This is a genomic window from Sphingobacterium pedocola (genome assembly GCF_015209965.1).
GTDB classification, from domain to species: domain Bacteria; phylum Bacteroidota; class Bacteroidia; order Sphingobacteriales; family Sphingobacteriaceae; genus Sphingobacterium; species Sphingobacterium pedocola.
On sequence record NZ_MU158689.1, the window covers coordinates 1286349 to 1401691 of the forward strand.

At 42.7% G+C, this 115343-nt stretch carries 93 protein-coding genes and 1 pseudogene (2 of these 94 cut by a window edge); 45 read left to right on the forward strand and 49 right to left on the reverse strand.

Features of this window, described 5'->3' with window-relative positions:
- Nucleotides 1-43: the 5' portion of a SusC/RagA family TonB-linked outer membrane protein gene (locus tag C4F40_RS05440; RefSeq protein ID WP_231389928.1), read on the reverse strand. Its footprint begins 3161 nt before the window's first position; only the first 43 of its 3204 coding nucleotides appear in the window; its start codon is at nt 41-43; its stop codon lies beyond the left edge, outside the window.
- Nucleotides 44-80: 37 nt separating this feature from the next.
- Entirely contained in the window at nt 81-1919 is a 1839-nt protein-coding gene (locus C4F40_RS05445; RefSeq protein ID WP_231389929.1) for a fasciclin domain-containing protein, read from the reverse strand.
- Between the two features lie 407 nt (nt 1920-2326).
- Here C4F40_RS05445 and C4F40_RS05450 point away from each other — a divergent pair, with 407 nt between their 5' ends.
- On the forward strand, nt 2327-3442 hold the full coding sequence (locus C4F40_RS05450; protein WP_196938342.1) for a sialidase family protein: 1116 nt from the start codon (nt 2327-2329) through the stop codon (nt 3440-3442).
- Nucleotides 3443-3730: 288 nt separating this feature from the next.
- Complete coding sequence (locus tag C4F40_RS05455; RefSeq protein WP_196938343.1) at nt 3731-5020, forward strand: dicarboxylate/amino acid:cation symporter; 1290 nt, start codon at nt 3731-3733, stop codon at nt 5018-5020.
- 21 nt (nt 5021-5041) lie between these two features.
- Here the strand turns inward: C4F40_RS05455 and C4F40_RS05460 are convergent, their stop codons facing one another.
- A complete protein-coding gene (locus C4F40_RS05460; RefSeq protein WP_196938344.1) occupies nt 5042-7297 on the reverse strand; it encodes an alpha-N-acetylglucosaminidase in 2256 nt (751 codons plus the stop codon).
- 254 nt (nt 7298-7551) lie between these two features.
- On the opposite strand from C4F40_RS05460, the gene C4F40_RS05465 reads away from it, so the two are divergent.
- Nucleotides 7552-7959 carry an RNA polymerase sigma factor gene (locus C4F40_RS05465; protein WP_196938345.1) on the forward strand — a complete coding sequence of 136 codons (408 nt, stop codon included), beginning with the start codon at nt 7552-7554 and terminating at the stop codon, nt 7957-7959.
- 60 nt (nt 7960-8019) lie between these two features.
- The gene (locus C4F40_RS05470) at nt 8020-8646 is read left to right on the forward strand and encodes a nitroreductase family protein (protein ID WP_196938346.1); all 627 of its coding nucleotides are present in this window, start codon (nt 8020-8022) and stop codon (nt 8644-8646) included.
- A 309-nt stretch (nt 8647-8955) separates the two neighbouring features.
- Here the strand turns inward: C4F40_RS05470 and C4F40_RS05475 are convergent, their stop codons facing one another.
- The 6 genes from C4F40_RS05475 to C4F40_RS05500 form a co-directional block, all read right to left on the reverse strand.
- Complete coding sequence (locus C4F40_RS05475; RefSeq protein ID WP_196938347.1) at nt 8956-10092, reverse strand: glycoside hydrolase family 88/105 protein; 1137 nt, start codon at nt 10090-10092, stop codon at nt 8956-8958.
- An 88-nt stretch (nt 10093-10180) separates the two neighbouring features.
- Nucleotides 10181-11476, reverse strand: coding sequence for a discoidin domain-containing protein (locus tag C4F40_RS05480; protein WP_196938348.1), 1296 nt, complete (start codon nt 11474-11476; stop codon nt 10181-10183).
- A gap of 28 nt (nt 11477-11504) precedes the next feature.
- A complete protein-coding gene (locus C4F40_RS05485; RefSeq protein WP_196938349.1) occupies nt 11505-13103 on the reverse strand; it encodes a glycoside hydrolase family 76 protein in 1599 nt (532 codons plus the stop codon).
- Between the two features lie 34 nt (nt 13104-13137).
- Nucleotides 13138-14925, reverse strand: a complete 1788-nt coding sequence (locus C4F40_RS05490; protein ID WP_196938350.1) for a RagB/SusD family nutrient uptake outer membrane protein — start codon at nt 14923-14925, stop codon at nt 13138-13140.
- An 11-nt stretch (nt 14926-14936) separates the two neighbouring features.
- Entirely contained in the window at nt 14937-18074 is a 3138-nt protein-coding gene (locus tag C4F40_RS05495) for a SusC/RagA family TonB-linked outer membrane protein (protein ID WP_196938351.1), read from the reverse strand.
- Between the two features lie 153 nt (nt 18075-18227).
- A complete protein-coding gene (locus C4F40_RS05500) occupies nt 18228-20189 on the reverse strand; it encodes a glycoside hydrolase family 97 protein (RefSeq protein ID WP_196938352.1) in 1962 nt (653 codons plus the stop codon).
- Nucleotides 20190-20652: 463 nt separating this feature from the next.
- On the opposite strand from C4F40_RS05500, the gene C4F40_RS05505 reads away from it, so the two are divergent.
- Nucleotides 20653-24666: a hybrid sensor histidine kinase/response regulator transcription factor gene (locus C4F40_RS05505; RefSeq protein ID WP_196938353.1), complete on the forward strand. Its 4014-nt coding sequence runs from the start codon at nt 20653-20655 to the stop codon at nt 24664-24666.
- Nucleotides 24667-24707: 41 nt separating this feature from the next.
- On the opposite strand, the gene ggpS is transcribed toward C4F40_RS05505, so the two are convergent.
- Complete coding sequence (gene ggpS / locus C4F40_RS05510; protein ID WP_231389930.1) at nt 24708-26954, reverse strand: glucosylglycerol-phosphate synthase; 2247 nt, start codon at nt 26952-26954, stop codon at nt 24708-24710.
- Nucleotides 26951-27940: an NAD(P)H-dependent glycerol-3-phosphate dehydrogenase gene (locus C4F40_RS05515; protein WP_196938354.1), complete on the reverse strand. Its 990-nt coding sequence runs from the start codon at nt 27938-27940 to the stop codon at nt 26951-26953. The genes ggpS and C4F40_RS05515 overlap by 4 nt, the downstream gene beginning before the upstream one ends.
- Before the next feature lie 518 nt (nt 27941-28458).
- Between C4F40_RS05515 and C4F40_RS05520 the strand changes: the two genes are divergently transcribed.
- Both C4F40_RS05520 and C4F40_RS05525 read left to right on the forward strand, forming a co-directional pair.
- Nucleotides 28459-28905 carry a protein-disulfide reductase DsbD domain-containing protein gene (locus C4F40_RS05520; RefSeq protein WP_196938355.1) on the forward strand — a complete coding sequence of 149 codons (447 nt, stop codon included), beginning with the start codon at nt 28459-28461 and terminating at the stop codon, nt 28903-28905.
- A 37-nt stretch (nt 28906-28942) separates the two neighbouring features.
- Nucleotides 28943-31891 carry a M16 family metallopeptidase gene (locus C4F40_RS05525; RefSeq protein WP_231389931.1) on the forward strand — a complete coding sequence of 983 codons (2949 nt, stop codon included), beginning with the start codon at nt 28943-28945 and terminating at the stop codon, nt 31889-31891.
- A gap of 137 nt (nt 31892-32028) precedes the next feature.
- Here C4F40_RS05525 and C4F40_RS05530 read toward each other — a convergent pair whose 3' ends face one another.
- Nucleotides 32029-33243 (reverse strand): mandelate racemase/muconate lactonizing enzyme family protein, encoded by a 1215-nt coding sequence (locus C4F40_RS05530; protein ID WP_196938356.1) that lies wholly within the window; start codon nt 33241-33243, stop codon nt 32029-32031.
- Between the two features lie 328 nt (nt 33244-33571).
- Nucleotides 33572-34603, reverse strand: coding sequence for an L-glyceraldehyde 3-phosphate reductase (gene mgrA / locus C4F40_RS05535; RefSeq protein WP_196938357.1), 1032 nt, complete (start codon nt 34601-34603; stop codon nt 33572-33574).
- A gap of 143 nt (nt 34604-34746) precedes the next feature.
- Here mgrA and C4F40_RS05540 point away from each other — a divergent pair, with 143 nt between their 5' ends.
- Nucleotides 34747-35172, forward strand: a complete 426-nt coding sequence (locus tag C4F40_RS05540; protein WP_196938358.1) for a DoxX family protein — start codon at nt 34747-34749, stop codon at nt 35170-35172.
- Nucleotides 35173-35208: 36 nt separating this feature from the next.
- Here C4F40_RS05540 and C4F40_RS05545 read toward each other — a convergent pair whose 3' ends face one another.
- Complete coding sequence (locus tag C4F40_RS05545) at nt 35209-36099, reverse strand: DMT family transporter (protein WP_196938359.1); 891 nt, start codon at nt 36097-36099, stop codon at nt 35209-35211.
- A 92-nt stretch (nt 36100-36191) separates the two neighbouring features.
- Here C4F40_RS05545 and C4F40_RS05550 point away from each other — a divergent pair, with 92 nt between their 5' ends.
- Nucleotides 36192-37607, forward strand: coding sequence for an aminotransferase-like domain-containing protein (locus C4F40_RS05550; protein ID WP_196938360.1), 1416 nt, complete (start codon nt 36192-36194; stop codon nt 37605-37607).
- Between the two features lie 42 nt (nt 37608-37649).
- On the opposite strand, the gene C4F40_RS05555 is transcribed toward C4F40_RS05550, so the two are convergent.
- On the reverse strand, nt 37650-37988 hold the full coding sequence (locus C4F40_RS05555) for a winged helix-turn-helix transcriptional regulator (protein ID WP_231389933.1): 339 nt from the start codon (nt 37986-37988) through the stop codon (nt 37650-37652).
- Nucleotides 37989-38183: 195 nt separating this feature from the next.
- On the opposite strand from C4F40_RS05555, the gene C4F40_RS05560 reads away from it, so the two are divergent.
- The 6 genes and pseudogenes from C4F40_RS05560 (at nt 38184) to C4F40_RS05585 (ending at nt 43036) form a co-directional block, all read left to right on the forward strand.
- Entirely contained in the window at nt 38184-38951 is a 768-nt protein-coding gene (locus tag C4F40_RS05560; RefSeq protein WP_196938362.1) for a nuclear transport factor 2 family protein, read from the forward strand.
- Nucleotides 38952-38953: 2 nt separating this feature from the next.
- A complete protein-coding gene (locus C4F40_RS21730; protein ID WP_196938363.1) occupies nt 38954-39178 on the forward strand; it encodes a DUF2798 domain-containing protein in 225 nt (74 codons plus the stop codon).
- Between the two features lie 397 nt (nt 39179-39575).
- Nucleotides 39576-40058 (forward strand): hypothetical protein, encoded by a 483-nt coding sequence (locus tag C4F40_RS05570; RefSeq protein WP_196938364.1) that lies wholly within the window; start codon nt 39576-39578, stop codon nt 40056-40058.
- Between the two features lie 44 nt (nt 40059-40102).
- Nucleotides 40103-40888, forward strand: a complete 786-nt coding sequence (locus tag C4F40_RS05575) for a hypothetical protein (protein ID WP_196938365.1) — start codon at nt 40103-40105, stop codon at nt 40886-40888.
- Between the two features lie 208 nt (nt 40889-41096).
- A pseudogene (locus C4F40_RS05580) lies at nt 41097-41381 on the forward strand (transposase); the annotation flags it as partial.
- A 629-nt stretch (nt 41382-42010) separates the two neighbouring features.
- Complete coding sequence (locus C4F40_RS05585; RefSeq protein WP_196938366.1) at nt 42011-43036, forward strand: OmpA family protein; 1026 nt, start codon at nt 42011-42013, stop codon at nt 43034-43036.
- Between the two features lie 95 nt (nt 43037-43131).
- Here the strand turns inward: C4F40_RS05585 and idi are convergent, their stop codons facing one another.
- The 12 genes from idi to C4F40_RS05645 form a co-directional block, all read right to left on the reverse strand.
- A complete protein-coding gene (gene idi / locus C4F40_RS05590) occupies nt 43132-43659 on the reverse strand; it encodes an isopentenyl-diphosphate Delta-isomerase (protein ID WP_196938367.1) in 528 nt (175 codons plus the stop codon).
- Nucleotides 43660-43711: 52 nt separating this feature from the next.
- A complete protein-coding gene (locus tag C4F40_RS05595; RefSeq protein WP_196938368.1) occupies nt 43712-44419 on the reverse strand; it encodes a lycopene cyclase domain-containing protein in 708 nt (235 codons plus the stop codon).
- A gap of 20 nt (nt 44420-44439) precedes the next feature.
- The gene (locus tag C4F40_RS05600; RefSeq protein WP_196938369.1) at nt 44440-44904 is read right to left on the reverse strand and encodes a sterol desaturase family protein; all 465 of its coding nucleotides are present in this window, start codon (nt 44902-44904) and stop codon (nt 44440-44442) included.
- A gap of 4 nt (nt 44905-44908) precedes the next feature.
- On the reverse strand, nt 44909-45367 hold the full coding sequence (locus C4F40_RS05605; protein ID WP_196938370.1) for an SRPBCC family protein: 459 nt from the start codon (nt 45365-45367) through the stop codon (nt 44909-44911).
- A gap of 5 nt (nt 45368-45372) precedes the next feature.
- Nucleotides 45373-46209, reverse strand: coding sequence for a phytoene/squalene synthase family protein (locus C4F40_RS05610; RefSeq protein ID WP_196938371.1), 837 nt, complete (start codon nt 46207-46209; stop codon nt 45373-45375).
- Complete coding sequence (locus C4F40_RS05615) at nt 46206-47696, reverse strand: phytoene desaturase family protein (protein WP_196938372.1); 1491 nt, start codon at nt 47694-47696, stop codon at nt 46206-46208. Before C4F40_RS05615 ends, C4F40_RS05610 begins: the two co-directional genes overlap by 4 nt.
- Nucleotides 47697-47711: 15 nt before the next feature.
- Complete coding sequence (locus C4F40_RS05620; protein ID WP_196938373.1) at nt 47712-48380, reverse strand: MarR family winged helix-turn-helix transcriptional regulator; 669 nt, start codon at nt 48378-48380, stop codon at nt 47712-47714.
- Nucleotides 48381-48571: 191 nt separating this feature from the next.
- Complete coding sequence (locus tag C4F40_RS05625; RefSeq protein ID WP_196938374.1) at nt 48572-50197, reverse strand: arylsulfatase; 1626 nt, start codon at nt 50195-50197, stop codon at nt 48572-48574.
- Between the two features lie 11 nt (nt 50198-50208).
- Nucleotides 50209-51966 (reverse strand): RagB/SusD family nutrient uptake outer membrane protein, encoded by a 1758-nt coding sequence (locus C4F40_RS05630; protein WP_196938375.1) that lies wholly within the window; start codon nt 51964-51966, stop codon nt 50209-50211.
- A 22-nt stretch (nt 51967-51988) separates the two neighbouring features.
- The gene (locus C4F40_RS05635; protein ID WP_196938376.1) at nt 51989-55345 is read right to left on the reverse strand and encodes a SusC/RagA family TonB-linked outer membrane protein; all 3357 of its coding nucleotides are present in this window, start codon (nt 55343-55345) and stop codon (nt 51989-51991) included.
- Nucleotides 55346-55546: 201 nt separating this feature from the next.
- Complete coding sequence (locus C4F40_RS05640; RefSeq protein ID WP_196938377.1) at nt 55547-56689, reverse strand: FecR family protein; 1143 nt, start codon at nt 56687-56689, stop codon at nt 55547-55549.
- Nucleotides 56690-56836: 147 nt separating this feature from the next.
- The gene (locus C4F40_RS05645) at nt 56837-57403 is read right to left on the reverse strand and encodes an RNA polymerase sigma factor (protein ID WP_196938378.1); all 567 of its coding nucleotides are present in this window, start codon (nt 57401-57403) and stop codon (nt 56837-56839) included.
- A 44-nt stretch (nt 57404-57447) separates the two neighbouring features.
- Here C4F40_RS05645 and C4F40_RS05650 point away from each other — a divergent pair, with 44 nt between their 5' ends.
- Complete coding sequence (locus C4F40_RS05650; protein WP_231389935.1) at nt 57448-57771, forward strand: SDR family NAD(P)-dependent oxidoreductase; 324 nt, start codon at nt 57448-57450, stop codon at nt 57769-57771.
- A gap of 40 nt (nt 57772-57811) precedes the next feature.
- On the opposite strand, the gene C4F40_RS05655 is transcribed toward C4F40_RS05650, so the two are convergent.
- From C4F40_RS05655 to C4F40_RS05685, 7 genes are all read right to left on the reverse strand, one after another.
- Nucleotides 57812-60175, reverse strand: a complete 2364-nt coding sequence (locus C4F40_RS05655; RefSeq protein ID WP_196938379.1) for a TonB-dependent receptor domain-containing protein — start codon at nt 60173-60175, stop codon at nt 57812-57814.
- 79 nt (nt 60176-60254) lie between these two features.
- A complete protein-coding gene (locus C4F40_RS05660; protein ID WP_196938380.1) occupies nt 60255-61403 on the reverse strand; it encodes a PepSY-associated TM helix domain-containing protein in 1149 nt (382 codons plus the stop codon).
- 9 nt (nt 61404-61412) lie between these two features.
- Nucleotides 61413-62618 carry a DUF4374 domain-containing protein gene (locus C4F40_RS05665; RefSeq protein ID WP_196938381.1) on the reverse strand — a complete coding sequence of 402 codons (1206 nt, stop codon included), beginning with the start codon at nt 62616-62618 and terminating at the stop codon, nt 61413-61415.
- Nucleotides 62619-62624: 6 nt separating this feature from the next.
- Nucleotides 62625-65009 carry a TonB-dependent receptor gene (locus C4F40_RS05670; protein ID WP_196938382.1) on the reverse strand — a complete coding sequence of 795 codons (2385 nt, stop codon included), beginning with the start codon at nt 65007-65009 and terminating at the stop codon, nt 62625-62627.
- A 94-nt stretch (nt 65010-65103) separates the two neighbouring features.
- Entirely contained in the window at nt 65104-66339 is a 1236-nt protein-coding gene (locus C4F40_RS05675; protein ID WP_196938383.1) for a hypothetical protein, read from the reverse strand.
- Nucleotides 66340-66343: 4 nt separating this feature from the next.
- Entirely contained in the window at nt 66344-67015 is a 672-nt protein-coding gene (locus tag C4F40_RS05680) for a hypothetical protein (RefSeq protein ID WP_196938384.1), read from the reverse strand.
- 51 nt (nt 67016-67066) lie between these two features.
- Nucleotides 67067-67615, reverse strand: coding sequence for an RNA polymerase sigma-70 factor (locus tag C4F40_RS05685; protein WP_196938385.1), 549 nt, complete (start codon nt 67613-67615; stop codon nt 67067-67069).
- Between the two features lie 198 nt (nt 67616-67813).
- On the opposite strand from C4F40_RS05685, the gene C4F40_RS05690 reads away from it, so the two are divergent.
- Nucleotides 67814-68065, forward strand: a complete 252-nt coding sequence (locus C4F40_RS05690; protein WP_196938386.1) for a hypothetical protein — start codon at nt 67814-67816, stop codon at nt 68063-68065.
- A 35-nt stretch (nt 68066-68100) separates the two neighbouring features.
- Here C4F40_RS05690 and C4F40_RS05695 read toward each other — a convergent pair whose 3' ends face one another.
- A complete protein-coding gene (locus tag C4F40_RS05695) occupies nt 68101-68631 on the reverse strand; it encodes a cyclic nucleotide-binding domain-containing protein (RefSeq protein ID WP_196938387.1) in 531 nt (176 codons plus the stop codon).
- 284 nt (nt 68632-68915) lie between these two features.
- Here C4F40_RS05695 and C4F40_RS21655 point away from each other — a divergent pair, with 284 nt between their 5' ends.
- The 15 genes from C4F40_RS21655 to C4F40_RS05765 all read left to right on the forward strand — a co-directional run bounded on the left by C4F40_RS21655 (nt 68916) and on the right by C4F40_RS05765 (nt 81172).
- A complete protein-coding gene (locus C4F40_RS21655; protein WP_262894807.1) occupies nt 68916-69047 on the forward strand; it encodes a hypothetical protein in 132 nt (43 codons plus the stop codon).
- Between the two features lie 99 nt (nt 69048-69146).
- Nucleotides 69147-70103, forward strand: a complete 957-nt coding sequence (locus C4F40_RS05700) for a lysophospholipid acyltransferase family protein (protein ID WP_196938388.1) — start codon at nt 69147-69149, stop codon at nt 70101-70103.
- 87 nt (nt 70104-70190) lie between these two features.
- Complete coding sequence (locus C4F40_RS05705; RefSeq protein ID WP_196938389.1) at nt 70191-71270, forward strand: hypothetical protein; 1080 nt, start codon at nt 70191-70193, stop codon at nt 71268-71270.
- 20 nt (nt 71271-71290) lie between these two features.
- Nucleotides 71291-72049 (forward strand): LytR/AlgR family response regulator transcription factor, encoded by a 759-nt coding sequence (locus C4F40_RS05710; protein WP_196938390.1) that lies wholly within the window; start codon nt 71291-71293, stop codon nt 72047-72049.
- A 21-nt stretch (nt 72050-72070) separates the two neighbouring features.
- Nucleotides 72071-72349, forward strand: coding sequence for a helix-turn-helix domain-containing protein (locus C4F40_RS05715; RefSeq protein WP_196938391.1), 279 nt, complete (start codon nt 72071-72073; stop codon nt 72347-72349).
- A 523-nt stretch (nt 72350-72872) separates the two neighbouring features.
- Nucleotides 72873-73499 carry a fibronectin type III domain-containing protein gene (locus tag C4F40_RS05720; RefSeq protein ID WP_196938392.1) on the forward strand — a complete coding sequence of 209 codons (627 nt, stop codon included), beginning with the start codon at nt 72873-72875 and terminating at the stop codon, nt 73497-73499.
- Between the two features lie 95 nt (nt 73500-73594).
- Nucleotides 73595-73978, forward strand: a complete 384-nt coding sequence (locus tag C4F40_RS05725) for a hypothetical protein (RefSeq protein WP_196938393.1) — start codon at nt 73595-73597, stop codon at nt 73976-73978.
- A 92-nt stretch (nt 73979-74070) separates the two neighbouring features.
- Nucleotides 74071-74604: a CHAP domain-containing protein gene (locus C4F40_RS05730; RefSeq protein ID WP_231389936.1), complete on the forward strand. Its 534-nt coding sequence runs from the start codon at nt 74071-74073 to the stop codon at nt 74602-74604.
- A 38-nt stretch (nt 74605-74642) separates the two neighbouring features.
- Nucleotides 74643-75038: a hypothetical protein gene (locus C4F40_RS05735; RefSeq protein ID WP_196938394.1), complete on the forward strand. Its 396-nt coding sequence runs from the start codon at nt 74643-74645 to the stop codon at nt 75036-75038.
- 143 nt (nt 75039-75181) lie between these two features.
- Nucleotides 75182-76189, forward strand: a complete 1008-nt coding sequence (locus tag C4F40_RS05740) for an AraC family transcriptional regulator (RefSeq protein WP_196938395.1) — start codon at nt 75182-75184, stop codon at nt 76187-76189.
- Nucleotides 76190-76253: 64 nt separating this feature from the next.
- Complete coding sequence (locus tag C4F40_RS05745) at nt 76254-78458, forward strand: S41 family peptidase (RefSeq protein WP_196938396.1); 2205 nt, start codon at nt 76254-76256, stop codon at nt 78456-78458.
- A gap of 18 nt (nt 78459-78476) precedes the next feature.
- Nucleotides 78477-78983 carry a MepB family protein gene (locus C4F40_RS05750; RefSeq protein WP_196938397.1) on the forward strand — a complete coding sequence of 169 codons (507 nt, stop codon included), beginning with the start codon at nt 78477-78479 and terminating at the stop codon, nt 78981-78983.
- 184 nt (nt 78984-79167) lie between these two features.
- Complete coding sequence (locus tag C4F40_RS05755) at nt 79168-79887, forward strand: 3-keto-disaccharide hydrolase (protein ID WP_196938398.1); 720 nt, start codon at nt 79168-79170, stop codon at nt 79885-79887.
- A gap of 154 nt (nt 79888-80041) precedes the next feature.
- The gene (locus C4F40_RS05760; RefSeq protein ID WP_196938399.1) at nt 80042-80659 is read left to right on the forward strand and encodes a MauE/DoxX family redox-associated membrane protein; all 618 of its coding nucleotides are present in this window, start codon (nt 80042-80044) and stop codon (nt 80657-80659) included.
- Between the two features lie 195 nt (nt 80660-80854).
- Nucleotides 80855-81172 (forward strand): hypothetical protein, encoded by a 318-nt coding sequence (locus C4F40_RS05765; RefSeq protein ID WP_196938400.1) that lies wholly within the window; start codon nt 80855-80857, stop codon nt 81170-81172.
- Between the two features lie 50 nt (nt 81173-81222).
- Here C4F40_RS05765 and C4F40_RS05770 read toward each other — a convergent pair whose 3' ends face one another.
- The 3 genes from C4F40_RS05770 to C4F40_RS05780 are packed head-to-tail and all read right to left on the reverse strand — an operon-like array spanning nt 81223 to nt 87358.
- Nucleotides 81223-82518, reverse strand: coding sequence for a TlpA family protein disulfide reductase (locus tag C4F40_RS05770; protein WP_196938401.1), 1296 nt, complete (start codon nt 82516-82518; stop codon nt 81223-81225).
- 11 nt (nt 82519-82529) lie between these two features.
- Nucleotides 82530-83921, reverse strand: coding sequence for a RagB/SusD family nutrient uptake outer membrane protein (locus C4F40_RS05775; protein ID WP_196938402.1), 1392 nt, complete (start codon nt 83919-83921; stop codon nt 82530-82532).
- A gap of 5 nt (nt 83922-83926) precedes the next feature.
- Nucleotides 83927-87358, reverse strand: a complete 3432-nt coding sequence (locus C4F40_RS05780; protein WP_196938403.1) for a SusC/RagA family TonB-linked outer membrane protein — start codon at nt 87356-87358, stop codon at nt 83927-83929.
- A gap of 950 nt (nt 87359-88308) precedes the next feature.
- Between C4F40_RS05780 and C4F40_RS05785 the strand changes: the two genes are divergently transcribed.
- The 5 genes from C4F40_RS05785 to C4F40_RS05805 are packed head-to-tail and all read left to right on the forward strand — an operon-like array spanning nt 88309 to nt 93384.
- A complete protein-coding gene (locus tag C4F40_RS05785) occupies nt 88309-88776 on the forward strand; it encodes a hypothetical protein (RefSeq protein WP_196938404.1) in 468 nt (155 codons plus the stop codon).
- Entirely contained in the window at nt 88773-89072 is a 300-nt protein-coding gene (locus tag C4F40_RS21735; protein ID WP_196938405.1) for a thermonuclease family protein, read from the forward strand. The genes C4F40_RS05785 and C4F40_RS21735 overlap by 4 nt, the downstream gene beginning before the upstream one ends.
- A 35-nt stretch (nt 89073-89107) precedes the next feature.
- Nucleotides 89108-90325, forward strand: a complete 1218-nt coding sequence (locus tag C4F40_RS05795; protein WP_196938406.1) for an HNH endonuclease — start codon at nt 89108-89110, stop codon at nt 90323-90325.
- Nucleotide 90326: 1 nt separating this feature from the next.
- Complete coding sequence (locus C4F40_RS05800) at nt 90327-91949, forward strand: TIGR02391 family protein (protein ID WP_196938407.1); 1623 nt, start codon at nt 90327-90329, stop codon at nt 91947-91949.
- 16 nt (nt 91950-91965) lie between these two features.
- Nucleotides 91966-93384 carry a hypothetical protein gene (locus C4F40_RS05805; RefSeq protein WP_196938408.1) on the forward strand — a complete coding sequence of 473 codons (1419 nt, stop codon included), beginning with the start codon at nt 91966-91968 and terminating at the stop codon, nt 93382-93384.
- 10 nt (nt 93385-93394) lie between these two features.
- Here the strand turns inward: C4F40_RS05805 and C4F40_RS05810 are convergent, their stop codons facing one another.
- Nucleotides 93395-94621 (reverse strand): IS256 family transposase, encoded by a 1227-nt coding sequence (locus tag C4F40_RS05810; RefSeq protein WP_196937607.1) that lies wholly within the window; start codon nt 94619-94621, stop codon nt 93395-93397.
- Between the two features lie 142 nt (nt 94622-94763).
- Here C4F40_RS05810 and C4F40_RS05815 point away from each other — a divergent pair, with 142 nt between their 5' ends.
- Nucleotides 94764-94997, forward strand: a complete 234-nt coding sequence (locus C4F40_RS05815) for a hypothetical protein (protein WP_196938409.1) — start codon at nt 94764-94766, stop codon at nt 94995-94997.
- 51 nt (nt 94998-95048) lie between these two features.
- Here C4F40_RS05815 and C4F40_RS05820 read toward each other — a convergent pair whose 3' ends face one another.
- The 3 genes from C4F40_RS05820 to C4F40_RS05830 are packed head-to-tail and all read right to left on the reverse strand — an operon-like array spanning nt 95049 to nt 100735.
- Nucleotides 95049-96779, reverse strand: coding sequence for a response regulator receiver domain (locus C4F40_RS05820; RefSeq protein WP_196938410.1), 1731 nt, complete (start codon nt 96777-96779; stop codon nt 95049-95051).
- Nucleotides 96772-99678 carry an ATP-binding protein gene (locus C4F40_RS05825; RefSeq protein ID WP_196938411.1) on the reverse strand — a complete coding sequence of 969 codons (2907 nt, stop codon included), beginning with the start codon at nt 99676-99678 and terminating at the stop codon, nt 96772-96774. The genes C4F40_RS05820 and C4F40_RS05825 overlap by 8 nt, the downstream gene beginning before the upstream one ends.
- A complete protein-coding gene (locus tag C4F40_RS05830; protein ID WP_196938412.1) occupies nt 99656-100735 on the reverse strand; it encodes a DNA cytosine methyltransferase in 1080 nt (359 codons plus the stop codon). Before C4F40_RS05830 ends, C4F40_RS05825 begins: the two co-directional genes overlap by 23 nt.
- Nucleotides 100736-101078: 343 nt before the next feature.
- On the opposite strand from C4F40_RS05830, the gene C4F40_RS05835 reads away from it, so the two are divergent.
- The 4 genes from C4F40_RS05835 (at nt 101079) to C4F40_RS05850 (ending at nt 105387) form a co-directional block, all read left to right on the forward strand.
- A complete protein-coding gene (locus C4F40_RS05835; RefSeq protein ID WP_196938413.1) occupies nt 101079-103052 on the forward strand; it encodes a hypothetical protein in 1974 nt (657 codons plus the stop codon).
- Nucleotides 103039-103893, forward strand: coding sequence for a hypothetical protein (locus tag C4F40_RS05840; protein ID WP_196938414.1), 855 nt, complete (start codon nt 103039-103041; stop codon nt 103891-103893). Before C4F40_RS05835 ends, C4F40_RS05840 begins: the two co-directional genes overlap by 14 nt.
- 2 nt (nt 103894-103895) lie before the next feature.
- Nucleotides 103896-104621: a DUF6339 family protein gene (locus C4F40_RS05845; protein ID WP_196938415.1), complete on the forward strand. Its 726-nt coding sequence runs from the start codon at nt 103896-103898 to the stop codon at nt 104619-104621.
- Nucleotides 104622-104904: 283 nt separating this feature from the next.
- Nucleotides 104905-105387, forward strand: a complete 483-nt coding sequence (locus C4F40_RS05850; protein ID WP_196938416.1) for a very short patch repair endonuclease — start codon at nt 104905-104907, stop codon at nt 105385-105387.
- A 34-nt stretch (nt 105388-105421) separates the two neighbouring features.
- On the opposite strand, the gene C4F40_RS05855 is transcribed toward C4F40_RS05850, so the two are convergent.
- Nucleotides 105422-106378, reverse strand: a complete 957-nt coding sequence (locus C4F40_RS05855; RefSeq protein ID WP_196938417.1) for an HNH endonuclease — start codon at nt 106376-106378, stop codon at nt 105422-105424.
- Between the two features lie 395 nt (nt 106379-106773).
- On the opposite strand from C4F40_RS05855, the gene C4F40_RS05860 reads away from it, so the two are divergent.
- The 3 genes from C4F40_RS05860 to C4F40_RS05870 all read left to right on the forward strand — a co-directional run bounded on the left by C4F40_RS05860 (nt 106774) and on the right by C4F40_RS05870 (nt 109375).
- Entirely contained in the window at nt 106774-106938 is a 165-nt protein-coding gene (locus C4F40_RS05860; protein ID WP_196938418.1) for a hypothetical protein, read from the forward strand.
- Nucleotides 106939-107122: 184 nt separating this feature from the next.
- On the forward strand, nt 107123-107596 hold the full coding sequence (locus C4F40_RS05865) for a hypothetical protein (protein ID WP_196938419.1): 474 nt from the start codon (nt 107123-107125) through the stop codon (nt 107594-107596).
- A 585-nt stretch (nt 107597-108181) separates the two neighbouring features.
- Nucleotides 108182-109375, forward strand: coding sequence for a peroxiredoxin family protein (locus C4F40_RS05870; protein ID WP_196938420.1), 1194 nt, complete (start codon nt 108182-108184; stop codon nt 109373-109375).
- Between the two features lie 46 nt (nt 109376-109421).
- Here C4F40_RS05870 and C4F40_RS05875 read toward each other — a convergent pair whose 3' ends face one another.
- The 6 genes from C4F40_RS05875 to C4F40_RS05900 form a co-directional block, all read right to left on the reverse strand.
- On the reverse strand, nt 109422-110036 hold the full coding sequence (locus C4F40_RS05875; RefSeq protein ID WP_196938421.1) for a DUF4304 domain-containing protein: 615 nt from the start codon (nt 110034-110036) through the stop codon (nt 109422-109424).
- A 73-nt stretch (nt 110037-110109) separates the two neighbouring features.
- On the reverse strand, nt 110110-110325 hold the full coding sequence (locus tag C4F40_RS05880) for a hypothetical protein (RefSeq protein WP_196938422.1): 216 nt from the start codon (nt 110323-110325) through the stop codon (nt 110110-110112).
- A gap of 245 nt (nt 110326-110570) precedes the next feature.
- A complete protein-coding gene (locus tag C4F40_RS05885; protein ID WP_196938423.1) occupies nt 110571-111701 on the reverse strand; it encodes a discoidin domain-containing protein in 1131 nt (376 codons plus the stop codon).
- A gap of 2 nt (nt 111702-111703) precedes the next feature.
- Entirely contained in the window at nt 111704-112819 is a 1116-nt protein-coding gene (locus tag C4F40_RS05890; RefSeq protein WP_196938424.1) for a SusE domain-containing protein, read from the reverse strand.
- Between the two features lie 17 nt (nt 112820-112836).
- Nucleotides 112837-113748, reverse strand: a complete 912-nt coding sequence (locus C4F40_RS05895) for an endonuclease/exonuclease/phosphatase family protein (RefSeq protein ID WP_196938425.1) — start codon at nt 113746-113748, stop codon at nt 112837-112839.
- A 2-nt stretch (nt 113749-113750) separates the two neighbouring features.
- Nucleotides 113751-115343: the 3' portion of a RagB/SusD family nutrient uptake outer membrane protein gene (locus C4F40_RS05900; protein ID WP_196938426.1), read on the reverse strand. The gene runs 303 nt beyond the window's last position; 1593 of the gene's 1896 nt are visible here — the last part of the coding sequence; its start codon lies beyond the right edge, outside the window — the gene reads right to left on this strand; the stop codon is at nt 113751-113753.

Genomic DNA, 115343 nt, shown 5'->3' on the forward strand with positions numbered 1-115343 from the left:
AAAAGCAACATAGATTTAAGAGCACACAAATAATGCTTTTCAAATTAATATGTTTATACATATTCCTTAAGATATTTAGGTTATAATACTTTATTGATCACATGTAACACGCCGTTACTTCCCTGCACATTACTTTTGGCAGCATCAGCCTGGCCGGTGTTGTTTTGAAATTGAACCTTGAAGGTATCCCATGCTCCCGAAAAACTGAGGTACTCCCCCCTTTTATTGGCCAGCTGACCTTCAAATACACCATCTGTAAATAAATAGCGGTTGGTCACGATATGCCTGTTAACGAGATTCTTGGCATCCTGCGCACTGATCGTCGAAACGTTTATCTCTGCTGCGGCAAAAGCCGCGTTGGAAGGGGCAAAAACAGAATACGTAAAAAAGCCTGTCAGCTGCAATTCCCCCACCATCGTCGCTTTTTCGATCAAGGCCCTAAATGTAGAGAGGTCGGCATTGGCTTCCATTTTTTTCCATACCGTAATCTCAGGGTCGAGGCGGTCCAAAGGCGTTAGAAAACCATCAATCTCAAAAATAGATCCCGTAGGCTTTGTCCACACTGGATCAGGTGTTAATAAATTGACCGAATGCCCGCTATAATCGTAAAACTTATTATTGTCATATAGTATATAGCCCTGATCCGTTGGATAAAAACGTTTTTTAAATCCACCGTCCGTGTAGGCATCGAAATGGAATATTCCTGTCCGAGCCTCATTTAACCTGGCTTCTAATGTCAGGGCATCCATGTCTTGTGCAAAAGGCGACCCCCAAACCTCGTCCGACTGCACCAAGAGGGTCGTAGGAGTATGCTGATAGAACAGTGGATCGACTATTCCCGACCCCAACCCCCTGTTGGTAAACATCCAAAACCACTGTCCGTACCGTTTATACAACATCATAATGCCTGATCGAACGCTACTCATTTCGGGCGACTCCATCACCTTATTGGTTTTATAGATAAATGAATTGCTAGATGGTGTAAATCCCACTATAGACTCTAGGGCAGGATTACCAAAACTGATGAAGCCTGTCAATGCGCTCCACTGCGGTTGGTTACGTACCAGATCGGAATGGTACCATAGATTGGCATGAATACTGGACCGTATAAGGGAATACATGACATGCTGTGGCACCGAATCGAGGGTATTGTCGATGATATCCATGTAGGGTTCAAAGTAATCCGCTATTGCCTGGTTCGTAGGGGCAAATAACGTCGACAGCGTATTTTCATCCGCCAGGTTACGTCCAAAAGAAAAATTCTTATATAAGGTTGTATCTACATTTCCGTACTGATCCACGGCGCCCAAGGTAAACTGTGCATGCTTCTCAATCCATTTACTGAATAGGGATAGGTCCGGATCTCCAGCCAAGGCCAGGTCCGTGCGAAGCGTCGGAAACAAGGGTTCATCCAATATATGAACTACGCCATTACGTGCGTCTATGTCGCGTTCGGTATCCGATATTTTGACACCCTCTACATAGTATCCGCCCTTATCCTTATCACCGTACATGAAATCGAAATCACTTCCCTGAACCGAAAAGAATGAAGGCGTGATAATGCGTAAGCTCTTGCCGACGTCTTTCCCTTCTGTACGCGTTTTGTAGTTCGTCATCCTGCTCTTATTAATCAGACTTTCCGTAGAAGTATACCGCTTTTCTAGGTCGTACATATAGTACATACCATTTATAAAGTGATAGTTAACATAGTTCCGTAAAGCTGTAAGAGGTACTTGTTCGAGCGAACTATATTTCAGTCGATCTATGAAATAGGCTTCGACAAAGGCATTTCTAGGAGCCAGACAGGTATAGATAGCCGATTCGCTCAGTGATTTTCTGAGATTAGCCCGGTCTACTAAGGACAAAAATAAGTCGTAATCTCCTTTTTCCTCCAAGATTCCTAAAATACTATTGCTCAAGGTACTCTCGGGTTGGTAATAATCCGTGAATCCCTTGTTGCACGAGTAGAGGAAGCAACATCCTGTTATAAGGAATACATAAAAGCTTCGTAAGTACAGAGAATGCATAGGTATTTCTTTTGGTTTATAATTATTATTTTTTGTTTCTACAATTGATCATTAACACAACCACCGGCTTATATATTGTCGTTATGTACTACAAATATAATTATTCATTTTATAAAAGCAACCAAAAAACAAAATTATTAAAAATATATATTTTTCTGACCTAAAAGAATATGTCAAAAAATGTAAAAAAGCTGTTATTATTGGCTTGTATGCAGTTTTTCAGGATTAAACCAGTAGATTTGTTATGTGGTACATAATAACTTAATATAAATATTATACTCTCCTAATTATATAGCAATATGCGTCTCAAAAAAAAACAACCAATTTTAGCACTTGTCATGCTGTTTACATGCTACGCATTCGCAGAAACAAGGCAATTACCACGGAAAGATAACGATAAGGAAACGATCTCACCGCCTTCATTACCTGTTAGGGTATTCGAACGAAATTATCATGGCTTCCAGTTATTTAGAATTCCTACTTTAATAAAATCAGCAAACGGCACATTGCTTGTATTTGCAGAGGCAAGAAAACTGTCTAGCAATGGCGATAGAGGCGACATCGATCTGGTATTGCGCAGATCAGCAGACGGTGGAAAGACCTGGGGAGACATGATCACGATCTGGAATGATGGAGAAAATACCTGTGGTAACCCTGTTCCTGTTTTAGATAGGAAATCAGGTAAAATACATTTGCTTGCTACCTGGAATAACCGTCGAGTGTATCACATTACCTCGGTCGATAATGGTTTTACATGGACTGCTCCGGTAGAAATAACGCCCGCGGTGAAGCCTACGGAATGGGGCTTTTATGGAACCGGTCCTGTACACGGCATACAGATCACAGCAGGCCCCTACAAGAACAGGTTGGTCATCCCTACTTATGCGAATGTACCCGTGAATAGCGTAACCAAGCATCACTCCTTTTCGGTCTATTCGGATGATGGCGGCAAAACATGGTCATTCGGAAATCTAAGCCCTCAAGATAACGTCGGAGAATGTACGGTAGTGGAGCTAACCGATGGAAGATTGATGTTAAATATGCGCAGTAAGCTGCCTCATCGGACACTAGCTTTTAGCGATGATGGGGGTATAAGTTGGAACAACGGGCGGTTGGATTCCAATCTGATCGATCCATTGTGCCAAGCTAGCCTATTACGTGGCGAAGGGACCGCCAGTAATATATTGTTCTTCTCTAATCCGGCAAGTTCAAAGCGAGAAAACCTGACAATCAGGATGAGTACAGATCAAGGCCTTACATGGCCAAAGAAACACCAGGTATACGCTGGCCCGTCCGCCTATTCGGATATGGTCGTGATGGATCATAGAACTATTGGGGTCGTATTCGAGTCGGGTATTAATTCTCCTCACGGTCATATCTTATTTACTACGCTACCTGTTTCGTGTATTAAGTAAATATCTTTATGCAGATTATAGCAATTTAGAGAACAGCATACCTTATATCAAACCTATACGAAATGCTTTGCATTTACAAACCAAAATATCGAAGGCGTGGCATCTATAAGCTCTGTACGTTCGGTTTGCGAGTGTTCCGCTTTTTAGTTAAGTTTGGATGTTTTGTCGTCGAGTAGATTCCGACAAATTAAATTAGGAACCAAAAAAATATTGCTTCAACGAATGTGTAGGCTTTTCAGATGTAGAAGTTTACTTCTCGTGAACAATAACTAAATAAACGAAAACAAAATGAAGAAACTACTATTGCACTGGCAGATCTTGATCGGCATCACAGCAGGTATCTTAGTCGGATTGTTATGCACCCAATTTGCAGGCGGAAGGGAGTTTGCTATCGACTGGATCAAGCCTTTTGGTACTATTTTTATTAACCTGTTGAAATTGATAGCAATTCCGCTAATTATAGTTTCGCTCATCAAAGGTGTTTCCGATTTAAAAGATGTCACGCAGCTCTCCGCTTTAGGCGTTCGTACATTTGGACTTTACATACTGACCACCGTTATCGCCGTCAGCTTAGGCCTGGTGCTCGTCAACTTTATACAGCCCGGTAACTTTATCACGGAGAGTACCAGGCAGGATATGCTGCAGTCATTTGCTGGAGAGATGCAGTATAAGATCGACGAGGCTACCGGAATTAAGGAAACCAGGGGCCCATTGCAAGTATTGGTCGATATCGTTCCGGAAAATATATTTCATGCGGCGACAGCGAACAGCAATATGCTTCAAATCATCTTTTTCAGCCTGTTAGTTGGTATCGCCATGATTATGCTGCCTTTCGGTCAGATCGAGTCCTTCAAAAATGTACTGGATGCCGGAAACGCCATTGTCTTAAAGATTGTCGACATCATGATGATATTTGCGCCCTACGGTGTATTCGCACTTCTTGCTGCACTTATCGCGGAGGCCCCCTCTATCGATGTATTTAAAGCATTAGGTATGTACGCTTTTACAGTCGTACTGGGTCTCATCATACTTGTTTATGGTATATATTCTTTATTCATATACTTCTTCGGAAAGATGAATCCGTCTCATTTCTTCAAGGCTATTCTACCCGCACAGCTACTCGGTTTTTCAACCAGCTCTAGTGCGGCTACGCTACCCGTTACGATGGAATGTGCAGAAGAGAACCTGGGTATACGGAAAGAGGTATTGAGTTTTGTTCTTCCTATCGGTGCAACGATCAACATGGACGGCACCTGTCTATACCAGGGCGTTGCGGCGATTTTCATTGCGCAGGTAATGGGCTACGACCTTACTATGGCGCAGCAACTTAGCGTGATCGCCACCGCGACACTTGCCTCTATTGGTGCTGCAGCCGTCCCTGGAGCGGGGATTTTAATGTTGGTAATCGTATTGGAATCGATCGGCGTTAGTCCAGCCGGAATCGCCCTGATATTCGCGGTCGATAGGCCACTGGATATGTTGAGAACAGCGGTCAATGTATCCGGTGATGCGATGGTCGCAGTGATAATAAATAGGGTTGGTATGAAAAAGCGAAACCTCTCCCAAGAAGAAGCGTAAGTAGAATTTCCGGTGCAGCACTTACAATCCAAAATTTTCTGGTTCGTCCGACTGCTGCGCAATTTCTTCCACGTATTCCGCTTGCAAAGTAGGCGGTACGATCTGTTTCGATTCACCCTGCATAACCGGCCACCACTTTGCATATAACCTTTCGGCTATCTCCAGGCTGTGGCCAGCTGCTACCGCGGGATACGTTTCGTGCCCCTCGGTCCACGACTTTTCCCATGAGGAAAGCGCGTCAAAGAACGCATTCGCATTGTTTGCAGGTCGGCCGTAAGACTTACGCAGTTTTCGCTCGTGGTAGCGTTTGTTTTCATCAGCTGGCTGTTCTAAGAGGTAATCAATAAACATCCGCCAGCGCGGTACGTAAAAGCCTTTGATTAAGCCAGACCATTGCCTGTTGGAATAATCAAAAAACAAGGCATTGGGTGTTACTGGCCCCCATACCGTTATAAGCGTTCGTGCAGCTTGTTCATAGCGGTTTTGCTCCTCCTCGTAATTTCCCCATTTTCGCGCGTCGTTAAGCCATTTACCCAACAGGAATTCCTCCCGTGTCGCCAACAGATCATCCAGATCTTCCATAAGTTCAATAAATTGTCGACCAGCCCTACGCAATGCGTTTAGGTCTTTGTTTTTATACGCGATATTAATCTTTTGATGTAACAATAACGATAAATCCACTAGACACTGCCGTGCGACATCCACTACATCATATTGGAACGTGGCTTTCTCTCCGAGTTCATTTGCCGCGTTGCGCATTTCGTTCCAAGCCGTCCACAGATCAATTAATGGATAGTCTCTCACCATATCACCATTCATGGATACACTGGGCATAAATAATGCCGGGCGCGCGCATATAGGCGATTCCATGGAGATGATCTTCACCTTCTTTTGCTGATACACTGTTGCCAACAATATTTCCCAAGCGCGTGCAGCAGCCTCAGGTAGACTGCCGTAACGGGACTTGGCGTATTGTTTAGTCCAAGTCGGCGGGTCTTGTACGTCCTGATGCCAAGCAATCTCCGTGGCAGCCTGATAAATAATGGGATTATGCTCGATTGCTTCCGGAAAGATGCCAAGCCCCTGCACGTTTTGGGCAGCAGGTAAACGCTTCAAATGCAAGGCGTGACTCAGGAAATGCGTCATATTTCCACCCATATAATTTCGTCCCCCAAAATTATGCATCATACCGACTACCCAAGGCCTGCCCCAGTAGCTCTCGTGTTTTTTCCAGTTTGTCCCCGTCAGCGCCATCATCAGCGTCCGGTCCTTTGGGACAGCCCGCAGCAATCCCTGTCTAAGCGACCAAGTCTGTATAACCAGCACAGCTTCTGGGTCGATATCGTTAATTGCGGAAAATATAGCCTTACCCGCTTGCTCCAGATAGCCTTCCGTTTTGATGGGCGGCTGGCTCTCGTGAAATGGATCGACCGAATAATAATGATCTGTGCCAAAAAGCTTGTACTGCTCTTCGACGAATATTTCCGCTATCTCACGAAACAACGGATCCAGAGGGTCTATCTGGGCCGTTTCAAACGTAGATATCCAGTCGGTTTTGTAAACTTTAGCATCTGGATAAAACTTCGCAAGCGCGGTAGGTACGTAGCCACTAAAGCCCTTTAGGATTGCTTTCATGCCCAACTCGCGCTCCCTTTCGATTATTTTCTGTCCCAGTACCAAGTGCCTATCTATCCAATCTTGTGAGAGCGGGCCCATCCAGCCCTCCAGGTTGTCCATCCATTGCCAGGCGAAATATGTTGGGCCGACCAGAAAATTTCGGATCGAATTATCATCCATTCCCAAACGCCGGAGCGTATTCTGCCATACCGCTTCCAGACCCGTTATAGCCAACGGCATATTAATGCCGTGCAGCGCCATCCAATCGATTTCACGCTCCCAGCGCTCCCAATCCCACCATGGCATCGAATAACTAAATGTACAGTAATTGAGATACGCGCGGATGTCAAATTCCGTGCGTTGCGCAATCGGATGAAAATCGGTCGGTAAAAGATCCGGGAGATCCAATTGGTCACTGTTCCAAGAAATATGGCAATTGCAGACATATTTCAGGTACCAGTGCAATGCAGACGCAATCGCTACGGGTGTATTTCCTTTAAGAACAACTTTTTTGCCTTTCGGAAAAATCTCAAAAAAATCTTCTGTTTCTCTGTCGGTATGCGCGATCACAACCGTGAACTGTTCATTTCGGTCTGGTAGTATTCTTTTTATTAAAGCTTCGGCAGCGTGTTGAAAGCTATTGTCTTTTGAAATCTTCATTAACTTGTTACATAAGGGGTGAAACGCATGTTTAGTTGGCCGACAGCAGGCAGATGTGTCTCAAACTATTGCGGATACTTGTCAAAACAGCAGTACACGCTGTTTTGTTTTGAATCATACGCATACGAAGTTAGGAAAAAATGAGCGATGAGGAAAACTTGTTTGGCATAGAACAGGTAGTGCTGGGGGTTATTTTATAATTGCATATAAAAGCAAATATATATAAGTTTGTAGGGCAAGTAGATACATGAGGAATGGTGGATTATAAGATTTACGGCGATCGGGAGCTAGTCCAACTTATGCGTGGTGGTGACGAACGCGTCTTGGTTGAGATATACGATCGCTATTGGGAAAAAATGTTAGCTGTAGCCTTTAATCGGTTAGGTAATCTAGAAGAAGCGGAGGAGTGCGTGCAAGACGTGTTATGCAAATTATGGAAGTTGCGCAATGATTTCTCTTTAGCCAAACACGAACTTGCAAACTATTTAGCTCGCGCAATACGCAACCAGTCATTCAATATTTTAGATCGCCGGCATCGCGAACGCCTAAAGGCAGAAGGTTATTCCCCAATTGAGATGGTAAACCTCCACACGCCGGAACGTGAGCTGATTGCGCGGGAGTTGAAGAGGCCAAGCCTCTTCAACTTTATTATATTCAAATGATATTTAGATTAACTGCTGTGGCAAGGTATTTGGAACATGTTTAGGAAACAATAAGATACTATGGCATTATTAGAAGATCTCGCGTGGCGTCATGCAACCAAAGCATACGATCCCCTTAAAAAAGTAAGCAGTGAAAATATTGATAAAATTATAGAAGCAGCACGGTTGGCGCCCACGTCTTCTGGCTTGCAGCCCTTTAGGATTATTGTAGTAGAAAATAAGGAGCTCCGCGAGAAGCTCGTGCCGGGCGCATTGAATCCCGAGTGTATGCGCGAGTGCTCCCACCTATTGGTCTTTGCAGCGTGGGATCAATACACACCAGAACGCATTGATGCGATGTATGACAGAACAACCGATGAACGTGGTCTCCCACGTGGACGGTTCAAGAGCTACACCGATAGTATCAAAAAGCTCTATGCTGGTCAAAGTCCAGATCAGCATTTCGCGCACGCATCCAAGCAATCTTATATTGCACTGGGTATGGCGATGGCGCAGGCCGCCGAATTGCGTATAAACACTACACCAGCAGAAGGTTTTGATAACCAGTTAGTGGATGACGTATTAGCTTTACATAAGCTCGGTCTAAAAAGCGTGACCTTGCTGTATGTGGGTTACAATGATCCAGCACGGGATTGGCTTGCCCCGATGAAAAAAGTTAGAAATCCTGTGGATGAGTTTGCTTTTTAGTAGTCTTTTTTATGTCAAAAATAGAATAAGCTTATTAGATTACAGTTTACAGCGCATTCGCCCGACTGAATTTAACCTTAAAAATTGGCGCAGAGATCTTTACCTTTCACAGTAAATTTTTATGAAAAATCTGTTAAAAAGTGTGAAATAGAATCCAAAAAAAATTAATTGGACTTATATTTGTAATTCATAATTAGGTTAATAATTGGTTAGTTTAGAAATCCCGTAGCTCCCCGCTGCGGGATTTCTTTTATTAGTCCGATCGATTATTTCAAATTCGGGTTTTCGTTGTTTGTGCGGTTGTACTAATTACTTTTTCTCCGTCAACAGTGCACTTGCGCACCACAAGAGCGCGGCTTGCCCGTGAAAATCGCCGACCAATCTTCTACGATTAAGATAATGTTCCTTTGTAGAACCGACATTAGTGCCGATACAAACATCTCTTAGGTCGCCATTATCATTAATATACGGCATAATCGCCATCCAGGCCTTACGTACAACCGGTGCATATTCAGCTTGCTTTAGCCAACCTTCTTTTACACCGACAATCATAGCATACGTAAACATAGCCGATCCCGAGGTTTCGGTCCACGATTCCGTTGGTTCATCAACAAGTTGCCCCCAAAGCCCCTCTTTATTGGTATTTAATTTTAAGGTGTGCATCATCCGTTGATAACTCGTCAAAATCCGCGCATAGTATTCACTATCTTTAGGTAAATTTTTTAATAACTCGGTCATGCCTGCAGCCATCCAGCCGTTACCTCTCCCCCAGAAAAATGGTGCCTGTTTGGCATGGTAAAATAGGCCGTTTGGTCGTTGGATGGAATCCAGGTATACCGTCATTTCGTAGGCTGCCCGATCGATGTACTTTCTCTCCTTTGTTGCAAGGTATGCATGACTTTGAATAGCTGTGATCATATACATATCGTCTATCCAGAATCTGGTTTGCCAGCTAAGTCCCCTATCCAAAAATGCGCGGTGTTTAACACTGTCGCTAGCAGATGATTTTGGAAGCTGCCACTGCCGATCAGCAAAATCGATACCGATATGGTAATAAAGCGGATTTTCGGTGAGCATATAGAGCCGTAATGGAATAACCCCAAAAACCGTATTATCGACGTGATTGGGTTTCTGCATCAGTTCCTTTCTCTTTCCCAAAAGCGGAAAGAAACGTTTCTCCAAAACCCTAAGCAACGCTTTATTATTCGTTTTTTCACTGAAAACCAACGCTCCCAGCCAGGTGCAAGTTTCCGGATAAACGATATAAGGAGGTTCACCCTTTATTTCATCAAAATGCCTATAATCGCTGGAAAGGAAGTTTTTTACTAACTTCTCACCAATGATCTTAGGGTCGGCATAGGTAGGTAAATCGTGCCATATGCCATTTTGTGCATAAGTCTGCATACTCATGAACAATATACAGATTTTTAGAATTGTGCTTTTCATACTATCTAATCGTTACGTCATAAAGCCATCGACTAAAAAGTGTCGATGGCCCAAATTACGCGTTAATTTTTAAAATTAGGTCCACATACTATTCACTTGCGCCATATACCCGTATACGGTTTATACTCGCATTATCACCCCTGTTACTTTCGGTTACGTTAATACGAATATAACGAACTTTTTGCTTAGGAAAGGAAACATAACGTTTATCGTCTGAAGCAGGCGCAGTCCCCCAGTTTAGCTCACCTACCGATGTAAACGTTCCACCATTTTCGCTCACTTCAATGCTGCCTTTGCGTAGATCGTTATTTGTTGTTCTCCTGTTAATCATTATCTCGGTAATCATCTGTTGTGCCTTCATATCCACCAGGATCCAGTGTGGTAGCTTTTCTGTACCTCCCTCCCATTTGCTGTGCCAAAAAGGCGAAGATCCATCAACAAAGATGGCTCCAGGCGTACCCTGTGATGCATTGAAAGAAGATGCGGTAGCGGTCCAGCCTGTATAACTTAGCTCCGCTTCAACAAAGAGGCTCACGGTAGACTGTACCGGATTGGCATCCTTGGAAGAAACGGTAATCTCTACCTCACCCCGGCCTTTCGCCGTTACGACACCCTCCTCGTCTACCGTCGCAATATCCGGGCGGTTACTTTCATAACGGAGCTCCACCCCCGCTGCTATAGCTGGCAGTATGGTAAGTTCTCTCCTCAATGGATACGTGCCACCCATAGGCACAATGCTCAACCGATGAGTTGGCATTACGATCTCAGATACGGTAAGATCCAGCACCTTTACTTTAACGGTCGTGCGAATTTCTGGATCGTGTACCGCCCGCACAGTTAAATTAGCTTCGCCATTTACACGGTGCCCCAAAGCCTTTCCTGCCTCATTGACTGTAAACACGCTAGCGTCGTCTGTGTGAAATGTTACCAAGGGCGTGCTATTCTCGGGTAGCAAATTGATCATTACCTTCTGTTCCAGGTTATATCCCACGATAAGAAAGCCGTCCACCATTCCTTGCACTTCAATTGTTTCGATAGACGGTCTTTCAATTGTAATGGTCCGTTGATCACTTAACCTACTACCGTCCTGGGTCTTCACGATCAAATCTGCTTCGCCCATTTTCTTCGGCATGATTAATCCCTTTGCCGACACGGTAAATATTTCTTCGTCGCTCGATTTATAGGTAATTCCACCTCTTTCGGCATTTCCCGGTGCTATAGAAGCCTCTACAAGAAATGTTTCATTCAACGGAATACGTAATCCTTCCTTATCGATATTCTGGATTAAGATATCGTTCACTTTTATTTCTTCGTTCTTGGAGCAGCTCCACAACGAACATAGTAGCGTTATTATCACCACATTTTTTTTGATCAGGTGTATCATAATTCGGTATAGTTATTCAACAATTTTATTATTTTTTTGCTTCAAAATCTGCAAGTCTCGCTAGCATCTCGACACATGCACCCTGGTACAGTATGCCCGATTCAGGTCGTGGACCGTTCGCTTTAAAATCATTGTTAAGTAAATTAGTCTGCACATCCCTCGCTGGCGACATCCAGGCATGTTGCATTATTTTTCGATAAGCCTGTACGTACTTCTCATTATTATCTACATGGCACAATTCGATATAACCCCTCAACAAAATAGCATTGAACCACACATTGTTATCCGTCCACATCACAATTTCCTCACCGAGTGCGGCCGAATGATAGGGTTTAAACCATCGTTTATAGGCCGCTTCAGCTGTCTCTTGGGCATCCGTCAAGTATTGGCTGTCGCCTGTAATCTCGTATAATAAGACAGCGGCCTGCACAGGCTGCCCCGCATTGTAAGTGAATTTCGTTTTGTCTACGATAACAGCCGAACCCGGGTTGGACGGATCAGATAGCTTTATATTATCCCAGTACAGTTTATCCTCGGGATCCTGTAACCGATCTTTCACCCAATGGTAAAATTCCTTTGCCCTGTCGAGGTATACCTGTTCGTCGGTTGCCTGATAAAGTTTGGCGCCAAGTACGGCGGCAGGGGCGGTAGAACAAGTATTCTTTCCTTTGTCACCTTCCTTCCAGTGCACGCCGCCACCCATCAGATCGTTTGTTCCCGACAACACAAAATTCCAGACCAGTTTTGCACGCTCGAGGTATTTGGTATCTTTGGTGAGCAGGTACAGATCGACCATATCTAATCCGATCCATACATTATCATCATAAAAGCGTTCGTCGCCGCCCCCGGGAAACACAGCATACCCCTCAGGCCCGCCCTGCCTCTGGTTTCGAAATTTATCGATCGATGTGAGCAGCCTATTATCGTAGAGTGTCGCATATTTCGCCTTTAGTGCCGGATCGTGCTCGCCCATACTTTTCAATGCCGTGTAGCCAGAAAATACGGCACCCTGACCCCATACTGTAGAAGCTCCGTCCCAAAACGTATTCCGTCGTGGATAATATTCGCCCCACACATCCAATGGCATGCCGTCCAGAAAATAGGTTATCAAGGCGTCCATCATCTCATCCGCAGCCGTCATCAGCATATCGCCCTGTTGATCCTGCGTGACTTCCAGTTTCAAGTTAAAAGATTGCTTTGCAACAGCGCTATGAATACCATTACTGGCATGCACCGTCCATTTGATATCGACAGGGTTGCCCACTGTAGCACCCACTGCCCTTGCCAGCGAATCCAATGTTACACGAGGTACGGCTAGTGCGGTCGCAGACCCTAGCTTATCGGGTCTGCGGCTCATCAAGGGTTGCGAGAAATCACCCGATACTTTATCAAATACTACCGTATAGAACGCCAATGTGCCATTCGAGACAGTGGCTTCAGACCACTTGAACTGAAGTCCATCGCCGTTCTCAGCGAGTGTTACCGTACTCCCGTCTATCGGTGCACGCAAATCTACCCCTTGTACCCGACCTTCACCGAGTCCACCTTTTTCATCTTTCTCGCAGGCCACAAAACATATTGCGGATGCCATGGCGAGCGTATATATAGCTATTATATTTTTCTTCATAATTACGTTCGTTATCTGCTATCGTGTTATGTATTTACCACCCCGGATTTTCAACAAGATTTCTATTTTTATTCAGCTCGTCCTGCACAATATTCCATAGATATTGCTTGTCTTTCCATTGACGGGTTTCAAAAACAGTACGTTGAAGAAATCCGGCAGATGTTGTTGCTTCGATATTCATTCCATAAAAATCGCCACCATCAGTTTGCGCAGCTATCTTCCAGCGGTGTGTATCAAAGTAGCGTAAATTTTCAAAGCAAAGCTCAACACGGCGCTCTTGCTGTATGGCCTGCCGCATGGCATCCTTATCACCCGGTACCGGAACCATACCATCTTCAGGACCGTACTGCGGGATTCCCGCTCTTTCCCGGATCATGTTCAAGTATTTTACGATATCCGGATGCGCTGGATCATATTCGTTCAAAGCCTCTACATAATTCAGATAAACTTCAGCCAATCTGAGCTGTACTTCCAAGCGCCCCTGGATACGATCGGGCTCCAGTGTCGTACTCGGATGCACCAGTTTTCGGGCGCCGTATCCTGTTCTGGAATAGTTACGACCGTTATAGAGACCGCTATTTCCACCGCTGTACATTTGTATGGTAACCGGCTGGTTGTTGCTTCCCCTGTCGTTGTTTATCCATTTGCTGAGGTTAAAAGTTATAGCAACATAGAAGCGCGGTTCGCGTCCAACATACATATTGGAGGTTCCTGATGCATAATATCTCGTATCCTGCGCCGTTGTACCCGTCTCGCTGTATCCAGAGGCTGAATCGTCTATAGGCCGTCCGTTTGACATGAAAAAGGCATCCACGAGCTGTTGCGTTGGTCCGAAGGCCGCCCATCCGCCCACATTTCGTGGCGATCCCATTTTGTCGGGTCCGAAATTATCCGATACACGAGCCATGATCACTTCGCTGTTCCAGTCGGTCAGATGCACATTCTTTAGAGATTCATATGGCTTAATGGCACCGCCTGCATCCCGTTCAATATACAGACTATACTGACCAAAATCGATCATATCTTTTGCAGCATCAGCTGCCAGCGTCCACTTATTGGCATCATATTGCTGGTTTACGAGTACCGTACCATCCAGATTCTTAAAGTCTGCATAATCGGTATTTCCGTTAAATAGCGGACTGGCAGCATACAATAGTACACGCGATTTAAAAGCCAGCGCCATTCCACGGTTGATTCTTCCCCACTCCCGTGTATTCACGGGCGTTATCGGCAGATCAGGAATAGCGGTATTAATCTCATTGACGACATAATCAACGCATTCATCATACGTATTTCGTGGTATGCTGATTTCCTCAATGGTCGCATCCGGTTCAAGTAGCACCTCTGGCATTATAATCACCGGACCATATTGCATCATCAGATTGGCGTAGAAGTAAGCACGAAGAAAGCGTGCTTCAGCCTTCCATTTCGTCTTTTCAGCCTCCGGTACTTCAGGGTTAGCGTCTACATTCTGAATGAAGAAGGTCGCCGACCGGATGCCCTGATAGTAATGGCCCCAACGGTTGAAGGCGCCAGTATTACGGTCCCAGTTTCCGATATTTAGCTGAAAGGGTGCCATATCGTTGTAGGTTACATCCACGTCGTCCGACAAGCTTTCGAAACTGTTGTCAAAACGCCAGTCCATCTGTGCGCGAATCCGGTTGTAGATATTCGCCAGATATTGTTCGGTTGTCGTCCGACGTTTGAAAATATCCCCTATCTGCAGGCGGTCATCGGGCACCTGATCGAAGAAGTCCTTATCGCAGGAACTGCATATCAGTATCAATAGCAGCCCTATATATGTCTTTATTTTTGTGTTCATAATTAACAGAGTTAAAAAGTGATGTTGAGACCTAAGCTATATGTCTTAATATTTGGATACCGGTCGCCTGCGCCGCTACCCAACTCTGGGTCAAACATCTTAAACGGACTAAATGTGAGCAGGTTGTATCCAATAAAATAGATACGTGCATTTTCGACACCCCAGCCACTAAAAGAACCCTTGGGTATTGTATAACCAAAGTCCAGCGTCTTCATCCGTAAGAAGCGGCCATTTTGAATCCAGTGGCTGCTTGGGGCGGTATAGTTCTGATTAATATCACCGTACGAAAGACGAGGGTAGAATGCATCCTGCCGTTGATCATCTTCTGTCCAACGATCTTGAATGTTGTTAAACAAGCTTCCGCGTGCAGATCCGGCACGGAAAGGCATGAAAGTCGTCGAAAGGGAAAATTCTACATGATCTACCCCTTGAAAGAATGCGCCTACGGAGAATCCTTTGTAAGCCGCAGTAAGGCCAAATCCGTATAAGATTTGGGGTACGTGATCAAGGCCGATGGCGGTTTGGTCGTTCGCATCAATCACCCCGTCGTCATTTAGGTCTCTGAATTTTAAGTCTCCCGCCTGTATGACACCTGCAGTGCGGGCTACCAGTGGATCTTCGATCTCTTCCTGCGTATAAAAGCCATCTGCAATATATCCAAAGCGTTGAAAAAGACGATGTCCTCGTTTTTCCATCCATGGATACGGTTTAGCGGGTTCATCGTTTTCGATCAATTTGTTTGAATTGTACGTAAAAGTACCCCGGAATGTAGCACCCCACTCGCCCCATTGCTTACTGAAGTTGGCGGTGATGTCGATCCCTTTGTTTTCTGCGATTCCCAAGTTGCCCAGCGGGTTAGAACGTAGCCCTACGGAGGACGGTACCGATGCGCGGGTCAGGAAAATATTTTCCCTACGACGCTTGAATACATCGACCATAAGCTCCAGCGCATTATCAAAGGTTTTTAATTCGAGACCAATATTGGTGTTTTTTTCGGTTTCCCAGGTTACTGTAGAAGCATAATCGCCGATATCCAACCCGCCGATGTTGTTATCCCGGTTTTGACCGTAGCTGTATCCGCCCGTGTTTGCCACTGTGGCGATGTATGCAAATCGTCTTCCACTGATATCGCCACTCCCCACTAAACCGTACGAAGCCCTAATCTTCAACAATTGAATCACCTGATCCATATTTCTCCAGAATTTTTCGTTCGAGGGTACCCATCCCACAGCATAGGATGGAAAAATTCCATAACGGCTTTCAGGCGCAAAGTTTTCCGAACCATTGTATCCGAAACTTACTTCTGCTAGGTATTTATCTTGATAGGCATAGCTTCCCCGCCCCACAATACCTCGGCTACGGTATGGAATTGATCCCATCAGATCGCCAGCTGTGGCACTGATCCGATCCGATTGGTTATACAAAAATAAGCCGTTAACAGAGTGTCCACCAAAGTCGCGGCTGTAGTTAATAGCCGATTCGAGGTAAAACTGGCGGCGACCGCCATTTTCCCGGCTAAAATCAAGGTAGTCTTTACCGGATCCACCATCTGTCCGTTCATAGACGAGTTCACCATTCTCATCGCGCGTCTGCGCATAGTACGTATAAGGTATTTTGGATCGATTTAATCTATTCGTGTTTTGCGCATCGAAAGAATACAGCACACGGGCCGACAGTCCTTCTGTGACAAAATCCAGTTTCTGTTTAACATGGATGTCCGACATCATTTGATTCTCATAAGTCGTCACGTATCCGCGATTGGTCAATAATCCATATGGGTTGCTCAAGCCACCACCTGTAGATACAAAAGGTTCTGAACCATCCGGGTATTTTACCGGATATAAGATCGGATATAAGTTAAAGACCGATGAGAAAATCGAATTTGTTCCCGTACCGGGATAATTTCCATTCGAGATCCAACCTTTTATCCCGAGATCTACCGTGGTCGTTTTTGTCGCATGTACCGTTAAAGCCGAAGTAAAGTTATACCGTTTGAAAGCAATCTCCGAATTGTACTGCGACAGACCGTCAGTCTTAAACAGGCCTTTCTCATCGTAATATCCCGCAGACACATAATAGTTCATCCGCGGTGCACCACCCCGGATACTGAGGTTGGCCTTGCGGTTGTTCCCAAAACGATTAAATATTTCCTTAAACCAGTCTACATCCGGGTAGAGCATCGGATCCTCTTGGGAAAGTGTTTTGCGTATCCGGTCTTCCGAGTAGATCGGAGAATTGCCTCTCGTCACATTAGCCTCGTTGGCCATCTGCATATAGGTCACGCCATCGACCATATCGGGCACACGGGTAAATTCGGTTATGCCCTGATAATAATCGATGTCAATGCGAGGTTTTTCCAGCGCCAGGCCCCTTTTTGTCGTAATCAGGATTACGCCGTTGGCACCACGTACACCATATACCGATGTCGAAGAAGCATCCTTGAGGATATTAAAAGACTCGATGTCATTTGGATCGATGTTGCTGAAGCTCCGTTCCACTCCATCCACGAGTACAAGCGGACTGGAGTTGTTCAAGGTATTGAAACCCCGGATCCACAACTGGGCACCATCCAGACCAGGCTCCGCGCTTCGTTGCATACCTACTACGCCCGATACACGTCCTGCCAATACCGTGCTGATGTTGGCCACAGGTTGTTTTAACTCGGTTACATTTAAATTTGATTGGGCACCTAAGGTCTGTATTTTTTTCTGGGTACCATATCCCACCACTACTACCTCTTCCAAATCGTCGGAGGCCTCTTCGAGTTGTGCGTCAATCCGGGATTGATTTTGTAGCGGCTGCTCGACTTCCTTAAAACCCACAAAAGTAAATCGAACGGTTTTGGCTTCCTCGGGAATACGAAATTCATATTCCCCGTTTCTATCGGTCTGTGTCGATATGGAAAAATCGGCAATAGAAACCGTAACACCTATCAGAGGTGCACCATCTGGGCCCGTCACCTTACCTGACAAGGTACGTTGCTGCACCGCCACCCCTATTACAGTGGCTTTTGTAGCCGATGAGGGCGAAGTCCCAGCCACGGTCGGATTCAGGCTTACAGCCGACAGCAGTAGCATCGTGCATAGGGGTGCACTTACCTGCATCCCCCGTTTGATACTTCGAATTTTGGTAAATTCCTTTTTCTTCATTGGTTATAGTTTATTCGTTAATTGGTAATCATGCTCCTGCATGCAACAGGTTTACATCGGACAGCAATAATTTGCTGATCATAAATAGCGTTATCATAATTCTCCTTTGTTGATCACATATTATTAGTTTTATAAGGTTATAATTTGTTTAATCTACTCGGTTAAGACTTCTATAACGGCAGCAAAGCCACCGCTTTTCGCCAGCTTTATTTCGATTGATGAATGGGCAGTCACCTCAGTCACTTCTTTCCTATAATCCATTGCCTGTTCAACTGCGTTAATTCCATCTTTGAAGCTGGTCATTTTATATGTTTTCCCAGCCGTCAGGAAGGTAAGTTTTTGTTGAAAATTGCGCCAGTCCTCTTTACTGTTTGTCATTCCACCGATATACCACTTTTCCCCTTTACGCTTTGCGACGATAACATACTCGCCTACTTTTGCGTTCAATGCGATCGTTTCGTCCCAAGTTGTAGGTACATTGGTGATGAAGTCCGTACATTCCTCGTTACGATAATACTGCGTAGGGTTATCAGCTAGCATCTGTATACCGCTTTCGAAAATGACAAACAGGCTCATTTGATATGCGCGGGTGCCGATGCTTGCCGAGTTCGGCCGCTCACTTCTGTATACTTTAGGCTGCATACTGATCATGGCACCTGGCGTATAATCCATCGGCCCCACCGCATTACGGATGAAAGGCAAATACACACTATTATCTGGATAACAGCCTCCCATCTGCTCCATGCCACGCACCCCTTCGTAAGAGATTACATTGGGGTATTTATACTCCAGTCCGGCAGGCTTAAAGGAGCCGTGAAAATCTACCAGTAGGTTGTGTTTGGCCGCTTCTTTCGCGATACGCTCGTAATAGTTAACCATCCATTGATCGCTCCGGTCCATAAAATCGATTTTTACCCCCTTCACACCCCATGAAGCAAACTGTTCAAACAGACCCAGGTTCTTCTCAACGGTCAACCATGTTAACCAAAGAAATACCCCCACATTTCTTTCCTTACCATATTTGATGATCTGATGTACATCTACATCTGGATTCGGTGTATAAGGATCTCTTGTGCTTTTCGCCCATCCTTCGTCCATGATAATGTACTGCATACCAAATTTATGCGCGAAATCGATAAAATATTTATACGTATCCAAATTGTAACCCGATACAAAGTCTACATCCGGACCGTAAGGTTTTGCGCCGTTCCACCACTCCCAGCTAGCTTGGCCCGGTTTAATCCATGAAGCGTCAGCGAGTGCATTCTTCGTCGCTAGTCGATACGTCATGGTGTTGGTAAGTATATCGGTGTCCTGCTTCGAGACCACAAAGTAACGCCACGGGAAGCTGCGCTGGCCCGTCGTTCTAGCGATATAATCCGCTTCTGTCAGGATCTTCACGCTCCGATCGCCATCCTCGCCAAAGCTCAGCGGTACTTTAGGAAAAGTCGAGGTAATTCCATTCCGACCACTGCTTTTCACAAACATGCAGGGATAATCACTAAGATCCGATTCAGAAACCAATATTTTATAGGGCTTCTTTGTGTCGATAAGCATAGGGAGCACGGCCATCTTGCCATCCGGTTTCCACTCTGTGCTATTGATGTGGGTATAGATTTCTTCGTAGGCTGTTTTGAAACCACCCGGTTGCTGTATATGCAACAGATTTTCGGATGTGAAGTTGATATTCATCTCCTCCGATACGACATTAATGCTGTCTTTGATATCGGTAATGATCCGATAAGCAATACCATCGTCGTAAGCGCGGAACTCGACAGCATACTGATCCTTAAAACGAAGTACAAGCTGGTTATATGCATTATCAATAGTGGAGAACTTCAACGGAACGATAGGCTTCAATTGCTCTTTGACCTGTTGCAACTTTTTACCTATTAATTTTGGTCGATCTCCGAGTACCTTATTATCGAGCTCGAGCCGGAGCGAGTTATCACGCAACAGCGTATCGTTCTTACAGAGTACGGAATAATAAATCTTATCCGTCAGTTTAATCTCCGTGGCCATATCACCATTAGGGGAGGTCAGTCTAATCCCTTTCTGCGCGTTCGCGGTCGTCATGGTCACAGCCAGCAGGAATACACAAGCAATCTTCTTCATTAAGTTATTATTTTCTATTTTAAAATGTGTTCGTTTAATACAATATGGTCTACTGTTGCTTTTTGTATCCAGTTTATCTTTTGTAAGTTTTGTTCTATTTCTTGGTTTATCTTTCATAGCGGTGCGTATCGCTACCCCATTGCTTGATATATTTAGCACTTCCATACATAAATAGTTAAGGGCAGATCAATTGGTATCCTATTTAACTACAGATTTATAACTCCACAAAAGTAACCGACGACTATAGAAACGCAAGCCCTATTTGCGCCAAAAAGGTACACTGTATAACCAGATGCAAAATAGTGTACCTTTTTGACGGAATAAGACACCATTCCCTTACGTGTCGAATACCATCACATAGGTGAAAGTTGTATCTTTAGGCCTGTACAACCCATCGTCATGTATGTTTATCAAAAATGATGGGTAACGCATCTATACTTATAAACTGCTACGAGTCATTACAATGAAGATTATTGGTCAATTAAGATACTTTTTGATTTCGCTTATTCTCCTATCGGCATGGTCGACTGTTGTCGCACAGCAGCAAAATAGACCTAATATCTATTTGCCCAATAATGCGGTATTATATACCTATCAGGATCACCTGGGATATATGTGGTTCGGTACCTACGACGGGTTATCGTTCTATAACGGTACAGAAATTATTACGTATAGGCATGAGCCGTCCAATCCGCTGTCTTTGTGCAGCAATATCATCTATAAGATTACCGCGGCCGACAAAGATCACATCTGGATTTCCACGACGATGGGATTGAACAAACTATCCTTGTTAACCCGCAAAATAACAGCCTCTTATCCCTCGTTACCTAAATTGGTGCATATTGAATCAGACGTCGTCGGCGACACCTGGATGATACCAGGTGATCAACTATTACTTCACTATAAATCATCAGGACATGGCAGCGTCGATAGCATCACCCTCACGAACAAAGACCTGAGTTTGCTCAATATCAATAGATTGTTTATTGTCGACTCCGCCCTATTGATATTAAAAAACGATGGCTTTCTACTCTCCAAAAATATAGCAGAGATCAGGGGAAAGGAAAAAATCAGTGGTCAGGAAGTACAAATACACAAGCGCCGGATCGTGAAAGCATGCCTATCCGGTAACGATCTTTACTTCGTAGACGACCAATTCGATGTGTTTCAATACGATTTGCTCACCTCCCGTAAACATCAGCTGGCTAATATCAAATCCCTGATCCATGAAGACTACGGGTTTATCGCACAGATTGAGTACTATGACAAATCCATTTATGTCGCGTTAAAAAACTCCGGCGTATTGAAGGTTGGTCGCGGTAATGGCGATCAAAGCGTCTGGATACGGCCGGGAGTTTCGGTTTTCTGTCTTCTTAGGGATCGATATCAAGACCTTTTATGGATTGGTACAGACGGGCAGGGCGTACAGCAGCATAGCGCGTCAGCGCCGTTATTCGGACAATTAAACTTATCGATCCCCAACATCACCAACAAACCAGTCAGGGCAATACTAACAGATTCACTTGGCAATATATGGATTGGCACCAATGGTGACGGCTTGATGCAGTTTAAATACACCATTTCAAGCAATAGTGTGACAGTGGGCGAACAGCCCGTTGCCCGCTTTAACAAACGCGAGGGTCTGCTATCATCGCAGATCTTCGGTATGGCCAAAAGTAAGTACCATGATCTGTTTTGGATCGGGACAGAGAAAGGCTTATTTTACTATAGTTACCGAGACCGTACTATACGGGAGGCGACACTTCCCAACGGTAAGCCATTATTGGAGAGCATACACACTATACTGGAGACCAATGATCGGAAATTGTGGCTCACCTCTACCCGTTTCGGCCTGATCGAAGTAAACATCACAGAGGTCGGCGGTGTAATACAGGTTCGATCGGCTCAAAATCACCTTCTTCGAGGAGCGACCTTTACCGGAAACGAAATTCAGTCCATGGTATATGGCGACCCGTCAAAGCTTGTTGTTGGTTTACGGGGCGGCCAAGGCGTGGCCGAATTCGACATGAATACGCATACCTACAATTTCCTACCAGTTATCGATCCCGAAAACGGTCTGGCCATCACCGATGTATTAACCGTGTGGCGCGACCCAAACCATTCGTATTACCTGGGTTCGAGCTCTGGAATGACAACATTTGGTCTACATCGTGCTACCGTTTCAGATATTAAACATTATAATAAGAAAGATGGCCTTGTAAATGATATGATACACGGTATCCTTGGCGATGAAATGGGCTATTTATGGTTAAGTTCTAGTAGAGGTTTAATAAAGTACAACCCGCACAATGAGCTATTTCATAATTATATTTCGCCTACACTCGAGATTAACGAATTCTCGGATGATGCCTTTTGGAAGTGTCCGTATACCGGCACCTTATACTTTGGCGCCGTAAATGGCTTTATGTGGGTAAACCCCAAGCAGTTGCTGCAGCAAGAATATGCCCATCCGAGTAAATTTCACTTCTTTGACATCAAGGTTAAAGGCGAAAGCCACCCGCTGTCTGCCTTTGCCCGCAGCGAAGGCAAGGGCATTGAAATCCCCGCTTCCGTTCCCTCCTTCAGCCTTTCATTCACCGTACTTGATTACTTGAACAAAGACTACGCATACAGCTATAAATTAGAGAACTATCACGACGACTGGATTGCTATTACCAGCACCAACCAGATCGATTTCACGAATCTACCCGCTGGCCGATACACATTAAAAGTGCGTTACAAAAATGATGTTACGCCGGGCAGCGAACGCACTGAAAGCCTTGATATCGTTAAGTTACCCCCTTGGTATCTGTCGACCGGTGCCATTGTCTTGTATATTATCTTACTTGCTGGAATAGGTCTCTATCTTTATACGCATTCAAGGCGCATTGCATTAAAAAAGCGAGAAGAAGCACAGCGGGAGATGGAGAAGAATCAGCGTAAAGAACTCTTGGAATCGAAGCTCGCATTTTTCACCAATATGACCCATGAGTTTTATACGCCCCTAACACTCATCAAGGGGATCTGTGAAGTCCTGAAAGGAGGCGTTCCGCGTTCCGAATCAGAATACCAAGAACATCTGAACACACTAACATCGAATACTGTTGCATTGGAGGGTTTGATCCGGGAATTGCTGGATATACACGATCCTGAAAAAGCAGCCCCTACATATCACATCCAAAAAGATGTACAACTTACGCCTTTAGCGATGCAATACCTCAAGTCCTTTCGTTTAATTGCTGAAAAAAACCACATAAACTATGTCGAGTCTATTGAGCCGGATCTCATATGGAATACAGATACTGCCTTCTTTCAGCGGATACTAAATAATTTGGTCTCGAATGCCTTTAAATACGTAGGTGAAAACGGTACGGTTAGAATCGATCTCAACCGGAAAGGCGATATATTGGAGCTGTCGGTGTACAACAGCGGTAAAGGAATTGCAGCGTCCGAGCTTTCGAACATATTCGAGCCTTATCACCTACTAGACAACGACGACGCCAACGGATATATGCAGCTAACAAGTCGCACAGGTTTGGGTTTGTCCATCTGTCGTTCGATGGTCGAGCTATTGGAAGGGCACATTGAAGTGGAGAGCGAAGTCGATCAGCATACTCTTTTTCGAGTAGCACTTCCCTATATCGCAGTAGCAGATGCCGAAGAGATTACCCCAAGTGAACGAGCAGATACCACGCGGATCGTAGGAGTAGAACATGCACGCCCTATCCTTTTGCTGGTGGACGACAATCCCGACATTATATCCATGGTATCCCGTTATCTGGCTGCTGAATTTGATATCCTAACTGCCAACGGTGCGCAGCGGGCACTTGAGATACTAACTGCGGAGAGTGTGTCTTTGATTGTCACGGATATTATGATGCCTGATAAAGACGGCATACAGCTCATTGAGGAAATAAGGAATACAAAGTCTTACAAACATATACCCATCGTTGTTTTATCTGCTAAGACCACGGATAAACAACAAGAAGCTGGTATACAATCGGGTGCAGACGTTTACTTAACCAAACCCTTTTCGCTCTCTTTGCTGCGTTCACATATTGATCGGCTTGTCAAAAAGAACGAAGTCATGCGTGATTATTTCCACTCTCCAGAAAGTGCCTATGAAACCACCATGAAAAATATCGTCCACCGGGATGATAAGAAAGTCATATCAACACTTATTGCGATCATAGATGAGCACATTGAAAACCCGGCACTAAGTCCGGCATATATTGCTGAAATAATGAATACAAGCCCGCGCAGCCTATATCGCAAAGTGAAAAATATTACTTCACTATCCTTAATGGATTTCATTAAGGACTATCGCTTTCTAACGGCCGAACGGCTGTTGGTATCTACCAACCTATCGGTGCAAGAAATCATGTATAAGAGTGGTATGTCTAACAAGTCCTATTTTTACCGCGAATTCGTGAAACGAAATAAGGTTACACCCAAGGAATTCCGAAAAGTGCGTTAACCACTACGCTATCTACGAAAAGAATAGGTAAGCGAAGTACATTACTTCGCTACAGCTTTTTCAAGCTCCTTTACAAAGTCCTTTCCCCAGTAATGGATATCGTAATACGTTACCTGGTCGTATAACCGGTTCACCCGTACCCTTCTTTCGTCCTCGGGCATAAGTAAAGCTTTTAATAAGCCTTCTTTCATACTCTTCATATCATAAGGATTAGTAAGGATGGCATACGGTAACTCCACGGAAGCTCCGGCGAATTCAGAAAGCACCAGCGCACCATCGCTTTCCAAAAAGCCCTGTACCGCCATATACTCCTTAGCAACTAGATTTAAACCGTCCCGAAGTGGTGTAATCCAGGCAATGTCGCTAGAACCATACAAGGTTACTACTTCTTCAAACGGTAGGGAGCGATAGAAGTACTGAATAGGCACCCAGTCCATTGTCGCATATTTACCATTAATTTCACCGACGGCCCTATTCACCTCGTCACGGATATCGTCATATATCGACATACCCTGCGATGGCGGGGTACAGATGTTAACCAATTCTACTTTTCCCCGGAATTCGGGATATTCCTCGAGAAACTCGCCAAAGGCCTGTATCTTCTCCAACGGCCCTTTTACATAATCAAGGCGTTCTACCGATAAGATTGTTTTACGCCCCAGCTCTTCTTTTTGAGATTTGACCGAAGCAATTTTGTTTTTCACCTCCGGCGTACTCAAAATACGCTTTATCTTATCAATATTAACCCCCACTGGTTGCGCCCCCAAGCGTACCTGTCTGCCATCTACCTCAATAATCTTTGTCATCTGGTCTACGCCTAGCGCGCAGCTGTAGGTAAGGAACTGTTTCGCAGCATTGATTTTTTTGACCACTTTAAAAGGTGTGTGGCTGCGCAGTACATCGACAAAATTTTCGACATAACGTGGGATGTGGAAGCTGATAAAATCGCACAACAATAAACTACCGATAATCTCTTTCCGCCATGGTATAATATTAAATATGTCGGCAGCAGGGAAAGACGTATGGTGAAAGAAACCGATTTTCAGATCAGGCCGCAGGCTCTTAAGGTAAGCCGGCACCATCCAGAGGTTATACTCATGTATCCATACCAAGGCATCCTGATCTGCATCCCGGGCGATGCGTTCGGCAAATAACCGGTTGATCTTCAGGTAGTGTTCCCAGTCGCTATGGTTAAATTTTGCCTTGTCTACAAACGAGAATATCGTTGGCCAAAAAGCCTCCTTGGAGAACACCCTGTAAAACTGATCGATATCCTTCTTGGGCAAGCTGATGGTCGATGCCACCAAATTTGGAAAGCGTTCTTCATCTATAAGCTGGTTTGGGATATCTGGTCTGTCTTCCTGCAGCACTTCCTCTCCGATCCATAAGCCAGATCTACCTTTTTCAAACAGACCTAGTAGGGATGGAATAATCCCATTGGGACTCTTCGGCGAAACCCGTATAGCCTTACCGTTCACAATTTCCTGTTCAAAAGGCAGTCGGTGATAAACCATCACCAATTGATTCGTTTTTTTTCTTACTGATATGGCATTTTTGCCGCGCGGTACAGGATAATGTTTTCTAAACGTCTCGAAATGTGCCATGGATTCCAATATCCCCCCGGCCCCTTTTTCGGACGCCTGGTATATATGGGGCTGATCGGCTGTGCTATCCAACAACAATTGTTCGGCAGCTCCCACCACTACACCTTTAAATCCGACCTGATATAGCGAGAGGTCATTTAGCGTGTCGCCTGCAGTGAGTACATCCTCGTCGCCTATACCCAGTGTTTCCACCAGTGCCTTCAGTGTACTCCCCTTGTTTACATCCTTTGGAAGGATATCCAGGTATTGATCCACCGACGTAATCATATCGCAGTTGAACCGGTCAGCAATACCTCTTATCTGTTCCAAATCCACTTCCTGGTCGTAGTAAAACGAACAACGTCTTTGCTGTGGCACCTCCTGATAAGTAACATTTGCAATGTCCAAAATCTCCTGTCGGATATTATATAATGAAGGCCATTTTGCTTCGATCTCACCCTGCAGGGGTTCAACAGACTCGAGTGAAAATCCATTCACTACGGTTGCCCCCACGTCTGCAATAATATAATTCGGCCTCGGAATGAGTGGGTCATTTAAAAGAGGAATAACGGATTCCAGCCCCCTACCCGTTACGAAAACCAATTGAATATCTTTTTCTTGTTTAATCAAACGGTATAACCGCAGGCGGTCTTCCATACTGCCACCCAAAAATGTACCATCTAAATCCGTTGCTAATAACATCATATCATGCTCCTTTCTAATAGTTTAAACTCTGTTTTAACCGGCATATAATTATATAAAATCCGGTATGCCGTATTCAAAATCGGCAAATTAAGACCACGTTCGGTAGCCATGTCGTGTAGACCTTTTGTCGCCGTATATCCCTCTGCTACCATAGACATGGTATCCTTCGTCTGCTCCACATTATATCCCTGTCCGATCAATACGCCGAATGTACGGTTCCGGCTGTGTTCGGAGTACGAGGTAACGAGTAAGTCGCCCAGGTAACTCGAACTGCCTATTCGCGGGCTATCGATCCCCAGTGCTGTTAATAAGATTTCTAATTCGTAGATTGCATTAGACACCAGCACCGCGATGAAATTGTCGCCATAATTCATTCCCTTGGCCATACCACAGACCAGCCCCACTACATTCTTATAGATGGCCGCATACTCCACACCCAAAAGATCTTCGCTTTCACAGATCTGGATGTAATTCGACGCAAAAGCCTCGCTCAGTGCAGTACGCAGCACCTGGTTCGTCGCACAAACCGTCATGTACGTCTTCCTTCCGGCCGCGATTTCTTCCGCATGGCAAGGTCCGGCAATTATACCCTGATTAACCTCTAGCAGCGAGAAAATCTTAGCCAAATACGCAGAAGGGAGCAGATTATCCAGCCCCACTGTTCCTTTTATAGAAGAAATAATTATTTTATCTTCCATTTTCTGGGGGTCGATCTGCTGACAGACGGTGGGAAGATGCGCACTGGGAACAACGAAGAGGAGGTGCTGACATTTGGAAAGGATGTAATCCAAATCGGTGGAAGCTTCGATGAAGTCGGTATCGAGCTTTGCAAAGTTGATATAATCTGGATTTCTCCGCTCTCGGGTGATGGCCTCCACCTGCATTTGGCGGCGTAGATACCAATATACCCGGATCTTATTCTCTGCTAATATTTTCACTAAAGCGGTAGCCCAACTTCCACCACCTATTACACTAATTTCTTTCAAACCATTGTGGATTTTATATTAAACAGCAGAGTCGCTGTTTTATGTTTAGAATATACGAATGCAAATATACGTTAAAATAAACTAAAAAGCAAATAAAATTCCCTTAAATAGATGTAAGCGTAAAGCATGCTATTAAAACATCTAGTTTGGGCATCTGTATACCTGAAGCCTCTGGCCTATCTAGGGGTTCTTTTTACATAATTCAAGAAAAAACACCGAATAAATCAATAAAAACAAAAAAATTTATCGAAAAAACACCTTAACATTGATAATAATTTCAAAAATTAAGAAGTTTGATTAAATAAATTTTATACAGATGCGCCCCTTCCTACCACAGGCACAATATCGTTAAGTTAAGGACAAAAGTGTTCTTCTTGTCACGCTGAGGCTTACCAAAGCATCTTTTAGCTACATAGTTTTTAGATCCTTCTTACCGTCAGGATGACAAAAAACGTTAACTTAATGACATTGACCGCAGGCAGATGTTCATCACATTTAAAAACCAAAACTATATAAAAATGAAAAAAATTGTGATATTACTAGTCGCGCTTTTTACTTTAAGCGCAGCCCAGGCACAAATCTTAGATCCCGTAAAGTGGACATTTGCTGCTAAAAAAACCGGAAAAGATGAAGCCGTACTTTTCTTCAAGGCTACAATCGATAATGGTTGGAATATTTATTCGCAGCATATCGGCGAAGGCGGGCCTGTTCCGACTTCATTCAGCTTTACACCTTCCGGAGATTATCAACTCGTTGGAAAGGTGCTTGAGCCTGCTCCGAACAAAAAGTTTGAAAAGACGTTTAATATGCAGGTGCTTTATTTCACCAAAGAAGTCGTTTTTCAACAAAAAATAAAATTGAAAAAAGGTCAGACAGTCGTAAAAGGTGCCGTTGAATTCATGGTGTGTAACGATACACAATGCCTGCCACCCGATGAAAAAGCGTTTGCCATTAACCTAAAATAATGTCCCTATCCCAGAACTAAATTAAAAGAATTGCACAATGATTATAAAAAGTAATTTCTTCCGCATCAGCATCCTGTTCATTGGGATGAGCTTTATTCTACCCATTCAGGCACAGGAAAAACACAGCTGGAAAGAAGCAGAGGCCGCAGGATACGCGTACCGCTATGTGAGCAATGACCCGATGAATACCCGCTTTTACACGTTAAAAAATGGGTTTACCGTGATCTTGACAGAAAATGCAAATGAACCCCGCGTTACGGCCCAGATCGCCGTACGTGTCGGTAGCAATAATGATCCGGCTACTCACACGGGGTTAGCCCATTATCTTGAACACCTGCTGTTTAAAGGCACAGACAACTTCGGGACCTCCGATTGGAAGTCAGAGAAAGTATTATTAGACCAGATCGAAGAGCTATACGAAACGTACACCAAGGAGACCGATGTAGAGAAACGCAAATCCCTTTATAAAGAGATTGACCGCTTATCCGTAGAAGCCTCTAGGTACTCCGTAGCAAATGAGTACGACAAACTGATGTCTACGATCGGTTCGCAAGGTACCAACGCACATACCTGGTATAATGAAACCGTTTACAAGGAAGATATCCCGTCGAGCTCCATCGATAAATTTTTGATGATACAAGCCGAACGTTTCCGTTATCCCGTATTCAGGCTGTTCCATACCGAACTCGAAACCGTTTACGAAGAAAAGAACATGAGCATCGATAATGACGGAAACCGCGCTTACGAAGCACTATTAGATAAACTTTTCCCAAAAACGAACTACGGACAGCAAACTACATTGGGCACGGTAGAACACCTTAAAAATCCGTCCCTAAAAGTCATACGTTCATTCTATGACACCTATTACGTAGGCAACAATATGGCCATTGTACTGGCAGGAGATTTCAACTCTGATGACATGATCAAGAAGATCGATCAGCATTTTGGCACTTTTCCGGCCGGTAAAGCCGTATCGGATAGCAATATCGCAGAAGACCCGATACAGCGTTCCGCGGTTCTCGATGTTGCAGGACCAAGCGCACAATATATGATGATGGGGTACCGTGTTGGCAAGAGCACGAGCCGTGAAGCTTTACTGGCAGATGTAGCATCTTCCCTATTGTCTAATGGAAAAGCAGGATTAATCGATCTCAATTTATCCCAAAAGCAACGCGTATTGGCTGCAGGCGCCAATGTCAATCAACAAAAAGACTACGGCTTCTTTACCCTTTACGGCTATCCAAAACAGGGGCAGACATTGGAAGAAGTGCGCTCGCTACTTTTAGAACAAATAGCACTGTTAAAAAAAGGGGAATTCGATGCAGAACTAATCGACGCAATCCGTGCCAACAGTACGCTCTCTTTTTTACAGAGCTTAGATAATAATACAGCACGCACACAAAATCTGGTCAGTGATTTCATCCGTACCAAAAGCGCAGGCTGGGATCAAGAAGTAGCCTATCTTGATGCCCTTTCCAAAATTACGAAAGAAGAAATCGTAAACTTTGCAAACGCGTTTTTCAAGGATAACTATATTGTTGTTAATAAAAGACAGGGAGAGGCCGGTGATATTGCTAAAGTAGAAAAGCCACCTATCACGCCCGTACATACTAATGCAGATAAACAATCTTCCTATTTAAACCAAATCGCTTCGATGCCTTCCTTGCCCGTTTCGCCAGAATGGTTAGACTACAAACGCGATATCCAGCAAGCGAAAGCAGGTAAAGCGGCCGTTCTGTATGTACAGAACAAAGAAAATCAATTATTCAGGCAAAACTTTCTTTTTGATATGGGAAGTTGGAACCACAAATTGCTCCCGTTAGCAGGAAGTTATCTATCGTACCTAGGCACTGATAAATTGACTGGAGCGCAAGTACAAGAAGCTTTCTTCAAGTTGGCTTGCAACTACAGCATCAGTATCGGCACAGAAGAAACACGTATTACGCTAACCGGTTTGCAGGAGAATTATGGTAAGGCGATGTTACTGCTTACTGATTTGTTGAAAAACTGTAAAGTTGACGAAGCCGCATTGGATAATCTGAAGAAAGACGTCTTGCAACAACGTCAAAACAACAAGGCAAATAAACGCAATATTATGCAGGGTTTGATGAGTTATGCAGCGTACGGCGCTAAAAATCCTTTCAATGATCAGTTGTCGACCGAGGCATTGACCGCAATCAAAGGGGAAGAATTGGTCGCTTTACTACATGGTCTAATGGATTATGAACATAAAGTTATCGCCTATAGCCCACTTAGCTTAAAACAATATACCGCTGCACTTAGCCAGTACCACAAATCGCCTAAATCGTATAACAGTATACCTGCTAAGCGCGTATACACACGTTTGGATCAAACCGAAAACACCGTGCTTTTTGCGAATTATGATATGGTACAAGCTGATATCAGTTGGTATAGAAAAGGAGCACCTTACCAGGCCGATAAAGAGGCAAGCATAGCCCTGTTTAACAGCTACTTTGGTGGTGGAATGGGGTCTATTGTTTTTCAAAACCTACGGGAAGCCAAGGGGTTAGCCTATACGACCTATGCAACCTATTCAACTCCAGCAAAGAAAGAGGATCCCTTTAGCGTGTCCGCATTTATTGGTACCCAATCCGATAAAATCAGTGATGCTGTGAAGGGCATGAATGCCCTATTAAATACCTTACCCCGCTCGGATAAAGCATTCGATACAGCAAAAAAGAGTTTCCTTAGCGACATCGAAACCCAACGCATCAAAAAAGACGGCATTGTCTTTAGCTACCTGCAAAATCTGAAGAAAGGAATCGATCACGACCGACGCAAGAGCTGGTATGAGCAGGCCAAAACAATGCAGTTCAAGGATATCGAAAACGTTCATCAAACAGCGTTGGCAAGCAAACCTTACACCTATTGTATTGTAGCCTCCGAGAAAAATGTTACCGACGAACAACTCCGCAACATCGGAAAACTTACAAAAGTAAGCCTCGAAGAGTTATTCGGATATTAAGATTTTTTCACACGAACTATTTACAACAGGGGCAGACACATCAGTTTGCCCCTGTTGCTTTTTTATCATCCTTATCCGGATGGTAAGATATTGCCAAACAAATATCACGTGGAAATCGTGACGAAATAGCAGCTTATTTAAATCTTAAGCAGCTGCATTCCAAAACCCGGCGTTGCAGGAGGTATCAATTTGCCATTTTGTATTTTATAGCCCGACAAGTCTACATCATCGGATGTACTAGACACGCCCTCAATCGTAACTGTATTGCCAAGACCTCCGGTTAGATGCGCCGTGTAGTGTGTCTTTAACAATGAACCCCAAGCATGCGGAGATGTCTGTGCGCCCAATCGCTGCAGTTCGGGCATCAATTTGCGCCAATTGGTAAAACCCAAGTCTTCGATATCGGTAAGGTGTACATCGATCAGTTTCTTTTCGATCAGTTCCCTTAGCAGATTTTGATCCCAATCAGCCTCACCATCGGCCAACAGCGTACTAATACCCTCACTTTTTAACCAAGCCCGTAATTTTTCGTAATCTACAACAGTTTCATGGAAAGGTTCTTCAATCCAAAATAAATTAACACCCGATATTCCTTTCATATATTGGATGAATTCTTCAACAGAAAACCCGTTATTCCCATCAACTAATACCCGACAGTCCGGAAAAGCTTCGGCCACTTTTTTTGTGACATCGATATCCCGCTGCAATCCCTCTTTAAAAGGCATCCAACGATTTCCGCGGCCGATCTTTAGCTTAAATTGCCGATAGCCGAGTTTATAATCATATGCACACTCCTCCAGTATTTTATCAATTCCGCCTGGATTATGTGCAGGCTCCAAATCGTCAAAATAAATCATTCCGCTGTAGCAGTCTGTTATGATCGGTTTTTCCTGTCCCAATAACGCATACACCGGTTTATTTAATATTACACCGGCAATGTCGTGCAATGCCATATCAAACGGTATATTTTTCGCGTCTAAAATCCCAATATTTGTTTGAAATACATCCGAAATTTTTTTTCCTAGCAGCTCCTTTGCCACATCTTCGGCATGCCTTCTCGACCCTCTTAACGATCCCCATCCCATAGCCCCCTTATCGGTATGGATAATGCAGGTCTCCACCCTAGGACCGTACCCATGCAAATCAAGACGGGCATTCTTACCCACTAAGCGTGGATACTGTAAACGTACAGACGAAAAATTTATCGACTGAATGGTGTGGTACGATAGCTCTTTATCATTAAAAGGTAGTGACAAAGGTATGGTCGACGACATCCCATACAGCTTTGTATCTAGCAAAGCCGCGGATGCAATACCGATGTTTAAGGCATGTAAAAAGTTTCTTCTTTTCATCTGTTTATTTTTTGTTTTATGGATAAGCTTATGTTTTAGGTCGTATCAATAAATTCACAATTGCCGTTTATCTGCCGATGGGGAGCTATGCGATCGTACCGATTAGTGATTATAATGACGGGTTAATCCTTCGTATAAATCATGCGTAATGTACAGAAATATCAATATAATAAATCGTTTTAGCATTTTGGATGTAAAGATCATACCAGCTTTAATTAAGTTTATGTTTTAGTTATACCTAAAGGTAAAATATTTTTTTCACTACCGTATATATTTTTAAAAAAAAGAGAGAAACATGTTGTTTCCCTCTCTATCTGCCGCCAAGCTATTACCCTAGCTCTGCCGATTTAGCCCATATATTAAGCGCTCCATCTTGCGCATATTGATCGATATCTGCTAATTCATCGGCTGTAAACACTAGGTTCTTAACCGCTCCAACGCAGTCGACGACCTGCTCTGGCCTACTGGCACCTATTAGCGCAGAAGTTATCCTTTCTTTTTTTAACACCCAGGCGATAGCCATTTGCGCTAAGGTCTGACCCCGGCTTTCCGCTATTTCGTTTAATGCTTTTATCCTATCCAAATTCTGCGTGCTTAGGAAGTTCGGGTTTAGTGATTTGTGCTGTGTTGCGCGACTATTTTCAGGAATGTCTTTCAGATATTTTGTCGTGAGCATACCCTGCGCAAGTGGCGAAAAAACAATAGAACCGATTCCAAGATCGTCTAAGGTATCAATCAATCCATCTTCCTCAACCCATCGATTAAGTAATGAATAGCTGGGCTGATGGATTATACATGGGGTACCCAAAGATTTTAATATAGCTACAGCCTCTCTGGTCCGCTTACTGTTATAAGAAGACAACCCCACGTAGAGCGCTTTGCCCGACCGCACCAATTGGTCTAAGGCCTGCATCGTCTCCTCCAGCGGCGTGTTCGGGTCAAATCGATGCGAATAAAATATGTCCACATACTCAAGTCCCATCCGTCTTAAGCTCTGCTCGCAACTCGCAATGAGGTATTTTTTGCTTCCCCATTCCCCATAAGGGCCGGGCCACATTTCATAACCTGCCTTTGTAGAAATAAGCAGTTCGTCGCGCAGACCGTAAAAATCTTCTTTCAGTACTCTGCCAAATGCTGATTCGGCACTTCCCGGGGGCGGGCCGTAATTATTGGCGAGATCAAAATGCGTAATTCCGAGGTCAAATGCCGTGCGGCAAATATCCTGTTTTACACGATGAGGCTTATCGTCCCCGAAATTATGCCATAGACCAAGTGATACCGCCGGCAGCATCAAGCCGCTTTTGCCACATCTATTGTACACCATGTTCTGGTATCTGTCTGGATTAGGAGTGTATTGCATACGTTATTTTAAAAAGTTTAGATCCGATTGTCCGTTTCCTTAATGCATTAGAACGGCAAAGCTAATTTACAAAAAAAACAATAATGCCATCCGCACAAACAATGTTTAATATCATTCGTTGTTTACAACAGAAAAGAATCATCATGGGTACACGAAAAATCAGTAGGCTCCAACACGCAGCGCGTATTCTCCTCGGATCATTTATGATATTCGCCGGCGCTGCACATTTATCATTTTCGCGGTTCGAGTTTCAGGCGCAAGTGCCGAATTGGATACCTTTAGAAAAGGATCTGATGGTGATTTTATCGGGAGTAGTCGAGCTTGCGTTGGGTTTTGCGGTTATCATTCTAGGCCATAAAAAGAAGTGGGTACCGTGGTTGCTTGCCTTATTTTTTGTGGCTGTATTTCCGGGGAACTGGGCTCAATACGTCAATCGGGTTGATGCTTTTGGTTTAGATACAGACCAAGCCCGCCTGCTTCGGCTTTTCTTTCAGCCCGTCTTGATTGTATGGGCATTATGGAGTATGGGGGCAATATCGACGCGTGGTTTTAACCCGGAGTCGAAATAACCCTAGCGATTAGAGAAGAGATATTAAATGTGGGTATTACTTCGCAAATCTTTTTGTACATGCCACACAGCCGATTACGGCTATTGTAACAGCCAGCATACCGAAGCTCACCTTTTCGTGTAGCAATGAGCTCGCAACCGCCAAGCCCAAAAAGGGCTGTAACAGCTGTAATTGACCTACCGTTGCGATGCCTCCCTGCGCCAGGCCCCGGTACCAAAAGATAAAGGCAATAAACATACTAAACAGCGAAACATACGCCAGGCCAAGCCAAGCCCCTGTACTGATATCCGCAAGCGAAGGCGGCATATACATCAGGGTAAGCGGCATCATAACAGGCAGTGACAGAACCAATGCCCAGGAGATGACCTGCCAGCCGCCCAATGTGCGGGTGAGTTTGGCCCCTTCCGCATACCCCAATCCGCAAAAAACAATTGCCGCAAGCATTAATATGTCGCCCAAAGGTGAAGACGCAAAGCCCTGTGCAACAGCATACCCCATTACCAAAAGACTGCCGACAACTGAGAAAAGCCAAAACACCGGCCGTGGGCGTTCGCCTCCGCGAACGACGCCAAAGATCGCCGTTGCAACAGGCAACATGCCCAAAAAGACGATGGAATGTGCCGAAGTAACATATTGTAGCGCCAGAGCACTTAATAAGGGAAAACCGACCACCACACCAAGCGCAACAATAGCCAGTGGTAAAAGCTGCTTTTGGGCAGGGCGTTTTTCCTTAAAAACCAACAACGCGATCAGCGCAAGTATCCCTGCAATAGAAGCCCGCGCCGCCGTTAAGAATATCGGGTTGAGTTCTAATACAGCGATCCGCGTAGCAGGAAGCGATCCACTAAATAATATCACCCCCATTATGCCATTTAGCCAACCTTGTGTGGTATCCTCTTTTACCTTACTTAACCCTATTTCTGCCATGATCTACTATTTTGCTGTAAAATTCGTCAACTAAAAAGAACAAACACAGTCACAGTTTTTGTTATTTGGATAGACACAGTTACATTTGTAGGGTGAAGAAAGACTTTTTATACCAGGAGATAGCAGGCAACATTGCCAACAAGATCAAAACAGGTGTACTGAAAGAAGGCGAACGTCTGCCTTCGGTACGCATGTTGAGCACGGAGCACGGCATAAGTGTAAATACAGCCAAGCGGATATTTCTTGAACTGGAAGCGCAATCGCTCGCACAATCCAAACCCCAGTCCGGTTATTTTGTCAGCCCGTTAAGTTACCTGAAACTTCCGCTGCCTGAAGTAAGCAAGCCCCTGCCTATAGCCAACAATAAAGAACCGAATGATTTGATCAACGGTGTTTACTCCACGATGGGCCGTCATGACTTAACGTTATTTTCTATTGGTGTGCCTTCGGGCAATATTTTGCCCCTGGCAAAGCTAAAAAAGGAAATTGTGCTGGCTACGAGATCGTTAAAAGAAGGCGGTACCGAATACGAACCTTTACAAGGTAATCTAAAGCTGCGAAGAATGGTAGCCGTTCGATCCTTGGCCTGGGAAGGCGCATTAACAGAAGACGACGTCATTACGACGAGCGGCTGTATGAATGCATTGGCACTATGCCTTATCGCGGTAACAAAGCCAGGCGATACCCTCGCATTGGAGAGCCCCTGCTATCCCGGTATTTTGCAGCTCGCGGTCAGTATGGGATTGCATGTGCTTGAAATTGCTACACACCCTGTGAGCGGGATAGATATTGATGCGCTTAAAAAATTACTTCCCCAAATAAACGTCTGTCTGCTAGTGCCCAATTTCAATACGCCATTAGGGTATTGCATGCCGGATCAAAACAAGAAAGAAATCGTAACCCTTTTGGCACAATATAATATCCCCTTGATTGAAGATGATACCTATGGTGATATTCACTTTGGCCCTGAGCGTCCTAAATGCTGTAAATCTTTTGATACCGACGGAAATGTGTTGTGGTGCGGTTCGGTATCAAAAACCCTGGCCCCCGGCTACCGGGTGGGCTGGATTGCCCCCGGCAAATACAAAGACCAAATATTAAAACTAAAGCTGATCCACGCGATATCTTCCACCTCTATCATCCACGAAGCGGTAGGGAATTTCCTCATGACCGGTAGATACGATAATCACCTCCGTCATTTTCGTAAGACGCTACAGGAAAACTATCAACGCTATGCACTTGCCATATCCGCGCATTTCCCTGATGGCACTAAAATAAGCCGGCCACAGGGCGGGCTTGCATTATGGGTAGAGCTACCGAAACAAATTGACACGGCAGAACTGTATAATTACGCTTTAAAAAAGCAAATAAGTATCGCTCCCGGTAGAATGTTTACCCTACAAAATCAGTTTCAGCATTGCATGCGCCTTTGTATTGGCCTGCCCTGGACAGAAGAGCTGCAGTTAAAACTAAAACAGCTTGGAAACCTTGCAAAAATGCTTGCGTAAGCAAACTAAAAAATCCCACTTTTTGTGTGGGATTTAAAGATATTATTTGATCGTATTATTCGTATTGAGTTTAAACCGAGATGCGTCAGACGAAACGTCGTCTATAAAATCACTTCCCCAAGTTTCCATCAGTGTGATAATGGGCAAAAGCGACTCACCCAGTTCGGTTAAAAAATACTCGACTTTAGGTGGAAGTATAGGATAAATGACTTTTCTGACAACGCCATGTTCTTCCAGTTCTTTTAGTTGCAGGCTCAGCACACGTTTGCTTGCTTCCGGGTTTTTTCTTGCTAACTCGCTTGGTCTGTGTATCCCTTTATGGATCGAATTAATCAGACAGGGCTTCCATTTCCCCCCTATTATTTCGAGGGTTATGCTCATTCCGCAACTGAAATCTTTTGGTATTTTTTTTTCGTACATCGCTATTTAACCTGCATTTTTATAGGACAAATTTAAGCTATATTTTAAACAATGAATATAGTGACAATATTTTCACTATAGCATTATTTTAACCCGTATTTTATCTTGTTTCCGATGTCCATACTTTTGGATGTATTAATTTTAATAAATAAACACATGGAATTATCAAACAAGGATAAAGCAGAAGCTATACAAAACAGCATCGAAACGGAAACGTTGGCAGAAATAGGACTAATTCATCCGGAATCCTATAAACAACATAATCCAAATGTAGCAACCGGGCTTCAGGCAATTTTGGCATTACACGAGCAGATGCCGATGGAGAAGGTATATACGAATGTGGTTCGTAAATTTCAAGATGGTGATATCGGATTTGTTCATGTAGATTATTTTCTTTTCGAACACACGGCGGCCTTTGATATACACCGTTTTGAAAATGGAGTCAGCGTAGAGCATTGGGACAATCTTCAAACTAACAGCAGAAAGCTGAACAAAAGTGGAAGGACGATGACCGATGGAAAAACCAAAGCAGTAGATCACCATAAAACAGACGACAACAAAAGACTGGCTCAAAATTTTGTTAAAAATGTATTGGTTAACGGGCAAATCGATCTTGTATCGGCGTATTTTAGAAACGATGAATTAATTCAGCATAATCCCTATATGGGAGATGGTGTTCAAGAGTTTCTAAATGTGTTAGCGCAATGGAAAAAGGACGGAAAACCTCAAATCTATAACAAAATTCATAAAGTACTGGGAGAAGGCAATTTTGTTTTGGTATTAAGCGAGGGTTCCTTCTGGGGAGAGCACGCAGCCTTCTACGACCTGTATCGAATTGAACAGGACAAAATTGTAGAGCATTGGGATGTTATCGAAGCGATACCCGAACAGAAAAAACGGAAAAACGACAACGGAAAATTTTAACCATGAAGCATCGGCAAAAATATTTTAGATTCATTAATACATTTTTTGTTGTATTACCTACAACCTTCGTAATTTCAATAGTCACTCATTTGATGAAAGGGACTTTTATCGAAAATCGGATTGATCTGTTTTTTAAATCCTGGCTTTTACTATTACCAATCGCTTACCTATGCGTATTGTTATTATTGCCATTAGCAGACAAAATAACCAACAGGATTTTAAAATAGTGTAAGAAAAGGACCATCCGAAAATTGAGGGCACTGAAAAAGTGCCTTTAGAAATTAAAGGTTAAAAACGAGCAGAAAAACTAAGTTTTACCGCTCGTTTTTTTTTATCTTAAAGTCGATTTAGAAAAATGCTTTTAGATGTTAGCTCAACAACAAGAACTTCAGTTCAGTTCCTTTTCGAGGCTGTATAACCTGATCATTCCCAAGGACAATCTGCTTTGCAAGATCAGCGAGGATGAATTTCCCTAAGGTAAGCATATTGCAGTTAACCATTTATATTGTTATTTTTAGAGTGATCATTTCACACTTTAGAGATCAAAGGCAGACCTGTAATTCTTTCATCAAAGTGGTGGACGTTTGGGTCATAGCTGATTAGCCTCCAATAGTAAAAGTTATTATGAGATATATCGTAACATTGACAAGTTATGGACATCGTGTCGAAAGTATCGCACCGTATGCGGTCTGTTCGCTACTGAATCAAACCTTGGCTCCCGACAGAATAATTTTTTGGCTTGCATATGATACTCCTGTACCGCCAATACTAAGAAAACTGTGCGGTATCGGATTGGAAATAAAATTTTGCGAAGATCTGAAATCGTACAAAAAGTTAGTTCCTGCTATGATTGAATTTTCGAATGACGTCTTAATCACGGCAGGCGACGATCATCTCTACCCCAATAACTGGTTCGAACAACTTAAAATGGCTTTTTTGGAAGATACTTCTAAAATCTGTGTACACAGGGCGCATGACCCGACATTAAACCAAAGCAGTACTACTTCAGTTCCTTATATAAAAGCAGGTTACGAAATAGGTTCTGTTGGAAGCTATACTACCCCTTGGTGGAATCAAGGCTCTGAGAATAATAGCGGTGGGTATTAAAACGTCCTTATAAATTATGCAACTATTATTCTGAACAATAAATCATGAGAAATATAATTTTAATTTTACTATGTGCTTTGGTCAACTTGGTTTATTCCTCGTGTATCAATAGCAACACCTCGGATTCAGGTATAAAAGAAATCACACATCAATCCCATGTTAGAAACTATTATCTGGATCACGAAAAAAGGGTGTTCGTATGCATCGAAGAGAAAGATAGTCTGATCTCGATTTACGAATTTTACAGAAACGATTCTTTAATCAGGAAATATACGAATGTTGAGAAAAATGGTGAAGTCAGCTTAGCCTGTGAGACGTTTACCGGTACTTCCATAAAGAAGGTATCCGGCAACGATTCTTTACAACAGAATACATCGGGAGAAAGCCATAGTGCAGACAGTTTAAATGCATATTATACAACCCACTTTGATGCAGTAGATTCGGTAGAGTTTTGGAAAGAGGTGACCGATATGTTGGACTCATCTACTTTTCATTTGCCCAACGATCAATGTTTACTGGATTCCAGTTATTCCAATTCAAAATATGAAGACCAGGCAATAGTTCTGAATGCAGCTAATCTCGTTAAAAAGATTGACGTGAACAATTTTGAACAACTTCCAAAACTGTTTTTTGATGTCAGCATTGATCAGCAAGGACATATTAAAAGCGTAGAATACACCTCCTGGGGATCAAAAGTCTATGGAAAGCTCATTGATGAAATCGGCGAGATACTTGTTTCAGAATCTATACGTGGCTATCAAATATTACAACATCCGGTTAAAGTGAAGCTGCCGATAGGCGTAGTCATTAAATCAGGTAAACTACCATAGTCATCCTTATACCGTAGTGAATATTTACACTACATCTACATGAGAAGAATGGAACCAAATACACATAGCCATATATCGTCACCGTTAAAAGAGACTGCCTTTTTGAGAGGTCACTGAAAAAGTCCTTTAGTAAAAACGGGGTTGAAAATTTAGGTTTTCAGCCCCGTTTTTTGTATCTTAATAGTGTCAAAAGAAAAAACACAAATATGCTTGCCCACTAAGGGAAAATTGCTATCGGCCGGGCGCAAGGTCCAAAACCTATTCGGTCACCATCAAATCAGGCACACACCTAAAGCAGATGGCATTCCAGGAAACCGCGGAATACAAAGAAAACATCAAACACAGATATAAGATCGAAGCGAAGAACAGTGAACTAAAGAACGTTCATGGCTATGGCCGTGCGATAGCCTATGGCATCGAAAACATGCAAATGCAGGGCGCATTGGCAATCTTTACCGTAAATCTTAAAAAGATCATCAAGCTGATGAACTAAGTTCCAGGAAAATGATCTCAAGCCCTCCATTAAATCGGTAATACATCTATATCAACCACATGAAATCACCCGAGCAAACAATGGGATAAAAGAAAAGCGACCAAGTAAAAGTTGCCTTTTCCTGATCGCTTTAAGATCTTAAAATTATTGAAATACTTTTTCAGTGCCCTCCGAAAATTGATGGTCCTTTTACTTGTGATCATGTTGCGTTATGCTAGTTTGCGCTGTCTTTCCGGCGACCATTTTTCTTTGCTACCTCAGCGAGTAAGCGGCTTACCAAAAAACTGACACAGGCACCCACGGCAGATAATATGGCAGTCTGTAACATATCACCCCATTGGATGCTTGCCCAAATTGAACAAACGGTACCTCTTGAGATGTGAGATGTGAGATATTAGATTGAGATTTACGACTCACCAATTCCTGATTCCGGCTACCCGTTTCCTGATTTCCAGTCACGATTCACCAGTCACTAATTCCTAGTTACCAACCCCTCGAAGATTGCCGCGTCGCTAACATTACGGTGTGATTAATTAAATCGCAAAACTTGTAGATTATTGTTATTTTAGCTTTGTAATTTAATTCATAGCATGAAGATGCAATTGATCAGTAACCATACACACATAAAAATGAAAAGATTATCCAGTAGCTTATCCGTACTCATCGCCCTCTCTGCGTTTACAGTATCTTGTAATAACAGTAACCAAAAAACAGACACCGAGCAAGAAGATTCCCTGCGCGTAGAAGTACCGAATACGGAAAGCAGTACAACGCCCAGCACATCGCCGTCCTTCGATATCAATACGATTGCCCTATCGGACAAAGAACTGGGTGAATTTCCATTTTTCAGTTTGCCAGAGGGATTAGCCCTGCTCAATAAAAAACCAATCGAACGCAAGTTTGACCGGATCTTTTTTCCGATTGATGGAGTCATGACACCGATTGAAGGAAGGGTATGGAAAGCCGACATCAGTACAGAAGGACGAAAACATGGCGAATGGTCTTTGCCCTACTTTGAAAAGAGCTATACCGAAGCGATTGTTGCCGTTGGCGGAGTGAAAATTTTTGATGGCAAAGTTTCGAAAGATGAAATTGATCGCATTAAAGACGAAGCCACCTATTTTGGCGAAGGTGGATCGATCGATTATTGGAATTCTCCAGTAAAAGTCTACGTGATCCGCAGAGCAGACGGTGGCGATGTGTATATCCAATTTTCGGGCAATACAGCCGGGGGGCGGCTACAGATTCTTCAGCAAGAAGCCTTTAAACAGACCATTACGATGTTAAAATCAGACGAAATTGCAACCCAACTGAATGAAAAAGGGAAAGCCGTTTTGCATATTAACTTCGATACGGACAAAGCCACATTGAAACCAGACGGCGTCGATGCCGTAAACGAGATCACCAAAGTATTAAAAGCCGATAACACGCTTAAACTTGAAATCAATGGGTACACTGATAATTCGGGAACTGCAGATCACAACAAAAAACTTTCCGAAGCGCGAGCAGCAACTGTCAAAAGTGAGCTAATCACTGCAGGTATCAGCGCCGATCGCTTAAGTTCAGGCGGGTACGGACAAGATAATCCGATAGCCGATAACACCACGGAAGAGGGCAAAGCACAAAACAGAAGAGTAGAGCTGGTAAAGAAATAACACTATTGTCTGATATATCTTATTTCTTGAGGGCCACTCGTGTGGGCGTTAAGTGGATCACACGGGCTATATCATCATTGGCTCATGCCAGCCTGCTAATTTGAAGCTGCCGTAAAATCGGCTATAATCCGTTTCAACGCCATTTTGAACCAGTATGTGAAATCCTGCGGTTGCGCATCCACCTCCTGCTCCAGTTGGCCTAGCGATATCCACCTGTAATTTTGGATTTCGGCCGGATTGGGATCCGGTTGAACATCCGTGTAGCCGTAAAAAACGTGGTCATACTCATGTTCTATCAGGTTATTCTCCACGGGTATATTATATATAAAAGAAAAAGCCTTCTCTAGGCTACACGACAGTCCCATTTCAAATACCAACCGCTCCTTTGCACTTTCTGCGATATCTTCATCCCACTGTGGATGCGAGCAGCAGGCATTTGTCCATAGGCCGGCACCATGATACTTTCCTTTTGCCCGCTGATGAATCAGCATATCGCCATTCCCGTTAAATATAAAAATTGAAAAGGCACGGTGCAAGACACCCAATCGGTGCGCTTCCATTTTGTCCATCTCTCCTAGGGCTGCATCTTCCCTATCCACCAGTACAACACTATTTCTTTCCATAAACAATTTATTGTCAATATATCCTACCTCAAACGCCACTTCGGTAATCACATCAAGTTAAAGCCGGTTCACTAAACGTGTCCCGGGCAAACTTTTTAAAAAAGAACACGTTCCATAAAATCATGGTATACCCATACACGGCATCTTCTACCGGAATGGTACCTATACGTATCCCCATATAGTGGCCTGTCGTGTAATTCACGATGGGCTGATCCAGTCCCGTACCGGTTAAAACGCCATTCACCATAAAAAAACCTGGTAACAGCATCGCATAGATCAATGAAGCTTTACCGATCCATGATACCTTGGCCATAAATTTCAGGTACAGCAGCGATAAGGCCGTGACGAGAAACGTAATGAATGGATAAATTAAATCCCGATTAACAATAGCGAGCACAAGGCACGAAACCGCGATCACAAGGCAGAAGTACAGATCCGTCTGTTGCCTCCAATCCAAATTAAAAAACTTATCCAGACAATAGAAAGTGAAAACACAGGAGAATGGGATACATATAAAAAACAGCCATTCCTCCAGGGGCAGTCCGAGCAGACGTACACCGATCAGGTAATCGTCGTTAAACCACCATACCCCCATTTTGGTAAACCATGCATCCCAAATAATGAATGGCACTAATACCAGTGTCGCGCTCTTGATAAACGGCACGAAAAATTTGTCGAATCTAATTTTCGGATGAAACGAGAAAATAAAGCAGATGACCACTGCCAAAAAATTTACGAGTAAGTAGGTATATTGCTTCATGATATAAATCTCATAACTAACTAAATTTTAGTATTTTTATCTTTAAAATACATTTTAAAATATTTGATCGGCACCCATAGAAAGCCAAAGCATTCCCCCTGTTCCTTTCCTGTATGTTTGTGATGCTGTTTATGGGCTCTTCTTATGGCAAGCAAATACGGATTCTGCGTATCGCGAAGGAATTTAATACGCTGATGGATGAAAATATCGTGTACAAAGAAATACGAGCAGCCATAAAGGGACACGCCAAGTCCAACGTAAAACCAATAGTTAAAACCCTGCACCGATCCATAATACATTAATAGAAAAGCCGGCACCGCAAAAATGACAAAGAAATAATCATTTCTTTCCAATTTGCTATCGTGTCCATGATCATGGTGGTCTCTGTGTAAAAACCATAAGAAGCCGTGCATTACATACTTATGTGTGCACCAGGTAAAGCCTTCCATAAGTAAAAACGTAGCGATAACGATTAAAAAGTTCATATCTTTATGTATTAAATTTTTCCTCCAACACCTTGAACCGATGGTCGAATATGTAATCTAATTTCTTTTTGACGAGCAGCCGGTGTACACAATCCCCCAATAACCCAAAGGGCAATTCGTAGTCTATGGTATCGGTCATGAGCACCCCGTGTTCATTTTCAACAAAATCATGCTGATGATTCCATAATTTGTACGGCCCTTTTTTTTGGTAATCCGTGAAGCTGCGCAAGGGTACTACCTGCGTAATTTCCGTCTGCCAGCCCATCGTTATACCCCATAAAGGGGTCACGTTATAGTCAATCTGCATTCCCTCATAGATCGACGCACTGTCTAGCGCAGACCGTACCTTAAATTTCATCGATGCAGGTGTGAGGACAGCTAGGTTGTATGGCGACGAAAAAAACTGCCATGCCGTCTCTAAATCAGTCTTAAGCTGCTGCTTTCTGTGTAGTTTATACTTCATATATCTTAGAGCATAGCGAGTTTATACTGAAAATAACAGCTCATCATCAACGACAGCTTTCTTCCGTTGTTTATCCTTATACGTTTATTGACAATCGTATCTGCAGATGTGCACCTTATTTTTTTAAACAAAGATATGTAATACCGATAGGCCAAATAAACACCGTATTTTGATGAAGTTGGCAACATTTTAATACCAGTCAATGCCAGATCAAATTCTGCTTTTATCTCTTCTTCTATAGCTATTTTAACATCACTGGTAAATGCATTTAGGTCAACGTTGGGAAAATAGGTGCGTCCCAATATATGAAAATCATCTTTTAGATCGCGTAGGAAATTTACTTTCTGAAAAGCAGATCCCAAGCGCATGGCGTAGGGTTTCAGCCGTTCGTATTCCGATTTATCCCCCTTCACAAACACCTGCAGACACATTAAACCGACCACTTCCGCAGATCCGACGATATAGGTATCATACAATTCTGCGTTGTATGCAATTGGTTGGAGATCCATTTCCATACTTCGTAGAAACGTATCGATCAGTTCATGATCAATCTGATATTCGTGGACGACATGCTGAAAAGTATTTAAGATCGGGTTTAAGGAAATCTGTTCGTCCAAAGCCTCCTGCGTCTGTACCCTAAAACGTTGCAATAATTTAGCTTTATCATAACCATGGAAACTATCGACAATTTCATCCGCCAACCGCACATAACCGTAAATCGCATAGATAGCTGGTCGAATCTCCGCATTTAAGGCCAAAATACCTAAAGAAAAGCTCGTACTATACTTTTTTGTTGTCTCTTTACTTACCTCAAAAGATAACTGATCGAATAACTCCTTCATAATTTATAATTTACATGAATAGATGGTGATAATGCACACACTTCATGTGCTACAATTTTGCCCGATATGATCGACGGTGGAACACCTGGACCGGGTACAGTGAGTTGCCCGGTATAAAACAGATTTTTTACTTTACGGTTACGTACAGACGGTTTAAATACCGCCGTTTGCCGCAAGGTATTAGCTAGACCGTAGGCATTTCCTTTAAAAGCATGATAATCGGTCATAAAGTCTGCTATACAAAAGCTTTTCTTGTAAGTTATCTGTGCTAACAGTCCTGTGGTATGCGTATGTTTTTCCAGACGTACAATCATCTGTTTAAAATACGCTTCGCGCCTATTCTCGTTATCGTCCAATCCTGTCGCAATCGGCATCAGCATAAACACATTCTCATGGCCTTCAGGTGCTACGTCTGCATCTGTCTTCGAAGGGCAGCAGGTATAAAAAAGCGGTGCAGATGGCCACTTCTTGTCTTCATAAATCTCCTTCGCCTGCTGATACAGATCGTGCTCAAAAAACAATGTATGATGTTTCAGGTTGGGAATAGTACGGTTAAAACCCAAATAATAAATAAGGCAAGAAGGTGCAAAGGTACGGCTCTCCCAATATTTTTCATTATAGTTGCGGTACTTCCGCTCCAGCAATTGCTCACTATGGTGATAGTCGGATGAAGCAATGATAGCATCTACTTCTATCTGGTTTCCGCCAATTTGAATGGCTTTGGCGTACTTGTCTTCAACCACTATTTGTTGTACCTCCGCATGAGCATGAAATACCACACCAAGATCTTTTGCTACCGCCATCATAGCTTCTATAACCCGAACAAAACCTCCCATGGGGTACCAGGTACCCAGTTTATACCCACCATAATTCATCAAGCTATATAGCGCCGGGATATTATCAGGCATTGCACCTAGGAAAATCACTGGGAATTCCATCAGCGTCACCAATTTCGGATCGGTAAAGTACTTCCGAACAAACTGACTAAAATCACTTAGCAAGTCAAGCCGAAGTGCACTTTTCGCTATTTTCAGCGATACAAATTCAAACCAGGAGTGACAGGGCTTATTCACGAAATCCATCATGCCCACTTCATATTTGTATTTGGCGTCTGTCATAAAGCGATCCAGTTGAATTGCAGCACCAGCCTCTATACGCTCAAACAGCGCTCTCATTTCATCGTAATCTTCTGGCAGCGCAATGACCTCGTCTGCAAATACCATCTCAAACTGCGGATTAAGCGATACCAACGTATAAAAATCCGCGGCAGATCTACCAAAATCCTGAAAAAAGTTGTCGATAATGTCAGGCATCCAATACCAGCTAGGCCCCATATCAAAGGTGTAGCCCTCGTCGGTTTTAAACTGCCTAGCCCTCCCCCCGAAGCTGCCGTTCTTTTCATACACGTGTACCTCATGCCCCTCTTTAGCCGCATATGCTGCTGCAGAAATACCCGAAAAGCCCGAACCTATAATCGCTATTTTCATCTACAAATTATAGTTTTAGTTACTGTCTATTAAATGGTTATGATAGGCCACCTCCAGTAATTGGTTGGTACCCAAGTTTTGTTCGTAAATAGGTTGATGAAAATCAACCAGCTTATTAAGCAGATGGATAAGTTCCATCTTCTCCGATGTACTCAAGTTGCCCGACACCACGCTGGTTGCTTGCCTTATTTTCGCCATTTGACGCTCTAATGCCAGGTTGCCCGCTTCCGTAATCGAAATGATCTTACTGCGTTTATCCGCTAATGAGTCAGCTTGTTCTATCCAGCCCTGGGCTAATAGCCGGTTAATAATCTGTATACCGTAAGGTTTTTCATGAATGTTACGTTGGATTAGCTGCATTTTGGACATCCCGCCAAATGCCCGTAGATTAATCAAATAAATGAATTCCTCCTGTGTGGAAAAATCAGAACCCGCTATAGCAGATTTAGAATACGACTTAGCATACCGATTTAGCTGTACCAACAGGGTACTTAGTGCACTTTCTGGACTCCTGCCGTTCTCTTTCCCTTCCCATTGTGGATTTTTTTGGGGTAACTCTGTATTATTTTCTACCACCCACGCTATAAAATCCTCTATGCCTACAGGAGCGTCTTTATCTACAATCGATTCGTTTTCAAACCGTTCGACTAAATTGATAACATCTTTTACCAGTCTATATTTCATCTTGACTACTTATTGCAATAATTAGTCCAAAAATAAACTAAATAATTTTATTTAAGTATAAAAATATACTTAATTAACAAAAACAAAGTAGCCGCAGCCATACCGAAAAGAAAATGCCCCCTATCTTTATTCCGTTAAAAGACAGGAGGCATAAACCATAATTGTATTTTTCTTCCGTGGATAGCGTATGCTTAGCGACGTTCCACCCCCACTTCATCCGCCCACTTTTGGTAACTTTTTCTCATTTTTTCGACCACAGCAGGATACTTCGCGCTAAGATTCTGCAATTCTACTGGGTCTTCCGCCAAGTTAAATAATTTGATTTCATCTTTCGGGTATCCGCAAATCAATTTCCAAGAGCCGTCTCTCATGGCCCACTTGCCAAAGTGCTCCCAATAGAGCGGTCTTTCTGCTATATCATCTCCATTAAAAGCCGGTAGCAACGAAATACCCCTTAGTTCCGTAATCTCTTGTCGATGGTACTGTTTGGGGTATGTAGCCCCTGCAACGTCGATACAGGTGGCCATAATATCTATTACGTGTCCTACGACGTTGGATCGATTATTTTCTTTTTTCGCGATAACCTTAGGCCAGTGGGCAATGAAGGGGGTAATGATTCCGCCTTCCTCCGTGCACGATTTATACATTGTATAGGGTGTGTTAGATGCGTTGGCCCAAGGTTCATCATAGGCCACATAAGACCCTCTCTGTCCGGGCTTTACTCCAGGAACATTTAATTTTCTCCCGTCAATGTTTTCAGCGCTGGCTCCGTTGTCCGAAAGAAAGACAATTAGTGTATTATCAAACTTCCCTTGCCGCTTCAACGTTTCCATAATTTTACCTACACCTTGATCCATTCGATCGACCATCGCGGCATAAACCTCCATCCGATCTGCCCAATCCGCCGGATCCGCTATCGCCTCCCAGTTGGGTATACCTTCCGTACGTGCAGAAAGTTGATGACGCTGATCCAGCATACCGAGCCGTTGCATCTTTTCGTACCGCTGTGTGCGAATATGTTCCCATCCCTGATCATAGATGCCATCATAGCGCGCTATATCTTCCTCTAGGGCGTGTAACGGCCAATGTGGCGCTGTGTAGGCGAGGTACAAAAAGAAAGGCGCTTCTTTTTCTCCAATTTCATGCTGCTCCAGGAATGCGACAGCCGTATCCGTCAATGCATCAGTCATGTAAAAATTGTCTGCAGGCGGAAACCACAGGTCGTTTTGATGTACCATTTGCCTTCTACGCGGTTCTTCGACCAGCTCAAAATAACTGCTTGCTCCGCTGATCAAGCCAAAATAGCGGTCAAATCCACGTTTTAAAGGCCAATGCTTCCGATGCTCGCCTACATGCCATTTTCCAGACATATAGGTCTTATAGCCCACCGCTTTCAAAACTTCAGCCAAAGTCACTGTCTTGTTGTTCAAAAACCCCTGATATGGCCCGGGCTTGGGTTTGCTCTCCGCTGCACTTACCATTTTTCCCATTCCAGCCTCATGCGGATACACACCCGTTAACAAGGATGCTCTAGAAGGGCAACATCGTGTTGCGTTGTAGAACGAACGAAACTGAATCCCGTCAGCAGCCAGCTGATCCAGGTTTGGTGTCTTGATCTCACTGCCATAACAGCCGAGATCGGAATAACCCATATCATCCACCAAAATCACAATGATATTTGGACGGTCACGGTCCATACCTGAAACCTGACCGATAGCCGAATCTGCCGACAATAGGATTACAAAGGCAAGTATCCATCCATATAGTAATTGTTTTAGCCACGAAATACGGTGTTTGTCTAAAGCTGCGAGTTTCATATTTTCGATGTTTAATGATCAATTTCTGTTAACGGGGGTAAATTGCGTTCAGCTCCGGCATACCCTTTATTCTGATTGATGATTCCCAGGGTATTGGTATTAATGGCGTCTGCAGGGATCGGGAATAAGACGTGATATGGGCTAATCCGACATTCAGAAGAACCCCATCTCAAATGTTCCTTATAAAAATTATTAGTTGCCATCACCCTGTCGTACCAAAAATTCCGCTCGCTGAATTCGTCCAACGAGTAACCATTACGCCCTTCGGCCGCCATAATATACGAAATCCGCACCAATTCTGATTTGCGGTGCTCTTCTGCAAAGAGCTCACGTGCCCGTTCGTCCAGTATAAATTCTATTGTGACATCGCCAGCGGCAATTTCACCCGCATCCGCCCGGCGTCTTATGCTATTAAGATCTGCAGCAGACAGGTCCATTCTCCCAAGCCAGTAATACGCCTCGGCACGTAATAAATAGGTCTCCGCAGAGCGGTACACATAATAGTCCCCCTGTCCTCCATTTGGCGGCTGATCCGTTGTCGCTTGCGGCACAAACGTTTTATAAAACGGAAAAGAGTGATAATGTTGGAAGGTGTCTACAATTGCAGCAAAGTTACGGGGATCAATGGGCTTACCGAAATCCCGTGATGCAGGGTTATTGTAAAGCAGTTCTTCTTGTAGTACCCAATTACCATCCTTTCGTCTCAGGTCGTTGTCATCTTTCCACACCTCATAAAGGTAATAATTAGAAGGCCGAAGATTAGAATTACCGCGGCCAAGCGAATCATAGGTTGCGCCGCGATCTAGCGTACCCCGTGCTGCCCTGCTATCCAATACGCGGGCGTTCCACCACGCAGGGTGGTAATTGCGCATCGTATGGAGACCACCTGTACGCACCTCATCCGGTAAATCATTTCTATCCAATACACCCAAGATAGTTTCGGTATTAGCGGCGTTATGTACGTTTACCGGACGGTGTAAATCCCAGAACAAGTTGCGCGATGGAGCAGCTTCAACTTCAGGTCCGAACCGTTCGCGCATCAGTGGATGCTTCGCGATTACATCAGCAGCCATATCGACCGCCTTTTCATACGCTCTATTCGCAAGATATATCTTCGTCAGCAAATGTTTACCTGCCGATCGACTTGGCACTCCTTGCCGCATCTGTTCAGGAAGCCACTGTACCGCAAATTCCATTTCCTGTTGCATACGATCCAAGATCGTCCAACGGGAATGCGTAAAAAAGTCGAGCTTCGCTTCCAGCAATTCCTTGTCGATATACGGTACATCACCAAATTGATTGACCAGTAAATAATACCAATATGCCCGGTGAAAGTAAGCTTCCGCTAAAATTTCATTCCGATCCTGTTCGCTGCTCCAAGTGATATCATCGATTCGGGACACGAGGCTGTTTACGACACGTATCGGTCTGTACGCCCATTGAAAATTATCGAGCACGTAGTAGTTTCCGTCCGCATTGGGCGTGAGCTGTAGGTTCATATTCCGTATACCATTGTCATTCAATGGCCCAGCTACGCCCAATTCGGTAAAAATAGATTCTGACACCACGGTGTTTAGCTCCCCGTAAAACGAATTTCGGAGATTCTTCCGCGCGGTAACCAGCATAGATTCAAATCCTTCTTTGTTAATCAGCAGGTTTTCAGGCGCGTAAAACGATAGCGGTTCCGGTTTCAGCCATTCTTTGGAACATGAGATAACTGCGCTGCCGCTTATCAACACAACTATACTATATAAAATTCTTTTTTTCATTTTATTAATACTAAGAGATAAACTAAAACGATGCATTGAGTCCGAGTGTAAAAATCCGAGGCATTGGACTATTTTGTGATTCGGGATCCCAGCCAGACCACTTGCTCCAGGTGAGCAAATTGCGTGCACTCGCAAAAAATCTAAGCTGGTTTACAGATACTTTCTCCAATATTTGTTGCGGCATGCGATAGCCTATCGCAGCATCCTGCAGCCGTAGAAAACTGCGGGACTCGTACATATTTATTCCGCCTTCAAACAGCCGGTAATTCACATTAAGACGCGGATGTGTATTCGATCTATTTTCTGCTGTCCAATATGGGATATCCAGTGTATTGGCCCGGTCATAGATATTTGAGCTCGAGTGATTAAAATCACCGCGCTCACCGATGTGTCCCAAATCGGCACGAACGAAGATGTTGAGATCAAAATATGTTAAGAAATTAAAATCATTACGCCAGCCCAGCGTGTATCGTGGTTGGCGCCAACCTATAAACTGTTTATCATCAAACTGTCGGTATGCGCCATCTGCATTAACATCTTCCACACGGTATTCTCCCGGTCGCATTCCATATTGCCCAGCTGCATCCGCTTCTTCCTCCTGCCATATGCCCTGTATGCGGTAATCCCACACGCGATCCAGCGCCTCTCCCGGAAAATAGCCATTAGCGTAATCGGGTACCTCTCTTGTTACCGTCTGCCCATTCACTTCCTCCTCGATCATATCTCCCCAAAGGCGGTTTATACGGTTACGGTTCAGTGAAAACACCAGACTACTGCGCCAGGTTAGATTTTCCTTCTTCACCAACTGCCCTTCCACCGTTGCATTTATGCCTCTATTGAAGAGTTCTCCCAAATTGGTTGTTACCGATTCGTAGCCAATTATCCGAGGTAGCCTACGGTCTAGTAACAAGTCGTATGTTGTTCCTTGATAAGCGTCTAACGTTACCGTAAGCTTTCTTTCAAAAGCAGTTAAGTCTACGCCGATATTGTACGCTTCGGTCCCCTCCCATTTCAAGTTGGGGTTCGCCATCGAGCTATTTGTCAAGCCGACCACGACATTCGTGCCATCGAAATATGGATTGCGGGATAGATTAGAAAGAGCCGCATAGGTAGGTACATCCCTGTTACCATTTACTCCCCAGGAAAAACGCATCTTCAGATCATCTACCCAAGCAACATTGAAAAATTGTTCCTGCGACAATCTCCAGGCAAATGCGGCAGATGGAAAGAAACCCCTCGGGTGATTTTGACCAAATGCCGAGAATCCGTCCCTACGCCACGAAAAGGTGAAGAGATAACGTTCGTCATAATTGTAGTTCATCCGCGCCATTAGCGCATCACCCGTGCGTACCCGGTCATTATTATTGATAGAGGGGTTTGCGCCGTACTGTAGTCCGTGCCAAGACAGATTTTCATTGGGACCAAAGTTCTCATTTTCCTGGAAGGACTGTTGTATCTGTAACTTTTCTGCATTGATTAAGAACGTAAAATCGACCGCATGTTTATTAAACCGTTGCGACCATGTCAAGATATTGTCCAACATCCATTCGTATGAATGTTCATCCGATCGATTTCCATATCCATTTTGGCGTCTAATCCCGCCCTCCATGGTAGTCGACGGCCAAAAATTATAATTTTTTTCAGTCACCAAGCGGTTCTGAAATGATGCTCGGTATTTGATACCGAAGGGCAACTTCAATTCGGCATAGAACGTGGCAAACAGGCGATTATTTTTAACGTATTGATCCTTGTAATATGCATCTAAGAATTCGTTTGGAAATGACGGATCTTCCTGCGGGAACCTGACCAACATGCCATCCTCGTCGTCAAATCGGCCATACGGACTTAAGCGGTTTATTCCGCCGGCTGGTACCGAACTGTTGTCTGAGCTCGCAAACTGTGCATTCATTCCAACTTTGAAAAAGTTTGCCACATCACCCTCCAGGTTTAAACGTGTTCGCCAGGTCTTGATCCGATCGCCGTAAATAATTCCTTCATTATCGGTATAGCCTGTAGACAAGTAGTAGTTCACTCTAGATCCTTTTCCGGAAAGTGCTATATCAGAATTATGCCTCAGCCCCTGCTGCATCCGCTTGTCGTACCAATCGATAATGCGGCCTTGTTGAAATCCTTCGATTTCCGTACTGTTAAGGCGCAGCCTTTTCAACCACTCCACCGTGTTATCGTCATCGACATTATTGCTGTAGCCTCTCCATTGCTCCAGCGATACATTGGCTGGTAGCTGATCCGGATTCATATAATAGCCTTCCGCATCACGTGGTGCCATTTGCTGCATCAAATCTTCCCTAAATCGCAGATAACCTGCAGCATCGAAAGGCTTGTAATCGTTGGATGTCGAGGCAAGGCCCCACATCGAGGATACCGTTACCGTCGGCACATCACTTGTACCCCGTTTGGTCGTCACAATGATGACGCCGGAAGCAGCCCTCGAACCGTATACTGCTGCAGAGCTAGCGTCTTGTAACACATCAATGGTGGCAATATCAAACGGGTTAATATCCTGTAAAGCACCGTTGTAGATTACTCCATCCAATACGATCAGTGGACTTGTCCCTGCGGTAATGGAATTAGCGCCCCGTACTTCTAGCGATGCACCGCCTCCGGCTCCGGTTGACTGGCTGCTGGCAATACCGGCTACCGTACCGCTGAGGAATTCGCTCAGGTTGGTGGCCGATTGCGTTTCGAAATCGCGCGCATCAATACGTGAAATCGCCCCGGTGAGGTCGCTCTTTTTTTGCGTACCGTATCCCACGACCACCGCCTCTTCCAGATCATTGACAGCAGGTCGCATCGTAATTTCCAGCTTAGACCGCCCATTGATCGTAACCTCCTGCGGTTCAAAGCCCACAAGAGAGAATACCAATATTCGTCCGTTAGCTGGTATCTCGATCATAAAATTTCCATCGGCGTCTGTTTGCGTCGCCATGGAAAAATTTTTGAGCGAGACTGTAGCCCCTTCCAAAGGCAGCCCTTTTTCATCAAGCACCCGTCCGCTGAGGCCGATTTGACGTGTCGCTATCGGTTCCGTGACCGCATGAAGTGTATTTAGGTTTGCTTTTTTTGCCGTGGTCTTAGGCCGAACCAGTACGGTCCGGTTCCGAACCGCGTAATCGAGCGGCTGCCCAGCAAAGCATACCGCTAGGGCGTGCTCCAAGCTAGCGTTAGATAATTTCACACTTACCGGGCGGGCTTGCTTCAAGTCTTGATCCGCATATACAAAATCAAAACCGCTTTGCTCGCTCAGCACCTTCACGATCTCTCGTAACGGAGTGCTTTTTTTATTTATCGTGATCTGTGCCATTGATTCTGCAGAAACCTGCATCATTAGCACAGTTAATAAGAATACTGTTATGCGCATCACTTTCCATATTTGCCGGTAGATTGATGTATTACAGCATACTACCTGAGTATAGTTTATAATCATTAACTTTGTAGTGTTTGGTTTATTCGTAGTTTTAGTTTTACACAAATTTTAAAAAGGAATTGGCCAAATCTATCGGCGGAAGGGGTCTCAAGCACTTCCGCCTTTTTGTTGGCTCTCCTTTACAGGTGAGCTTTTTTACATCACGATTACCCTCCTTCCCACTATCTCAAACTTCACCGCCTGCGTAAAGCCGATCTTGTCGAGGATTCCAGATATATGCTCATATCGACCAACCGATCCGGTAAACGTGCCGTACGATCGATCGCCCTGATAGACGATTTCTACGTCGTACCAACGTGCCAGTGTTTTCAAGATATTTTCCAAGGGTTCTTCCTCAAAGACGAACTTCCCCTCCTTCCATGCTGTAAATTGCCTTACATTGACATTATTGACTTGCAGCCCATTGTTTTGAAGCAAGGATTGCTGTCCAGGGCGTAGGGAGCGAGATACGTCGTCGTTTGTACTACCTGTATTACTTAACGCCACATTTACCTGACCTTCGACAAGGGTAGTGCGTGTTGCTTTATCGTCCGAATAAGCCGAAATGTTAAATTGGGTTCCCAACACTTCGACCGTCTGCCCGTGCGATTGCACGAGGAATGGCACATTAGCCCCAGTGCCCTTAACATCGGGCAACACCATTTTCGTTACATCAAAATAGGCTTCGCCTTCCAGATATACGCGACGCTCCTTGTTGCCGAACTGGGCGGGATAGCGTAATGAGGATGCGGCATTCAGCCATACCCGCGTTCCATCCGGCAATGTGATCTGATACTGCCCACCCCGTGGCGTCTGTAAAGTGAGCATTTGCCCCTCCTTTACCGAGCTGACTAATTGCCCATCTTCGTATTTAATGGAATCGCCGACAACAATACCATCGTGAATATCGCTCAACGCAATCTCCTTTCCATCTTCCAGCGTTAAAGTCGCGCTATTCCCTCCAGGTACAATGCTATCGCGTTGCGTTATTGTAGGATATTGCTCCACAGCGTTGGGCATATAAAACCATAGCGCACAACCCACCACAAGCGCCACTGCAGCAGCATAATACCAGCTTGGCACCATCTTACGCGCAGGTATCTTCTTCGTACGGTGCTTGTCGATACCTTGTTTGATTCTATTCTTCAACATCGTACGATCTTTTTCCGTCAGTTGTTTTAGCACATCCTCATCCTTTTCGAATAGCCGATAATACACATCCAAAAAATGCTGTTCTTCGGATGTTGCTTTACCGCTGCGATATTTCGCGAGAATTTCTAAAAAGGTTTTCTTATCCATGATCATTGAGGTTTACATGAATAAGACCGGCTAAGACCACCTTTTCCCGAATGTTTTTTATTTTTTTTGAATTAATATCTAACGCCCGCTGTATCAACAACCTATATTATTTCGAGATCTGGAGCAATCGAAAAATTAGAGTATAGATTATAGAAATTTGCTGATAATGAGTACCAATGTGAGCGAAGAGCGTAACTGTGCAAGTGCTAAACTCAACTGGTTTTGGACTGTTTTGCGGTTCATGTTCAGCTGTTTTGCTATTTCTGCCGTATCCATTTCCTGTTCGTACCGCATTCTATAGATGGTCTGCTGTCTGGTACCTAAGGAGCTGATCAGCGCTTCGGCTATTTCAACCAGTTCTTTATCCAGTAACGGGGCATCACTATATTCCGTCGAAGCGCGGAATTCGACTAAAAGCTCAGCTATGGGCACGTAACGCTTTTCTTTCTCAAACCATTTCAACACCCTGTTTTTAACTGCTGTGTAGAGATAGCCCCGCACGTTGTCGATGCATATTTCATCCATCTGATCCCATAATGCCACAAAAATATCCTGGGTAATATTTTCTGCTATGTCATATTGCCGGCATCGTATAAAGGCCTGCTCAAATACGTACTCCCAATGCGCTTCATAAAACGCATTAAAAGCATGTTCATCCTGTTTTTGATTGCGGGATAAGAAATTTAGCGAAGTCTGAGATTTATAATCGGGCATGAATACAATTTGCCATTATGTTAAGGCAAACATAAAAAATAAATTTGAAAATTACAGATCTTAATCCCTTTTCACTACAACATTCCGACTTTTGGCTACATCTGTTTTTAGATTTCTATCGAACTTTGTTTCAACAAAAAATCATAAAAATGGATTTAAAAAATAGTACCATCCTCATCACGGGCGGAACCAGCGGCATCAGGCTGGAATTTGTTAAACAACTCACCGAAATCGGGGCGAAAGTAATTGTTACAGGGCGTAAACAGGACGCTTTGGACGAAGCCAGAAAGCAGTTTCCCAACGTGCATACTTTTCAAAGTGATGTGAGCAAACCGGCAGGAGCTGCCTGCAGGGCAATCTTTATCTGAGTTTCTTTGGGAAGTGGCTTACGCTCGTCTTGCCGGGCAATTATTCGCCAAACCGATAGCTAACGGAAACAATTATTTTTCGATTGTCCGGAAAATCCGAATGGTATACAATGAGGTCGCCGTATTGACTCGTATATCTGGGGTTTGCATTTCGTATCAGTCCAGTGGCCGCAATTTTTACCATAGCGCGATCTTTCCACATCTTTTTCTCTGCAGCGAGATCTAGCCCATATCGCCGATCGGAACGTCTTGCTCCGGTCGTTACGCCCGAGTTATAGTATGCCGAAGCCTCGCCCCTCAGCCCCCGGGCAAAGTGAAGCGTATGCTTGCTATTTGCAGACCAGCTGCTACCGCTATTGTCTAACGTAATATCATTTATCGCTCCGCTATAGCTATTATAAAAACCATTGAGGTAATGGCTGGCGGTCCACCACGAACTAAAGCTGTTGTTGTACATCATGCTGGCACTATAGTTCCGATAACGGCCTATATTTTCCGGCCTTGTCAAATTTTCAGCGGGCAGGCTTCCCACCCGGCTCACCCAATTTATTACATTCAGGCCGTAGCTCATGCTCACCGTAGTAAACAATTTATTCCTAAATCCGTGTCCCAGCTCAGCGATATAGCTCCGTTCAGGTTGAAGGTTTGGGTTTCCTTCTATATAACTATATGCATCCTCGTATATCCTAAAAGCATTAATGTCGTGATCTCCCGGACGTTCGATTCTACTGCTTACCGAAGCACGAAACAGGTGTTGTTCATTGAGGTGATAAGTAGCCGACGCATTTGGGAAAATATGCATATAACGTTGCCTATTTGTTTCTTGAAGCGTCATCTGTTCAGCCTTGATAAAGGTATATTCTCCCCGCAGCCCAACCTGGTACTCCAGCTTCTGCAGCTTACCGGAGAATATAAAATAGAGCGCTTCAATATGTTGCGTATACTGAAAACGATTAGAAGTCGTATAATCACGCACCCAACTGTTATCCTGCAGCGTGTCATTGGCAACGTCATTATTTATAAAAAAATACGTAGCCTTCCATCCCAATTCCAGTTTTCCTGCGTCTCCTAAAGGCGCGCTATAATCCAACCTACCGGCATAGGTCGTATTACTCAATGCTTGTTTATTCGTACGTGCTGTGTTACCGCGGTCTGTTCCCTCCCTCTCAAAGAAATTCGTCTGAAAAATATTGTCATATTCATTTGTATGTGGCGCATAGTCTAGGTTTATTTTTAGAAAATGGTCTTCTCCTTCGTATTTATTGACATAGTTTATATTAAAAGTCAAGTTGTTATACATTTCGTCAAAGCGATTATTTGTCGTAGCCCGCTCCATGTCCACATGCGTACGGTCGTCTATCCACATGTTTATATCTGCTGCGCTAATGAAGCGGCCTCTCATCCAGTGGAAACTGGCATCCAACACTCCACCGTCATCAAAGGTATAGCTTGCTCCTGTGCGCAGGCTGTGGTATCGTCCCGGATCAAGCCGTTTCTGTTCCTTTTGCCGCTGTACCATTGTGACGCTACCATCCGTATAAAATTCGCGCTCGATTGCCGAACTATCTTTTGATTGCTCATAGCCGAGCGACCCATTTATGTACATATCCAGGCTATTGACCCGGTAATGAATTCCGCCGCCTGCGACCCCTTGCGAACCACGCGACCGCGAGCCCCTAACGAACACGTCGCCGCCAAAACCTAATTTTTTGTTGCGTTTGGTCACTATGTTAATGATCCCCGCGGTTCCCGCAGCGTCCTCCCGGGTCGATGGATTACTCATCAATTCCAGCTTTGCTACATCGCTGGCCTGCATACCCCGGAGCATGCTGGCCAACTGTTCGCCCGAAAGATAGGTATCCCGACCATCAATAATTACCCGTGCCCCTGCGCGGCCTTGAATCGAAAAATTACCTTTTCCATCGGCCAATACGCCCGGAGTTTTCTCCAGTAGTTCCAACAGGTTATTTCCCTCGCTCAGAACCGTACCTTCCACGTCGACCACCATCTTATCTACATACTGTCTAATTCCAGGCTGTTTACCCACCACGCTCACCGCTTCAATTTCCTGCCCTGCAGCCCGTAAGATGACCGGTACTGCCGTATGGAGCCCCTCTCCTGCTTTCAAATCAAGATCAGCACTCAGATGCGGCTCAAACCCCAATATCTTGTAGTGCAGTTTATAGGTTCCCGGCCTATCCACCCGAAAGCTGAAATTCCCCCGCTGATCCGTTTTCTGTTGAGCGTAGACCAACGAATCCGGTATAGATAATAAACTTATGCTGGCATCACCCAACGCATTCCCCTCCTCTGTCAATACTTTTCCAGATAAGGATACTTGCGCAGTCAATGCCGTATGTATAAAAAAAGATAACGCCAATAAAAACACGTATTTCGCACTCATGTATAAAGAATCAATTGATGTTAAAAAAATTAACTACCCAACATATCGGCACCATCTGGTTACCAGTAGATCGTAGCCACTATTTGCGCTTACCCAGCCATACGCAGAAACCTGTTATGGGTAAAGATGCACAGATAAGACTCGCAAAAAAATAAAGCCATTTGGTAAACATTCCACCAATGTATCCCGTGTGCAGTCCGTAATTCGCACGCATAAACCAGTTTGCAGTATCCTCCTCGTCCATCGGTTTGTCCGAACTCGATAACAAATTAAGGTTCTCGCGATCAAAGTAGAGCACACGCCATGTACCGCCCGTCATATCGGTACATGCATAAATGGCTTCATCGGTATCCTTTGGGAAGTGAATGCTGATTTCCAATGGATTGTGCTTCGCAATCTCGTGTGTCACTTTATGCCAAATGACATCCATTTTTTTGTCCATACCTGTCGGTGGGGGGCTGGTCCATTTTTCGATCACATAGGTCAGCGGCGGATCAATCGCTTTCGTCCCGCCCAAGGCAGAAAAAACACTTTCACGAACCACGATAAACCCCATTACCAATCCTGTAAACGCCATTAATAGCCCCAATAAAAGGGCATAGAAACCCAATACATTATGAAGATCGTAATTGATCCGCTTCCATTTGCCCCTCCAGGTAATCGTAAAAGCCTGCCTCATCTGCCGCTTTTTCCATTTTTTAGGCCACCACAGTACAATACCTGTAAGCAACAACACGCCAAATATAAGGGTGGACCAAGATACCACCGCCCTTCCGATTTCACGGGGCATCCACAGGTTGCGATGCCCCTCGTCTATCTCATGGAAAAAATCTTCATGATCAATCTGTGCCAATACCTTTCCAGTATAGGGATTCGCATAAATCAAGAGTTCACTATCGTCTGGCGCGATTTTTACAGGCGCATCATCACCATAGTACCACAATTTGCGAATGTGCATATCCGGTATCTGCTGTGCTACCCGTTTGCGCATCTCCGACGGAGGGAGAAGATTTTCTTGTCCCAGGTTTTCGACGTTCCACCAGGGGCGCGACCATTCGGTAATCTCCTTTTGAAAGACTAAGATACAGCCCGTTAGACTGATAAGTACAACAGGAATACCCGATACAATACCCACCCACAGATGAAACCAATCGTTTGCACGTCTCCACCAAACCTTCTTCTGCTTTTTCTTTCTAGAACGGATGGGATTCTTTTTCTCCTCGATCATTAAAACGTATTATTTCAGTTTATCAATACGAGAAAAGGAATTGTAACCACCCTGTATGCTCAAGCCCCGGGTTACTTTATCGCTGTCAGCGTCATAAATCCAGATATAATCCGTTCCTTGTCCGGATAAAACCGCTATATAGGCTTTACCATCTTCCACGTAAATGTTTCTCTCGCCCGAGGCACCTGCAGGTATCTCCGTCAATTTGCGCACCTCATTTCCTGTCGCCAGATCAAGGATAATGTATCCGAATTTCGTGTTTTCATAGCCTTCCGTTTCTTGCACCTTTAAGATCGCCTTTCCGTTACCAAGATCCATAAATACCCCGGCAGCTGCCTCTTTACCGGTTTCCTGTAGTACATCCACATAATACGTCTTATCCAGCTCATCTTCTCCTTTTTTGATCCGGTAGATTCCTTTTGGCGCACGCGATCCGTTTTCGTTCCAAACTAGATTCCAGCTGGTCAGGAAGTACATATCGCCGTTATGATCCACAAAAGAAGTTGCAAAATATCCCGATGTGCTGCCCACTCCTACTGATCGATCGTCCGTAGAGATCTTGGTCACGGCAAATCCCGGGTAGCTCACCGCCATGGTGTACAAACGTGGATATACGCGAAAAGCAGTTGTATTTTGCATATTTACCGAAAAAAATAATTTACCATCTTTAAATTGAAGATCTCCACCTACAAGATATTTGTTATAGCTTTCAGGTCGTTCAGGAAGACCAGTAACAGTCCCTGTGGTAATAGATAGATCGTCCGTATTGATGACCACTGTGTTCACGGCGTTGCCCGACGCGTTATTGCCGATCATCACGAGTGTATGATCATTTACCCAGGTATGACCAGCCAGCGAAGCCAGGTGCGAAAAGGGAACCTCCTTCACGACATTCACGGCTCCATTCTCAAGCTTATATTTTCCCAATCTTCCTTCCGCTGCATTGTAAAAGTAATAGAAGCCGTCTTTCACAATAACAGAGTTGTTCAGCTTGGTCGTTACGTCGATCCCATTTCCCTGCAATTTGGCCGATCCCTGCGTCAGGTCTTTCACGTTAAGCGCATAATAACTGGTATTGGGCCAGGTGCCTAACTGAATCCACAGGGCAAAGGCCGCATCATCCGCTACTGGAATATCGTCGTCATTGTTGTTTTTCTTACAAGAAGTAGTGCATATAAGCAGCACCAAGGCTAATTTTAAAAATTTAGTATACATGTTGATTTAGTTATTTTGAATTAATAAGTAACGAAGTTTTACATAGCATGCTCTGCCGGGCCTTTGCAAGCGAAAATTATCAAACGTAAGTTCATTTGTCAGGTTTCTACATTCAAACGAAATATTGTACTTCCCGCCCGGTGTAGCATAGGATACAATGGCACTATGGATCAGTTGCTTCGGGATAATCTCTGTTGAATTTTCGGTCGATATATTTGCCCAGGAACGGTAATACCACTGCGTAAAGTGCGTCATCAGGTTGAGTTGCAGGCGGCTGTCGTGATTTGGCCATCCTTGCTTGGTAATGCCCAGATCAAAATTCCCGAATAACCACGGACGGTTAGGGATTTCGCTCTCATACGTACTGGAGATTCCGTTAGATGGATCGTTATTTAAATACTTGGTATTATCAATCGCCTGTTGGTACGTCAGGTTAACCATGGCCGACAACCAATTTCCATACCCATACCGCACTTCACCTTCTACACCACGCACCAAGCTATTGGTGAGGTTCTGGTACTGTATCATATTATTCGCGTACTGATTCGGAGAGATAAAATCCTTGACGTTGCGATACGTACCGAGTGCTTCCACAAACCAATCGTGCTTGCCCGACTGCAGCCCGTAATACAGTCCCAGATTCATGTTGTTGCTGGCCTCCGGCTTTAGGTCAAGGTTGTTAAATATCTGGAAACCATCGCCAAACATTTCGTTAACATCCTGTAAGCGGTACGTATTTTCGTACGATGCCTTAATACCCGCATGCGGTGTCCATTTATAAACCGAAGCGATCGCATAACCATAATAACTGTTGTAATCCGACACATTCACCATGCCCTGCACTCCATAATCATACTGTCGCTTTTCCGTACTCAATCCATAATATTTAGCCATGAAGGTGTTTGTCCACCGGCCAAACCATTCGTGCTGGTATGCCAATCCGACAATATGTTTACCCAACTTCCCGGGCATATCATCATTTTCAGCATAATAGGCATTGTATGCGTTATTCTCGATCTGGTCGAGGGTATAATTCAAACTTAGCTTATGACGGTCAGATAGGCGATAATTGGCATTTGTCCGTGTAAATATACGTGGCCTTTTTACTGTCGCTAGCCCAAATGTTCCTGTCTCCGAATTTCCTTCCGTATACGAGCCGTCCCAACGGTAGTTGCGGAGCACCGTGTCGGCCACTACGCTATAGTCCCTAGAATAGTTTGCAAATAAGCTGAGGTCAAGCTTATCGGCCAACAAACCTGTTTTGCTATAGCGAAGGCTAGCTGCTTTTGCATTTCCGTCGCGACTTACGTTGCCGTAAACAATAGACTGCCTCACACCGGTTTGCACCTGCTTGTCAAAATCAGTATAACCTACCCCAATAAAAAGAGCATCTGCCCAGGATTTATTGACTACGCCGACCTCAAAACGCCCCATTAACGAACGGTATCTGTCGTTAAAACGTGGCAGATCGCGTAATACGAAGGCATTATTCTCCACCGCCTCTACATCGCGCATGAGGTAATTATTTTTAGAATAGTTAAAAAAACCACTCGCTTTGAATACCAGCCCAGTGGGATGATGCACATATTGTGTATTCAAAGCAGACTGATTACTTTGAAAAGACCCATAACTATGGCTGATATCCAAATAATTCGCTAACGACTTGTTCGTCACGATATTGACCGCTCCACCCAACGCATCTGATCCCAACTCGATCGGCGCCACACCCTTGTATACTTCTATCCGGTCGGCCAGGTTTACCGGAATATTATTAAGCGACATTGCGCTCCCCATGATATCTAGCGGCACCCCATCCATAAAAAATTTAACAGCACTGCCGGATAACCCATTGACCGAAAACTCAAAGTCGGACCCCATACCTCCCTGCTCTCTAACCTTTACACCCGTTGAACGGTTAAGTACCTGATTCAGATCGGCCGTTGTGTTAGCAAGCCTACGCGTATCGATCGCATTAACCGCAAATCCCTGCTCCTTCAGTTGGCGTGTTTCCGAACGGCCGGCAACTGCTACTTCATCCATCTGTCGCGCATTTCGGCTAAGGATAATCAGGTCGGTATTTATCTGGCCCGGCTGTTGGGCCTTTATTTCCTGCCGCTGTATCTCGAAACCCATACTGCTCAATGCTATCGAATAGTTTCCGGTATTTGGCACGGGAAGAAGAAATACGCCGGCTTGATCGGTACGGGTCGACTGTGCTGTTCCAGCAATTTTTACCGTCACCCCTTCCACAGGAATATTATCCGTGTCGACGACCCGCGCCGTAATGACATATTGTTGTCGTTGCGTCTGCCCTTGCCCCTGAAGCAGGATCATTGCTAAAAGAAAAATTAAACTGATGCGGAACCCCTTATTCCTAAAAAATGCGACCATGATTCGTTACTTGATACAATACCATAGTAGCACAACTGCGTATTTTCCGCAATGCGATCTTATTTTTTTTTAGAATAAATTTAAATAAGGTGGTTTACTCGGTATGTAGCCGCTCTAGGCGAAAGATATAATCGATGTTTCCGGCTATATGTAAGCCCTTTTCGAGGTGTTGGTCTTTTGTTCGGTAAAGCCAGACATCATTATTGCCCTTACCGTCATTTATGGTGATGTAAGCTGTATCACCCTCTACCAATACACAGGTGCGCGAAGACCCTCTATCGAGTGGCAGATCTAATTTACGGCTGTAGGACGGATCCAAAAGGTCGATTTCGTAGAATTCATTGTGCGGTAGCAGGTAATGTTCTTTATAATCGCGAAACAGATCTTTCCGTTCACTACGGACAATAGCTTTGTTGCCACCCAGGTACCACATACCGTACGCATGGTTGTGGATCTGCGAGTCCGATATATTATAAAAGTATGAGGTATCCAGATGCTGCTCTCCGGCTTTGATCCGGTAGATTGCCGTCGGCTGTTGCGGATTTGCACCGCGCACAATTCCCGGAGCAGACATAAAGTAGAAGTCGCCTTTTTCATCTTCAAATGTATTCTGCTGCGCCGTATTAACGTTTCCAGGATAGGTTGAACGTGCATCTTTATCGACACTGAGGAGCTTCATCTCGGGATACGAGAACTGCGCCACGTATACGGTGTCGGCAGATCCATACCCCATTTCCGAATTGGTATAATGGTACGTATACCCCATCCATAGCTGTTCCCCTCTTTTGTAGACAAAGCCGACCGACATATTATCGAAAGGACCTGCCGGGGCATCCAAAGCGAGCTCGTCGATGCGTACACGCATATCCTGTACATTGATCTCTGCATAATGCTTCTTTTTCCGTCCGACGCTATGGTTCACGATAAAAAGGTGTGTATCATCGAGAAAGAGTGCATTGTCGGGGTAACTAAATCCTTTCAGATATACCGAGTCTAGCCGTAAAAACTTTTTATCCTGTATTTTCCCTTTAATGAGGTATTCGGTTTTGGAATCTACAAAATAATAGAAGCCATCGCGAACGAGCATGTAGTACCAGATTTTGGCTGGACGGTCAAGCAAAGCCCCATTTATCACGGGATCTACCGTACCGGTATCAAGCTGTTCGGCCTGCCAGATATACTGCTGTCCATCTGTCGTCATGAACAGCATGCTGTAAGGAAGCTTTTCCCTTGCTTTCTCCGGCTGGCATGACGTAAAAGACAGCATGCCACACAGCATACTGAAGAGAATTAAGACAACACCAATCTTCCCCTTATTCTTTTCTTTCATGTGCTTAAATGCCGAATTGAGCCCGTAACGAGTTTTGTAATAACGGAGGTAAATCGTTCAAATCACGCTCACTTTTGACAATAATCTCTCTATTTTTATGATCCCCAAGATCCAAGGCAAAATAGGTTTCGCCCGCATTTACCTGCATTTCTTTCCGATATTCCTTATTATCATACGAATTCTTGGCCGCGAATGCCAGTCTCATGGTTTTATTTACGGTGACTTTTACCGTGCCACAAAAATTAACGAGTTCTAATTTATCAATAAAATTGGCCTTGCTATTTTCGCCTGTCACGACACTTACACCAGCTATGCCGCTGCCAGCTACTGTTTGATCGCTTTTTATTCGGTTGTTAAAGGGCGTTTTACCACTATCGAGTACCCAAAAACATATAAAACCAGCTACTAAAACGGCTGCCGCACCCCAATATGTGCTACGCAAGCGGAGGTTGTTTATAAAGTTAAATGCCGTTTTCTCCCGTGGCTCTTTTTCAATCGTTTCGGCCTTTAAAGAGCCCCATATGTCTTCTTTTATCGCATTTTTATCCGCTATTTCCAAGGGTGCCGATAACACTTCTTCACTATCCGTATTTAACCAAGCTTCCACCTGCGCCTTTTCCTGTTCGGAACAGCGCCCCTGATGGTATTTTGCGATAAGTTCTTTGGAAATATCCATAGCCAATTAGCACGATCGTTTGCACAAAAATACAAAAATAAATATGTAAAGTTAGGATAAGTCGGCGTTGTATTTTCCGTCTAGCTTTTTCTTCAGCAACTTCAAAGCATTTGCCCAATGGTATTCGACAGTGCGTTCCGAAATCGTGAGCAGGCCGGCAATCTCCCTATTGGTCAATCCCCTTTGATGCCGCATCTGAAAGATTTGACGGCAATGTTGCGGTAGGCGCTCGACAAGCGTTTCTAATGTTTCTGATAACGAGCGCTGCATGATGGTATCTTCCGTGATGTTCGAATGTTTTTGGCTGTGTTCAGCAACACATTTTAAATGCTGTGCCCGTAATTGCTTATTGCGGATGTATTCAAAAACTTTAAGCTTAGCAGCCCGCAATAGATAACGTTCGTAGGAGGTGTTGATCTCCAAGGTATGGCGTCTTTCCCAAAGCGATTTGAAAATATCCTGCACCAGCTCTTTCGCGACCTCTACGTCGTCGGTATTCTTATAACATATGGTAAACACTTTCTCCCAATACGTATTATATATTTCGGTAAAGGTTTCATCATTGATGTTCAACGACGATGATTCAGCTAATTTAAACATTTCGGCAGTTTCAACATACAGGCGCAAATATACTTATTTAAAATCAATCTAAACAAGAGTAATCTGAACAAAAAAGCCGCATCGATGAAAGCCGTCCATTTTCAAATCTGCTTTAGTATAAAAACACGAATTTTCACATCAGCTTATCAAATAAATTTTTACCTTCATTCAAAAGTTGAGCTACCTTACGATGAATTTATGAAAGAAGACGAAATTAAAGCGCTAAGCGACCAAGAGCTATTAGACAAGCTACAGAAAACAAAATCCAACAAAATAATAAGTGCAGGATTTATTGGCTTATTAATAGGTATATCCCTGTATAGCATATGGAAAAATGGGGTAACCTTTTTTTCCTTTTGTCCATTACTATTTGCTGGGATTTTGGTTAGTAAGCATAATAAGACGGGCAAAGCCCTCGAAGATGAGCTGAAGCACCGAAATATAAGTTAAAGGCAAATTAACAGATGTCCTGAGTTCTTGTTTTACTAAAACAACCTACGTAAATATTCTTCGCTCACATTGACATAGCCGGCGATATCGCGACGTGACATGTAATTGAACAGATCGACATGCATTGATTTAAAGTATTCCACCCGCTGTAGTTTGGTCATCGCCAGCAGATCGACCCGGCCTTGACTTTGCGCATGCCATAGATCCAACAAACCGTCATAGATTCGGACTATTCTTGGATACCCCTCCAGTATACTATAAAGATTAGATTTTCCCAGTACCAACAATCGACAGTCCTTCAAGGCGCGGAACCGCTTATTGTGTGGGTGTAAAGGAACGAAGATGAGCTGCTGTGATTTAATAATACGGCATATCTTTTCGCCGTCGTATTTAAGAATCACTCCTTCAGAGAGGAAATAGATATCTCCGGGGCTAACTGGAAGCCGATCTTCAGCCGCGCAGCAGACCAATGATAAATGCTTCTTCAACACCTGCCACTCTTCTTCCATTTTATCTGGCGAATAGCCCATAAGTAGGCTTTTAAGTTCAAAATAAGCTGTTTTCATAGTCAATCACATTTGGTTATCGATAACTGCATAACTATTAAAAAATACGATAAACAACGCATTTTATTTATAAACAGGTTTCAGAACTAGATGAATGCGCGCTGTAGATAGATGAATTTTTTAAAGGGCATCTACAGACTGTAGTAGCGCATTATTAACCTTTGATAAATTGTTCCACGCATTTTTAACAAAGTAGCGCATTTTCGCATTCGTGATCACGCTCAATTAATCATCGGAGCAGGACGCTACTCCGATGACACTTTTAACATTTAAAAAAAAATAAAATGAAAAGAGACGAATCCATGATCGTAGAGCAAATGATGCTCCCTTCAACTCCGACAATCGCGTTGGCTGAAATTCTTCGATACGAAGATTTACTAGACCGGGAGAAGAAGAACGACCTCGTGTGGCTGTAGCCCCGACATGTAATTAACCCACAAGTGAAGATCCGACGTGGGTCACCCGCGGCAGCGGTCTTCACTTGTTATTATTATAAACCTAATAGTTTAACATCCATGAAAGACGTACTATCTCCCGCGGGCAATGCACGAACCTATCGTCAATTTGCCCACTACTGCCACAATCTTACCTTGCTCTTTCCAGACATCACACTCGAAGAAAGCGCCAGGTATTACGCACAAACGATGGCGTTGCAACAGCCTAAGCCCTTCGATCCGGACGAGATCGATACGGTCCTGATCTCCCGTATACAAGCCATTACGTCCAACTATCAAAATCGAAGCTGTATCTGGATAGCATTTCACACTGGTCCGTATCCGATTCTGGCACATCTACTACATCATTGCGATGGCACACCTCTTACAATACTGATGAGTGCACAAGCCTATACCGATTATAGACGTGTATACATTGATCGGCGACTAAATCTGCAAAATATCGATATGATCAACGTTCAGCAGCCCAGCGCTATTTGGTCCATACATCGTGCATTACGTAAAGGACGGCAGCTGCTTGCTTTTATAGACGGTAACATGGGATTGACTGCAAATAGTAGAAACCGACTTTCTGTATCCTTTGGTGAACACCAGTGGCAGATTCGAACGGCGCTGCCACATTTGGCTCATCAATACGGTATACCGCTAGTTCCGCTATACCTTGTCCATACCCCCTGGGACGCATTGACCTGTTTTAGCGGGTGCGCTTACTGTCCCTCAGGGATGAACCGCACAGATTTTGCAAACCTAAGCTTACAGTCCATATGCGGTGACTTCGTAAAACAATTGCCCAGCGACACAGCAAACTGGAAAGGCTGGCTGTTTGTACACCACGATGTGATCCGCTCCGGGATTGAACAGTCCTACAGCACAAAAGTTGCTGACCTGCTGCCCTATCCTACAACAAAAAAACATTATGTCATGAGTCGAATCTCGGGTCGACTAACAGAGGTGGATCTATCATACTCGCAACAAAACAGTGGGTTTGTTGACAATTTGTCAAAGATTTATCGATAGATAAACTATTTTAATATTTAAATAAGTTTAGTAATTTCGATTTGGCAACGGACGAACTCGTCTCTATATGTACCCAAATACACTATTATGACTAAACGAAGCTATGAAAGACCCAGATCACTTTTTGTTCATCTAATTATACTTGTTGGTTACACACTTGTTTGGTACAACCTCAACAAGCCTTACAACAGAGAGCTCGTCTGGTGGAATACTTGTGCTATTGCTCTTGTGTACAGCAGTGTATATCTTGCCGTACGGAACCTGTTTTGGCGCGTCATCGAAAAGAAAATCATCCCGAGGACATTTATCTTCCAGATGCTGCTTCTGTATGGTATACTTTATATGACCGTACTGACGCTACTCTACCTACTACCACGTAGCTCGACACATGTAATCTATAAATCTCATCTGCCCATCCGGTTAGACGATCTGCTACTGGGTACCCTACCCTTCTTTGTCCGGTACAGCATGTATGCCATCTTTAGCGTCTTGATCGAGCGGCACTCCTATTTACAGTACCTCAAGTGGCGCGCCAAACGGCGCCTTGCGTCGCTCAAAAATGAAATCAGCGCGATGCAGCGCAGCCTGCATAGAAATGAGCTACAGCAGCATATCCGATCAGGCTCGTCACACGGTCTAGGCAATCTATTGCAGGAACTCTACGACTGGACAGATCCGGGCAAAGCGAGTGCGTTGCCCCATATGGAAGTCATTGTACACTACCTTCTGCTGGGTTTTTCTAACTATGAGCAATCGGCCTATATGAGCCTACAACGAGAGATCGACATGGTTAGCAGCCTGGCAGCCCTCTACGACGACAAGATCCGGGGAAGATTAGCCATTACAGTCGATGGGAAGGTCGCCGGACGGAAGATTCCCCGCTTCCTATTGCTCTCGCTCGCACACGATGTCGTCAAGCACACCGACTGGTCATCCCCCCATTGTCTTGTGGACATACAGATCGGGGTGACAGATGAAAGTTTTGTTTTGCACATTCAGAATACCCGTGCCGCAACAGCGAACTGGCATACCGGACACGACGGTACAGGACTGCGGCGCCTGAGAGACAATCTGGACGCCCTATATCCCGGTCAATATTTACTGCATCACGATATGGATGGAAATCTATTCGAGCTCCATTTAGAAATCCACTATTTACGCAATTAATCAATTTTAAACATAGACATATGAAACAAAAAAAAATTAGAGTAATGGTTGTTGATGATGAACCTGAAGCCTTGAAAAGCATCTCAGAGTTTGTCCGTAAAACCAAGATATTACATCTGGTATCCAGCGACAGAGACCCCGCGGTAGCACTACATAAAATTTTTCGATTAAATATTGATATCCTCCTAATCGACATGGAGATGCCCGGTCTGTCGGGTCTGGATATTTTCGAGCAGATCAAACACTTTACTGTGCCATCGTCGGGGCGCCGGCCACTCCGGGTTATAGCTTCTTCGGCCCATCGCGAATACGCAGCAGACACCTATAGGCTCCGTTTCACGGATTATCTGGTAAAGCCCTATAGCTACAGCACCTTTATGGATAGTATTAATAAGGTACTGGAAAGCTGGGATGCCGCATACGTGCGTCCGCCACAGATAGACGACCTCTTTTTCGTACGTGAGGCAGGGAGCCTCGTCCAACAGCGCATTGATTTCAGCGAAATCGTTTATTTACAAGCAGATGCCATGGAAACCTGGATCTGGCTAGACAACGATACCAAAAAGAGAATAGCGCTTGGCCTGGGCCAAATTGAAGCGAGATTACCGTTTGATGCCTTCAAGCGATGCCACAAGTCCTACATCGTCAACGTAGATTACGTCCGCAAAGTCGTTGGTGATAGCATTGAGCTACATCAGATTAAACAAAGTATACCATACGGCGCTACCTACAAACAGAAGGACTTTGGTCTATGGGTTATTCACAATTCATTAGTATAACTATTAGAAAGGAGAAAACGTATGGAGGACTACCTACACCGCTTATACCTGACACTCAAGCGCATGCACGAACTGATGGAAAACATCAGCAGTAATACGGACCTGATGGCGGACAAAAAGGACCAGGGGATTTTACTACGCGACGATGTGATCAAGTATCTACGCATTAGCGAGCGTACTTACAAGCGCTATGTCAATCAGGGAAAACTGACGCCGCACCGTATAGGCAACATTGATACCTATCGAAAAGAAGACATTGAGCCGCTGTACAACGACCGTAAACGTCGGGGCCATATCTAGCACCTTTGCCTTTTTCAGACGGCATCGGCGTCAATCTTGATGCACCAAGACAACAACTTGGTGCATCAAATTAAGAAGAGGGCTGCAAGAGTTTCAAACTTGATGCATCAAGATCCAGCCCGGCTGCGTCCAAATTGAAACTTGATGCACCAAGTTTCAGACAGGCGTGCACAAGTTTCAAACTTTATGCATTAACATGCAAAGATGATGCGTCCAAACCCAAACTTCCCCCATCAAGTTTTCATCCAGTTAATCCCTCCTTCGCACTTGATGCCTTAAGATGCCAACTTTCCCCATCCTACGTCATACTTATGTATGCCTCCTTCAGACTTGGTGCATCAAAAATGGCCGATCCTGCTCCGACCGGTTATCAACTGGCCTCATATAGGCCAATTCGGGTCATCTTGGGGCCAATTCGGGCCAACTGTCTTAATACGACTATCACCTATAGTAGGTTTGTTTCAAGATCAGCGGGAAGCGCGCTTCGCTGATCCATGGTTTTACAATTTAAATGAGCACTCTTATGGTGACAACACACAGAGCCCTGAATGGCTTTAAAAGCATGAAAGATGACGAACTCGTCATCACGGTACAGACCATCCTCCGAGCGATGGATGGAAACACACACTTTGCCACGCCCAGTCCGGCCCTTGAAGATGTACAGACGCAGCTGGACGATTTTACAGCTAAGCTTGCCGCAGTACGCAAACGCGGTGCGCCGGAAGACACGGCCTTGAAAAATGAAAGCCGTGTGATTCTGGTCGACATTATGGCCAAGCTATCGTATTACGTTAACCTTACGGCCAACGGTGTACTATCCGTATTGCTTAGTTCCGGCTTTCCGACCAATCCGATGCCTACTTCCGCACAACCACCGGTAAAGGTAACTGGTGTACGGTTAATGGATACGAATCAATCCGGACAGGTGCGCCTGCAGTTTCAGATGCAGAAGAAGGTACGCATCTACGAGTATCGGTATGCGAAGACCGCGGAACCCGATAATTGGTCGGAGCGTAACAGTACAACCGATTCGCGGATTACGATTATCGCGCCTTTGGAACCTGGCGTCCGCTACATTTTTGAGGTGCGGGCGGTCAATCAACACGGCGCCGGTGACTGGAGCGACGGCGCATCCATTATCGTAAGATAGTTTATGCATTCGAGGTGCCTCGGCACCCTGTTGGTTTTATCATTTTTTATTTCCGCCGGGCACCTCGTTTTTTTAACCCTTTAACTTTACACAACATGAACACATTTAAACAAAGCGCTTCTTTTACCGCCATGCCGGCCGGAAGCCTTACCCTCCTATCTAAGCTGTCGCTTTATCTCATTTGGCTTCTCACTTTCTTTATCATGGCAGATAGCATCGTCAAATTGGTCGATCCTTCAGCAGCGGTACTCGATATTGGTATTCTCTCGATGCTCCTCTTCGGTCTCATCTGTGGCATAGCCGCCATTTTCTGTAGCCTTTGGTTGCAGGAGCTGCTCTGGCAACCGTTTAAGACCATCCGTCAAAACCTAAGTACACATCTTAATAAACTTTCATCATGGCAACAATGTATCCTTTATTTCTCGGTTTTCTTTTTATTGCTCTATGCCGCGCTCTGGGCCCTGGCCATTGTGATATAAATCAAAAGCACGTCTTTGCGAGGAGCACCGCGACGCGGCAATCTGTGCTTTTGCCCCAAAGATTGCTTCTTCATTGCATTCATCGCAATGACGTGGTAAATAAAGTCGTACACGATGTACAGGTCATCCCGACGAGTAATAGATTTCCGTCTTTGGAGGCCAGGGGGAATATCATTAACATTGCCGCTGCCGAACTTGGCGTTCAGGAAGCAACAGGTCATAACGACGGAGAGCGTGTGGAAACATACCTCCGCTACACCCATCTGGGCAAAGGATACGAATGGTGCGCGGCTTTTGTGAGCTGGTGCTACGGACAGGCAAACTTGTCGCAACCTCGCAACCCCTGGAGCCCAGCGTTATTTCCGCATGGCCGTACGTATTGGAAGAAAGGGAAATTTGCAGATCCGCAAGTTCGCGGGTTTGCAATTGCAGATATATTCGGCATCTATAGCAATACGGTCAAGCGGATAAACCACGTTGGCCTGGTCAAGCAGCAGCAAGGCGATTATATTGTAAGCATTGAAGGCAATAGCCATAACCGGGTCGAATCCCGACGCCGGCATCTCCGCACCATCTATGCCCTATCAAACTGGATTGATGAACCGTCGGCGAGTATCCGTCCATAACGAAAGAGAACATGCTAAAAATACTATTCCTCATCCCCTTGCTCTTCTACAGTTGTAATCTGTATCGAGAACGGCAGACAACTATGCAGCAGGAACAATCCCGTCGAGAAGAGCAAGCGCTGCACTATGAAGGTTATCGCACCGCTATGCGCGATAGTAGCCAGCGTCGTTGGACCTTTTGGACCGATGGCTGGTTATATTATCATCCGGATTCGGGACTTTTAGCCCAAGGTGGACAACTGGAGCTTCGTGAGTCTGATGTCCGGAACTGGCAATCGGAAGGCAATATGCTTCAGCATGCGCAGAGCAGTCAAGAGACAACTACACTCCAACAAGACGAACAGGTTGAATTAAAGCACAAAAGCAGTCCCAGTTTTTGGCTTTACGTGATTCTTGCATTCGTCGTTATTTTAGGGTTCAGCTTCAAGCGCTGAACCCAACTTTAACCAACATTATCCCAACTATTACCAGCATTTTCCCAACTATTACCGGCTTTTAGACTGCTTTTCCTTGTACCTTTAGTCTACATACGAAGTAGACTTCGTCAACATATTTAAATACCATTAAATAACCCACTATGAAGAAAAGTTTCCATTTACAGCTCCACGAGTATTTTAATTCCGTAGAAAGCCTCGGCGCGCTACAACTCGAACCTACCCTCCTGATGCAACATGCGGAAGCCAGCTATTGGAAGACGGGTAACGACGAGGCAATCCTCCAGGAATTTGACGGGCAGCGCGGCTTCCTCTACCACCTTGATGTTAGCCTCGAAGCGTCTCGCATGATTCCACTTGAAATCGACCGGAGCGATCTGCATATCCTCTACGTATTATCCAGCGATGGGACCCTCTTTCTATACGATACAACTGCCGAACCCCTTACCGACATCGCTTGCGAGCGGGCGCGTTACCTTTATCTGCCACCAGATGATTACGCGATAGAACTCCCCAAGGGCCGGTCGCAGATCTTCGGGCTTTATTTTAGTGGGCGGATATTTCGGCAGGGCAACGAGCGACCCTACGATTTTCTTAAGCCCTTGATTAGCGCCTACCGCGATAAAGCAACGGAACCACAATGCAGTATCGATTTTAGAGTCGGCCCGCAGACGAAGCTGCAGATCGAGATCATTTGTAGGGAACTACGCGCAAAGCAGCTCAATAACGAAGCTTTTATCTACGCTAAGCTGATCCAACTGATCGAACTCTCCTTGGAAAAAGTTGGGCAGGAGCAAACCAAAGAGCAGCATGATAAGCGCATTGCCGTAAATGCCCGAAACCTGCTGGCGCTGTATATTGAAGATGAAGGGCAGTCTGCCAGCTTGAAAAGATTGGAAGCCGATTTGAAGCTCGATTCGGATACCATAAGCCGATCTTACAAGCGGCATTTTGGAACGACGTTAAGCGACCTACGAGAAGAACTGCTACTGGAAAAAGCAAAAGAATATCTCCGCGCGGGGCATACCGCTACACAGACGGCCTACTCCTTGAACTATAGTTCTCTTGATGCATTCGCCCGTTTCTTTAAAAAACATGCCGGCATGAGTGTTAGTGAATATGTACGGCGATTGCGAACGGGAGAAGAATAATTTCATTTAGCGTCCAAAAATTGTTATTTTAGAGCATGTTATTTATTTAAACCGCTCTATAATTATGAAAAGCATTCTAACCCTAATATTGACTTTCATCTCGATATACTGCCATGCCCAGCAAAACGATAAATTCAATTTAGGTTTTGAAGAAAAAAAAGCAAATGCTGCCTTAGCAACAGGTTGGTTTAAATGGGGGACTTATAATCTATCCGTCGATTCGCTTAATCATTCGGGCAATCTCGCTGCAAAGATCACTTCTGATGAAGCGGGTAGTAGCTTCGGAAGTATTGCGTACAGCATTCCAGCCAATTACAGTGGCAAAACGATCAAGCTCGAAGGATACATAAAAATAAAAGACGTTGAAGGCTTTGCCGGGTTGTTGCTCCGTATTGATGGCGATGGCAAATCACTCGTTTTTGATAACATGCAGAATCAACAGGTAAAAGGCACCAAAGATTGGCAAAAATACAGCGTCACGCTCGATTATCCGGAAGATGGAGAACTTATCCTTGTAGCGGGTATGCTATCCGGAAAAGGGGAAGCTTGGTTTGATGACTTTGTGGTCACGATCGATGGTCAAGACATACAGACACTACAAGAGATTGAAAAACAATTACCAAAGCCCCAAACAGACAAGGAGTTTGATAACGGATCTACTATAAATCTATCCAAATTATCACCAAAGCAACTGGATAATTTAGAGCTATTGGGTAGAATCTGGGGCTTCTTAAAATATCATCATCCTGAGATTGCCAAAGGAAACTACAATTGGGATTATGAACTGTTCCGTTTTCTACCGAAGTATATTGATGCAAATATAGACACGCAACGAGATGATCTTTTGGTGAGTTGGATCTATTCTTTAGGCGAGGTAAAAGCATGCCAACCTTGTCTGGAAGCTCCTTCCGAAACTCGTTTAAAGCCTGATTTTTCGTGGATCGAACGTCAGCATGACAAATTAAGAACGGCACTACTACATGTCTATATTAACCGTACAGGTGACGAACACTATTATATTGGCATGGCAGCAGGAGTTGGAAACCCGCTGTTTAAAAACGAACAAGCCTATGCAAAAATGTCATACCCCGACGACGGTTTCAGGCTGCTCTCTCTTTACCGCTATTGGAATATGATCAACTATTTCTTTCCTTATAAATATTTAACAGACAAGAATTGGGATACGACGTTAAAGGAATACTTACCCGTTTTTATACAGGCAAAAGACGAATTAGCTTACGAACTTGCTGTACTCCAAATCATAGCCGAGGTTAACGATACACATGCCAATCTAGGTCAAGGGGCCAATAAAATCGCAGCATGGAAAGGTATTAATTACCCCACATTCCAGACCCGTTTTATAGAAGATAAACTTACGGTAACCTACCTTTACTATCCCGACCTGAAAGAAAGCACCGGACTTGTCGTCGGTGATGTAATCCATAGTATCGACGGGAAAAAAATTGGAGATATCATTACCGAGCGTTCACGCTATTACCCTGCATCCAACAAACCGGCACAGTTGCGTAATATGGCATATGATCTGTTGCGATCCGATAAGGAATCCATAGAGATCGAATTTACTTCCGCTAATGGCGCAAAGCAAACGAAGGTATTGACGCTCTATCCCGGTGATAGCCTCCGTACCTACACGCGGATCAACCCAAAACCGCCTGAATCTTTTAAAATGCTCGACGATAATATCGGGTACATCACCTTACAGACGATAAAGTCAGAAGACATTACACATATCAAGAAGGATTTTGGTCAGGCAAAAGGCATCATCATAGATATCAGGAACTATCCTGCCACATTCGTTCCATTTACGTTAGGCTCTTATTTCATTTCAGGAAGCAGCCCCTTTGTGAAGTTCACTACGGGAAGTCTGGATCATCCTGGCTTTTTTACGCTTTCTGATAATCTAAAAATAACCAACAAGCAAAAGCATTACAAAGGACCTGTCGTCGTCCTTGTCAACGAGTTAAGCATCAGCCAATCCGAATATACGGCTATGGCCTTTAGGGCTGGTACAAATACGACCATCATGGGAAGTACAACGGCGGGAGCCGACGGAAATGTTTCGGAAATATGGCTTCCCGGTGGCCTCCGTACTGCAATTTCGGGAGTAGGTATTTATTATCCTGATGGCACGGAAACACAGCGGGTGGGTATCGTTCCCGACATCGAAGTTAAACCGACTATCGAGGGCATACGAAATGGAAAAGACGAATTACTCGAACAAGCGATAGAATATATAAAGCGCAAATAATAGCATTACCTTTGCAGCATGACGGATGAACTACGGATATTGCAACAAATCTTATTCGAGCCGCTTGGCCTAAGCGTTAACGCCCTTGAAGCCGATCAGGAAGCTGAAGAATACAGCGGCTTCAACTTCCGGCTTGATCGCTTGTCTGTTAAATACCGTAAGGCTAAAATCACACCGAAGAAAGTCGGACAGTTTGTTACGCTCTGGAAAAGAGGTGCAGATGGGCAAACCCAACCCTTTCAACTTGATGATCCTTTTGATTGCTACATTATAGCTGTTCGGCAGGATGATCAATTGGGTGTATTTATTTTCCCAAAGGCGGCACTCGCCGATAAGCAGATCCTCAGCAGTGCACACAAAGAAGGCAAGCGCGGCTTCCGCCTCTACCCTGCTTGGGATGCGCCGACAAATCGCCAAGCCCTGGCTAGCCAGAGATGGCAATGTCAATACTTTTACGAAATAACCCATATGGACGATACACTACTGGAAAAGATCAGCGCCCATTTGAAATTAGAAGCACATTAATTATCTTCGCTTATCGTACATGACAAAAATAGTTTTTCGTCTTTGCGAGGAGGAGACACGACGACGAAGCAATCTTTAGACACGAAACACGCAGAATGGTTTTTATCCATCCCGATTGGTCGAGACAAAGCAATGGAAGTTAAAAAAAAACGAGTTTGCGAGCTCACGAAATATTAATACACATATGAAAGTTTTATCATATTGCATAGCTGCACTATTTATCATTGGCTGCACGTCGAAGGAACAAGGCATCAATACACTGAGCTCCGCCCAGCAGCGCGAGGGCTGGAAGCTTTTGTTCGACGGGAAAAGCCTAAATGGCTGGCACCTATACAACCTAGGTGACACCTCATCAAAATGGACCGTTAAAGATGGGGAGCTTATCTGCGACCCTCGAAAACCCGACGGTGTATTTGCTGATCTCGTTTCCGATAGCAGCTATCGTGATTTCGAATTACTATTTGACTGGAAAGTAGCAAAGGGCGGCAATAGCGGTGTATTCATCAATGTCGAAGAAGATGCGAAGTATGCCGCAACATTTGCAACAGGACTTGAAATGCAACTGCTGGACAATGCGCATGCCGAAGAACGGCACAAAAAAGATTCTACCCATTGGGCGGGTTGTCTGTACGGTGTGGATTGTAAGGCTGCAGATTCTAACCCCATGCAGTACAATAGCTGGAACCGGAGTAGGATAAAACAGCAAGACGGGATCGTGAGCTTTTGGCTCAACGACAAGCTCACCTTTACGTCGGACATCAACAGCGCAACATTTAGACAGCAAGTGGCGGATAGCCATATGAAAGCCTATCCCGATTTTGCGACCTACAGTAATGGTAAGATTGCCTTACAAAACCATACCGACTCCATTGCATTTCGTAATATTTTTATAAAGCCATTGTAACCCTCGGCGAACCACAAAATTATCTTACTTTTCGAAACCTGTCGGGTCAAGAAATCGGAACCTGTCGGTTCTGCTTATTAGATGTGCTATACCTTTGTTTTAGACAATCGGTACTAATTAAGTAACCGTATCTAGAAACAAAGATATAGACACTATGAAAAGTAAATTGAGACATATCGCCTTCTACATCATCGCTATCTTCCTGATGCTGTTTTGGATCTATATTGCTTTTAACCATCTGTGGCACTTACAGGATTTTTATGCTTCTTTGGGAAACCAACCTTTTCCTGATCAGTGGGCAAAATACTTATATTGGTTAATTCCTGCGGTTGAAGTGTTGATCTTCACGTTAATATTTCTTTCCCTTTATCCCGAAGGTCAGCGAGCGATGTCCATACCGGAAGGACATTGGATAAACCGTCTAGGCTATCTGATTTCCGCTGCGCTGCTATCCATATTTAGTATTTACATCGGCTTGGGGATACACGGCGTATATGGCGAATTACCCTGTGGCTGCGCTTCGGTATTTGGAGATATCGAGTGGAGCTCACATCTAATCATCAACATGATGCTGATCGGGTTGAGCATTGCGGGTTGGTACCTCAAAAGACGCACACACGGACCAGGTTCATTTATGCGCTATAAGCGGGCTGTGCAACTTTTCAGCGCCTACATCGTATGCCCCGGTTTCTTTCTACATAATGTTTATTTTATTTTACCGCGTCGGTTTCCGCGCAAGTTTGCCCTATTCCCCGGGCAGGCCGGTACGTGATAAACCTAAATTCAGAACCGGCGCGTCGCGCCGTAGCCGTCTACTCCTCCTGTCATAACCAATGCAGGATACAGGAAAAGATTGATCCTGTCCCTAGAGGGATGAGAGCGTAGCTAGAACCACGACCGAGGGATGTGAGCTCCTCCATACGTCAAATAAATGGGAGATCTAGTAAACAAATAAAATTTTACTAAGATGGGAATCTTAAAAAAACACAGTATGTTGTTCGTTGCAGCAACAGCTATAATCGGTTTATCGTCATTCGAAATGGCGAAAGAGGCAAGACAAACACCCTATTACTGGTTTCAGTATGACGCATCGGGTACAAATCTTATTCCTCAAAGTTCTGCACCTAGCCCTTCGGCAAACAGTCCATTTGGCTGTGAAGGCGGTGATCAGAACTGTGCTAAAGCTTTTACAAGCTTTAACATGACATCTCCTAGCAACTATGAGCCAGGCACGGAAGCGATCGTAGACGGTCAACCAGTCCTAGAGCATCGGGAGAGTAATTAATTGATGGCTCATAAGTAAAGGAAGGGAGGCCCAGTTGCCTCCCTTTCTATTTATTCGATACGAAGCACATCGACATATCGCTCTTCCAATTGCATACTAAAACCAAGTTCTCCGAGCCTCCTTAATATGCCCTCATAACCTTCAGAACGGTCAAGAACAAAGCCTAGATTACTTACTTCAAACGATGGATTCGCGAAGACTACCAGAGGTTGATCGACAAAGTTGTTATTCAAAAAGTTTATAAGAGCCGATCCCGTATTTATGGACACCCGGTTTTCTAACTTGATTAATGCATAGTCCGGCGGATCGAATGCTTTAGGGATATCTTTTATCTCCAGACAAACTTGCCTCTCAGGCTGCACAAATGCTCGTATCCCAAAAGTCAGCTCGACCGTCTTCAGAGCTAAAGCTTTAAGATCTTTCATGTTAATGGTGTCATGCCCTGTAGCGAATACGCAGTGTAGCTGTGTTTCCCTAAATTCGGTTTTTGCGCTAAAATCTTTAATATTTCTCAAGCTATCCATTGTGAGGTATCGCCGTGCGACATCCGTACTCATTCTGATTCTACGGTTTTTCATATCATTTCCCAAGTTCTGCAAAAAGACATTCTCACTATGGCTATACAAAGATTTTATGATATCGAGTAGTGTACTATTGAGTATTGTTAACTTATTGTTAGCCAATGGCCCATCTTCTTGAAGCAAACTGGATGTAGAAAGATATTTGTTGTATGGAGTGATGCGTAGCGAAAAAACATCCTTTGCTTCCTGTGTCGTCGTCGGAACAGTCGACAAATTGTCCTTGAAGCGGTCCGCTCGTACTGTAGCCACACGGTCTAAAAACGTCAGGTCCCCGCTTGAGACCATCTGGATCATCGTGGCCTCAACCGCCTCACCAGCGGTCTGTGCAAGAAACTCGCCTTGCCGATTAATCCAGATAGCCTTCGGGAAACCTTTTATAGCAAAAAGTCGAGTTAGCACGGTATCCGCATAAATCGTCGGAAGCCGCATCTCGTAGTTGCCGCCCTTTTGTCTATTGTACATCTCTCTTGTATGCTGGAGATTATCTGCAGTCACGGGCAAAATTATAATATCATTTGCGAACCTGTTCTGCAGATCGTATAGTTTGGGCATCTGCTGTATACAAGAAACACAAAAGCGGTTCCAAAAGTCGAGAATTACAATTTTCCCTTTGTAAGCATCCATCGAGATGATCCCCGTATCTCCAGAAGGATAAAATACGTTGTGTGACTGGGCATAGGGATCATTATCATGTCTTAAAATCCCCTGAGCTCCCACTTCCGATCCCGACAGGACGAGTAATATTAATATAAGTAATCGGTTCATAAACATACTTTTTAAGGATAAATATTCGGATTTAGATTCAAAACAGGGTCAGGAATGGGATATACATAGCGTAGATCGTTAGGCTGGATTTCGAAGAGTTCCCCGTTAACCATCCTTCTCAGTGTCGTAGCGCGATCCGATTCGAGATTGATCCGTTTGAGATCCGGCCACCGAAGTCCCCTCCAGACCAGTTGCTTTCTACGTTCTTCCAATATAACATCAATAAGTGCATCGCGATCCATCTCCCCGTAAGGCACAAAAGTCGACACACCAGAGATAACTCTCCATCTTTTTCCTATCAGGGTATTCAGATCTGCAAGTGCCTGTTCTATCATGCCCATGCGGGCGTAGGACTCTGCCCGATTCAGGTATAGCTCATCGTTGGCCAATCCTGCAAAGAAATACGTCGTACCATCATAATTTCCATAAAAACGGTAGCCATCCGTTGGATTCTGCGACTTATAAAACAGTGCCTTCCGGAGGTCATTGTTATCATATGATCGATAGAAGGTGGTATCCATGCGGTAATGTGACGTCAAAAAAATCATATTGCAATTGAAGATAACTTCAGCATTGAACCGTGGGAATGGATAATTTGTTGTTGTCGAATACATATTGTAATCCAAGAGATCGTCGTTTACGTTCAGCGAGAGATCTGCATAGTAATTACTTTGTTCATAGTCCGACATCCAGAGATAGATCCTAGAAAGCAGCGCCCAACAAGCCCGCTTTGAGGGCCGTGTTTTGTATTGCGTTTCCATCGGCAGTAAGTTGGCCGCTTCCTTTAAGTCCTCCAGTATCCGGTTATATGTTTGTTTTACGGTAGATAGCGTAAGTTTTTCATTTACATCGGCACTCATCCGCAAGGGAATGCCTTTTAACAGATCTGCAGTAGCCTGATCGTACGCGGGAACAAAAAGACTCGACAACATCGAGAACGCATGTGCTCTATGAAATAGCGCCGCTCCTTTGATCCCATCCCATTGATCTCCGTTCGAAGCATCACGTGGCAACCCATTTAATCCTTCCAAAACAAGGTTACAGTTCAGTACTGCGAGGTAGGGTCTATTCCAGTCGCGTATTTCGAGACCGGCGTAAGGCGTTTCCTGCCAGGTATAAATACCGCGCAGCTGCTCGTCAATATTGTTTATATATCTGGTGTCGGGAATCCATACATTATCCGTCCCCAACTCCAACATTCCCGGGTAGAGCTGCAGAGATGTACCTGCTCCGTTCATCGCTCCGTCGCTGTCCATCAACGCCTGATAATGATCTAAAGTACGCGGTTCGGCCATAGATTCATTCGGCTTTACGTCTAGAAAGTCTGTTTTACTGCAACATAGCAGCAACGGAAGCATTAACAAAATTGCGATCCGTATTCTTATTTTTCTAAGTGATTGCATAGCTATTATAGTGTAAAGTTTAAACCAAATGACCATTGCATGCCGTCACGCAAGCGTTGGTTAAAGTAGGGATCGATTCCATCCTTATTGCGAAGCCATACTAAAGGCATGTTCTGCAGAAACATAAACGCATTTAGCTGTTTGACATAGTTGCGGATTAAGCCGTTCAACGGAACATCGTAATTTAAACGTACATTTTCCAATCGGATATGCTCGCCGCGCAATACATTGACCGACCCATATTGATATAGTGATTCCCGGTAGGAATTGAACGGATAGACCATTGATGGAACGTTTGTATATTCCTCATCACCCGGCTTTTGCCATCGATCAGCGTACTCGCCATGGCCGGACCAGGAAGAAAAGAGGTTGGCATAGCTGAGCGCTGGTCTCCTGAAATAGTATCCTGTCTTATAACTGATCATAAAAGAGAGCTCCAGTCCCCTATATGAAAATCTGTTGTGCAGCGAGCCGTATGCAGTAGGCTGTGCAGAACCATGGAAGACCATATCTTCCAGCGCTGTATTTGTATATACATTGACATAATCATTACTTTCCTCCCCTTCATACATAAGTAAAGGACTACCGTGAGTCGGATCCAATCCTTTCCATGGAAAACTGTATAACCCAAATACCGGGTTACCGACCACCGGTGACACCGAATTGCCGCTACGTACAACATATGTATTTCCTTTGGGACTAACTGGCATAAAATACGCGGTGACCCTTGGATTGGAATATCCACCTATTAATGAAGCTGTCCATTTCCATTTTTGATCAACAAGTATCGCATTCAGTCGAAGGTCGACCCCTTTGGCCCGCATCTCCGCGACGTTTCCGAAGAAACTGCTCCTACCGAGTGTTGGATCCATTGGAGACGTGCCCATCAAATCCTTAGATAGCTTATCGAAGTATTCTACTGAGCCCGATAGCCTATTGTTGGATATGGCAAAGTCCAGTGCCACATTCAATGTGTTCACCTTCTCCCATCGTAACATAGCGTTGGGCAACATATCCAATGATGCTGAAGGAAGCGGCGTAGTATATGAATTGTTGAACAGTGTAATAACGGCCAGCGCCGAAGCATTACGTGAGATATTGCCCGCCTGACCGTAAGTGGCCCGTAGCGAAAGCGAGGGTAGCCAAGACAGTTTATAGAATGGTTCTTCCGATAATTTCCATCGTAGACCTGAAGACCATAGCGGAGTACCTTTTTCGTTGGTATTTACGCCGAAGAGATTGGCTTCATCTTTACGGGCGCTAAAGGTCGCGATATAGCGATCCTTAAAACTGTACGAGCCGTTAAAGTACATGGACAGAAAATTATCGGTGTATTTACCCACAGACTTATTGTTCACAATCTGTTGCTTCATAAATTCATTATTGTACAGCACGTACTCCGTTTTATAGTCGATGATCGGATTGATCCCGTAAAACTCCTCGCTATACCCGTATCGCCTGTCGGTATTTTCTGTCGTCACGCTGTTGCGGATTTCCCATCCCCCCATCAACGATATATCGTGACTGCTTGCCCACCGCTTGGTCCAATCAGCCTGTGCCCTGCCCTGATGCACGCGACGGCGAGCTCCATTGGTATCCCAAATACCGTTTTGCGGTACCGGATAACTGAGCTGTGCATTGGCGTCTTTCTGCGCAAAAGAATTGGAATACGACCGTGCATAATACGAATCGGGCTTGAAAATCGTTCCATTTTCAGTAATCTGATCTTCAAATTGATAGCGTACGCTCAGGTTCAACCCCTTTATCGGTGTAGCGATGATACCCGTATTTAACAGGAGATCTCCTACCCTGTTTTCCGTTCGCTGCCGATCAATCTCTTCAATTGGATTGTACGACCAGTCGAGTCCGATGGCCTGCATATCCCGCACATATTGCTCATTGTTATCTAGGTATAGGTAAGCCGGGTCGCCATTATTATCCCTTAGCCGTGCATAGGGATAGGCCTGCTTACCCCCGCCATTTGCGAAGGGAGCCGTACCGCCCAAACGGAAGCCGGCATTGTTGCCAAAGAACTGTAGCGAGTTGGTATAGGCCAGTGCATTGCTGATCCGAATATTTTTGAAGACCTCCGATTCTAGGTTGACCCGCAGATTCAGTCTTCTGTCGCCGTTCCCTACTAAATTGCCTCGGTTCTGGTCGTAGCCAGTAGAAAAAAGATAGCTAGATCGCTCTGTTTTCTGCCCGATCTGCAGTGCATACTGCTGGCGGCTCCCTGTTTGATAAAGGTCACGTAGGATATCCTGCCGTACATCATAGCCTTTGAACCGATCTATTTCCCGCTCGACTTCATCAGCAGATAGTATCCCATCACGCTGTTTACGCAACAGCTCCACCACCGGTGTGAACGGCGGATGACCATAGTTCCACTCGTGGTACTGCTCGTCATTAGCGTAGTGATCCTTTTCAAAGAGCCAACGCTCCAGTTCGATATAATCGGCACTCGATATCTGTGAGAAGGTACTGTAGCTCGGTTTTTCCGATAGGCCTGTGATGGCATTGAAGGAAATCGATGGTGTGCCCGTTTTGCCCCGTTTGGTTGTGATGACGATTACTCCGTTTCCGGCCCGCGCACCCCAGATGGATGCGGCAGCAGCATCCTTCAATACGCTTACATTTTCAATTTCGTTGGGGTTGATATTGGCCAGATCGCCATCGTATGGAAAGCCGTCTAACACGATCAGCGGCTGCACCTCCGCAAATATGCTTGAGCGGCCACGGATCAGGAACTTGTCGGGTGCATTGTCATTACGGTCGAGCAATAGGCCTGGTACCTGATGCTCCAACCTATCGATGATATTGCCACTGATGGTCTGATTGAGCCGTTTGTTGTCTACAAACTCAAAACTACCTGTTGCACGTTCTTTCGGAATGGTCTGATATCCTGTACTCACCACCTCTACTTCATCGATCTGATTTTCAGACGGGACAAGTTCTATTTCCAATAAAGTAGTTGTTTCATCATAAGCGATACTTTGTGGCGCAAATCCGATATGTTTTATATGTACCGTACCCTTGATAGCTGACACGCGCAAACTGAATGTACCTTCTTTGTCGGTACTGGTCTTCTCCCCATTCTCGGTATATACCGATACGCCTTCTAACATCTGCCCGTCGGCAGCCGAGCGTATTTCCCCTCCGAGAATACGACCCGACTGCGCCTGGGCATCACTAAACAACACAACAAACCAGACCATGAGCAGCGAGAACAATGTTCTACTGCTGTTATAATTTCCTTTATAGATAGCCTTGAAAGGCCGATAAGATTTCGATAAATCAACTTTTACCTGCTCACTTCTTCCGCTCTCGACGTCATCGCGATGAGCACAGCGAAGAAGCGATCTTTTTATATATTTATTAAGGTTATCCGCAAGGCCTCGCCATAGCGCATACCTCTCCCCTTTGCGTAATTTTCGCATTCTTTTAATTGCTTAATGCAAAGGTTGCCAGTACTATGCCACCTAACCCCTATCTCCTTCTACCTAAATCCTACCCAACCTTTGCAGATTAAAAAATAAAATTATTTTACTTTCCGAATGCGCTTGCAAACTTTTCATAACAGGTTTCAACGGTTCTTTGTTACGCCATTCACGGAAATATGGAAAATACCGATCTTCTAATTATTGAAAAACAACAAAATGTTTTTTCAAATCATTTGCTGTTAAGGAAAAAATACCCTATTTTTATTTCGGTAAAAATTTATAATAGAAAACTGATTCCAAAAACCTCTGCAAACGATTAGTTACAGATAATATAGAAAGATCGGTAAACAGGCAATAGCGGGACTAGGAGAAGCAATATTATGCTGTATTGACTGGTAATACCCCTTGCGTTTGCGGGCATTACGTGCTCCTATCCCCTGTTACCTGTGTTTTTATTGACTTAATCAGGCAGGCGCGCGAATTAAGTTCTTTAACAGAAGTTTACGGGAAAACCGTCGGCAACGATCGTTGATCGAGGCTGGATGGTTTTGCTTGGATGTTTTTAATCGTATCATCATAATTTAAAATTTATGTGAACGATGTAACCCAGAAGCTAGGAAGGAAAACAAATTGGTAAAATACCAATAGGGCGAACCTCAAAGCTTTTGAACACGGTACGACCAAGAACCCATAATCCAAAGGATTATGTCCACAAAAGACTAACATGAAGTCCGCCCTATTAGACTATATCACGAAGATATAAAAATCTAATAGAAATGGCGAACTCACGGTCATCTCATGTGGAATTTGGTCGTTTTCGTTCATGAGCAACACCGTTACGGTAAAGACTATGTCTCTATTCCGTTTCGCTATCAATTAAACAAAAATAGAATAAATATGTGATATATGGAAATATATCAACCATAAATCTGCAAAAGAATTCAATTATGCTAACTCCAATAGGTGAATACCTAAATAAATTAAACGCCAACAAATCGAAAATAGCCACTGCTGCTAAAATAAAGGGGCCCCGGATGAATGATTTGTGCAACGATGAAACAGCTAAACCATATGCCGATGAATTTTTCCCGCTATTGTATTTAGCCAATTTTTATGCAGGCATTCCCAATAGTAAGTTTGATGAAGCTGTCTCAGAGATTTTTCCGAATCGAAAGAAAGGACTTCTCATTGAGCAGTTCAAGAATTTATCTCCAAGCGCAAGACTGTTTCTAACATATACTCAATCTAAACAACAATTGGAAAAAAGTATCGGAATGCCGAAAAACAAAATATCTAAGTTCAAAAATCCAAAGACAAATAGAGCTACAGCGTTAGAGGTAATCAACTTTTGCGATGGGATGAATTTTGATCTTTTAGCAACTTATGAAAATACATTTGGAAAGATCACAGTATGAAATATCAATTAATCTGTTTTCTCCTCTTTATACCACTCTTCTGTATTTCGCAAAACATTGAGGGGCGGGTTATACGTATCGCGGACGGAGATACAATCACTTTACTGGATTCAACAAATACACAAGTACGAATAAGATTGTACGGTATAGATTGTCCTGAGAACGGACAAGATTTCGCAAACATAGCAAAACGATTCACTTCAGACTTATGTTTCTCTAAGATTGTCACAGTAGAGGTAAAGGATATTGATAGATACGGACGGACAGTATTATTGTTACCTGATTGCGGTTCGTAACCGATTAACGGACAGTATTAATATTAAATTTTGTTATGCAATATATCCTTGATAATGTAATTAAAATACTAGGTGATACTGAAAAACCGTTAAGCGCCAGAGAGATCAAGGATAAACTGGTATCCGAAGACATTTCTAGACCGCGCAAGACAGATAAAGCGATTACAACAAATCAAATTCGAAGAGCTATTAGAGATGATAACGGAAAAAAGATAGAAACGATGGGCCCCTCTCCCTTTACATTTAAATTAAAGAGAAATTTTCAAAACCTCTGGGTTCTAAAAACGGTACATGAAGATAATAAAGCTTCTCAGACTGTCGATAGTTACGAAGATAGCCTATCAGAATACTACAATTATGATAACCTAGTTCCGAATTCTAAGCAAATCGTCGGAGGTGATCTAGCCATACTCATAGACAAAGAAAAAATACTCGGTTTCGCTCGAATTGATAGTGTAGAAGCTTCCAAAGGAAAAAAGACGGTACGTCGTTGCCCTGAATGCCCAAGCACAACCATTGATAAAAGAAAGACTAAAAAGCCAGCATATCGATGCAATAAAGGTCATGAATTCGAAATCCCTGTTGAGGAAATCAAAGCTGTTACCAAATACCGAGCTAATTTCAACTCATATTTTTCTATCGAAAAACTTAACAACGACTTGAAGCAATTACGGCCTTTTTATATAAAAGGATATAATCAAAACATGTCCATGCAACGGCTTGATATTAGCGCACTATCTTTATTCCGAACCATAGAGGAAAAACTGAGTATTGACAAATCTACATATTCGGGCTTAGCTCCTGATCAAGGTTATACCAAAGAGGACGAGGAACCGTACAAAGCAAATAACCAAGATGAACGAGAAATAGCTTTAAGAGCTATAAAACTGCGGAGGGGGCAGCAGGATTTTCGGAAGAAACTGTTAGAGAGATTTGACAATACTTGTGTAATAACCGGGTGCAAAATAATTGATATTCTTGAAGCTGCGCATATTAGACCTTACAAAGGCAAAAATGATAATCATCCGTCTAATGGATTATTGTTACGGGCAGATATACACACGCTTTTTGACCTTAATCTGGTTACTATTGATCCTGAAAAGTTTTTTGTCCACTTTCATCCAAGGGTGAAAAATGAGTATGCACTGTATGATGGTACCATTTTATTTAACGACATATTAAATAAACCTAACAAAGAAGCTTTGGCTTTACATTTCAATATTTTTGAATCAATTATTCTTAAAAACCTGTAACATGGAAAACGAACTAAAGTTAAAATTTGAACCCAATACTATTGAGCATTTAGGTGTGAAAATGTATTCCCACATTCCGCCTGCAATAGCTGAACTTGTAGCTAATTCCTATGATGCTTGCGCGAAATTGGTTCACGTCAAGCTTTACAATAATCCCCAGAAGAGAATAGTAATAGAAGACAATGGGATCGGCATGTCGTTCAATGAGATAAATAACAATTTTCTACGAATCGGAAGGAATAGAAGAAAAGAAAATCAAATTAATAATTGTAATAGAAATCCAACGGGAAAAAAAGGTCTAGGTAAACTCGCCCTATTTGGCTTGGGAAATACTGTCGAAATATCTACGGCACAGGATCACGTCGAAGTATCCTTTACAATGAATTATGATCAAATATTAAATTCTGATGGAGAATACAAACCAACTTTTGAGATAAGAGAAACAGAAAAAGCTTCCGGCACAACAATCACACTCAAAGAACTCAAACATAAATCAACCTTCTCATTAAGTTCTTATAGTTCCAGCTTAGCAAGGTTGTTCAACTTCAGAGCGGATGACTTCGAGCTTCTAATTTCTCTTGACGACAAAGAAACGATCAAAATTGACAATAAACTCAAATATGAAAATATAACTCCCGAATTTGAATGGTCTAAAGAAGATATATTAAAAATATCTAATGAGCCATATGAATACAAAGGAAGTATAAGAGGAAGTATCATAACGACAGAAAAACCGATTAAACCTGAGTTAAGAGGAGTAACCTTATTCGCGAATGGAAGAATGATCAACTCTCCAGAGTTTTTTGGTAAAGCAGAATCCAGTCACTTCTATTCTTATACAACTGGATGGCTAGATGTAGACTTCGTAGACGATTGGCCAGAAGATGTTATTTCAACAAACAGACAATCTATTGATTGGGAAAATGAAAAATCATTGGCATTAAAAAAGTTCCTTCATAATATCTTAACCGCCATCGAAAAGGACTGGAGAAACAAACGATCGGAGAAAAAAGAAAAAAAAGTACAGGAAAATACAGGAATCAATATAGTCAACTGGAAAAAGACTCTCCCAGTTTATATCTCAACGCAGGTTGACACAATAATTAGTAAGATGAATGATTCCGAATTAAGCAGTTCGGATCAAGAGTCTTTACTAAACGCTGTACACAATATTGCTCCAGAATATCCTTTATTACATTGGAGACACTTACACTCAGAAATAAAGTCTGCTGCTAGAATAGATTATGAACGCCAAGATTATTACCGGGCATTTATTGAAGCGGTGAAAAGGTACATCAACAAAGTTCGTGAAAAATCGGGAAGCACAAATCAAACCGATGGAGGAATGATGGGAACAGAATTCGGCCATCAAAAAATTCTTCAGGTAGCAGCTGCCTTCAACAAACCAAATGGTAATAAATTTCATGCAGATACCTACAAGTGTATTGAAGAAGGTCAAAAGTATTTATCCATGGGGATAGTATCTGGAGCTAGAAATCCTATTTCTCATGAAGAAATAGGAGATTTACGTGACTCTGGCCTTTTTTCTGAAAAAGATTGTTTAGATATGCTTAGTTTATTGTCTCATTTGTTCAAGCGGTTGGAGGATGCGCCTAACCCTTAAAAAAAATGTTCCCATCATGCCAGTAAACAAGTTACAAAGCCTTTTATTGCTTGAAGCAAAAAGAATCGAAAATAGTACAAATGCAGATCACCTAACGTCTGTCATCCAAATTATAAAAACCATTGACGACCAATACCAGCTTAATTTTGGATATGAGTCTCTTGATGCTATTCAAAAATTGGCAAAGTACGAATACGGGTGGGGGTATGCCTTTTCATTATTTTATAAAAAGTATGTTGGTGAGCTAAAATCGAAAAACATCTTAAAGAAGAATATCATTGACTGGGCGGATTCAGTAGTTTATCTTGCTGGTGGCATTGAACTTTGTAATCAGGCATTGAATTTCGAAAAGGCTGGTTTGATGAGTATTTCGTTAGAAAATGACAATAGCTTTAGATTTGCCAAATTATTCGAAAATGATCATGAAAAATATGAATTGTTAAGCCTACAATATAACCATTACAAAAAGAACATAAAATTTGAAGGGCGCTTACAACTGGTGGAAAAAGAAACTCCTAAAGTTCGAAACGAGTTAATCAAGTATGTAAGCATGTGTAAAAGAAATGGAATTGTTTACGACTTGCCAACTCGATTATTAGACTTCTACACAGAGTCTGCTTTTTTGCTGGTAAACAACACAGTAACACTGGATGATTTTGAAGAAGATGACAAGTTTGGAGACATCACCTATAAAGATTTTATCGATTTTGTTTATTACGTTCAAAAAATTGGCATCATACATAGAGACTGTTGTGTTGCACTAATTAAGCATAACAGAACAATCCCGATGCGCAAAATTCTAACGCAAATTTTGGAACAAAGGGACATTATAAAGCAATATTGTGTAGAAACAGGCCTTCCTATTCAAAAAGTGAAGCAAATAATCGACTCCTTCACTCTTAGTGAAGACAATATAGATACACATTTAGGCTATCCAAAACCAATCCCTGCTCCCTTTATCAAAATCAAAGGTGATAAATTAATCGTCTCTACTTATGGATGTTTAAAAAATCCAGTGTATTTTTTAAACCGGGAATTAAAGAGAAGATATCCAGAAGACTTCTTTAATGCTGTAAATAATAGAGAAATTAGATTTCGCAATCAGCTGTATGATATATTTAAGCAGGATAATTTTATAAAAATCTACGACAATGTTGTCCTAAAAGCTCCAAATGGTAAAATTCTAACAGACATTGACGCTATCGTATATGACAAAAAATCCAATAGTTTAGGACTTTTTCAATTAAAATGGCAAGACAATTTTACCACGAACATTAAAGAACGACGAAGCAGAATATCAAACCTCATTGCCAAATCAATTGAATGGATTGACAAGGTGGATGGATGGATTAAAACTGAATCTCATAATAATTTATGGGAGTGTAAAACAAACTGTGTCAATGGTTCAATTACCACCCCGCGGGGTGGTAATTGAACCATTTTGCTTATTGCAAATCTAACACCATTCTTCCGGGAAACCAAATAGCTAATTTTTGTGCCGTTGTTCCCCAATTGGCCAGTGGCATCGTCCATTTCTTCTTAATGTTTTTATGTGCTAAATAGATCAGTTTCAATAACGCCATGTCCGAGGTGAAGGCACCTTTGGTTTTAGTGACCTTACGGACTTGGCGATGGAATCCCTCGATCGTATTGGTCGTATAGATTAATTTTCGGATGGATTTGTCGTAACGGAAATAAGTGGTCAAACGTTCCCAGTTACGCCGCCAGGAGTCGATGACCACTGGGTATTTTTCCCCCCATTTGTCCTGAAGTTCATCCATCCGCAGTCCGGCAAGATCCAATGTATCGGCACGGTAGACAGGTTTTAGATCATTCATAAACTCCTTTTGGTCCTTACTAGCCACATACTTGAGGCTGTTACGGATCTGGTGCACTACACAGGTCTGTACTTCGGTATCCGGAAAAACACTCTGTATCGCTTCTGAAAATCCTTTTAGGTTATCGATACAGGCAATTAAGATATCCTCTACGCCCCGGTTCTGTAAATCGGTCAGTACGCTTAGCCAAAAGTTAGCACCCTCATTCTCCGAAACATACATCCCTAACAGATGCTTGTGACCGTTTCGGTCAACGCCAAGAATATTGTATACAGCCCGCGATACAAAACGATGGTCTTCTTTCACCTTGTAGTGCATCGCATCCATCCAGACAATCGTATAAAGGGAATCAAGGCTTCTTGACTGCCATTCCTTGACCTCGGGAATGATCTTATCGGTAATGGAAGAAAGCGTACTGTGACTGATGTCTGTATCGTACATCTCCTTGATGTGGTTCGATATATCCCGCAGGCTCATACCAAGGCCATACATGCCTAAAATCTTCTTCTCCAGGCTCTCGGCTAGAATCGTCTCACGTTTCTTAATGAGCTGGGGTTCGAAGTTAGATCGACGATCACGGGGAGTGTCGATATCGATCGTGCCATCGGAGGTGCGAATCTGCTTGCTGGACTTGCCGTTACGCCGGTTACCGCTGGAGCGCTCAACTTCGTCCATATGGCCCTCCATCTCAGCTTCTAACGCCGCTTCTAAAAACTTCTTCATCAAAGGTGCAAAAGCGCCGTTCTTGCCATAAAGTGATGCTCCGCTGCGTAACTGTTCCAGCGCTTTGTCCTTCATGGACTCAAAATCAAAATCGTTTTCCTTAATACTCATAATTACTATGTCAAAAATAATACTTCTCTTTATTATTCTTGACACAGTTTATTTTACAGTCTCTAACATATTGAAGATTTTAAAAATAAATGGTGAAAAATCCATCTCTAAAGTTCATCTATTTGTAATATCTAGAAACCATATGCATTTCACCAATACGGAACTTGATGATCGTGCTATATGGGCGTCTTGGTTTCAGATAGAGGAAGCCGCAGATACCGTGTTTGTTGTACCTTCTGATGACCCAATTTTAGATTTCACCAATAAAATAGAAAAGCTGTCTCCCCAAAAAAGGCCTCTACCACCAGACAGTAAAGTCGTGTACACAAATAATCAAACTATAGAACTGTCTAAATTTAAGGTAATAATTGGTTAACAGTAATCAAACCAGAATAGTACTTGTTCCGGGCCAAGAACTATTCTAGTTCTATTTAATTTTAACAAAATCTACCCCAACTCTTGATGGATGACCAAATGCATGGTTAGCAATCCGTTGAGCATAGTCAGTTCTCAATGTTGAAACATACTCTAAAACATATCTATTTAAGTTATGATCATATTGTTCCTTCTTTAGTTTATTAGTAATATCCCATATCACTATTTTTTTATCTATAATTTTATTGTTTTCTACATTATAAACTTTTGGTTTAATATACAAAGGCCTATGTAAGATATCGCTAATTTTACTTAAATTTAATTTATATAGATCGATAATTCTATTTAATTCAATAATATCTCTTTTCAATTTTGATATATCATCTTCAGAATTAGAAAGTGATCCTTGTTTTATGCTTTTCAAGTTTGGGTTAGTAATATTTCCCCAATAAACTGCTTTTCCGTTATCTAAAAAGCTTAAAAAAGCTGTATCTCCTAATTTCAAAGCTGTTTCTATATCAGTAAATTCTGTTCCTTTAACAAAATAGTAATTATGATCAATATCATTTGGGTACAAACAATCACACAAAGCCGTAATACACAAATGATAGTTTCCATTCAAATCTTTAAATACATCGCCAAAGTTTAAGTTAGGAATATCGTCAGGATGCAAACTCTTAACTTTAACTGAATTATAAAAAACGTTAAGATTAAATAATGCTTCGTGAGTAGGCTCTTTTTGTACTAACTCTTTGGTCTTAAAGTCTAAAAAATCACTTTTTAGAAGCTCCAATTTAGCAGTACGAAGTTTTAAAGTTGCTTGTTCTAATAATAGCTTTTTTATAATTGTACCAAACGCTTTATCATTACCTAAATGATTTCTAAACTGAAATAATGCTTCGGTAGATGATTTTAGAATAGAATTATCAATAAAACTTTCATTCTCGTTAAAAACAGATTGCATTTCTAGTCCTAACAACTGAAAAAAACTTCCTTCATTTGTGATGACGATATCAGATATCCTTTTCACTAATTTTCCATAATCCGCATCATCTGTAAAATCTTTTTTTAAGGTTAATACAAAGGTATTATTAATCATAAACGAATTCTCGCCTGTGTTTAAAACTTCGTATTTAGCAAATTGGTTATCAGTAATAAAAAACCTATCTATTTCTAATGAGATATAAATTAAACGCACTAAATATAATAACGATTTGTCTTTAGTTTCTACAATCGGAAACGTTTCGCCATTAATGTAATTTTCCTCTGCAAATTTTAAAATTTCTTTTTCATCTTTATTAATTACATTTTTCAAATCTTGCAATTCAAGATTCGAATAAGTATCTTGTATAGATTCAAATTGCTCTCTAGATAGGCCTGAAAAGTACGTATCCAGAAACATAGGTACTTCATCAAAATTTCGCGAATTTGAGTATACACAACAAAAATTAATATTAGGTGAACTAACCGCCTTATGTAAAAGATTTAATGAATACTCTAGCCCCGATACACCATCTAATTCCCAATCTAATAAAATTAAATCTTTACCTTTAAATAGATATTCAATAGTTTTTGGCTCATCAATATTGGACTTTACAAATCTATGTACAGTCAAGTTTTTTCCGTGATTTTTAAAAGTATTGTATAAATCTTTAGAAAGTTTCTCTTCGGCAAAAGCATTCAAATCTGTTGTTTCAGAATAGAAATCTTTTGCTTTCTCATCAATAAAAACAGCGTTATTAATTGATTTATCTAAAATTTGAAATGCTTTTTGGCTATACATCCCCTATATTGATTTGGTTAATAATGAAGCAAGCTCCACCTAAATAATTGTATTTTTTTTCGTTGGTAGCATAAATATCTAAACCAGCTTCATTCAAGCTTTGCTTCGATAAATAGAGTCCTATTCCTCTCCCGTTGGGCCGTTGTGAATAAAATAATTCAAAGATCTTATCTAGTCGATAATCTGGTATTTTTTCACCAGAGTTAGCTATTATAATTTCTTTTGTTTCGCCAAGATAATCAAGCTTGATTATTCGCTGCTCGCTGTTCCGCATCCAGTATATAGCGTTATTAATAACATTTATAAACACAGTATGAATAACAGGCTCCTTAATGATGATTATGTGTTTTTTAAAGGATTCTGTAACATCAAAGGTTATATTATATTCTGAAATTAAATTTTCAAAAAACTTCAACAAATAGTGATAAATCGCATTACCTTCGACCTCTTTATTTAATGCACCTGAAATTCTATACAATGGAGATAATAACGCATACTTATCTTCTAATTGTTTAAAGTTCTTCTCAAGGAAACCAAACTCTTTAATTGACGAAATGTCATTATAATCAGAAAGTGTTTTAAGCTGATTATTTATCTTGGCATATAATTGATTAAACTCATGGTCTATAATCTCCACTGCGATTCCCAGTTGGGCAGTATCCCTGGTTTGCTCCCACTGGTACTTCATTTGATCATATTGAGCTTTATAAGCTCCTTGGACTTGTTCCTCATTAATATCAAAGGATAAACGATTGATATGTTCCACTAAAGGGAATAATGTTGCCTGAGCCTGCGCCAACAACGAAGAATACAAATTTTCAACTTCTAAAGAAAAAAATAAGACCTGATCTTTTACAAGTATTTCGTTAATTACACCTTCTTTATTTTCAGATAAAGCGTTAGTTAGACGTCGAGAACGTTCTATATATTCTTTAATCAATTCATCAACTTTATTTTCTAAAGCAACTCGATTTGTCGTAAGTTCCTTCTCTAGAGATGAAATATAAGAATTATACCTTTTCGTAAAATCAATTTTAAGGTCTCTTATTTCTAATTTATCTTGAGCCTTTCTATTAACTGATTCTCTTTTGGGTTTTACTAAATTTATATAATTATTTAGACGATCTTCAAATTTATAAAGTCTTTCTTTCTGAGTTTCCGTCGGTTTATACCGTTTCGGCACTTTGGGAATTAAATTTTTAAGATCAATATCCAACTTCTGAAGCTCATCTAAAATTTGCTCTACCTCAGAATATGTAACGCCAATACTCGCCAGCTTATCCTCTAATTCGCTCAACAAACGTTCATATCTAGCCTGATGTTCTTCTAACTTTTTAGGATACTCGTTCAAAGATTTAGTAAATGCTATTTTTTCGGCTTTATCCCTCGCTTTATCAGCTTTTAGAGCTTTATGTTCATCGTTTAATTCTTTCTTTTTATCTAAAAATAAAGATTGCTTTGCTTCAGTCGCGAAATAATCTTGGGCTAATGTTATAAAAAAATTGATAGCATCACTAGTAAATGCGCGATACTGGGCATTATTGATCAATCCTTCTCGGCTAGATTTATCTTTAAGATTTGGATTCCGGTCTCTTGTTACATCCAGATACCCATACATCCGCCTATAGGAAAAATAAAATGTCCCGGCCCTCTTAGACCTTCTCTGTTCAAAGCCTAGAAAATCTGCATTTTCCCGTCCATAAGGTAAAACTCTAAAGTCATCTCTGAAAATATAAAGTCCACCATACTCAGCAACCTTGCTCTTCAATGCTACGAATTGATTTTCTGTAAGTGCTGAAGATTTCTCTTCGCCTTGAGAATATCCTAATTCTATGGGAATTTTGCCGTAAAAGCTTCTTCTATCCTTTTTTCTAGGGTTAGTGTATGAATAATCGACGACTTTGTCATACATTCTTACACTTCCTTGAAAAGTACCGTTTCCGTCGAACTCGCCTTTTATGTAAACGTCTGCCAAATCGAAATCCGACTTAGTAAAGAAATTTCCCCTAGAGTTTAAAAGATCAAAAGATTCTTGCTCAGCGTTAATTAAAAAGGTGCTATTAATATGGAAATCGACCCCTTTAAAAGGATTTACAAAACCAGTTAAACTTGAAATAACAAATTTTCGGTCTTCCAATCCATCACCATCTCTTTCAGATAAATCAATGATTTGATCAATAGGATTAAAAGCCAAAAAAACAGTACCTGTATTGTACTTTGATTTTTCAAACCATTTGACAGCAAAATCTAATATAGGTTCCTCGATAAGGGTTTTAGTAGTTTCATTAATTATCTGATCAAGTAATTCTTTTTGATTATTCTCCCATACTGCTTGTCCATCTAGATTAAATTCTTTGTCGAAATTCTTCAAAAACTCTTCCTTTAAGGCTTTAAAGACACGAGGAAGTTCTTCTAGATCATCCATTGGTCGAGTGGGAATAATCACATCGTCTAAAAATAGATTATAGTTCTCTAACAAACGCCAATCAAAGTAAACAGCTTGCAATGGATACCCAATTTTCTTTGTAAGCATTAACATGGGATTACCGACAAAAGCAATTGATAATCGACCTATGCCCTTTTCTCCTGCCTTAACACGAGGTCTCTTCCATAGTGTTTCTTCCGATTCGATTTCTAATTCTGCTCTAGATTTAGAATCAGTCCCCAAAACCAACCACTTATCTAAAATATCTGAACTGGACATTCCTTTCCCATCATCTGAAATGAGAAAATAATCATTCTCTAATCCCTGATATCCTTTTTTAAATAATTCAGCATTTAGGTTGTCGGCATAAGCATCATAGCCATTTTTCCATAGCTCTGTAATGGCGGTAGGTAGATCCGCAATCTGTCCCTTACCCAATAAATCTACGGCTCTAGCCTTTGTTCTGAACTGCATTATGGTTATTAATAATTGATTCTCCGACAGCCTTAGCATAAATTGGCGGTACAGCATTACCTATCATTCGCGCTGTATTTGCAATACTATTTGTTTTAAAGATATAGTCTTTTGGGAAAGATTGTAAAACAGCTCCCTCCCTTAAGGATATAGCACGATCTTCTTCTGGATGGACAAATCGTCCATTAGAAATGCTAAAGAATTTTGTAGTGATAGTTGGTGCAGGCCTATCCCACCACATACGACCATAAATATCCTTGAAGCCGTCCACTTTACCATAATGACAAGGAACTGCTAATTTTCTATCAAAGACATAAGACATGCGAGTTCCACCGTTTTTAGGTGTGACGGCCAATCGTTCTAAATTTAATGGTTTCAGTCCTGCAACTGAATGCATAAATTCTGTATTATCTCGATGTCCATGTTTTACTTTCGGAAAACCGTTAGACTCACCTAATACGTGACCAACCGTAACTTTCTCTCCAAGCCTTTTTTTCGGAGACAATTCCACTGCAGTTATTCTATTCGCAATTAAAGTAAATCTTTTACGATGCTGTGGAACTCCATAATTACTGACCTCGTGAATTTGAGCATGGACAGTATAATTATGTTTCTGAAGCCATACAATAAACTCATCTAAACCGCTTTCTGCTTTTCTACGAAGAACTCCAGGAACATTCTCCACTACAACGTAGCCAGGATTGAAGTATTCTACAAAACGACGAAACTCTTTCAGTAAATCTTTAGATTCCGATGATTTCTTTTTATCCGTAGGAATAATACTCCAAAATTGGCAAGGGCTACAACCAATCAATAATAAATTATCATCATTACGCTTTAATTTTAGCTTCCTCTCAAGGTCAGCTTCCTTCAAATTGAAAACATCAGCATGTATAAATCTTGAACCTTCTATATTAGCTTCATAGGTCTCTTTGCATGTGATATCAAAATCTACTCCTCCGATGACCTCTATGCCTGCCTGTTGCATACCACAACTCATCCCTCCTCCTGAACAGAAAAAATCTACTGCTTTTATTTGTCTTTTGTTATCAGCCATTTACTAAAAAATATAATAACTTCCAAAAAATATTTTACACTCTGCTAATATCCGGATTTTTTATTTATAAACAAAAACCAATTTAAACACAGATTAAACAACTTTATTATTATCTTTTTAAAGTTCACAATTACAAAAACTAACCGAATATTGAATATGTGACAAACTAGTTCGATATTGAGAAAATGAAATAAGAAGCTTAATTGTTAATCCTATTGATAATTTTCTACCCTTACATCGGGAGACGTCCAAATTCTTTTGAGAGGTTTGTTTATACATCGTAAAAACTATATATTTAAAATGTTTAAATTAAATAATCCAATATAAACATACCGCGATAATTATGGAGAAAAACTGCACTTGGCACTTTAAACCAGAAGGCGGTGGCGAAATTGGTCCAAACGACCCTTTGCACATCACTTTTAAAGGTAATCCCTATTATTCTATAGTACGAGAAGCAATCCAAAATTCTTTGGATGCAATCAATGATACTACAAAACCTGTAGAAGTAGCCTTTAAGTATTTCGATTTGGATAGACAAGAATATCCTGCATTCTTTCAAATAGAAGAAAACATCACGCAATGCCTAGAGTATTACAATGAAAATACCGATGCTAGTCGGCTGTTCAGCGAAATGTTGAAATATCTGAACGGTACAGAAGAAGGGAAAAAAAAATTAAAAATACCCTGCTTAAAAATTTCAGACGCCAACACAAAAGGAATGCATTTTGATGAAGGAACAACATCGCCGTTCTATGCTTTTCTCAGAGCATCTGGTGTAAGTGCCAAAAACCTAGGCGCAGGTGGTTCATTCGGATTCGGCAAAGGCGCATATTTTGCTCTATCTCCAATAAAAACGCTAATTGTCTCCTCAAAAGACATATATGGAAATGTCTATTTCGAGGGTGCCACTCGATTGACAACACATAAAGATAGGAATAGAGATAAAAAGTCTGCTTTCGGATTTTATGACAACAACGAAGGAAATCCTATTACAGAAGAAAATAATATCCCTGAAATCTTTAGAAGAAGCGAATCGGGCACAGATGTAAATATAATTGGGTTATGGGATGAGCCATACCGTAAAAAGTTAATGATAAAATCAGTTTTAAACAACTTTTGGCTCACCATTTTTGATAAAAAACTAACTGTTCAGATTGACGATGTGTTAATAAATAAAGATAATATTGAAACAATAATTGATGAATATTTTGAGGGGCAGGCAGAAAGTGGCACTCCTTCAGAGATCGAGTCATGGAATCCTAAATCTTATCTGAAAGCGGTAAAATATACTGGCACTAATGATCAATTTCGAGTATTCGAACAAAACTTAGCAACTGTCGGTACAGTAAAACTGTACATATATTTAGAGAAAGGGCTTCCGAATAGAACTGCTTACTTCCGTTCCCCTAGAATGGTGGTCTTCAAAAGAACTAACAGAAAGGTTAATGGTTATTCTGCTGTTTTCATCTGTGATAATGAAAAAGGTAACGAAATGCTCCGTCTCATGGAAAACCCAGCACACAATGAATGGAATGTGGACAACTACCCAAAAAATGAGGGGCAAATTGATACGGAGGCTCGTAAAGGGCTTAATGAAATCGGGAATTTCATTAATACAACTCTTGAAGCTTTATCCAAGACAAAGACAGGCCAAAAAATAACATTTATAGGCCTAGAAGAATACCTATCTATACCAGAGGATTTACTTGAAAAAGACGAAGAATATGATTTTGAGGGCATGAACAGCAACAATGTTTCGGGTCAATCAAGCAGTGAGCAGACGGAAGAGGAGACTGGCTCAATCACAAGTACTAAAGATAGTCCTGTAACCATAAACCCTACTTTAAAAGCACAACAGTCAGAAGTAAAAGATGAAACAGACATTGAGACTATGGAAGATGGAGAAGAAGCAACCTCTATAGGTGGGGAAAATGACAAAAGTGGTGGAGACGCACCTTCATACGTGCCTGGAAACATAAAAAGTACTAGTAGCAAGACGGATGATTCACCTATTACGAATAAGATCATCGCAAAAGTAAATTTTAAAGTTGCTGCCCAAAAAGAAAATGGATATATATACCATTATTTGATTATAAATTCCATTAATGAAATTGAAAATGCAGAATTGGAATTGCTCGTTGGTGCCGACAACGATAGGGATGGTGGAATTGAAATAACAGAGACTAATAAGGGAATAATTTCAAAAAACACGATTAAAGATATAAGACTAGAAAGAGGCGTAACAAAAATAAGAATACGCTTTGAAGACAACGTTAAGCATTCAGTAAAACTTAAAGCGTATGAAATTCAATGATGTTACCTTCCCTCATCCCGTATTAGGAATCGCAGATGCGATCGGTGGAATTACTGGTTTTTTAAATAACCCTCAAATAACCGTCTCAGACGATAGGTATAAGATTGTTATTGAATGCAGTTTAACAAATAATGACCTAATTAAATTACTCCAAGAAGGTAAAGCAGAATTTTTATGTGAAGCAACCTGTTCAAATACAGTTTACAGAGAAAACACCCTAAGTGACAATGCAAGGATAGAATTTGAAATTCCTAAAAAACAGGTCAAAGGAAAAGTAGAATTTATATGCTTATTGGTTGCACAACAAAGTTTGCCCAATTATTCAAATGCAGATGCACACCGCGATTACAGCGGTTTTACATTTGATTTGGACAAAGGGGATATCTTAGCTTTTTTTGGAGAATTTACTTTTGATGCAGATATCAAATATGAAAAACTGAAAGCTGTTTCATCTTTTATGGAAGTAGTAGAGAGGGAGGATATAGAATACACTAATATTGATTTGAAAAAGTCCAAAATTGAAGTACAACTACCGACAAATGAATACAATATATATAGGAGTGACGTCATTGCCCAAGAGATAAAGTTTGCCTCAATATTCCATTCATCACTTGTATTGAACGCATTGCTGACGGCACTCTATAATTTTGAAGAGCACGAAGACTATCTCTGGGCGAAAGCTCTAAAATACCGACTGGCCAATGAAGATCAATTCCAAAACCTAAACATTAAAGAAAAAGAAAATATTCCCGAAATAGCACAACGTTTATTAGGAAATCCTTTCGGACGTCTATTAAGTGGATTAAATGTTATTGTAGAATCAACAGAAAGTGAGGAATAAACATGCCAAAGCAACTTATATTCAAAGACAAATACGTCAAAAAATTAAAGGATGAACTGAATGTAGATTTCTATAAAGGCAATGAGTTCATATATGACAAGAAACAAATCTTAATGTTGCCAAACATAAACCATAAAGAAGGCTTATCAGAAAGATTGGATGCAAGCGATGATTGTAAATCCGCGATACAAATCTACGAGGCATTTAAAGAACTTGAGCCAATCCAGGCATCCGATGAACGGTTGTGGACATATCTCTCCCATGTTGATTTGTATCCTTATATGATTAAACGGTGGAATGATGTACAAAAAGGTACAGCTAAGGATAACCAGAAATTTATCTTAGATCACTGGTTTTTAAGTTCCTCTGCACAAAGCAGTTTAATGCGACACGCTATAGCAGGGCTGTGGTGGTCAGTTTATTTGTCCATCGACTACTCACGGAAAGAGAACAAATATGATCTGACTAAAATTTTATTCCGTCAATTAGATTTCCCAACAAGGACATTAGGAGTTTACAAGCTTGGTCGCCATAAAGAAGCTGTCATCGGTATTTTGGAGTTTATTGAAGATAATGAGGGTTTATTTAAAACAAAATTTGAACACAAAACTCGCTTTGTCACCAAACATCTAAACGTGATTGGTGGTGTAAAACCTATTTCATACTATGATCGTTCTTTCTTCAAGTCGGAGCTTCAAAAGGTATCGGATAGAATTTCTATGATTTAATGAACTGTATTAATTTTAACCGTATATTCAGGACAACTTAGATATACGAGATCGCTGAAGTATCTTTTTCAAACATAAACATCTAATAAGATGCACGCTTTTAATGTTCATTTATCTAAAAAACTGATAAGCGTTTAATTGCCATGCAGCTTGCTCATTCAGTTTATAAGATTGCAGGTGAGAAAACGGTTGTGTTAAGATTTTAACCATTTGAATGCATAGCAAAATCGAATTACGTTCTGCTTTACTTCTATAACTAGAAGCAAATATCTAAATTAGCGCTATGCAACGCTATGAAGAAGACGAGGATAAGATAAAGGTTCCGCGGTTTGAAGAATCAGCTGGCTTCTACACTAGTAAGCAGCGGAGCTATATGATGTCGCGTATTAAGGGCAAAAATTCGAAGCCGGAACTTATATTGCGCAAGACGCTTTGGGCTAAGAACATCCGCTTCCGCCTGCACGATAAGTCTCTTCCCGGTCGGCCTGACATTGTGATCAAAAAATACAGATTGGCGATCTTCGTGGATGGTGAATTTTGGCATGGCTTCGACTGGAAGAAAAACCGCGAGCGGATTAAATCCAACCGCCTATTCTGGATACCGAAGATCGAGCGTAACATGCAAAAGGATGAACGCACGAACCGTGCCCTCCGCGATATGGGCTATACGGTATTCCGCTTTTGGTCGCAGGATGTACTAAAGAGCTTACCTAAGGTGCTTAACCAAATTGAACTGTTCTTGGAAACGAGGAAGCTGTGGAGGTAGCTATTATGCTTCGAAAAGAAAAGTAAATTCCTAATTACCCCTTAAATACTTTCATGCGATGCCATTCCAGATTTTCTGCCGATGGGTGGTATTGGATATTGGAAGGCAAAAGAATTTTGTTACCTGCTAACTGGCTTAGATTATATGGGTGGTCTACTTTTTCACGTATATGCGTCGAAACCATTATCCTGTAATCCTGATCTACAGAGACTAGTCCCCGATCAAATGCGCGGTGTAGATTAGGACAAAGCGCTAAGCCGTTGGTTACCTTATCATCATGTGTTACAGCGAAAGGAACGATATGACATGCATCTATAAAATTGTGATTGTAGGTAGAACGCAGCTGCATTCCGGTCATGGCACAGGTATCTTGGTAAAGTTGAGGGATGTAGCGCTTAAATAAATTGGAACGCACAAAGATATCTTCCTCGGTATGGATTTCGATCCGCTTGTATTTAGTTTCAGGATCATTCAATACCAACGCCTGAATGTCATGATAGAAACCATCACCCAATTGCTTATGCTCATAATAGCTATTTGCCCGGTCTGAAAAATACTGCATCAACAAACTGCTACGTACTTCTTGCCTATTTTCCTCAGATTGCAGTAACAGATAAAGATCTCCTGATAAAGCACCAAATTCTACTACCTGTGATAAAACACTTACACTCTTAATGGGCGCCTGCACGGGAACCCCAGTATAGGTGTGCAATACCCAAAACGAATGCCCTTGGACTTTATCATTCTGCAGGTGGTAGAATGGCTGTGTAAAATCAGACTGATGAGCCGTCGTAACCAATAAGCGCCAGTTTTCCTGAAAGATACCAACCAGATCGGCATTGACCTGAAAATGGTTCTCCTGATCAAGTCCTTTTTCGATTAACTCGACAAGGGTTAAAAGCAATATAGGCTTGTGCGGTGCTAAGCCATACTTAGTACCACCTCGTTTAAGTTTGAAAAATGCCTGAAGGTAGGTCTGAAGTTGATTCATATGCGACATAAAGATAAGAAATCAATAAGACTTTTTCTATCTTAGCTGTACATGTTCCGTAGAGGCACTTTATTATATAGAAATTTGATTGATGTGTTCCACCATACAATGCTATCACGAGTTGTAGGCTCTTTGTTGATCATAATTAATTCTATATTAATGTCTGAAACGGTGTACACATTATACTTGTATAATTTCTGTGATAGCTGCTACTGGTACGAAATGGAGTTCAATGGTGTACTCTATTTTCGTTTGTTTATTTTTTTAGTTGGTATATTACTAGGGCTGGCTCTCTTAACGCTAAGGACCAGAAGATGGCTGCTGATCCTTTTAATTGATATACTGATTGTGTACATCGGAATGCAAATAAAGTTTTTGTTCAATTTCTAATTAGGATGTTAACGCAGAGAAGTGGATTGATTGAAACTGATGGTTCGAATCAGGAGATGGTTGTGAAAAAAGTATTGATCAATCAGCAAGTGGATGAAAGTGATTTTGAAGAAAAGCTTACTTTAGAAGTGTATTATAACGCTGGTACTATAATGATCTATGGGAAATAATTATCCCTTGGTAACGATAGCGTCAAACAATGGTGTTGTATAGTTATATTAATCCTAAGATCAGAAAAGCATGCAAAAATTAGCTTACAAATTGGGAGTCTGGTTAGTTATTATCAGTTTTCTGATTAGTGTTCTTGGAAAAAGAGATAAAACCGTATTTTGGTATGACCGTAGGGAATGAATTATGGAAGAACTTTTTAGACACGAGATGCCCGAATGGGACCGGAGCAGATTTCTCACAGAAGACAATGATGGGGAAGAGTGGAAACTGCTACCTCAACTAGAGGCCGCAGAAAAGCTATATGAGCAATGCCGTGAAATATTCAGATTGTGCCGTTTAATGGGAGTGCAAATGACGGGACTATGGGGAGAGGCACACCGCGACCTGATCATGGAGAGCATCTGCATCGTAGGCCCTAAGATTATAAGTGCAGAGACCACTGGCCTCTATGTCACCTGTATGGAAAACGCGGCAGTTATAAGGTACAATATGGGACAATTGCGGAATATGCTGATCACCATGGACATGCTGGACACCAAAGCAAAATACTATAGTCCTCATATCTTGGAGGAGATCGAAACGTTCAAGCGGTTATTCAAAGTATGGATCTCCTTTTTCAAAAAGGATGATTGGGAGGATGAATGGGGGCTGTTTTGATCTGCCAACGCTCCGAAACGATGAAACTTCCACTAAAATAGGTGTTCCCGGATTTCGAGATCAACCTCTACCCTTTCGAATGCACGTGGCTGAATGGCACGTTGACCCTGACAGAACATACGCAAGCCCTATGGGTAGATAATAGTGAGCTATTGAATTACGACTGGGCAGCTGCTGGTCTGCCGCTCGTCAAGGAACTGGTGTAGCAATAGGATGTTAAGTTTTTGTTAATTCCACCAGGTGCTGTAATATTCGGCCATATCATGCCGTTTACATAGTATTCATAATTTAGGTTAATAATTGGTTAGTTAGAAACTCCTGAAGCTCCCCGCTTCAGGAGTTTTATGTTTTACTTGCGGTATTGTACTGTCCTATTTTAATCTAACAACCCCTCCCGTAGCGGGTAATTGGATAATTTGGAATTGTAGCATTTTATTTTATCTTTGATAGTGAAATATTTACGTATCTTTCTAAGAAAAATACTGTAGCGCAAAACTATCCTAGTAAAGATATATCGCGCGAATAGAGTAAGCTACCTTGATCGTAAATAAAGGAATATTTTGTACTACTTAGATTACGATGATCATGAAAAAAGCAGCGATTTCTCTGAGCGTAACTGTTCTTATACTAAGTTCTTGGGTAGAAAAATACACGTCGACAGATTATTTACGACGTGTTTTAGGTGAACTTGAGAATATAGAGTCAGCAACTTTCTGGACTGAATCCCAATCTTGGAATCCAGGAGATACCAGCGCAACTCATGTAATTAATCAGTACGTTGAATCCTACAGAAATTCGCTAGATACCACATTAGGTGCGAGTTGGGCAACTTTTGACACAGATCAAAAGGCACATTTAGAATTCGCATACGATGGTAAAATGCGGGCTTTAAGATATGACGATGAAAAAGAAATGGTAATAGACAGTTTCAACGTTAGAAAATTACCATTTCGACCGGTGGCAACGCCGTTTTATAATTATACGGAAAACATAGTTCGATATATTTTAGAAAACAAGGACAGTACTTCTGTGGAGCTAAAGGATGTGGGAGATGACATTTACCTGAAACTTAGCATTTATGAGGATAGACAAGTTGAATTCTTTGGAAAAGCTCGTTATATTCCAAGAAACCCATTGACGTTCGACCCTACTTCCATATATGAGTTATGGATAAATAAGGAAACAAACTTGCCATATAAGGTTAGAAGAGAGATGGAGCATAATATATCTGTTATTTCAGTTTCTGATTTTGAGTTCAACAAACTACGTATTGAAAATTTTACTGCTTCGGACTATTTTCCTAAAGACTATCAAATAAGGCAATATGGAGAGAAAGGAAGAGAGAGGCTTCCTAATAAGATGGTGAACACAAAAGCCCCCGATTGGATTTTACAAACTGCCAATAATAGAGACTTTTCATTATCAGACGTAAGAAGCAAAGTGATATTGCTACAATTTACGAGTGTTAGTTGTGGACCATGTAACGCTTCCATTCCATTTTTGAAACAATTAGCTACTGAATACAATAAGGCCGATTTTGATTTGGTAGCAATAGAATGTACAAGTAAGAATAGTGATGTTTTAAAAAAATACATGAGTCGTAATAGATTTGACTATAAATTCTTACTTGCTAGCAGAGAGGTGTTAAATAAGTATTCGATTTCATTATATCCAATGTTTTTTATACTTGACGAAGATAGAATTATTAGAAAAGTGATATACGGTTATGGCCATGAAACCGACAGCGAAGTAAGAACGTTAATCAACAGCCTAATTTAAAACCTCAGCCGCCATATTTGACAAACCGACATTGGCTGTGGTTTATCTATTTGTCAAGGCCATATTTCTGTCCATATTCTTTTACCGTCATCAAGAAATGGGGATTTATTTTGCTGTTAAAGAAGCCCTTCATATCCCGTTTAGCTTTGTCAAACTGCTTAGTTTCTCCATACACTATTAGCTTTCCCAGAGATGCCACCATCGTATCTTCTTTATCTAACTGTTGAAGCATTTTTTCAGTGTTATTAATCCGATTAAAATATGGCAAGATGAATTCTGTCAAGTTTTCCCTCATTTCGGCAATTAGTTGTTGCTCATTGGTTCCATCCTTAATGTCATACCAAGTGTCGTCTTGATTTCGAAGCTTTCCAATTCTTTTTCTAATTAGGCACTCCGGTTCAGTCGGATAGTCTGGAAGTCCTTTGCCGCTGTAATCATATAATGCAAGCCAATACTCAGGGACAAAAATTCCGGTGTTTATAGTAAAATTTATATTGTCTTTATTTCCAAACGCACTTTTCTGTACATTAATGATTTGACCGACACTGTCGAGTTTTAAGTAAAAATTATTCGCCCTTTTCTTAAAGCCTAATGGTTTTAATATTTCTTGAAATCCTTCCTTAATTATTTTATCAAATTTTATTTCTGATACTGTCTTCATTTGGTTCTACAGCTTGTCGTTTTAAAATCATAGCTAACGGTTTCGCGCTTTATATTTGGGCGGGAAATTACTGTCAACTACCTTCCTGTCGAAATAATAAGCGCCAGTTTTCCTGAAAGATACCAACCAAATCGCCATTGACCTGAAAATGGTTGTCCTGATCAAATCCTTTTTCGATCAACTCGACAAGGGTCAAAAGCAATATAGGCTTGTGCGGTGCTAAGCCATACTTAGTACCGCCTCGTTTAAGTTTGAAAAATGCCTGAAGGTAGGTCTGAAGTTGATTCATATGCGACATAAAGATAAGAAATCAATAAGACTTTTTCTATCTTTAACCCAACATAATACGCGGTACCTGTATACAATAACTATAATCTGTTAAGCTTTTGTTAATTCCGCCAGGTGGTGTAATATTCTGCCAGATGCTGCCGTTTATATAGTATTCATAATTTAGGTTAATAATTGGTTAGGTTAGAAACTCCTGAAGCTCCCCGCTTCAGGAGTTTTTATATAATTGTGCGTAGAAGTTCTACGCTACTCACCATATACATTAATATCGCCGAATACAGCATGTACCCTACTCGCCCGGACCATGTCGATACGGATGTATCGCGCTGTGTGTACAAATGGTAACATGTACATTTGCTCTCCTTCAACCGTGCGGTTGAATTCCACTTTAAAGATCTGATTGGGATTCGTGTTAGATCCAAAATAGCGGTATGTTTCTGAAAATGTTCGACCATCTACGCTCAGCGAGATATTGTTGTCCCAGGACGAGTAATCTGAATCACCTTGCTTTCGACTCAATGTAATTGCCGTTACCCGACGTGTGCGTTGCAAATCTATAATGACGTAGTGCGGATACCTGTGTTCTGGTGTCGAAACTTTCGAACGCCAATAGGTTGCCGGGTTATTGTCTAATAGATTTGCGGCCGGAGCGTGTTCGTTTGCTGAAATTTCCTCCGACGAAGCCGTAATGTTCCATCCTTCGTTAACAAGCCTTTTGTAGCCAGCGAGCGGTCTAACCGAAAAATTTTTCTGTGCTGTGATGAACTCCCCGTCAAACAATAGGCTAACCTCAAAGACGTAAACTTTGTCTAGATCCAGGTTTTTGACGGTCACTTCTTTCACCAACTGATTGGCCTTGAGCTCCAACCTTTCGCCTTCAAAAGCTAGCACAATCGTCGCCGGAATATGTTCCGGATTGTTCCAATGGACACGTACCCCTCCATCTCCGCCAAGAATGCGTACACTGTTTAGTATATCTTCCAATTCCTGCACGGGATCTGTTAGCGAAATTTTTCTACTTTTCACGGTAAGTTCTCTTCCTCGTTGCTCCGAGCCGGAATTGCGCGTCTGCAGATGGAATTTGTATACCTCGTCATTTTGCAGGTCGAAGGCAACAGCCGTATAGTGTTCATTAGCCTGTTGACTATGGACTACTTTACGACCGGCTTCCTCATACCAGATTTCAACTTGATCGTACGTATGACCTGGTGGGTTCTCCCAGGTTAAAAGCACCCCTGTCTGTGTCGAAATCGCGGCGAGTTTCTCTAGTCCGCTTGCTGCCTCCTCAACGTTGTCGGCCGTTTTATCTTCCTTGCAGGAGATCGAGCCGACGCAGAACAGGATAAAGAAAATCAGTTTTATATAGTTACGTTTCATGATCAATCAAGTTTTATAAATTGCACCTTCATACTTTTCACATCCAATATTATGGTATACATCCCAGCTTCATCGGCATTAACACGCCACTTCCAGTCTTGGAGTACACTGGCGAGCACGTCGTTGTCCTGTGCAATGGATGCATTCGGGCGCCAGGGACGTAGCTGTAACGTTGCTGTTGAAAAATTTGGCTCGGTCGAGAATTTGACTTCCCCTGCTGCAAGACTTGTCGTTAATGTGCACACATTCGGTTTGTACATATCCCAGTTCATTAATGGCGGTGTATTCCAACCCGTGGGCGTTGCAGATCCGCCGAAATAAACCCGTAAATACGGAATTTCGGTAATATATATTTTGAGGTTAATTCGATCCAGAAGAATCGCGTAATTTCCCTGCTTTGTAATCTTAAATCCTTCGTCGTCATCCGCTGCAGATTCCGATACCTTTAGACCGTCTTCGCCATCTTTAACAAAAGCCGGAAACGACTGATCCATTACTTTTGCTATCTTAAAGCTCCCTGGGTGCAGTAAGCCTCTCCATGTATAGATCTCACCCTGTATAGCCTCCTGCATATCGATCATATTGGTATTCCCCGCCCCCATAGCCGACCCGTATAAAAAAAGTGGCTTTGAATCGAGTTGAAACGGTGTCAGATTTACATCTAACGTCGAGTACAGCGGTTTGATAAATTTCGCATCCGACTGTACCTGTGCGATAACGCGGACACTGATCCGTACATCATCTCCTCCCACTTTGTACCAAAAATTGCGAATTAAATGATTTAGTTCATCATGCGTGTACGATTTAAAAAATACACCTTCGGGCATTTCTTCTAATGGAATGGAGGTCGTGAAGTTATTTTCAGTCACGTCCATTTTAAACAGATACCGCACCGGGTAATGTGATTCTATCTCCCTCAGTGGCTCCCAAGTAACCAATAAGGCTTGTTCGCGCCGTTTGATAGGTTCGAGGCTAATTTTTGTTGAAGATACTTCCAGACGGATTGCGTCATCTTCTCGATAAGCTGCTATTAAATCTTCTAGTTGGGGCATAACCGGTTCGCTTTCCTTACACGAAAAGAACAGCAACACGCCTAACATATATACTAATTTTTTCATTACTAAATTACTTAACATTATAATTCTAATTGGACATACACCGGCAAATGATCCGAAGCTATGTTTCCGGTCTTAAAATCATCGTCTATAATTTTAAACGCCTGTACATCGATTGTTTTCGAGACCAATACATGGTCAATGCGGCCCGTAGGTTCCTTACTCAGGTCATAGCCATAAGATGTACCCTCGGGACCCTGTGCCGCCGTTTTGCTGATCACCTTCGCATCCCACAATAAATTGGACTGGAGCAACGCAGCGATAGGTTCACTATTGGGCAGCGCATTTAAATCGCCCGTCATCACCACCGGCAAATTTCCAGCAATAAGCTTTATCTGTGCTATGATCAGTTTGGACGATTCGAGCTTTGCCACAGCCCCCTGATGGTCGTAATGGGCGTTGAACACGAAAAATAATGTACCTGTTGCTTTGTCTTTAAATTTTACCCAGGTGCAAATTCGTCTGATATTGGCATCCCAACCATACGAAGGCACGTCTGGGGTTTGCGAAAGCCAAAACGTTCCACTGCTTTCCACCGTGTATTTTTCCTGCTTGTAAAGAATGGCACATGTTTCGCCCTGCGTGGTACCATTGTCCCGACCAACCCCGACGTAAGCATACGAACTATGCGCGGTAATATCGTTAATTTGCGCCAGCACCCCTTCCTGCGTGCCTAAGATATCGAAATCGTGGTCTTGGATGATCTTTTTAACCCATTGCTTCCGGTTATCCCACGATAAAATGCCTTGATCGTTGGCGGTTATCAGGCGTAGGTTATACGATCCGGCGACAAGTGATAATTTATCCGTTTTTCCAGCTCCCGGACCGGTCAAATCATCTTCAAAGTCACGGGTCAATCCTTCTTTTCCTGTACATCCCAGTGCAAGGCATGCCAAGAAACAAAATGTTATTATATTCTTAATGTATATCATCTTTACCAATATTTATTTTGTACGAGATTAATGTTGTTATCCATATAGTTTTGATAAATCGGCCATAAGTAGTTTCGTTTTGAAAAAGCTCTAGTCATGTATGGTGTACGCTGATAGAAACTGTTTGTACTGGATGCGCGGTTCATACCGTATATTGGCGTTTTGAAAATGTCTTCCGCAATTTTCCACCTGCGGATGTCATTATAGCGTACATCGCCTTCGATGGCAAATTCTACGCGCTTTTCTTTACGGATTATCTCTCGCATCGTTTCCCTATCCGTCTGTACGCTAATCTGATCCACGCCTGGACCATAGGTTGGAATACCCGCTCGTTCACGGATCAGATTTACATACCTTAAGATATCCGGATGCCCGGGATTGGATTCATTCAATGCCTCTGCATAATTGAGGTAAAACTCTCCTAACCGTAATAAGATAGCCGGCTGGTAAGGCACGCTGTTATTGCGCGGGTCCGCTTCTGGATTCACGCCTTTTCGGGTAAGGTACCCACTCTGTGGCGAATCGTGTGTCGGGCCACCGTCTAATCCGCCGCTTTTGAATTGCGTTTTCCGGGCTGCCCTAGGTATCCATTGGTTATCGTGCCACAAGGTTACATAAAATCGAGGTTCCCTATTCACGTACATGTTGTAGGTGCCCGCATCAGACACCAAGCCGTCTGTGCGTGTACTTCCACCTAGGTTGTACTTCGTATTGGGATAAATGGTGGCCTCTGTACTGAATCCGGTCTCGGTATAGCCCGAAGATGGATTGATCATCGGCTCGCCGTTGGCCTGATAACCGGTGATCGGTGATAGTCCATTTTTCATAAAAAAAGCGTCTACCAGATTCTGTGTAGAACCGTAGTACCCTGATCCGCCGACAAATCCTCGTGGATTTCCAATCGAATTGTACCAATTTCTGTTGCTGCCCGAGCGGCCAAAAACAATCTCCTTATTAACGTTGCCGGCCTTTAAAAACAGATTTTGAAATGATAAAAAGGGATCTATTCTTCCGTTAGGAAAGGTTTCCGTATACAAGCTGTAGTGTCCCTCTTCGGCTAAATCCAAAAAATCTCGGGTAGCACTCGTCGCATTGTTCCATTTCGTCTCATCATACACCTGAGGGAATAATACGGTTCCATCGGGATTTTTAACATCGGCGTAATCTTCGTTGCCATTGTATAGCGGACTGGCAGCATAGAGTAGCAGACGTGCGCGCAACGCCATACAGATTCCTTTATTAGGTCGACCAAACATCTGATCTGCATTGGGATATACGGCCGGAAAAAATTCAGCTAACGCCCTATACTCGTTGTCCAACCAGCTTACAATATTGTCGACCGGTGTACGTGGTATCATTAATGCTTCGGGGGCAGCGTCCACATCGGCTAGCGAAGTTATCAGCGGAAATGCACCGTATATTTCGAACATTTTATGGTAGTAAAAGGCCACAAGAAAACGTGCTTCCATTTTCATTTGCTGTACCATGGCCGCCGTCTGTCCCTGATTTTCGATCGGTTTGGCCAGTTCCATAAACAAGTACGCTGAACGCACATCTTTGTAAGCATTTGCCCAAATATCTATCGGTGGTCTCAA

Bases quoted from the DNA above. Each gene is read 5' to 3' on its own strand.
- C4F40_RS05450 (WP_196938342.1), top strand. From the start codon at position 2,327: ATGCGTCTCAAAAAAAAACAACCAATTTTAGCACTTGTCATGCTGTTT.
- C4F40_RS05455 (WP_196938343.1), top strand. From the start codon at position 3,731: ATGAAGAAACTACTATTGCACTGGCAGATCTTGATCGGCATCACAGCA.
- C4F40_RS05460 (WP_196938344.1), bottom strand. From the start codon at position 7,297: ATGAAGATTTCAAAAGACAATAGCTTTCAACACGCTGCCGAAGCTTTA.
- C4F40_RS05465 (WP_196938345.1), top strand. From the start codon at position 7,552: ATGGTGGATTATAAGATTTACGGCGATCGGGAGCTAGTCCAACTTATG.
- C4F40_RS05470 (WP_196938346.1), top strand. From the start codon at position 8,020: ATGGCATTATTAGAAGATCTCGCGTGGCGTCATGCAACCAAAGCATAC.
- C4F40_RS05475 (WP_196938347.1), bottom strand. From the start codon at position 10,092: ATGAAAAGCACAATTCTAAAAATCTGTATATTGTTCATGAGTATGCAG.
- C4F40_RS05480 (WP_196938348.1), bottom strand. From the start codon at position 11,476: ATGATACACCTGATCAAAAAAAATGTGGTGATAATAACGCTACTATGT.
- C4F40_RS05485 (WP_196938349.1), bottom strand. From the start codon at position 13,103: ATGAAGAAAAATATAATAGCTATATATACGCTCGCCATGGCATCCGCA.
- C4F40_RS05490 (WP_196938350.1), bottom strand. From the start codon at position 14,925: ATGAACACAAAAATAAAGACATATATAGGGCTGCTATTGATACTGATA.
- C4F40_RS05495 (WP_196938351.1), bottom strand. From the start codon at position 18,074: ATGAAGAAAAAGGAATTTACCAAAATTCGAAGTATCAAACGGGGGATG.
- C4F40_RS05500 (WP_196938352.1), bottom strand. From the start codon at position 20,189: ATGAAGAAGATTGCTTGTGTATTCCTGCTGGCTGTGACCATGACGACC.
- C4F40_RS05505 (WP_196938353.1), top strand. From the start codon at position 20,653: ATGAAGATTATTGGTCAATTAAGATACTTTTTGATTTCGCTTATTCTC.
- ggpS (WP_231389930.1), bottom strand. From the start codon at position 26,954: ATGATGTTATTAGCAACGGATTTAGATGGTACATTTTTGGGTGGCAGT.
- C4F40_RS05520 (WP_196938355.1), top strand. From the start codon at position 28,459: ATGAAAAAAATTGTGATATTACTAGTCGCGCTTTTTACTTTAAGCGCA.
- C4F40_RS05525 (WP_231389931.1), top strand. From the start codon at position 28,943: ATGATTATAAAAAGTAATTTCTTCCGCATCAGCATCCTGTTCATTGGG.
- C4F40_RS05530 (WP_196938356.1), bottom strand. From the start codon at position 33,243: ATGAAAAGAAGAAACTTTTTACATGCCTTAAACATCGGTATTGCATCC.
- mgrA (WP_196938357.1), bottom strand. From the start codon at position 34,603: ATGCAATACACTCCTAATCCAGACAGATACCAGAACATGGTGTACAAT.
- C4F40_RS05540 (WP_196938358.1), top strand. From the start codon at position 34,747: ATGGGTACACGAAAAATCAGTAGGCTCCAACACGCAGCGCGTATTCTC.
- C4F40_RS05545 (WP_196938359.1), bottom strand. From the start codon at position 36,099: ATGGCAGAAATAGGGTTAAGTAAGGTAAAAGAGGATACCACACAAGGT.
- C4F40_RS05555 (WP_231389933.1), bottom strand. From the start codon at position 37,988: ATGAGCATAACCCTCGAAATAATAGGGGGGAAATGGAAGCCCTGTCTG.
- C4F40_RS05560 (WP_196938362.1), top strand. From the start codon at position 38,184: ATGGAATTATCAAACAAGGATAAAGCAGAAGCTATACAAAACAGCATC.
- C4F40_RS21730 (WP_196938363.1), top strand. From the start codon at position 38,954: ATGAAGCATCGGCAAAAATATTTTAGATTCATTAATACATTTTTTGTT.
- C4F40_RS05570 (WP_196938364.1), top strand. From the start codon at position 39,576: ATGAGATATATCGTAACATTGACAAGTTATGGACATCGTGTCGAAAGT.
- C4F40_RS05575 (WP_196938365.1), top strand. From the start codon at position 40,103: ATGAGAAATATAATTTTAATTTTACTATGTGCTTTGGTCAACTTGGTT.
- C4F40_RS05585 (WP_196938366.1), top strand. From the start codon at position 42,011: ATGAAAAGATTATCCAGTAGCTTATCCGTACTCATCGCCCTCTCTGCG.
- idi (WP_196938367.1), bottom strand. From the start codon at position 43,659: ATGGAAAGAAATAGTGTTGTACTGGTGGATAGGGAAGATGCAGCCCTA.
- C4F40_RS05595 (WP_196938368.1), bottom strand. From the start codon at position 44,419: ATGAAGCAATATACCTACTTACTCGTAAATTTTTTGGCAGTGGTCATC.
- C4F40_RS05600 (WP_196938369.1), bottom strand. From the start codon at position 44,904: ATGAACTTTTTAATCGTTATCGCTACGTTTTTACTTATGGAAGGCTTT.
- C4F40_RS05605 (WP_196938370.1), bottom strand. From the start codon at position 45,367: ATGAAGTATAAACTACACAGAAAGCAGCAGCTTAAGACTGATTTAGAG.
- C4F40_RS05610 (WP_196938371.1), bottom strand. From the start codon at position 46,209: ATGAAGGAGTTATTCGATCAGTTATCTTTTGAGGTAAGTAAAGAGACA.
- C4F40_RS05615 (WP_196938372.1), bottom strand. From the start codon at position 47,696: ATGAAAATAGCGATTATAGGTTCGGGCTTTTCGGGTATTTCTGCAGCA.
- C4F40_RS05620 (WP_196938373.1), bottom strand. From the start codon at position 48,380: ATGAAATATAGACTGGTAAAAGATGTTATCAATTTAGTCGAACGGTTT.
- C4F40_RS05625 (WP_196938374.1), bottom strand. From the start codon at position 50,197: ATGAAACTCGCAGCTTTAGACAAACACCGTATTTCGTGGCTAAAACAA.
- C4F40_RS05630 (WP_196938375.1), bottom strand. From the start codon at position 51,966: ATGAAAAAAAGAATTTTATATAGTATAGTTGTGTTGATAAGCGGCAGC.
- C4F40_RS05635 (WP_196938376.1), bottom strand. From the start codon at position 55,345: ATGCGCATAACAGTATTCTTATTAACTGTGCTAATGATGCAGGTTTCT.
- C4F40_RS05640 (WP_196938377.1), bottom strand. From the start codon at position 56,689: ATGGATAAGAAAACCTTTTTAGAAATTCTCGCGAAATATCGCAGCGGT.
- C4F40_RS05645 (WP_196938378.1), bottom strand. From the start codon at position 57,403: ATGCCCGATTATAAATCTCAGACTTCGCTAAATTTCTTATCCCGCAAT.
- C4F40_RS05655 (WP_196938379.1), bottom strand. From the start codon at position 60,175: ATGAGTGCGAAATACGTGTTTTTATTGGCGTTATCTTTTTTTATACAT.
- C4F40_RS05660 (WP_196938380.1), bottom strand. From the start codon at position 61,403: ATGATCGAGGAGAAAAAGAATCCCATCCGTTCTAGAAAGAAAAAGCAG.
- C4F40_RS05665 (WP_196938381.1), bottom strand. From the start codon at position 62,618: ATGTATACTAAATTTTTAAAATTAGCCTTGGTGCTGCTTATATGCACT.
- C4F40_RS05670 (WP_196938382.1), bottom strand. From the start codon at position 65,009: ATGGTCGCATTTTTTAGGAATAAGGGGTTCCGCATCAGTTTAATTTTT.
- C4F40_RS05675 (WP_196938383.1), bottom strand. From the start codon at position 66,339: ATGAAAGAAAAGAATAAGGGGAAGATTGGTGTTGTCTTAATTCTCTTC.
- C4F40_RS05680 (WP_196938384.1), bottom strand. From the start codon at position 67,015: ATGGATATTTCCAAAGAACTTATCGCAAAATACCATCAGGGGCGCTGT.
- C4F40_RS05685 (WP_196938385.1), bottom strand. From the start codon at position 67,615: ATGTTTAAATTAGCTGAATCATCGTCGTTGAACATCAATGATGAAACC.
- C4F40_RS05690 (WP_196938386.1), top strand. From the start codon at position 67,814: ATGAAAGAAGACGAAATTAAAGCGCTAAGCGACCAAGAGCTATTAGAC.
- C4F40_RS05695 (WP_196938387.1), bottom strand. From the start codon at position 68,631: ATGAAAACAGCTTATTTTGAACTTAAAAGCCTACTTATGGGCTATTCG.
- C4F40_RS21655 (WP_262894807.1), top strand. From the start codon at position 68,916: ATGAAAAGAGACGAATCCATGATCGTAGAGCAAATGATGCTCCCTTCA.
- C4F40_RS05700 (WP_196938388.1), top strand. From the start codon at position 69,147: ATGAAAGACGTACTATCTCCCGCGGGCAATGCACGAACCTATCGTCAA.
- C4F40_RS05705 (WP_196938389.1), top strand. From the start codon at position 70,191: ATGACTAAACGAAGCTATGAAAGACCCAGATCACTTTTTGTTCATCTA.
- C4F40_RS05710 (WP_196938390.1), top strand. From the start codon at position 71,291: ATGAAACAAAAAAAAATTAGAGTAATGGTTGTTGATGATGAACCTGAA.
- C4F40_RS05715 (WP_196938391.1), top strand. From the start codon at position 72,071: ATGGAGGACTACCTACACCGCTTATACCTGACACTCAAGCGCATGCAC.
- C4F40_RS05720 (WP_196938392.1), top strand. From the start codon at position 72,873: ATGGTGACAACACACAGAGCCCTGAATGGCTTTAAAAGCATGAAAGAT.
- C4F40_RS05725 (WP_196938393.1), top strand. From the start codon at position 73,595: ATGAACACATTTAAACAAAGCGCTTCTTTTACCGCCATGCCGGCCGGA.
- C4F40_RS05740 (WP_196938395.1), top strand. From the start codon at position 75,182: ATGAAGAAAAGTTTCCATTTACAGCTCCACGAGTATTTTAATTCCGTA.
- C4F40_RS05745 (WP_196938396.1), top strand. From the start codon at position 76,254: ATGAAAAGCATTCTAACCCTAATATTGACTTTCATCTCGATATACTGC.
- C4F40_RS05750 (WP_196938397.1), top strand. From the start codon at position 78,477: ATGACGGATGAACTACGGATATTGCAACAAATCTTATTCGAGCCGCTT.
- C4F40_RS05755 (WP_196938398.1), top strand. From the start codon at position 79,168: ATGAAAGTTTTATCATATTGCATAGCTGCACTATTTATCATTGGCTGC.
- C4F40_RS05760 (WP_196938399.1), top strand. From the start codon at position 80,042: ATGAAAAGTAAATTGAGACATATCGCCTTCTACATCATCGCTATCTTC.
- C4F40_RS05765 (WP_196938400.1), top strand. From the start codon at position 80,855: ATGGGAATCTTAAAAAAACACAGTATGTTGTTCGTTGCAGCAACAGCT.
- C4F40_RS05770 (WP_196938401.1), bottom strand. From the start codon at position 82,518: ATGAACCGATTACTTATATTAATATTACTCGTCCTGTCGGGATCGGAA.
- C4F40_RS05775 (WP_196938402.1), bottom strand. From the start codon at position 83,921: ATGCAATCACTTAGAAAAATAAGAATACGGATCGCAATTTTGTTAATG.
- C4F40_RS05780 (WP_196938403.1), bottom strand. From the start codon at position 87,358: ATGCGAAAATTACGCAAAGGGGAGAGGTATGCGCTATGGCGAGGCCTT.
- C4F40_RS05785 (WP_196938404.1), top strand. From the start codon at position 88,309: ATGCTAACTCCAATAGGTGAATACCTAAATAAATTAAACGCCAACAAA.
- C4F40_RS21735 (WP_196938405.1), top strand. From the start codon at position 88,773: ATGAAATATCAATTAATCTGTTTTCTCCTCTTTATACCACTCTTCTGT.
- C4F40_RS05795 (WP_196938406.1), top strand. From the start codon at position 89,108: ATGCAATATATCCTTGATAATGTAATTAAAATACTAGGTGATACTGAA.
- C4F40_RS05800 (WP_196938407.1), top strand. From the start codon at position 90,327: ATGGAAAACGAACTAAAGTTAAAATTTGAACCCAATACTATTGAGCAT.
- C4F40_RS05805 (WP_196938408.1), top strand. From the start codon at position 91,966: ATGCCAGTAAACAAGTTACAAAGCCTTTTATTGCTTGAAGCAAAAAGA.
- C4F40_RS05810 (WP_196937607.1), bottom strand. From the start codon at position 94,621: ATGAGTATTAAGGAAAACGATTTTGATTTTGAGTCCATGAAGGACAAA.
- C4F40_RS05815 (WP_196938409.1), top strand. From the start codon at position 94,764: ATGCATTTCACCAATACGGAACTTGATGATCGTGCTATATGGGCGTCT.
- C4F40_RS05820 (WP_196938410.1), bottom strand. From the start codon at position 96,779: ATGTATAGCCAAAAAGCATTTCAAATTTTAGATAAATCAATTAATAAC.
- C4F40_RS05825 (WP_196938411.1), bottom strand. From the start codon at position 99,678: ATGCAGTTCAGAACAAAGGCTAGAGCCGTAGATTTATTGGGTAAGGGA.
- C4F40_RS05830 (WP_196938412.1), bottom strand. From the start codon at position 100,735: ATGGCTGATAACAAAAGACAAATAAAAGCAGTAGATTTTTTCTGTTCA.
- C4F40_RS05835 (WP_196938413.1), top strand. From the start codon at position 101,079: ATGGAGAAAAACTGCACTTGGCACTTTAAACCAGAAGGCGGTGGCGAA.
- C4F40_RS05840 (WP_196938414.1), top strand. From the start codon at position 103,039: ATGAAATTCAATGATGTTACCTTCCCTCATCCCGTATTAGGAATCGCA.
- C4F40_RS05845 (WP_196938415.1), top strand. From the start codon at position 103,896: ATGCCAAAGCAACTTATATTCAAAGACAAATACGTCAAAAAATTAAAG.
- C4F40_RS05850 (WP_196938416.1), top strand. From the start codon at position 104,905: ATGCAACGCTATGAAGAAGACGAGGATAAGATAAAGGTTCCGCGGTTT.
- C4F40_RS05855 (WP_196938417.1), bottom strand. From the start codon at position 106,378: ATGAATCAACTTCAGACCTACCTTCAGGCATTTTTCAAACTTAAACGA.
- C4F40_RS05860 (WP_196938418.1), top strand. From the start codon at position 106,774: ATGTTAACGCAGAGAAGTGGATTGATTGAAACTGATGGTTCGAATCAG.
- C4F40_RS05865 (WP_196938419.1), top strand. From the start codon at position 107,123: ATGGAAGAACTTTTTAGACACGAGATGCCCGAATGGGACCGGAGCAGA.
- C4F40_RS05870 (WP_196938420.1), top strand. From the start codon at position 108,182: ATGAAAAAAGCAGCGATTTCTCTGAGCGTAACTGTTCTTATACTAAGT.
- C4F40_RS05875 (WP_196938421.1), bottom strand. From the start codon at position 110,036: ATGAAGACAGTATCAGAAATAAAATTTGATAAAATAATTAAGGAAGGA.
- C4F40_RS05880 (WP_196938422.1), bottom strand. From the start codon at position 110,325: ATGAATCAACTTCAGACCTACCTTCAGGCATTTTTCAAACTTAAACGA.
- C4F40_RS05885 (WP_196938423.1), bottom strand. From the start codon at position 111,701: ATGAAACGTAACTATATAAAACTGATTTTCTTTATCCTGTTCTGCGTC.
- C4F40_RS05890 (WP_196938424.1), bottom strand. From the start codon at position 112,819: ATGAAAAAATTAGTATATATGTTAGGCGTGTTGCTGTTCTTTTCGTGT.
- C4F40_RS05895 (WP_196938425.1), bottom strand. From the start codon at position 113,748: ATGATATACATTAAGAATATAATAACATTTTGTTTCTTGGCATGCCTT.